We start from the raw sequence: 101,688 nt of genomic DNA on the forward strand, positions 1-101,688 counted from the left end.
GGCGGCGGCATCGGCGCAGCCGCACTCTGCGGCGGCGGCGGACAAGGCGACGCACTCATCATCCGCGTCCCCAAGGCATGAGTGTCTAAATACACCTGAACGAGCGCTCTCGCTCTCCGACGCCCCGTGGTTTTGCTCACACAACTACGGGGCGTCGTAGTTGTTCGGGCACAATGGCCTCATGGCGAACATCTTTGACGTATCCACTCCCGCGAAACGCTTCCGTCTGGTGGCGTGGTGGGAAGCTGTGACCTGGGCGGCCTTGCTGGTTGCCATGTTCTTCAAGTGGGTCCTCGGACACGAAGAAGCGATTCGCATCCCCGGAATGGTCCACGGTACCGCGGGCTTCCTGGTGTTCATCGTTGTTGCTCTGCTGACTGCGTGGTCGCTCAAGTGGGACATCAAGACCACGATCCTTGCGCTGATCTCGAGCGTTCCTCCGTTCGGCACCGTCATTTTCGAACGCTGGGCAGTGCGAAACGGCAAGCTCGGTGAGCTGTCCACGGAGTTCGAGGCGTCCAAGGGCAACGCGGCGCTCGTCTGAGTGCTGCATCCCTCTACGTAGCTTCGCGCAACTCGTGACAAACTGGGAGTCGTGACTCGACCAGGTTCCAGGCCCCCCGCGCGTTCGTCCGCAGTTGCTGCCGCCATGAGCGGCGCAGTCGACTTGTCCGCCTTCAAAGAGCGGGCCACGGCCCCACCACCGCCGCGTAACACCAGCGGCGACGGGGCCGTTTCTGCTGTCTCCGGGGCAGTGATCGAGGTGACCGAGGAGAACTTCGAAAGCGAAGTCCTGCTGAAGTCGAGCCAGGTGCCGGTCATCGTCAACATCGGTGGCCGCGCATACGAGCCCTCGGTCGTGTTCACCGAAGTTCTCGAATCATTGGCGGCCCGCGCCGGCGGCAAGTGGATTCTTGCCAACGTCGACGTCGACGTGAGTCCTCGCATCGCGCAGGCATTCGGTGTCCAGTCGGTGCCGACGGTTGTTGCCGTCGCGGCTGGTCAGCCGTTGGCCGATTTTCAGGGTGCTCAGCCAGAGGCGCAGCTCAGCCAGTGGTTCGACGCAGTGCTCCAAGCTGTCGAGGGCAAGTTGAGTGGGCCGGTGTCCGACGGGGACGAACCGGTGGAGGAGGTCGAGGATCCTCGCTTCGTGGCCGCTGAAACCGCGCTGGACGGGGGCGATCTCGACGCCGCCATCGCTGCGTACCAGATGATTCTCGACGCCGAACCCAACAACGCGGAGGCCAAGAGCGCTGTCCGCCAGGTGAAGTTCATGGCTCGGGTTCAGGGCGTCGATCCCGAGTCGATTGCGGCCGCGGATGCTGATCCGTCCAATCTCGAACTGCAGTTCGCTGCAGCCGACCTGGAAATGTTCGCCCAGCAACCCGAGGCTGCGTTCGCTCGCTTGATCTCGGTGGTATCTCGAACTGCCGGCGACGACAAGGCCGCAGCGCGGACGCGCCTGCTCGAGCTGTTCGAACTGTTCGACCCGGCAGAACCGATCGTCATCGCGGCCCGGCGTAAGTTGGCTTCCGCTCTCTACTGACGTGTGGACCGGCAGCCGCTACTCCGTGTAGCGGCTGTCGCACACTTCCCGGCCACCCAGTACACCGGTCCGGAACGCGTCTACGCGTGCAAACCCGCTCGGCACCGTCTCACCGTTGACGTCACTGGCGGCGAGGCCATCGGTCAGCAGCCCCGATACGGCTTCGTCGAGGTCGCCGGGGGAGAGTGTGACTTGAGCTCCGGACGCCGCAGCGTTGGTGGGACTGAGCGCTGCGGTGATGACGCCGGACAGGCAGGCGGCGCGCAAGGCAGTTTGCGGAGTGTCGAGCGATTGGCCGTTCTCCTTCTGCATCGCGAGGGTGTACCTCGACGCGAGCAGGACGTAGGCGTTGTAGTCACCGGTGATGTTGGTCTGGATCAACTCACGTCGACCGACGCGACCCGGCGTGCCGCGCTCGGCCAGGTCGTCGACGCTGATTCCGATGGTGTTCGTCGACGGGCAGTACGAGACGGGCTCGGTCGCAACGGCGTCGCTGCACCCGGTGTCTGCGCCGGTGAACACGACCTTCGGCGGCTCGGGTAGATCGAAGATCGCTTGGAATGTCTTCACGAACTCGTCGAGCGTTGCCTCGGTGACAGGCAGTTCTCCGGAGTCGTTGCCTTCGGCGAACTGCTGCGGGAGGTCTGCGCGTCGTGACTCGATTTCGTCGGCGTCCATCTTCGCGCAGGCGCCGGCGCCGTCGGTGAAGCCGATCTGAGTGGCGGTGACGCGCTCGAACGCCGAACCATGGTGGCTCTCAGGATCATTAGGGTCTTCGTCGCGGATGGCGACCGCCGAGGCCAACACCTTGTTGAGGCCATCGGAGGTGTTCATCGTGAAGTGTGCGGCCTTGTCCTCGGCGACGTGCCGCAAGAAGGCGCCACCGAAACAGTCGGCTTGCTGTTCTCGCACCAGGGCCGCATCTCGTTTGCCGCCGACGATCCCGGCTTTGCGTTGAACGGCGTGGCCGTACTCGTGCGCGAAAATGAAGGCGACGGCCACTTCGCCGAACTTCTCGCGTACCTCGGGCAGTAGCAGTTCGCGATCCCAACCGATGGTGTGATCGATGCTGCAGTACCCGGCGTTGATGAGTTCTTCGGTGGTCTCTTCGCAGAAGTCCGGTCCGTTCGATTCGGTGGGGTCCCACGAGATCAGCTCGTCAACCGGCTCGAAGGGCTTGTCGAACAGAGCCGGGTACTCGGCGGCCCAGTAAGTTTCGATGTCGGTGATGGCGTTGGCCGCCAGGGCGTCGATGTCCCCGCCGTCGGTACCGGTGATTGCTCGGTCCGCATTGGGGGCTCCCGGGCGCAATCCGCTGGGGCCTGCTGTTGCGTCGAGTCCGGCGACGCGGAACGGATCGTGATAGATCGAGACGGCGTGCCCGTTCGTTCCGCTGGCACAACCGGCGAGCAGTGCGGCCACTGCGAACAGTGACGACGTGACAATGACTACTCGCCGGCCGACCATCAACGCTCCAGACTTATCCAAATCGCTCCAGCAGCTGGCAGCGCCACCTGTGCGGAGGCTGGCCGACCGTGCCACGAACGCGACGTTGCCGTGACCGCTCCGAGGTTCCCGACTCCGGAGCCGCCATACACCTCGGCATCGGTGTTGAGAATTTCCACCCATCGGCCGGGCTCTGGTAGCCCGACGCGGTAGCTCGAGTGCTCACTGCCCGAAAAGTTGAACAGGCAGGCGACAATCGAACCGTCAGTACCGTAACGCAGAAAACTGAGGACGTTGTTCTCGGTGTCGTTGGCGTCGATCCAGGAGTATCCGCCGGGGGAGGTGTCGAGGGTCCACATCGCCGGATGGCGTCGGTACGCGGAGTTGAGATCTCCGACCAGTCGCTGGACGCCGCGGTGGAGAGTGCCGGTGTACTGATCGTCGAGTTGCCACCAGTCGAGGCCGCGTTCTTCGGACCATTCCGCGCTCTGACCGAACTCCTGTCCCATGAACAGCAGTTGCTTGCCCGGATGCGCCCACATGTACGCAAGCAGTGAGCGCAGGCCGGAAGCCTTGGCGAAGTCGTTGCCGGGCATCCGGGTCCACAGAGTTCCCTTGCCGTGCACCACTTCGTCATGGCTGATCGGTAGCAGGTAGTTCTCACTCCACGCGTACATCAGCGAGAAAGTGATCTCGTGATGGTGGTAAGTCCGGTGCACCGGGTCGTGACCGAGGAACCCGAGGGTGTCGTGCATCCACCCCATGTTCCACTTCATGTTGAACCCGAGGCCACCGACATTGGTCGCCCGAGTGACTCCGGGCCACGCCGTCGACTCCTCGGCGACGGTGACGACTCCTCGGTGGTTCTTGTGGACGGTGGCGTTCATCTCCTGCAGGAACGCAACAGCTTCGAGATTCTCGCGGCCACCGTGAATGTTGGGAGTCCATCCACCTTCCGGACGTGAGTAGTCCAGGTACAGCATCGATGCGACGGCGTCGACGCGCAGTCCGTCGATGTGGAACTCCTCGAGCCAGAAGAGCGCGTTGGCGACGAGGAAGTTCCGGACCTCGCGGCGACCGAAGTCGAATACGTATGTGCCCCAGTCCAACTGCTCGCCGCGACGCGGATCGGCGTGCTCGTACAACGGCGTTCCGTCGAAACGGGCAAGCGCCCATTCGTCTTTGGGGAAGTGTGCAGGCACCCAGTCGACGATGACGCCTATCCCTGCGGCATGCAGGTGGTCGACGAACCACCGGAAGTCATCCGGGGTGCCGAAGCGGGAGGTCGGTGCGTAGTACGAGGTGACCTGGTACCCCCACGATCCACCGAACGGATGCTCGGAGACGGGCAGCAGTTCGACGTGGGTGAATCCGGTTTCGGTGACGTATACGGCGAGTTGCTCGGCCATCTGCCGGTAGTCGAGTCCCGGACGCCACGATCCGAGGTGCACCTCGTACACGCTCATCGGGGACTGCGAAGGGTCGACACCAGCGCGGGTTTCCAGCCAGGCCGCGTCGTTCCATTCGTGCGAACTGGTGGTCACTCGCGACGCCGTCGCCGGCGGTACCTCGGTACCGAATGCCATGGGATCGGCCTTGTCGCGAACCGAGCCGTCGTGGCCGTGGACCCGGAACTTGTACAGCGAACCGACTGCGATGTCGGGCAGGAAGAGTTCCCAGACCCCGGTGGAGCCGAGGACTCGCATGGGGGCGAATTGCCCACTCCACCCGTCGAAGTCGCCGACGACGGTCACGCCGCGGGCGGCCGGAGCCCAGACGGCGAACGAGGTGCCGTCGACGGGTCCGTCCGGTGTCTCGTACGAACGCGGATGTGCGCCGAGGATGTCCCACAGTCGTTCGTGCCGACCTTCGCCGAACAGGTGAAGGTCGAGTTCACCGAGAGTCGGCAGGAATCGGTAAGGGTCGGCTGCGAGAACTGTGTGGCCACCCGGGTACGTCACGGAATAGCGATAGTCGATCAGGTCTGGGTAGGGGACCAGGGCCGCGAATATTCCGTTCGAAACATGTTCGAGAGGAAAGGTTTTGCCGCCGATGACGGCACTGACGGACTCGGCGTTGGGACGCAACGCTCGGAGAACGGTGCCGTCGGCGTGGGGATGGGCGCCGAGGACACTGTGCGGATCGTGATGTTCACCGCGCGCCAACAGTTCCAGATCGTGATTGTCCGGCGCGATTCCCGAAGGGGACTTTTCGGTTGGCATCACTTGCCTCCACCTGCGCGGTGCGCATTGCGAGCTTGGTAGGCCAGAGAGATCCGGGCCGGATACGGAACGGGTGGGAGCGCGAGGATGTGCGCCACCGAACGCCAGGGCTCGAGCCGGACGAAATTGGCCTGGCCCCAATTGAACTGCTCACCGGTAACCTCGTCGAGCACGGTCATGTGGTCGTGCCATTCGCGTCCGAGCGCCGGCATGTCCAACCAGACGGTGCCCTCTTCTGCCGCGAACGGGTTGAGGTTGATCACCGTCAGGACGGCGTCACCGGTCGAGGCGTCGAACTTCGAGTAGGCGATCAACGCGTCGTTGTCGATGTGGTGAAAGTGCAGGTTCCGCAACTGCTGCAGGGCCGGGTGTGCACGCCGGATGCGATTGAGTGCGGTGATCCACGGCTCGAGCGATTCGCCTCGCGCTGCTGCTTCGGCGAAACGGCGCGGACGAAGTTCGTACTTCTCGGAGTCGAGGTATTCCTCGCTGCCCGGGCGAACGGCTTGATGTTCGTAGAGTTCGTAACCGGAGTAGACGCCCCATGTCGGCGCCAGGGTGGCGGCGAGAGCTGCTCGCAGTGCAAACATTCCGGGCCCACCGTGCTGGAGGGACTCGTGCAGGATGTCCGGTGTGTTCACGAAAAGGTTCGGTCGGGCTTCGTCGGCCTTTGCCGCCAGCTCGTTACCGAATTCGGTGAGCTCCCACTTCGCAACTCGCCAGGTGAAGTACGTGTACGACTGCGTGAACCCGCGCCTGGCAAGGCCGTACATGCGCGCCGGACGAGTGAACGCCTCGGCGAGGAACAGGACGTCGGGGTCGGTTTTCTTGACCTCCGAGATGAGTGTCTCCCAGAAGTTGGGCGGCTTGGTGTGCGGGTTGTCGACACGAAAGATCTTGACTCCGGCGTTGATCCAGTGGCGGACCACGCGCAGGATTTCCTTGTCCAGACCGCGAGGATCGGTGTCGAAGTTGATCGGGTAGATGTCCTGATACTTCTTGGGCGGGTTCTCGGCGTAGGCGATGGTGCCGTCGGGAAGGACGTTGAACCACTCCGGATGCTTCTGGGCCCATGGATGATCCGGGGCGCACTGCAGCGCGAGATCCAGTGCCACTTCGAGATCCAGCTTGCGGGCCGCAGCGACGAAGGCCTTGAAGTCCTTGAGCGTGCCGAGTTGCGGGTGGACTGCGTCGTGCCCGCCGTCGGCAGAGCCGATCGCCCACGGCGAACCGACGTCGCCGGGTTCGGGGGTGAGGGTGTTGTTGCGTCCCTTGCGGTTGATCTCGCCGATGGGATGGATCGGCGGAAGGTAGACGACGTCGAAACCCATTGCGGCGATGCGGGGCAGATCTTCGGCCGAGGTACGGAACGTGCCGTGCTGCGGTACTCCGTTCTCGTCCCATCCACCGGTCGAACGGGGGAAGAACTCGTACCAGGAGCCGAACAGCGCACGGCTGCGATCGACGACGACAGGGTGGGACTGGCCCTTGGTGACCAGTTCGCGAAGTGGAGTAGCGCGGAGCAGTTCGGCGACGTCGGAGGCGAAGGCCGGAGCGACGCGAGCAGTCAGCGCCTGATCGCTGCGCAGCGACGCCGTGACGGCCTCGAGCCTGGACCTGTTGCCCCGCGGCACTTCGTGCGCGGCCTTTTCGAACAGGCGCGCACCGATTTCCAGGTCGTTGGCCAACTCGGCCGCCCCCTGCCCGACGGCGAGCTTTGCTTCCACGGCGTGCTTCCAGGTGGCGATGGGATCGCTCCACGCCTCGATCCGGAACGACCACATACCTTCGGCGGACGGCGTGAACACCGCGTCGACGGTGTCCGGTTCGGTCCCGGGATCCATCGGAATGCGCAGCGGCTTGGTACCGCGCGGACCACGCACGACAAGAGTGGCGGAAATGGCGTCGTGGCCTTCTCGCCACACGGTGGCGTGCACCGGGAAGACTTCACCGACCACGGCCTTTGCCGGATAGTTACCCGAGATCTCGGGTACCACGTCGTCGATACCGAGGCGTCCTGACACGGGAGGCTCCATTTCTGATGATGGATCGCGGTAAAACTTTCTTTCGCCGGGTTCAACCGTAGTGGGTGCGGCGCTGCGGTGCTGATAACGGCGAAGCCGCCAGGCTGATAACGGCGAAGCCGCCAGGCTGATAACGACGAATTCGGGTCTGTCGGTGGTCAGGTCGGCTCGGGCGTTCGGTTCCACCGGACAGAGTGCAAGGAACTCGACTAGGGTTCGCGGGGTGAAAGCCTTGCGTCGGTTCACTGTCCGAGCCCACATTCCGGAGCGCCTCGCCGCGCTCGGCCCCCTGTCCACCAACCTTCGGTGGTCGTGGCATCCCGAGACACAGGATCTGTTCTCGCGACTCGACCCCGAACTCTGGCAAGCAGTCCAGTTCGATCCGGTCCGCATGCTCGGGGAAGTCAACCCCACCCGTCTCGACGAACTCAGCAGTGACGAGGCATTTCTCGGTGACCTCGACACTGCAGCAGCCGATCTCGATGCCTATCTGAGCACGCCGCGCTGGTATCAGTCCCAGCAGGCCAAGGGCACATCGTTGGCCGGCGGAATTGCGTACTTCTCCATGGAGTTCGGAGTCAGCGAAGTTCTGCCCAACTACTCCGGCGGATTGGGCATCCTCGCGGGCGATCACCTCAAGGCCGCGTCCGACCTCGGCCTGCCGCTCATCGGCGTCGGACTGCTCTACCGATCCGGCTACTTCCGCCAGTCGCTGACCGCCGACGGTTGGCAGGCCGAGCACTACCCGCCGCACGACCCTCAAGGGTTGCCTCTTCGTTTGCTGACGGACGCAGGCCCGACTTCCGACGACGGATCACCGGTCGTCATTCACGTCGCGATGCCCGGTGGACGAGTGCTGCGTGCGCGAGTGTGGATCGCTCAGGTCGGACGAGTGCCGTTGCTGCTGCTCGATTCCGACATCTCCGAGAACGACGCGGATCTGCGCGGCGTCACTGACCGTCTTTACGGTGGGGACCAGGATCACCGCATCAAGCAGGAGATCCTCGCAGGTATCGGCGGCGTCCGCGCGGTGCGTGCCTACACCGCGGCGTACGGATTGCCCGATCCCGAGGTTTTCCACATGAACGAGGGGCATGCCGGATTCCTCGGCATCGAACGGATTCGGGAACTTGTGACCACCAGCGGTCTGGACTTCGATTCGGCTCTGGCCGCGGTCCGCGCCGGAACGGTCTTCACGACGCATACTCCGGTTCCCGCCGGAATCGACCGCTTCCCGGCGGATCTGGTCCGTCACTACTTCGGCGGAGCGAACGGCGAGAACGAATCGAGTTTGCTTCCCGGTCTGACCGTCGACCGCATAGTCGGGATGGGGCGCGAATCCGATCCGTCGATCTTCAACATGGCGCACATGGGTCTTCGCCTGGGCCAGCGAGCCAATGGCGTCTCGAAGTTGCACGGCATCGTCAGTCGCGACATGTTCAACGGTCTCTGGCCTGGATTCGACGCCGACGAGGTGCCGATCGGATCGGTCACCAACGGTGTCCACGCTCCGACGTGGGCGGCGCCGGAGTGGATGGACGTGGCCAGGCGGATCGTGGGGCAGGAGCAGCTCGAAGAAGCGCGCGGTTGGGAGCGCCTACACGAGTTGTCGGCCACCGAACTGTGGGAAACACGTAATGCGTTGCGCGGCAAGTTGGTCGACGAAGTCCGTCGTCGCGTCCGAGCGTCGTGGCTCGAACGCGGCGCGACCGAAGCTGAACTCGGCTGGACCACTGGAGTTTTCGATCCCAACGTCTTGACAGTCGGATTCGCCAGGCGCGTGCCTACGTACAAGCGGTTGACGCTGATGCTCCGTGATCCCGAGCGTCTGCGTGCGATGTTGCTCGACGAGAAGCGTCCGGTGCAGTTGGTGGTGGCCGGTAAGTCGCACCCCGCCGACGACGGCGGTAAGGCACTCATCCAGCAGGTCGTACGGTTCGCCGACGAAGCGGATGTGCGTCACCGCATCGTCTTCCTGCCCGACTACGACATGTCGATGGCCCGGTACCTCTACTGGGGCTGCGACGTGTGGCTCAACAACCCACTTCGCCCACTCGAGGCGTGCGGCACTTCCGGCATGAAGTCCGCGCTCAACGGTGGACTCAACCTCTCCATTCGCGACGGATGGTGGGACGAGATGTACGACGGCGAGAACGGGTGGGCCATTCCGACGGCCGACGGTGTTCTCGACGACGTGCGGCGTGACGATCTGGAAGCCGGCGCCCTCTACGAACTTCTCGAGCACGCGGTACTGCCGACGTTCTACGACCGTGATGCAGCCGATCTGCCGACACGCTGGGTCGAGAGGGTTCGCCACACCCTCGAGAATCTGGGCCCGAAGGTGTTGGCATCACGCATGGTTCGTGACTACGCCGTCGACTACTACGCCCCTTCGGCGGAATCAGCTCGAGCGGTAGTGGCGGACGATTTTGCCGGCGCGCGTGAGGTGGCCGAGTTCCGTCGTCGCATCGAATCGCAGTGGCCGTCCGTCGCCGTCGAGCAGGTTGACGGTTCCGGACTGCCGGACACTCCGGAGATCGGTGCGACCATCTCGTTGAAGGCCAAGGTCCGCCTCGGCGGCTTGTCGGTCTCGGATGTCCAGGTCCAGGCAGTCCTGGGACGCGTCAGCCCGGGCGAGGAACTCACCGACGTTGTGACGTTCCCGATGACACACTTCGGCGCCGAGGACGGAACCGAGATCTTCGAAGCCGAGGTTGCGCTTCCGGTCTCCGGTTCCGTGGGATACACCGTGCGGGTGCTGCCGCATCACCGGTTGTTGGTCGATGCGTCCGAACTCGGGTTGGTGACCACTCCGAGCGTCTGACGTATTGCATTCTGCCCCGGTCCGTTCGGTCGGTACCGGGGCAGAATTGTGTCCGCGTGAGAACTGGCTCAGGGACGTGAGTCGCGGATGCGGGTGAGCGCCTTGCGGACGACTTCGGGGTTGGTCGTCTCCCAGAAGGGCGGCAGCGATGCGCGAAGGTAACCCGCGTATCTCGCCGTGGCCAGACGCGGATCGAGCACGGCCACCACGCCCTTGTCGTCGGTGCTGCGAAGCAGGCGACCCACGCCCTGTGCCAGGAGCAGCGCCGCGTGATTGGCCGAGACGCTGAGAAAGCCGTTACCGCCATGGGATTCGATGGCTTGTTGGCGAGCCATCAACAGTGGATCGTCCGGGCGCGGGAACGGAATCCGGTCCAAGATGACGAGGCTCAGCGATGGGCCAGGGACATCGACGCCCTGCCACAGGGACAACGTGCCGAACAGTGACGTGGGTTCGTCCTTGGCGAAGGCCTTGACGAGGGTGCCGGTGGCGTCGTCGCCCTGGCACAGGATCGGGGTGTCGAGGCGTTCGCGCATCGCCTCCGACGCGGCTTTGGCGGCGCGCATCGAGGAGAACAAGCCGAGGGTGCGTCCGCCGGCAGCCTCGACAAGTTCGGCGATCTCGTCGAGATAGACCGGGGAGAGGCCGTCGCGGCCGGGCGTGGGCAGGTGGCGGGCAATGTAGATGATGCCGGCCTTGGCATGGTCGAAGGGCGACCCGACGTCGAGCGAGTTCCAGCGGAAAGCCGAAGCGTCAGAAGGTGCTTCGGTGCCGATGGCGGTACCCGAGTCGGGTCGCACCGACGATTCCGCGGGAAGGCCCCAGTTGACGGCGAGACCGTCGAACGATCCGCCGACGGTCAGCGTCGCGGAAGTGAGAACGACGGTGGATTCGGCGAACAGTCGCGAGCGCAGCAATCCGCCGACGGAAAGCGGAGCCATCCGGACGGAGCGCCGCACCGATCCGCGGAACTCGTCCGAGGACAGCCAGACGACGTCCTTGCGCTTGGCCGGGTCTGGTTCGTCGAAGGCGGTGAGAATACGCACGGCACTGTCGTGGACGTCGTCGACGGACGAGAGCGCAGCGTTGCGGGCTGCAGCGGCTTCGGGGTCTGCGGCTGCCATGCCCGGTTTGGCCGGACCGATTGCGGTGCGCAGCGACCAGGCCGCGTCGCGTATCGCGGCCAGTGCGGGCGCCGCACCGTCCGGGAGGCCTTCCCATCGACCTGGACGCAATTCCTCGAGGAGCCCCGCCCAACCCTCGCCGGCGGCTTCGAGTCGGTCGGCGTCCTGCTCTTCGGCGATCTTGCCGCAACGCCTGGCCGCGGCACTGATCGACGAAGCTGTGAGATCGGCCGTGGCAACACCGGTGACGCGGTCGACCAATTCGTGGGCTTCGTCGATCACCACGACGTCGTGGTCAGGGAGGATCTGGATGCCGGTGATGGCGTCGATAGCGAGCAGCGCGTGGTTGGTGACGACGACGTCGGCCTTCGACGCCTCGACGCGGGCGCGCTCGGCGAAGCAGTCCTCACCGACCGGGCACTGGTTCTTTCCGATGCACTCGCGGGAGGTGACGCTGACCTGCCGCCACGCCTGATCGGATACGCCCGGTACCAATTCGTCACGATCACCGGTTTCGGTGTCGGATGACCATTCGGTGAGGCGGACGACCTCCCGGCCGAGACGCGAGACCGTGAACGGATCGAACAACTCGTCCTCGGGTGGCTGCTCGGACGCGCCGGTGTGGATCTTGTTCATGCACAGGTAGTTGTTGCGGCCCTTGAGGATTGCGAACTCGGCGCGTCGGCCGAGTGGCTTCTTCAGTGCATCGGCGAGCCGTGGCAGATCTCGATCGACGAGCTGGCGCTGAAGCGCGATGGTGGCGGTGGACACGACCACAGTGCGCCCAGACTCGACCGCATGGCGCAGGCTCGGAACGAGGTAGGCGAGTGACTTACCGGTACCGGTGCCGGCCTGGACGGCCAGATGCTCGCCCGTGTCGATCGAGTGCGCCACGGCCGACGCCATCGTCAGCTGACTGGTTCGTTCGGCACCGCCGAGCGACCGCACCGCTGTCTGGAGCAGTTCGGGAACGTTCGGGAGTTGATCGGCCACCCACGAAGGTTAATGGATCCCTACGTCAGAAACGTCCACGGATGATTCCCGGGGTAGTTCCCCGGCATTCGAGTCTTCTTCCGACGACGCCTCGTCTCGCCCGATCAGCTGCACTCCCGCCTCCTGCATCTGTACCAATGCCGACTCGATCGTGGCAGTCGACACACCTGCGGTGAAGGGGAGAAGGACCGTCGTGGCGAATCCCGCGCGCGCCGCGTCGATGGCCGTGGCCTTGACACAGTGATCTGTGGCAATGCCGATCACGTCGACGTCGGTGATCTTGTGGGCGCGGAGCCAGTCCTCGAGCGTCGTGCCGTCCTCGGCTGCTCCTTCGAAACCGGAATAGGCCGCGCTGTATGCGCCCTTGGAGAAGATCGCCGAACCGGCGACGGAAGCGTCGAACGCCGGATGGAACTCGGCGCCGGCCGTCCCGACGACGCAGTGAATCGGCCAACTGTCGACGAAGTCTGGGGTCTCGGAGAAATGCGCCCCAGGATCGATGTGGAAATCGCGAGTCGCGACTACGGCGTCGTACTCGTGGGAGTTGACGAAATCGTTGACGGCCGCCGCAACCGCAGCGCCGCCGTCGACCGCGAGCGCGCCACCTTCACAGAAATCGTTCTGAACGTCGACGACGATCAGTGCTTTAGCACTCACTGGTGCTCACCTCCGGAGAATCGAACGGGCACAGCCGAGTCTCCGCGCGAGAGCTTGAGCCCTTCCCACGGCAGGCTCACGAGCCCGGCCTTCAGAACTGCGCGGCTCTCTTCGAGCGTCGGTGCGCTCTCGACGACCTTGCCTTCGCGAACCAACGGGATCAGCAGTTCGGTCGCGCCGTCCGCCTCGGAAACCGGAGCGGGCGAGCCGGCAGGGTAGATGACTTCTTCGACGATCGTTCCGGTCGGGCGAACCACGCGCAGTGCCTTCTTGGCGCCGCCGCGAGATGCCTTGTTGGTGCTTCTCTTCTCGACCGCGATTCCGTCGACCTCGACCAGCTTGTAAACCATGCCTGCGGTGGGCGCGCCCGATCCGGTGACCAGTGAAGTACCGACACCGTACGAGTCGACGGGTTCGGCGCGCAGAGCCGCGATCGCGTACTCGTCCAGGTCGCCTGAGACGACGATGCGTGTCTTGGTAGCACCGAGATCGTCGAGTTGTTGGCGTACCTGACGAGCAAGAACGCCGAGATCGCCGGAGTCGATGCGAACCCCACCCAGCTCGGGACCGGCAACGGCGACAGCCGTTTTCACACCCTCGGTGATGTCGTAGGTATCGACGAGCAACGTGGTGGATACGCCGAGTGCCGCGACCTGACCGCGGAATGCCGCTGCCTCGTCCGGACCGTCTTCGGTGGTGTGCAGGAGTGTGAAGGCGTGCGCACTGGTACCTGCGCTGGGTACGTCGTGACGCCGCGCGGCTTCGAGGTTGGAGGTGGCGTCGAAGCCGGCGAGATACGCGGCACGTGAAGCGGCGACGGCGGCCTGTTCGTGTGTACGACGCGAGCCCATCTCGATCATCCGTCGACCGCCCGCTGCGCTCACCATGCGGGCTGCGGCCGAAGCGATCGCGCTGTCGTGGTTGAGGATCGAGAGAATCAAGGTTTCGAGGATGACGCACTCGGCGAACGTTCCGCGGACCGAGAGGATCGGTGAGCCGGGGAAGTAGAAGTCGCCCTCGCGGTAGCCGTCGATGTCACCGGAGAATCGATAGTTGCGCAGCCACTCGACGGTCGTGTCGTCGAGGAATTTCGCAACGATCGCCAGTTCCGGTTCACCGAACCGGAACTGCTCGAGTGCGTCGAGAAGGCGTTCGGTACCGGCGACGACGCCGTAGCGACGACCGTCTGGCAGCCGCCGTGCGAATACCTCGAAACTGCAGTTGCGGAAGGCAGATCCGTCGGCGAGAGCCGCCGAGAGCATGGTCAGTTCGTACTGATCGGTGAGCAGTGCGGTGCTGGCACCGGCGTCGCGGATGTCGGAAATTTGCGTAGGCACGCACACAACTCTATGCGCGAGACGACGTGGGTGGGTGTTGTCGCCTCTCGTCGCGCCGTACCCTGGATACATGGTTTTCGGCGGCGCGACCGTGTCCGGCACTTACTCGGCGAACGTAACGATGAGAGGCGCTACGGCTTCCTCTCCTCAAGCCACGCCCGAGCAGTCGGAGGCTGTTGCGACCATCGAAGCCGCAGATCGGCCCTGGGTGACCATCGTCTGGGACGACCCGGTCAATCTCATGCATTACGTGACTTACGTGTTCCAGAAGTTGTTCGGTTACAGCAAAGCCAAGGCCACCGACCTGATGATGCAGGTCCATTCGGAGGGCAAGGCCGTGGTCTCGAGCGGTTCGCGCGACAAGATGGAGGCCGATGTTCGTCGCCTCCACGCTGCCGGTCTCTGGGCCACGATGCAACGCGACGACACCTGAGAAAAGCCCTGAGAAAAGCACTTTTTCGACCGATTTGTTCGCCTAACTCGTAGACGGGAGTCCGACGCGTGCGGACGTGGAGTAGGAAGAGTTCACTCGGCGGAGTGAAGTTCAAGTCCGAGATGGACGGCCACGAGGCGGCGGTTCTGCGCTCGCTCGTGGAGTCGGTATCCGGGCTTCTCGACGAGCGCGCGTCTTCGGCGCCGCAAGACGAGCTCGCCGCGCTGACGGGTCTTCGTACCGGAAATTCGGAGACGCCCGACAATCCGGTGTTGGCGCGTTTGCTTCCCGACTTCCAGCGCACCGATCCGGACAAGGTCGCTCCGGACAGTGACGATCTCGACGACGCCGGCGCCAATGTCAACGGCGCGCTGCGCAGTTTGCACGAACCCGAGATCATCGACGCCAAGCGCGAGTCCGCTCGCATGTTGTTGGCTTCGCTTCCGGAGGCCGGCGGCAAGGTCGTTCTCACGCAGGAACAGGCCGATGCGTGGCTGTCCTCGCTCAACGACGTCCGTCTCGCGCTCGGAACCAATCTCGGCATCGACGCCGACACCCCGGAGAGCCTCGAACCCGACGACCCGCGCGCCCCGCATCTCGACGTCTATCACTGGTTGACGTGGATGCAGGACTCCCTCGTCCAGGCGCTCATGCCATGACCACGACGCGGACCGGGCCCACTGATTCACTGACAGATGTCGCCGGCCTCGCTGTCGGTCATCACCACAAGCTCGACGAGGGAGCCACTCTCGGAAGCGGCGCAGCCACCGGGTGCACGGTCGTGCTCGCGTCGGCCGGTGTGGTTGCCGGAGTCGACGTCCGCGGCGGCGGTCCGGGTACCCGCGAGACCGACCTACTCGACCCGAGCCATTCGGTCCAGCAGGTCAATGCCGTGCTGTTGACCGGCGGGAGTGCCTACGGACTTGCCGCGGCCGATGGAGTGATGCGCTGGCTCGAGGAACACGATCGCGGGATCGCGATGGGTGCTCCTGGTCAGGTGGTACCGATCGTGCCCGGCGCCGTGATCTTCGATCTGCCGGTGGGGGACTGGACCGTTCGTCCGACCGGAGACTTCGGATTCCTCGCTGCCGACACCGCTTCGCGCGAATTCGCCACGGGCACGGTCGGCGCCGGGGTAGGTGCCAGAGCCGGAGCGCTCAAGGGTGGGGTGGGAACGGCCAGCGTCGTGATCGCCGACGGCCCGGCCGAGGGTACGACGGTCTCCGCGTTGATCGTGGCGAACCCGGTGGGTTCGGTCTTCGATCCCAGAACAGGCTTGCCGTGGGGCGTCGGCTCGGACGGGGCGGAGTCGTTCGGGCTCAGGCTTCCCGACGCGTCCGAACTCGCGGCGGCCAACGCCGTTGCAGCCAAGGGAACAGTCCTCAACACCACGATCGGTGTGGTCGCCACTGACGCCGCCTTGACAAAATCCGGGTGCCGACGCGTCGCCGTCGCAGGGCATGACGGTCTGGCTCGTGCGATTCGGCCCGCGCATTCGCCGCTCGACGGCGACACGATCTTTGCGCTCGCCACCGGCGATCACACTCCGAATTCGGAGATCGCGGTTCCGGCCGCTTTTCCGAACGATCTGCCGATACTCGATGCGGTGTGTGCCGCCTCGGCGCAGGTTGTCGAACGTGCGATCGTCACAGCGATTCTCGACGCCACGTCGGTAGCCGGAATCCCGAGCTACCGCGAACTCTTTCCGTCGGCATTTCTCTAGGCAGCACTCCGGGAATCGGCGGTAATCTCGAATTGAGCCTGGTCGCGAGTGACCGAATCAGAAAACCGGATCGACGGTGGAGGACGCACACGATGACGATGGATTTCAACAATCCGGACTTCGGCACCCGGACGCCGGCACCGAAATCCGGTCCGCCCTCGGTGTGGAAGCAGTCGGCCGTGTTGGTGGGCGGCTTCGCGATCCTGCTCTACGTGATCGAGATCGTGGATGTCATCTCCGGTCAGAACGTCCAGAACGCCGGCGTCACCCCGCGCACGCTCGACGGCCTGTGGGGAATCCTGTTCGCCCCGGTCCTGCACGACGACTGGGCTCACCTGATTGCCAACACCATTCCGGTCCTGATCCTCGGGTTCCTCGTGCTGGTGTCGGGAATTGCGCGCGGACTCGCGGCGACCGGCATCATCTGGGTGATCGGCGGTGTCGGGACCTGGTTGTTCGCCGGCTCGAACTCGAACCACGTCGGTGCGTCCGTGCTGATCTTCGGCTGGGTCACCTACTTGCTGGTGCGCGGGTTCTTCACGCGGAGCTTCACACAGATCCTGATCGGCGTTGCCGTCTTCGTCGTGTACGGCGGAGTGCTGTGGGGCGTTCTCCCGAGCGATCCACGGGTTTCCTGGCAAGGACATCTGTTCGGAGCGATCGGCGGCGGGGTGGCCGCCTGGGCGCTGACGTCGGGGGAGAGGGCCAAGCGCGCAGGGTCGGCGCCGGCCGTCCGACCACCGAGTTTCTGAACGGACGTGGGTCACACCCTCGCTGCGGTGTGACTTCGACGCGCCAAAACCACCAAGAGCTTTTTTCCAGACGGGTAGACGTGGCAGCATGACCGGTATGCGCATGACCGTCCTGGGGTGTTCCGGCAGCGTCACGGGTCCGGATTCACCGGCTTCGGGATACCTGCTCACGGCACCGGGAACTCCGCCGCTCGTGATCGACTTCGGCCCGGGAGTTCTTGGGGCGTTGCAGCGATACGCCGATCCGGGCGAGGTGACGATCCTGCTTTCGCACCTTCACGCGGACCACTGTCTCGACATGCCCGGCCTGCTCGTCTGGCGTCGCTATCACCCCAACCCACCGGTCGGGCGGGCTCTGGTTTACGGCCCCACCGACACGGCCTGCCGCATCGGAGTGTCCTCCGCCGAGTGCGCCGGCGAGATGGATGACATCTCCGACACCATCGACGTCCGGCTCTGGGCCGAGAACGAGCCGGTGACGTTCGGAGAACTGAGCGTCGTCGCCCGTCGGATGAATCATCCACCCGAGGCTTACGGTTTCCGGATCACCGGCGCCGACGGCCGCGTGCTCGTCTACACCGGTGACACGGGTATGTGTGACAACGTCGTCGAACTCGCCCGTGGAGCGGACGTGTTGCTCTCCGAAGCTTCGTGGACCGACAGTCCGGATCGCCCCGAGGGAGTTCACCTATCCGGTAAGGAAGCCGGCCGTGTGGCTGCCCTCGCCGGCGTCAAGGAACTTCTCCTCACGCACATCCCGCCGTGGACCTCCCGCGAAGACGTGATCGCCGAAGCGAAATCCGAATTCTCCGGACCGGTCCATGCCGTCTCCGCCGGAAGCGTCTACGACATCTGATTCCCCGCACATTCGATGCAGTGCCGACCGGGCGACCGCTAGGCTCACGAAGGTGACTACACGAGAAGACGGTAGGGCGGACGACGAGCTCCGCACGGTCAAGATCACCCGCGGGTTCACCAGTCATCCGGCCGGATCCGTTCTGGTCGAGTTCGGGAACACTCGCGTGATGTGCACGGCCAGCGTCGAAGAGGGTGTACCCCGCTGGCGCAAGGGCTCCGGCTTGGGTTGGCTGACAGCCGAATACGCGATGCTTCCCGCCGCCACGCACACGCGCAGTGGCCGCGAATCGGTCAAGGGCAAGGTCGGCGGCCGTACGCAGGAGATCAGTCGACTCATCGGCCGATCACTTCGGGCCTGCATCGATCTCGCTGCGATCGGCGAGAACACCATCGCCCTGGACTGTGATGTCCTCCAGGCCGACGGCGGTACCCGCACCGCGGCAGTGACGGGGGCGTACGTGGCCCTGGTCGACGCCGTGACGTACCTGCGCGCAGCCGACCTGCTCTCCGACCCTCAGCCCATCTCGTGTGGCATAGCGGCCGTCAGCGTCGGCGTCGTGGACGGACGAGTGCGCCTCGATCTTCCGTACGAAGAGGATTCGCGCGCCGAGGTCGACATGAATGTCGTGGCCACCGACACCGGCACGCTGGTGGAAATCCAGGGAACCGGTGAGGGCGCCACGTTCCCACGCTCGACGCTGGACAAGCTGCTCGACTCCGCTCTGGCTGGTTGTGAGCAACTTTTCGAGATCCAGCGTCAAGCGTTGGCCGAGCCGTATCCCGGGGTGCTACCCGAACCGAAGAATCCGGAACCCAAGAAGAAGTTCGGTGCCTGAGCTGTGAGCGTACGAGTATTGGTTGCCAGCCGAAATGCCAAGAAACTGAAGGAACTTCACCGGGTGCTCGACGCCGCTGGAGTGAACGGAATCGAACTGGTCGGGCTCGACGAGGTGCCGCCGTTCCCCGAAGCCCCCGAGACCGGGGCGACGTTCGAGGAGAATGCACTCGCCAAGGCACGTGACGGCGCGGCGGCAACCGGAATGCCTTGCATCGCAGATGATTCCGGTGTCGAGATCGATGCACTCAACGGTATGCCCGGCGTGCTGTCCGCGCGATGGTCGGGCACTCACGGAAACGACGGCGCCAACACTGCGCTTGTCCTGGCTCAGCTGGGAGACGTGCCAGACGAGCGGCGCGGCGCGGCATTCGTCTCCGCCTGTGCACTGGTGATCCCCGGCGGCGACGAGACTGTCGTGCGCGGCGAATGGCGCGGGGTGATCGGCCGAGAACCAGCCGGCGACGGGGGCTTCGGATACGACCCCATCTTCCGTCCGGACGGCGACACCCGCTCTGCCGCAGAACTCACCCCGGCCGAGAAGGATGCGGCGTCACATCGAGGGCGCGCGCTCGTGCAGCTCGTTCCGGCGCTGGCGGCACTGGCCGGCTGAACCGAATTTCGAAAAGTAGAGCCCTGAACGCGTCTGCGTTCAGGGCTCTACTTTTCGAAACTCTCAGAGCTGATAAGCCTGCTTCACCTGGGCAGTTCGCTTGTGCTCGAACACGAACGACAGGAACGGGATCGTGCCGGCGAGCGCGGTGGCAACCGTCGTACCGGGCTTCCACCGGGCCTTGATCGCCAAGTCGATCGTGAACACGAGATAGAGCATGTAGAACAGGCCGTGGATCTGGCCGATGTAGAACAACCACGACGGTGCGTCCGCCGAATTGTCGAGAATCAGGTACTTGTAGACCATCTCGCCGGTCAGGAACAGCAGCCAGAGGCCGGTGATCCAGGCGAGAACGCGGTATCGGACGAGCGCCGACGCAACCTTCTTCTGCTTTTCTGCGTTGACTGCGGGGGTAGCGATGCTCGCTTCCGAACCGGTACTCACGTCGTGCTCCTATCGGACTCGCGAGCGGCGAGCTGCGCAAGGTAGTCGTTGTATTCCAGCATTTGACGGGCTTCAGGGTCGTCGACGTCGAGGTTCACATCGTCGAACTCGGCCTGCGGGCGTTGCGGCAAGAGGTCGGCGGGAATCTCACGCGGCTCCGCGGCGGCTTCCTCGGCTTCGGCCTCTTCGGGGTCCACGTCTTCGAGCTGAACGAACTTGCGATACGCGTACACGACAAACGCCGCGAACAGCGGCCACTGGAACGCGTACCCGAGATTCTGTCCCGAGCCTCCGACGGCTTCGAAGCGCTCCCACTGCCACCAGCCGAGCGCGAGGCAGCCGGCAGCTGACACGATGACCAGCAGAATCAGCGCAGGTCGGCGTTTAGTAGCGTTCTTGGACACACTAAGACGGTACCTGAGAGCTATAGTGCCTCGCCCTGCGATCTCCGACACGGTGTCGTAGAAGCCGTTCCACAGCACCTGTGCGCTATGCCCATCCTCACCCGCAACGCCAGGCACTGAACACATTTTCCCAGCTGTGCTGCATCGATAACCTCGGGCGTATCCGAAAGCAGGGGAGTGTTTCATGCACATCAGAGTGATTCGCCCGGTCATCGACACCACACTGACTCCGGCGGTGACAGACGAGGTGGAGCACTGGGCGGCGCCCGGCACGACGGTCGATGTCGTGTCACTGCTCTCTGGCACGGCGAGCATCGAGTCCGAGTACGACGAGGCACTGGCCGGCCCCGGGATCGTGCAGCGGGTCGAAGAGGCGGCAGTCGAAGGCGTCGACGGTGTATTCATCACGTGTTTCGCCGATCCCGGAGTGCATGCCGCCCGAGAGATCATCGACGCACCGGTGGTCGGCGGCTTCGAGCCGTCATTTCTGACAGCGATGAGTCTGGGCGATCGCGTCGGTGTCGTGACCATCCTGCCGAACGTCGTGCCGATGCTCCGATCGCTCACTCGGCGGTATGGGCTCGATAGTCGGCTGGGCAGTATTCGAGTCGTGGACATGCCGGTGCTGGGCCTCACCGATCGGGAGGAACTGATTGATCGACTGGCCGCTCAGGCGTCTGCGGCAGTGCAGAACGGCGAGGCCGATTCCGTCGTTCTCGGTTGCACCGGGATGCTCGGTGTGACCAGTGCAGTCCGAGACAGGCTGCATGGCAAAGGGATTCACGTTCCGGTTGTGGATCCGACGGCGTCGGCGATCACGTGGTTGGAGAGCTCGGTCCGTCTGGGGCTGACGCCGAGCCGGACGACGTACATGACCCCGCCGGTCAAGGCTCGAAAGCGCTGAGCCTGATCTAGAACCGAAAAAGCCCCGCCGGATCTGATCCGGCGGGGCTTTTTCGTTGTGCGCGAGGGGGGACTTGAACCCCCACGTCCTGAGACACTGGAACCTAAATCCAGCGCGTCTGCCAATTCCGCCACTCGCGCGCGGAATTCAAAGGATACGCGAGTGGAATCGCTCGCGGGCACACCACCCTGGTCGGGATGCGCCCGCCCGCTCTCAGGCCGTTTCGGCGAGTGGATCCGCTGCGGGCGGCGTGGTGGATTTCTTCGACCGGCGCGGTTGCTCGGCCGTGCGTTGATACCGCCACGCAGCGTGGGTGAGTGTTGGAACATCGACATCGAGATGTTCGGCAACCGCAACTAGCAACTCGGCTGCGTCGGTGCTCGACAACAATTCCTCGCTACTGCTTGCTTCGGTGGCGAACCGTGCAAGTAGATCTATCGAAGTTGCCGTCAACTTCCCGGACAGGAACACCAGCGTCTCGAAGGTCCTGGGGCCCAGGCCTGGAACGGAGACGACTGCCGAACGGAGGCCTTCGGTGTCCTCGACGTCGGCACCGCACCGGCAACCGGCGTCGGCGAGCGCTTTGGCCGCACGAGCCGCACCCTCGGCTTTGGTGAAGTAGTTGCCCGGCACGCGCTGGCGATTGCCGAGAATCGTTGCGAGCTCGTCGCCACGGTCGGTGAAGGCGGCGAGAGCGGACAAGCTGTCGAGGTGTTCGCCTGCGGCTACCGAGCGGTGTGTGCGCCAACGGTCGAGGACGGCGCGGACTCCGGTCTTCGGTGTTCCGTAGGCGGCGCGCGACGAGAAGATCGCATCGAGAAGGGCGGCTTCGGACTCGCGCGGCCATCCCTGATTCCAATGCGGCCACGCCTCGCGCGGAAGCTCGGCGCCGATGAATTCGGCCGCTCTGACTACGTCTGTGTCTTTCATGATTTCTCCCCCCGAGAAGTCGTCCGGTGTGGACGCGCTGAACGTAGCGAGGGGGTCCGACAGATGGTGGCCCGGAACGCACGGGATCGACCGTCCGTCAAGGAGGTCACGAATTGGTAACAATAAATATGAGGGGTTCCTCAGGTTTCTGAAAATCCCGGTAACAGTCCCAGGCAGGGCGTTCGCGACCTACTCGCGAGTCACTTTCTCGAAGTCTCGTGAGGAAGATCACGGCCTCGAAAGTCCAGATTTCCAGGGTGCCGACAAACGTGAGGAAATCCTCATGATTCTGTGTAAACCTTGTCTTGCACGAACGCCCTGACTCCGTCGATTCTCTCGACGAATTCGCGAGCACTTCAGCCGGGCAGCACACCGCAAATCCCACCTCGCCGCAGAGGTGACCAGGAGAGGACGTACGCGTGACGATCGATGACACGACACCTACAGGAAACGGACGCGACTCGAAGGGTGGACGCCGTTTCGGCGTCGATGGGGGACAGTCCCGCACGACCAGCAAAGGTGCCCTCGTCGATTCGCTGAACAACGGCGTTTCCTACGCAATCGCTTTCGGTGGACAGGGCGCTCCCTGGCTCACCTCGCTCGAGGAGCTCAGCCGTGACAACGGCCTGGAGCCCGTTCTGACCGATCTGGTCAATGACGCAGCCGCACGCCTCGCGCCCGTCGCACAGGATCTCCTCGTGGTTCGCCCGGTCGGATTCGATCCGATCGCGTGGATGCTCGAAGCCGAGATCGTCGACGAAGAAGAAGGTGAGAAGTCGGCCGGGCCTTCCGCTGCCGCGCTCACCGCAGCTCCGGTGTCACTCCCCGGCGTCTTCCTCACGCAGCTTGCGGCGTTGCGTGCACTCTCCGCTCAGGGTCTGGATGTAGCCGGTAACCCGCCTGCTGCCGTCATCGGCCACTCGCAGGGCCTGCTGGCCACCGCTGCCGTAGCCGCGCAGGGCAACGACGACGGTGAACTCCTCGCCGTCGCACAGCTCGTCGGTGCTGCTGCCAGCCTGGTCGGCCGTCGCCGCGGCGTCATCGCCGGCGCCTCCGCGAAGCCGATGGTTGCGGTCTCGGGCGTCGATCCCGAGCGTCTCGCCGCCATCGTCGCCGAGCTTGCCGAGGGTGTTGCCCCCGAACGCGCGGCTGTCCTCGCCATTCGCAACGGCCGTCGCCGCGTCGTTCTCGCCGGACCGCCCGCTCAGCTGGCACGCGTGCAAGAGCGTTGCGAGCAGATCGAAGCCGAAGAAGCTCGCGAGCGAGAGGGCAAGAAGCGTGGCGGTTCCGTCTTCGCTCCGTCCTTCGATCCGCTCGACACCGAAATCGGCTTCCATCACCCAGCATTGGCCGAGGCCGTCGAACTTGTCGGCAGCTGGGCAACCCGTTGCGGTCTCGATGCCGACCGTGCGCGTGAACTTGCACAGGGTGTCCTCGTCGATCCGGTCGACTGGGTCGAGGCTGTCGACGGCGCAATCTCCGCCGGCGCCAAGTGGATTCTCGATCTCGGGCCCAGCGATCAGCTGACCCGTATGACGTCCTCTTCGCTGCGTGGGCAGGGCATCGGCATCATCGCCGCCGCCACCCGCGGCGGACACCGCAATCTGCTCACCCCCGGTGCTGCGCCTGAGGTCTCACGTTCGTGGAGCGAATTCGCGCCGAAGCCTGTTTCGCTTCCCGGTGGCCGCATCGGCGTCGAGACGGCGTTCACGAAGCTGACCGGTCGTTCACCCATCCTGCTCGCAGGCATGACGCCGACGACGGTCGACGCCAAGATCGTTGCCGCGGCAGCCAATGCCGGTCACTGGGCTGAGCTCGCCGGTGGCGGACAGGTCACCGAGGAAATCTTCGAAGACCGTGTCGCAGAGCTGAAGATGCTGCTCGAGCCGGGCCGCGCGGTCCAGTTCAACTCCCTGTTCCTCGACCCGTACCTGTGGAAGCTGCAGCTCGGTGGCAAGCGCCTGGTGCAGCGTGCCCGTACTGCCGGCGCTCCCATCGACGGCGTCATCGTCACCGCCGGTATCCCGGAACTCGAAGAGGCCGTTGCCCTCATCGACGAGCTGTCCGAGATCGGCATCACCAACATCGCGTTCAAGCCCGGCACCGTGGCGCAGATCCGCTCCGTGATCCGCATCGCCAACGAGGTTCCGAACTTCCCGGTCATCGTGCACATCGAAGGCGGCCGCGCCGGCGGACACCACTCGTGGGAAGACCTCGACGACCTGCTCCTCGACACGTACGCCGAGCTGCGTACACGTCCGAACCTGGTCATCTGCGTCGGCGGCGGCATCGGAACCCCCGAGCGAGCAGCCGATTACCTCACCGGTCGCTGGTCTGCCGCAGCCGGTTTCCCGGCCATGCCCGTCGACGGCATCCTCGTCGGCACTGCAGCCATGGCGACCCTCGAGGCCACCACCTCTCCTGAGGTCAAGCAGCTCCTCGTCGACACGCCCGGAACACCGGATTGGGTCGGTGCCGGTACCGCTGAAGGCGGAATGGCCTCTGGCCGTAGCCAGCTCGGTGCCGACATTCACGAGATCGACAACGCGGCTTCGCGCACCGGACGCCTCCTCGACGAGGTTGCCGGCGATTCCGAGGCAGTGGCCGAGCGCCGCGACGAGATCATCGCCGCCCTCGACGTCACCGCCAAGCCGTACTTCGGCGACGTCGAGACCATGACGTACGCACAGTGGCTGCGCCGCTACCTCGAGCTCACCGTCGGCATCGACGCGGCGAAGGAATTCGATTGCGGCGCAGATCTTCAGGACGCCATCGTCGAGGCGACCTCGAGCCCGTGGCTCGACATCACCTGGCGTGCTCGCTTCGGCGAGATGCTCCAGCGCACCGAGGCGCGTCTGCATCCGGTCGACCGTGGCCCGATCCCCACACTGTTCGGCGACGCCGAGACTCTCGAGCGCCCCGAGGCTGCGATCTGCGCACTGCAGGCGTCGTACCCGGACTACTCGACGACCGTTCTGCATCCCGCAGACGTCTCGTTCTTCACCTCGTTGTGCAAGACGCCGGGCAAGCCGGTCAACTTCGTTCCCGTCGTCGACGGTGACGTTCGCCGTTGGTGGCGCAGCGACTCCCTGTGGCAGGCACACGATCCCCGCTACACCGCCGATCAGGTTTGTGTCATCCCCGGCACCGTCGCCGTCGCGGGCATCACCCGTGTCGACGAGCCAGTCGGTGACCTGCTCGATCGCTTCGAGAAGGCGACCTACGACGAATTGGTTGCTGCCGGAGCCGCTCCGGTTGCACTCGCGAGCCGTCGCCACCAGGATTCCGCACCCGGACTTCTCGACGCCGTCCTCTCCGCTCCCGACCTCCAGTGGGCCGGCCGCCTGACCCAGAACCCTGTCCGTCGCCTCGGCGACCTCGACGAGTGGAACGCAGAGTCTGCCGACAAGGCAGTTCACGGCACCACGGGGTCCAGCTTGACCGTCGTCGATTCCTCGCACGTGCTGCTCTCGGTTCCGTTGGTGGCAGACAAGTCGGTCGACATCACGATCACCATCCCCGAGTCCGTCGTAGACGGCGGCGCTCCGGTTGTCACCGAGGCAGACGCCGAGGGTGCGATGTCCGCGCTGCTGGCAGTTGCTGCCGGACAGGAACTTCCGACAGTCAAGAACGGAAAGGCCCGCCTCAACGTCGCGTGGGTTCCCGATCGCATCGCCGATCACGCCGGTGTCACCGGTTCCGGCCTGCCCACCACGCTCAGTGTCAGCGGCAAGGCTGTTCCGGACGTCGTCGTCGGAGCATGCTGGCCTGCAGTGTTCGCAGTCCTCGGCGCAGCCAAGCTCGACAGTCTTTCCGTTATCGAAGGCATGCTCGACCTGGTCCACCTCGACCACACCGTCGACTTCGTCGGTGAACTTCCCTCCGAGACAAGCATTCTCGTGGTCAATGCCGAGGTCGCCTCGGTTCTCGACACCGACCTCGGTCGCGTCGTCGAGGTCAAGGTCGAGGTCGGTGCCATGCTCGGCGAGGGCCTCGACGCCCCCGCAGTCGTCACCATGACCGAGCGTTTCGCGATCCGCGGACGCACCGGCGCTGGCGAACTCGCCGACCCGGCTCGCGCCGGTGGATCGATCAGCGATGCGGCTGTCGACACCTCACGTCGTCGTCGCCGTGACGCGAAGATCCTCGCGCCGGTCAGCATGGGCGCGTTCGCTCAGGTTTCCGGTGACCACAACCCGATTCACACCTCCGACAACGCCGCTCTGCTGGCCGGCCTCGGAACCCCGATCGTGCACGGCATGTGGCTCTCCGCCGCAGCGCAGCAGGTAGTCACCGCAGTCGACCCGGCCGAGACCCGCGTCCCGCCGCGCCGCCTGACCGCCTGGACCGCCCGCTTCCTCGGGATGGTTCGCCCCGGCGCCGAGATCGACGTCCGCGTCGACCGTGTCGGCATCGACCAGGGCGCAGAAATCGTCGAGGTCGGCTGCCGCATCGACGGCGAACTGGTGATGGTCGCCACCGGCCGCACTGCCGCACCGAAGACCGTCTACGCCTTCCCCGGCCAGGGCATCCAGCGCCCGGGCATGGGCCTCGACGCTCGTGCACGCTCCAAGGCCGCCCGCGACGTCTGGGAGCGTGCGGACAAGCACACCCGCAAGGCGCTCGGATTCTCGATTCTCGCTGTCGTGCGCGACAACCCGGTGACCGTCAAGGCGCGCGGTGTCGAGCACAAGCATCCTGACGGTGTCCTGCACCTGACTCAGTTCACCCAGGTGGCCATGGCCGTTCTCGGTGTTGCCCAGGTTGCCGAGCTGCGCGAATCCGGAACCTTCATCGAGGATTCCCTTCTGGCCGGTCACTCGGTCGGTGAGTACAACGCACTCGCTGCTGTCGCCGAGGTTTTCCCGCTCGAAGCACTTCTCGAGGTCGTCTTCCAGCGTGGCTCCGCCATGCACCAGCTCGTTCCCCGTGACGAAGCCGGACGCTCCGACTACCGCATGGCTGCTATTCGCCCGTCGCAGATCGGTGTTTCCGACGACGACGTGCAGGGCTTCGTCGCCGGTGTCGCCGAGACCTCCGGTGAGTTCCTCGAAATCGTCAACCTGAACCTGCGCGGCAGCCAGTACGCCATCGCCGGTTCGGTAGCCGGTCTCGACGCACTCGAGGTCGAAATCGACCGTCGCCGAGCAGAATTCGGTGGCAAGCGGGCATACATCCAGGTTCCCGGCATCGACGTGCCGTTCCACTCCACCGTCCTTCGTGGCGGCGTGGCGGACTTCCGCGTGTGCCTGCAGGACTTGCTCCCGCACGACATCGATCCGGACATCCTGATCGGCCGCTACATCCCGAACCTGGTTCCGAAGCCGTTCTCGCTGCGTCGTGACTTCGTTCAGGAAATCGCGGACCTGGTGCCGTCCGAGCCGCTGCAGGAAGTCCTCGCAGACTTCGACAGCTACGCAACGCGCACTCACGAGTTGTCCCGCATCATCCTGATCGAGCTGCTGGCTTGGCAGTTCGCCAGCCCGGTCCGCTGGATCGAGACGCAGGACCTGCTCTTCGGCGACGAGTCCGAAGGTGGACTCGGGGTCGAACGCTTCGTCGAGATCGGTCTCGGCGCTGCCCCGACCGTTGCGAACCTCGCGTCGCAGACCCTCAAGCTGCCGGGCCGCTTCGGCTACCCGGTCGAGGTTCTCAACGTCGAGCGCGAAGCTGCGATCGTCTACGGCACCGACGTCGACCCCGCCGTCGATGACGACGACGAGATCGAAGCGCCTGCCGCGCAGGCTGCACCGGTTGCCGCGGCCGCTGCTCCGGTTGCAGCTGCTGCGCCGGCCGCACCTTCGGGTGGACCGCGTCCGGACGACCTCACCTTCAAGGCGCCCGACGCCACGAAGGTCCTGATCAGCCTGTGGACCAAGCTCCGTCCCGATCAGGTCGGCCCCGCCGACACGATCGAGGCACTGTGCGACGGCGTCTCCTCGCGTCGTAACCAGCTTCTGGTCGACCTCGGCTCCGAGCTGTCCCTCGGCGCCATCGACGGTGCCGCGGATGCCGACATGGGCTCCTTGGGAGCAACCGTCGACAAGCTCGCCCGTACGTACAAGCCGTTCGGACCGGTGCTCTCCGATTCGATCAACGATCACCTGCGCAAGGTCTTCGGCCCCTCGGGCAAGCGTCCCGGCTACATCGCCGACCGCGTCAAGAAGGTCTGGGAACTGGGCGACGGCTGGGCGCACCACGTCACCGCAGCAGTGGCTCTCGGCACCCGTGACGGCGCCAGCATCCGCGGCGGCGACCTCGGTGGCCTGAGCTCCGGCGCACTGGCCGACGCCGCAGCGGTCGACGCAGTCATCGACAGCGCAGTTGCCTCGGTCGGCTCTGCACGCGGAGTCAGCGTCTCGTTGCCGGCCACCGGCGGCGGAAGCGGCGGAACCGTCGACGCAGCCGCCCTGGGTGAGTTCACCGAGAACATCACCGGGCGCAACGGCGTTCTGGCCTCGGCTGCACGCCTGGTGCTCGAGCAGCTCGGACTGAACGAAGAAGCGGCAGTCGCGACGGTCGAGGACACCGAACTGGTCGACCTGGTCTCGGCTGAACTCGGCTCCGACTGGCCGCGTCTGGTTGCTCCGGCATTCGACGCACAGAAGGCCGTGCTGCTCGACGACCGTTGGGCAAGTGCGCGTGAGGATCTCGCTCGTATTTGGCTCGGTGACACCGCGTTGTCGGTCGAGAACTTCATCGGTGCCGGTTCCACCGTCGCCGCACAGGCCAAGTGGTGGGCCACCCGTGCAACCGACGAGGGCCGCACGGCGCTCGCCGAGGTCTACACCCGCATCGTTGATGCAGCCGTGACGACAGAATCCGACGCACCCGAGTGGGCAGGCGAGGTCGCAGTAGTGACCGGCGCCAGCAAGGGTTCCATCGCGGCAGCGGTCACGGGCAAGCTCCTTGCCGGTGGCGCAACGGTATTCGTGACCACCTCACGACTCGACGGTCAGCGTTTGGGCTTCTACCGCGACCTGTACCGCGAGAACGCTCGCGCCGGTGCCGCCCTCTGGGTGGTTCCCGCGAACATGGCGTCGTACACCGACGTCGACGCACTGATCGACTGGATCGGCAACGAGGCCACCGAGAACGCAGGCGGCGCAAAGAAGCTCATCAAGCCGGCCATGACGCCGACGATGCTCTTCCCGTTCGCAGCTCCGCGTGTCGGCGGCGAACTCTCCGACGCCGGCGCTCGCGCCGAAATGGAAATGCGCGTGCTGCTCTGGTCGGTGGAGCGCCTCATCGGCGGTCTGTCGAAGATCGGTTACGACAGCGATGTCGACACGCACCTGCACGTAGTGCTGCCCGGTTCGCCGAACCGCGGAACGTTCGGCGGCGACGGTGCTTACGGTGAGGCCAAGGCTTCGCTGATCGCCGTGGTCAACCGCTGGAAGGCCGAGCGGAACTGGGCCGAGCGGGTCACGTTGGCACACGCGGTCATCGGTTGGGTTCGCGGAACCGGACTCATGGGTCACAACGATCCGATCGTCGACGCGGTCGAAGCTGCGGGCGTCCGCACCTGGTCCACCCAGGAGATGGCGACCCAACTGCTGAAGACGGCAACCCGCGAGTCGCGGCGCGCTGCAGCAGAGGCTCCGCTCGAGGTCGACCTGACCGGCGGACTGTCCGAGGCCAACCTGGATCTGGGTGCTTTGGCCAAGGAAGCTGCCGAGGTTGCCGAGATCGCCGAGGCTGTCGACGAAGCAGTGGACGAGTCCAGCATCCTGGCGCTGCCCACGCCGGCTCGCATCGACGACTCGGTCAAGGCTCCGAGCTGGCCCGAACTGGACGTCACCCCCGCGGACCTCGTGGTCATCGTGGGTGCCGGAGAGCTCGGACCCTACGGTTCCTCGCGTACCCGCTTCGAGATGGAGGTCGACGAGCAGCTCTCTGCCGCAGGCGTTCTCGAATTGGCGTGGAACACCGGACTTATCGTCTGGGAGAACGACCCCAAGCCGGGCTGGTACGACGTCGAATCCGGTGACCTGGTACCCGAGGCGGAAATCGCCGACAAGTACCACGACGCAGTCGTCGAGCGTTGCGGCATCCGTCGCTACGTCGACGAGGGCGCGATGATCGACAACACCGCTCCGCTGCTCACCTCCGTGTTCCTGGACAAGGATCTGAGCTTCGTGGTCGGCAGTGAGGCAGAGGCTCAGGCCTTCGTCGAATCCGATCCGGAGAACACGACGGCGACGGTTTCCGCCGAGTCCGGAGACTGGACGGTCACCCGCCGGGCAGGCACCGAGATCCGCGTCCCGCGCAAGATGAAGCTGACTCGCAGTGTCGGCGGCCAGATCCCGACCAACTTCGACGTCACCAAGTGGGGCATCCCCGCCGACATGGCAGATTCGGTCGACCGCGTCGGACTCTGGAACATCGTCGCAACGGTGGACGCCTTCCTCACCGGCGGCTTCACTCCGAGCGAACTGCTCCGCTGGGTACACCCGAGCCTGGTCGCCAACACACAGGGCACCGGCATGGGCGGCATGACCTCCATGCGGAGCCTGTACATCGACACGCTGCTCGGCGAGAACCGTCCGAACGACATCCTGCAGGAAGCGCTGCCGAACGTCATTGCAGCGCACGTCGTTCAGTCGTACGTCGGCGGTTACGGCGCGATGGTTCACCCCGTCGCCGCCTGCGCCACGGCAGCGGTATCCGTCGAAGAAGGCGTCGACAAGATCCGACTCGGCAAGGCGCAGTTGGTTGTTGCCGGCGGGTTCGACGATCTGAGCACGGAAGGCATCATCGGCTTCGGTGACATGTCGGCAACTGCCAAGACCGAGGACATGCACGCCAAGGGCATCGAGGATCGCCGCTTCTCGCGGGCCAACGATCGTCGCCGCGGCGGATTCGTCGAGTCGGCCGGTGGCGGAACGATTCTCCTCGCTCGCGGAGACCTGGCACTCGAGATGGGCCTGCCCGTCCTCGGTGTGGTCGCCTGGGCCGGATCGTTCGCCGACGGTGTCCACACCTCGATCCCGGCACCGGGACTCGGAGCACTGGGCGCCGGACGTGGGGGAGCGGATTCGCAGCTCGCACTCTCGCTCAACGCTCTCGGCGTGAGCGCCGACGACATCGCCGTGATCTCCAAGCACGACACCTCCACTGCCGCCAACGATCCCAACGAGGCGGAGCTGCACGAGCGCCTCGCCGGGGCATTGGGACGCAGTGAAGGTGCGCCGATGTTCGTGGTCTCGCAGAAGAGCCTGACCGGTCACGCCAAGGGTGGTGCCGCAGCCTTCCAGCTGATCGGGCTCTGCCAGGTACTGAGCCAGGGCATCGTCCCGCCGAACCGCAGCCTCGACTGCGTCGACGACAAGATGGCCGAGTTCGAGCACCTCGTGTGGGCACGTCAGCCGCTCAAGTTCGGTGATCAGCTTCCGCTGCGTGCCGGCCTGCTGACCAGCCTCGGCTTCGGTCACGTCTCCGGCCTGATCGCAGTCGTGCACCCGCAGGCATTCGTCGAGTCGGTTCCGGCCGACAAGCGCGCCGACTATGTTGCTGCGGCGCAGCAGCGGGCGATCGACGGTCAGCGCCGCCTCGCCAAGGCGATGTGCGGTGGCGACAGCCTTTACGAGCGCCCGGCGGATCGTCGCCTCGGTGCCGACGGAACGCCGGCCAAGGCGTCGCGTCAGCTCGAAGCGGACATGCTGCTGAGCGAGGACGCACGACTCGGCGCAGATCTGGTGTACCGCTCGAATCTGCCCGGCTGCAAGTAATAATCACGGTATGGGAGTTCTGGGTATCGGCTTCGACCTCGTGACGGTGTCGGAGTTCGCCGAGCAATTGAACAGGCCGGGAACGGCAATGCTCGACAACTTCACACCGGGCGAGCGTCGAGACGCCGCTACCCGGAGCTCCGAACCGGCACGACATTTCGCCGCCCGGTGGGCAGCGAAGGAAGCAGTGATCAAGGCATGGTCAACTGCTCTCTTCGCCAGCCCACCGGTGCTGGGGGAGATGATCCACGATCAGATCGAAGTCGTCTCGGACGCCTGGGGTCGCCCGGGCATACGGCTTCGCGGTGACGTGGCCAAACACCTCACCGGAGTGAAGATTCATATCTCGCTCACCCACGACGGGGACATGGCGGGCGCTTTCGCGGTCATCGAATCCGACCCGGAGTAGCACTGCCGGACACGAAAGAGCCGGTCTCCCAAGGGGAGACCGGCTCTTTGTCGTTCGACTAGTCCTTCGTGCGGGATTCCTTCTCGGCGACGAGGAGATATGCGATCATCAATCTTTTCAGTTCGGCGACGGCGTCGGCATGCGACTGACCGTCCTGAACCGAGAAATTGAGCATCGAATACACCACGTGGACAAGAACTTCCGCCATCATCAGGCGACGATCTCGCCGCGTACGAGGCGTCAACGGACCGAGCATTTTCGCTACGGTCTCGGCGAATTGCTTTTCGTGAATGACTCCGGTGGCCCGCGTGGACGGCGTCGACTGCATCGCCAGCCAGACCTCGCGGCGCGACGGATCGGACGTCCACAGTCCGGCCATGTGATCGACGAAACTGTTCAGGAACCGCAACCAGTCGAGCGAGGGTACTTCGCCGCCGAACTGCGCAAGCTCGTGCTGGACCCCGACGAGGTCCTGGCGGTTCAATTCGCACACTATGACGTACTTGTTCGCGAAGAATTGGTAGAGCGTCCCGATCGGGACGTCGGCACGTGCCGCGACCTCTTCGCAGGTGAACGATTCGAAACCGACATCGGTGAGGAGTTCCCGTGACGCCGCCAGGAGTGCGTCGAATTTACGCTGGCTGCGCTCTTGCGTCGGACGCTTGCGCGGCAGCAGTTCCTGCGGTTCTTCGAGGCTCTGGGGATTCTCCAGTGCTGGGTCGACTCGTCGCCGCGCGCGGTTACGAGTCGTGGGCTGCACGTCTTCCAGGCTATCGGTGTTTTCTGTCGAATTTGGGACTTGTGCATTATCCGGTGTCATCGGCCACCTACTTCGGCGGTCGTGATCGGTCGAAACGCACCGCGCAGGTGCGCGCACACGAGTCCCGATGCTGTTGCCACACCTCGATACTAGGTGACCACCTGTCCAGTAGCTGAAGAGGTTGCTGCGCGGTGTGGCGCAACGGCGATCCTGCCGACTCCCTACGCCCGATTCGGGCACACTGAGATTCTTCGGGCACACCGAGGTTCGATGCCGAGGAGAGGGAGACGATGACGGAAGAACTGCGAACCGCGGTACGTGAACTCATGCCGCGTGCCCATGAGGATCTGAGTGCACTTGTGGCGATGAAGTCCGTCGCAGATGCACGGCAATACCCGCCGGAAGAATGCGCGGCCGCGGCACATTGGGTCCTGGAGGCATTCCGCGATCAGGGTTTCGCCGATATCGAGGCGATCGAGACCTCCGACGGCTCGGCCGCCGTCGTCGGTCGTCGACCAGGTCCAGACGGTGCTCCGACGGTTCTGCTGTACTGCCACTACGACGTTCAGCCGCCCGGAAACGAAGAGCTCTGGGGCTCGCCGCCTTTCACGCTCACCGAGCGGGGTGGACGGTGGTACGGACGCGGCGCTTCGGACTGCAAGGGCAACGTCGTCATGCATCTGACAGCTCTGCGAGCGCTCGCCGCAGCAGGTGTGGATCCGAGCGCACATCTGACGATCGTCGCCGAAGGATCAGAGGAGACGGGCACTGGCGGTCTCGAGGATCTGGTGCGAGAGCGGCCCGAACTTTTTGCGGCCGACATGATCCTGATCGCCGATACCGGCAACACCGAGGTCGGGGAGCCGACGATCACGACATCACTGCGCGGGATCGCCAACGTGGTGGTCCACGTGTCGACGCTCGAGGGTGAGATTCACTCCGGTGTCTTCGGTGGACCGGCACCCGATGCGATCACCGCGCTGGTGCACATTCTCTCGACGCTGCACGACGGCGCCGGAAACACCACTGTCGAAGGCTTGACCAACGACCAGGAGTGGGAGGGAGTCAGTTACGACGGCGATCAGTTCCGCTCCGACGCCGGGGTACTCGAAGGGGTACAGCTGACTGGTTCCGGTTCGGTCGCCGAGCAGGTGTGGGCTCGTCCGGCGCTGACCATCCTGGGTATCGACTGCCCGCCGGTCGTGGGTTCTGCGGCGGCAATCACGCCCCGTGCATCCGCACGCCTGAATCTTCGTGTCCCGCCTGGCACGGATCCGGCGCGGGCGCAGAAGTTGTTGACTGACCACCTCCGCGCAGCGGCGCCGTGGGGCGTCCACATCGAGGTCGTACCGGAATCGACGGGATCACCGTTCTCGTCCTCGACGGAAGGGACGGGGTTCGCGCAGCTGAAGTCTGCGCTGACCGATGCCTACGGCCGCGAAGTGGGGTTTGCCGGCCAAGGGGGATCGATTCCGCTGTGCAGTGCGTTGGCCGAGCAGTTCCCCGACGCGGAGATCGCGTTGATCGGAGTCGAGGAACCGCAGTGCCGCATTCATGCACCTGACGAAAGCGTCGACCCGTCGGAGATCGAGAATCTCGCTTTCGCGGAGGCGCTGTTCTTGAGCAGGTACGGGAGTTAGACGGATAGATCGCGTCGTAGCTTGGCGACGTGGCCGGTGGCCCGGACGTTGTACTGGGCCACCTCGATCTTGCCTTCCTCGTCAACGAGGAACGTCGAGCGGATGACGCCCTGGACCGTCTTGCCGTACATCTTCTTCTCTCCGAATGCGCCCCAGGCTTCGAGCGTCGCCTTCTCGGGGTCGGAGAGCAGCGGGAAGGTCAGCTCTTCGGTATCGCGGAACTTCGCGAGTTTTGCTGGCTTGTCCGGCGAGATTCCGACGACCTCGAGCCCGGCGCCGTTCAATTCGGCGAGGCTGTCGCGGAAGTCGCAGGCCTGCTTGGTGCACCCCGGGGTGCTGGCCGCGGGGTAGAAGTACACGATGACCTTGCGGCCGCGGTAATCGTGAAGCGAAACCTCGTTGCCGTCGGCGTCTGGGAGCGTGAAATCCGGCGCGACGTCGCCGGCGGACAATCTACTGTTCTCGGTCACGGGAATCGAGGTTAGTCGAGAAATTGCGCGGCAGGTGGGCGCGAGGGCATTCTGCTCCTCTACGGTAGAGCGAAGTGTCGGCGCGCTGCGTCCGCACAGCAGACCCGCACACAGAGCAGCAGAACACAGACAAGTTGGAGGACACGTGCCCAGGGACACCGAGAGCATCGAACGCGAGATCGAGAAGGCGCGTAACCAGCTCGCGAGCACACTCGACGAACTGACGGTCCGCACCAACCCGAAGCGGCTGGTCGAGAACACCAAGAAGACGGTGCTCGCCAAGCTCAACGAGCCGGCAGTGAAGTACGCGCTTATCGCAGTTGGTTCAGTGGTGGGACTACTCGTGGTCCGGAAGATCATTCGCTGACCCGAGTTTTCGAAGGCAGAACATGAAGAAGGCCCCCACCTGGTGAGGTGGGGGCCTTCTTGCAAGTGCGCCCACAGGGACTCGAACCCCGGACCCAGTGATTAAGAGTCACTTGCTCTACCAACTGAGCTATAGGCGCTCGCTCTTGCGAGACAGAACATTAGCCGACAGGCTCAGGAGTTTGCAAAACGCGTGTTCATCGTGGTGACGATGGTTACATCGCTTCCGGAATTCACGAGTGTGGCGGGCGTGAATCCGGCCAGCGGACGGTGCTTTCCAACTGCTGTGCGACGGCGAGAATCGCCGATTCGCCACCGCTGCGCGCAACCAGTTGGACGCTCAGGGGGAGTCCGTGTTCGGAGAAGCCGGCGGGTACCGCGGCCGCCGGGTTGCCGCAGACATTCCAGATAGAACAGTAGGCGGCGATCGGCAACGCCTTGCGGACTGCGGACAGAAGGCCGGTTCCTTCGAGTTGTCCGATCGGGCGTGGCAGCGCGGGCGTTGTCGGCATCAGGACCAGGTCGAAGGTGTCGAAGACCTGGTTGACCGTCGCTGCAATTCGCTCACCTTTGCGGTAGGCGAATTTACCGACGCGCGCGGGTGCAGCTATCCGGCCGATCGAGGCGAGCGCTCGCGTGCGCTTCTCGAGAAGCGCTGGATGATCGACACGAAGCGCTTCGTCGCGGACACCGCCGAGCACCTGCGGGAGAAAAGCGGCAGTGGCATCCGGGTACTCGGGATCGTGTTCTTCGACGTGATGTCCCAACGCGCTCAACATCTCTGCGATCGAGAGCACCGCGGCAACGATCTCCGCTGACGGACGGACGCCCCGGACCGGACTCCGGGTGGACACCGCGATGCGAAGCGGCCCGGGTGCCGACACGGCCGCGTCGGCAAAGCTGGTTCGGAGCGTTTCGGCTGTGTAGTCGTCGATCTCGGTGGTACCGGTGATTGCGTCGTATACGAGCGCGCTGTCCTCGACCGAACGAGTGAGAGGCCCGAGTGTGCCGAGTCCGCGCCAGAGGTTTCGGTTCGGCGCTGTGCTCACCCGACCGCGTTGCGGCTTGAGTCCGAACAACCCGCAGAACGCCGAAGGCAATCGTATGGAACCGCCGCCGTCGCCGCCTATTGCCGCCGCGACCATTCCCGACGCGACGGCCGACGCAGATCCTCCGCTCGATCCGCCGGTGGATATGCCGGTGTCCCAAGGGTTTCTCGTGTATCCGTTTGCGGCAGTCTCGGTGAAGGGCCAGATGCCGAACTCGGGCATCGTCGTCTTGCCGACGATCACCGCACCCGCTTCGCGCAACCGACGGACAACCTCTGAATCGGCCGATGCGATGCGCGTTGCTGCCGCACCGCCGTACGTCGTCGGCGTTCCGGCGACGTCGTTCTCGTCCTTGATTGCAATCGGGACTCCGTGCAGTGGGCCCAGGGTTTTGCCGTCGGCCTGACGTTGATCGAGCCGTGTCGCCTCGTCGAGTGCTTCGTCCGCGAGAACTCGTACAAATGCGTTGAGCGTCGAATCGAGGCGCTCGATACGGCGAAGTGTGGTCTCGGTGAGTTCGCGGGCGGACAAAGCTCCGGACCGGATCAGAGCTGCCTGACCTGCCACCCCGGCAAATGCCAGTTCGCCGCCGGGCGTGAATTCGCGCTCAGTCATCAGACCTCCAGGCCGTGGTTCCGGTAACTGTGAAGTCTATTCACCACGACCTGTCCACCAAGCCACAAAGAAAAATCCCCACCTTCCGAAGAAGGTGGGGACCTTGCAAGTGCGCCCACAGGGACTCGAACCCCGGACCCAGTGATTAAGAGTCACTTGCTCTACCAACTGAGCTATAGGCGCTCGCTCTTGCGAGACAGAACATTAGCCGAATCGCCGGTTCGGGAGCAAATCGCCAGGTGGCGGCCTCGCTGCCGTAGTCCAATCGGAGGAAATCCGCTGAAAGCGGTAACAAAACGGACGGTTCGGAGCGATTGATACTTGAACGTTACTGACGGCGTGGCCCTTCATGACCGTTGGTAACGAGCGCGCCTGGCATCATTGGTGCAGCGCAGTCATACCGCAAGTCCCACTTGCCTTCCGGTAAGTGGGATTCGCATGTGATGCGGAAGTTAGTCGGAGAAATTGTGAAGCGGAGTCGAACGATGAGTCGTCAAAGGTGGGGTCTGTCCGTGCGCGGGGGGAACGGTCGAGTGTCGAAGAGTGCGGCGATGATCGCGGTGTCTCTCGGTGCGCTCGTTCTGGTCACCGCGTGCACGTCGGGTGGCAAGGACGTCAGCACCGAGGGATCGGCGCCGATCGATTCCAATCCGCTCACCGAACTCATCAAGCCGAAGCTCACCTCGACCGCCGCCGACGGCGCTGTCGGCTTCTCGCCGGGCGACCCGGTCAAGATCAACGTCGCTGACGGCGCCCTGTCCGACGTGACGATGGTCAATCAGGACGGCAAGGCAGTTGCCGGCGCGATTGCTGCCGACGGTGCGTCGTGGACGACCACCGAACCGCTCGGCTACAACCGCAAGTACAAAATCGAGGCCCGCGCATTCGGATTGGGCGGCGCCAGTACGACGGTCACGTCCTTCACCACCAGCGCGCCCGGCAACGTCACCAAGCCGTATGTCTTGCCGAACGAGGGCGACGTGGTCGGCATCGGTCAGCCCATCGCGGTGCAGTTCGACGAGAACATCCCCGATCGCAAGGCTGCCGAAGCTGCGATCACCGTCACCACGACTCCGGCCGTCGAAGGTGCGTTCTACTGGGTCAACAATCGTGAGGTCCGTTGGCGTCCGGAGAACTACTGGGCACCGGGCACCAAGGTCGACGTGAGCGTCAACGTGTACGGGCGCAATCTCGGCAAGGGAGTCTTCGGGCAGGAAGACGCGAAGAGTTCCTTCACCATCGGTGATGCCGTCATCGCCACGGCGGACGACAACACCAAGCAGGTCACTTTCCAGGTCAACGGTGAGACCGTCATGACCATGCCCACCTCCATGGGCAAGGACAGTACTCCCACCGACAACGGGGTCTACATCATCGGTGACCGCTTCGCGAACATGATCATGGACTCGTCCACGTACGGCGTCCCGGTCACCTCGGCGCAGGGTTACAAGACCCCCGTCGACTGGGCGACCCGAATGTCCTACAGCGGTATCTTCTTCCACTCGGCGCCGTGGTCGGTCGGGCAGCAGGGGTACTCCAACACCAGTCACGGCTGCCTCAACCTGAGCCCGTCCAACGCCAAGTGGGTCTACGACAACACCAAGCGTGGGGACATCGTCGTCGTCAAGAACACCGTCGGCGGAACTCTCTCCGGCACCGACGGCCTCGGTGACTGGAACATCCCCTGGAGCGTCTGGAAGACCGGCAACGCGGACGTCTGAGTGCGTCCCTGAAGCACTGAACGTCAGAATGCCCCCGACCGTCCGGTTGGGGGCATTTCTGCATCTGTATTCCTTTTGTGAGCGAAAGTGCCTCTCGGTCTATCTGAGGCGACGGGAGGTACGTTCGCTCGGCGTCAGCGTCGACCGAAGGCGTCCACTCCGGTCATTTCAGCGGACAGTGCCCACAATCTGCGTGCGTCGTCGCGATCGGTAGCCCAAGGCTTCACGCCGCCGACGCTCATGTCATCAGTCTGCGCGACGTCCGCGATGTTGCAGTCCTGGAGGTACGCGCCGGAGTGATCGGCGAGTATCGGTGCCGTCGCTGCCCACACCGTTGTAGCGGCGCCCTGGGAGGGAGTCTTGAATCCCGGCACGGCGTCGCCATTCGACGTCGTCCATCCGAGATCGTGTTTCTCCGATGCAGAAAAGTGACGTTGAAGGGGAGTGAGGATGCTCCCGGGATGGACGGAGAACGCAGTGATGCCGCGTGAAGCACCGGAGCTCGCCAGCTGGACAGCGAATAGAGCAATTGCAGTCTTGGCTTGACCGTACGCAAGCCAGCGGTCGTAACCGTTGCGGAAATGTATGTCATCCCAACGCACTCCCGACAGAAAATGTCCCGCCGACGAGACAGCGACTACGCGAGAACCGTTTGCGGGCATTGCTGGCACCAGCAGGTTCACCAGTACAAAGTGCCCGAGGTGATTGATCGCGAATTGTGATTCCCAGCCGGAGCCGACACGGAGTTCCGGGCAGGCCATGACCCCCGCATTGCAGATGATGATGTCCGGAGTGATCCGGGATTCGAGAATTTCTCGCGCACACGATCTGACACTGCTCGGGTCCGACAGGTCGCACGCTCGCACTTCGATACCCGGAAGGTCGGCCACCTCGCTCCGTGCCTGTTCTGGTCGGCGGGCAAGAACTACAACTCGCGCGCCGACCGAAGAAAGTGACCGCGAAATTTCGTATCCGAGTCCGGAGTACCCACCAGTGACCAAAGCAGTTGTGTCGGTTAAATCTTGTCCGGCAAGTACGTCGTCGGCAGTGGAGATTCGGGAGAATTCGGTGTTGATTTTGCGCTGAATGGAATTCATGGCCGCGACCGTAAAATCTGGAGTGCACTCCAGGTCAAGGAAAGGTAGACGGGCAATGCGTGAACTATCAATCGGTGACGTAGCTGTCGAGACCGGAATCAGTATCGATTCCCTTCGATACTTCGAACGTGAGGAATTGCTCGTTCACGAGGTTGCGCGCTCGGCAGGTGGGCGTCGGGTCTACGCCGAAAACGATGTCGCTTGGTTGAAGCTGTGCAATCGATTCCGAGACTCGGGTATGCCGATCGCAACGATCCGCGAATTCGCCGCACTCGTCAGGTCAGGGCCGGGAAACGAGAAGGAACGGCTTTCACTTCTACAAAAGCATGAGGTGTTGATTCGATCCAGGATCTCTGCGCTGCAGGACAACCTGACCGTCATCCACGACAAGGTTTCGGCATACGAGCGACACGTTCGCGAGGGGACCGTCGCAGGTGTCTGGGAGCCGCAACCGTCGCCCGAGTGATCGACGGCTGGGCCATTTGCGGCGATTTTCAGCTACCCCGATGTGAGCGAAAGTGGCTTTCGGTCTATCTGAGGCGACGAGAGGTACGTTCGCTCGGCCCGGGCACGGGTTGCTCGGGAGCGGGCGATTTGTCGCGGTCGCCACCCCACCCGGCTGTGGAAGGAGAGATTGGGGCTGGCGCACAAACCAAAAGAACCCCCGAAAATGTCTTTCGACATCTTCGGGGGTTCCGCTTGGGTGAGCGACGGGACTCGAACCCGCGACAGCCAGGATCACAACCTGGTGCTCTACCAACTGAACTACGCCCACCATTGCCTCGGCCACCGGTTTGACCCGGCTGCTTTGACGAAAGAGATACTAGCGCGAAAGTCGGTCAGGAAGCCAATCGGCAGGTCAGGCGGGACCCAAGCCCTCTACGACGGCTGCGATCTCCGCGCTCGACGGTCCGGGCGCCGCGACGAATGCAGTGCCGCGGTAGTACTTGAGTTCGCGGATGGATTCCTTGATGTCGGCGAGTGCCCGGTGGGCGAGACCTTTTTCGGGCTGGCCGAAGTAGATTCGCGGGTACCAGCGGCGGGAGAGTTCCTTGATGGAGCTGACATCGATCATCCGGTAGTGCAGGTATGTGTCCAGCGCCGTCATGTCACGCGAGATGAATCCGCGGTCGGTGGCGATGGAATTACCTGCCAGGGGAGCCGTACCGGCGACGGGAACGTGCTTGCGGATGTACGCGAGCACCTCTTTCTCCGCCTCGGCGAGGGTGACCGTCGACTTACGAACCTCTTCGGTCAGTCCCGACTTCGCATGCATCTTCTTCACGACGTCGGGCATTGCAGCCAATGCGTCGTCGTCGGCGTGGATGACGATGTCCACACCTTCGCCCAAGATGTTCAAGTCGCTGTCGGTCACCAGAGCCGCAATCTCGATGAGTTTGTCCGACTCGAGTCGCAGCCCGGTCATTTCACAATCGATCCATACCAATTTGTCCTGCACCAGGAACACAGTAGTGCGCGCGGGCGCGGGATAAGGTCTGCGGTGGAAACTCGACGTGTGTAAGACGGCGTTCGGGTGATGACAAGAACTGCGCCGCATTGCAACGAGGAGGGCTTTTCGATGACCGTGGATCCGAAGGAAGGAGCCGCGCCGCTGACGCCGGCGGAGAAGGCGAAAGCTGCCAAGGCTGCCGCTGCCGAAGCCGCTCGGATTGCAGCTGAAGCCGCTGCGGCAGCTGAGGAAGCCGAGAAGGAAGCGGCTGCCGCTGAGGCCGAAGCATCGGCCGGAGCCACCCCCGCTGCTCAGGCGCCGTCGGGTGCTGCAGCTGAAATCGCGGCGGGCTATTCATCCGAGGGGCGGGCACTCGAGCTCGGCTCGGTGGTGATCGACGGAGTGGCAGATCCCACCGCGCGGGTGCGGATTCCGTTGGCGACGATCAACCGTCACGGTCTGATTGCCGGTGCGACGGGTACCGGCAAGACCAAGACGTTGCAGGGCATCGCCGAGCAGCTGTCCGCCGCGGGTGTGCCGGTAGTGATGGCCGACGTCAAGGGCGACCTCTCGGGTCTGTCGAAGGCGGGGGATCCGAGCGAGAAGATGAAGGCTCGCGCAGTCGAGACGGGCGACGATTCGTGGACTCCCGCTGGGATGCCAGTCGAGTTCTTGTCGTTGGGAACGGACGGAATCGGTATCCCGGTGCGCGCGACCATCACCAGTTTCGGGCCGATCCTGCTCAGCAAAGTGTTGGGCCTCAACGAGACCCAGGAATCGACTCTCGGACTGATCTTCCACTGGGCCGACACTCAGGGCCTGGCCCTGCTGGACCTCAAGGATCTGCGTTCGGTCATCGCCCACCTGACGAGCGCTGAGGGCAAGGCGGATCTGAAGGGTATCGGCGGAGTTTCCTCCGCGACGGCGGGAGTGATTCTGCGCGCGTTGGTCAACCTCGAAGCCGACGGCGGTGACACCTTCTTCGGCGAACCGGAACTCGAAACCGAGGACCTGCTGCGTGTCGTCGGCGGTGCCGGTGTGATCACGCTGTTCGAACTCGGTGCCCAGGCCGCGCGTCCGGCAATGTTCTCCACCTTCCTGATGTGGGTGCTCGCGGACCTGTTCCAGACGCTGCCCGAAGAGGGAGATCTGGACAAGCCGAAGCTGGTGTTCATCTTCGACGAGGCGCACCTTCTGTTCGCGGACGCGTCGAAGGCCTTCCTACAGCAGGTCGAACAGACGGTAAAGCTGATTCGCTCCAAGGGCGTCGGCGTGTTCTTCTGCACGCAACTTCCGACCGACATTCCCAATTCGGTGCTGTCACAGTTGGGCGCGCGCGTCCAGCACGCCCTACGCGCATTCACGCCCGACGATCAGAAGGCGCTCAACAAGACCGTTCGTACCTACCCGAAGACCGAGCACTACGACCTGGAAAAGGCACTGACTTCACTCGGCATCGGTGAAGCCATCGTGACCGTGCTCTCGGAAAAGGGTGCGCCGACGCCGGTGGCCTGGACCAAGATTCGTCCTCCGAGGTCGCTGATGGACACCATCGGCAACGACGCGATCAAGGCGGCCGCATCGTCGAGTCCGCTGAATCAGAAGTACGGCCAGACCATCGACCGCGAGTCGGCGTACGAGAAGCTGACGGCGAAGGTGGCCGGTGCTCCGACGGCGGATCAGTCCCTGGATCTTCCGTCGCTGCCCGATCTGCCGCCACCGCCGCCGGCCGAACCTGAGGGCCCCAACATCGCCGAGCAGATCTTGGGTAACTCGGCCGTGAAGAGCTTCCTGCGTTCGGCGGCTTCGGCTGCAGGGCGGGAGATTTCGCGAAACATCTTCGGTACCGGTAGCCGTCGCAAGCGCTGAGGCTTAGGCGCCCGCGAGGTCAGATGCCGACCTCGCGGGCTAATAGGTCGTTGATCGATTCACGCCTGATCAATGGCCGCGCAATCCCGCCCAGCACAGCGACGACCGGTGGCCGGCCGACGCTGTTGTAAGTGGAGGCCATGCTGTGGTGGTATGCGCCCGTACACGGCACTGCCAACAGGTCACCTTCATGTAGGTCGGCGGGAAGCCTTGCTCCGACGGCGATTTCGTCGCCCGATTCGCAGTGCCGCCCGGCGACGGTGACTTCCTGGAGCGGTGCGCTCGAATGCCGGTTCACCAGTTCGACGTCGTAGTGGCTGTCGTACAACGACACCCGAGGGTTGTCGCTCATCCCACCGTCGACGGAAACGAAGGTTCGACCGCCGCTGATCGACTTGATGTTCTGTACGCGATAGAGCGTGACTCCGGCGCGCGCGGCGATCGCTCGGCCAGGCTCGAGCACGATTTCGGGGCGAGGGAAGCGGTTTCGGGTGCACGCGTCGTCGAGAGTTTCGTCGATGACGTGAGCGAGGCGGGTCAGATCCAGTTGGGCGTCTCCCGGCATGTATGCGATCCCATGGCCACCGCCGAGATCGAGTTCGGTGAGGATGATTCGATGCGTGCGTCGTATGTCGTCCATCTGTGCGATCATCGTCTCGATCGCGGGGCGGAAGAGTTCGGGATCGGTGATCTGGGAGCCGAGATGGCAATGCAGGCCGATGAGTTGCAGGTGCGTCGCGTTGGCGACGACGGATACCGTACGTTCCAGTTCTTCGGAAAACGCTGGTAGGCCGAACTTTTGGTCCAAGATGCCTGTGGACACTGCCTTGTGTCCGTGTATGTCGATGCCGGGTGTGACTCTGATCAACACCTTCTGTCGGTGGGTACACACCGACGCGAGCCGTACCGCTTCGCTGGGGGAGTCGAGGACGATCCGGCCGACACCCGCGTTGACCGCCGCCCTCAGTTCGGAAACCGATTTGGCATTGCCGTGCAGGATGATTCGGTGGGGGTCCACGCCCGCGGCAAGCGCGACGGCGAGTTCACCGGCGGAACAGACATCCACCCCGAGTCCCTCGTCGGAGACCCAGGTAGCCATCGCTCGAATCATCAGTGCCTTGCCGGCGTACACGATCTCCGAGTCGGGGAAGATCTCTCGATACGTGCGGCAGCGGTGCCGCACGTCCGCCTCGTCGACGACGTACGTCGGTGTGCCGTACTGGTCCGCGATCTCTTCGAGGGAGACGTCGCCGATGCAGACACGCCCGCTGTGGTCGTGGCGAGTGCTGATGGGCCACAACGCAGGATCCATACGTGGTGTCATTGCGCCGCGTAGGGAGGGGAAGATTTCGAGTAGCGTCACGTCGATCTCCTGAAGGTGACCCGCCGTGTTGCGGGCTACCTTCAGATCTACTCCCGAAGATCACCGGTGGGGCGGTTCTTGACGCTTACTTGACGCGCCGCCGAACGAGGTTGACGCGGCCCTGACGGGGCTCGAATCACTGTGCCTGTCGAATCACTGTGCTCGCCGGCGCTTCCATCCGAACCAACCGAGCACCGCGAGCAATGCCACCGCGGCGCCTCCGCCGATGACCGTCGATCTGTCGGCGGACACACCAACGGACGGAGTTCCGCCGGCACTCGGGGCGTAACCGGCGCCGTACACGGACTCGACCGCCGCTTGGATGTCGAACCCGGTTTCGGTAGCCGGCCCGCAGCTGTGCCCCTCGTGCTCGGCGTCGACGTCGTACGGCGCAGAAACGAACATCAGCTGCTCGGTGCCGAGCACGTATCTTGTGCCACAACCGTTCCCGTTCGCGAGTGTCCCCACCGACGTCACCGATGCCAGATCGCCTTTGTAGACCCGGCTGACGTCGAACAGGTAGGTGTCCTCGAACCCGTCCGAAGTTTTCTCCGTCGGAGTCCCGAGGAAAACGGTGCTGGAGACGCTCACGGCTTCTTCCGGGGTAGCCGATGATGCGCACGAACATGCATTCGCTGCCGTGGGCAGCAGTAAGGGCAACCCTCCGGTCAAAAGAAGGATTGCCCCGACTGCCAGTGTTCTTCGCATCGCCATTAACCGACTATATGGTCTGCTATGGCCTGCTCTGAGAAGTTTGCGTGAATCAGCCGCCGAGCTTCTTGTAGAACGTGCCCACGATGGGCGCAACGACGGCACGCGGGCTGTAGCCGCCCGCGACGGACATCGCCTTGCTCAAGATGCCCGGTACGACGCGCATCTTGTTCTCGGCCAGGCCGTCGAGCGAGACCTTGGCGGTGTACTCGCTCGAGATCCAGAAGAAGTCCGGGACGAGCTTGTCGACGATCGACGCTTCGGCCGGGTCCGGGGTTTCGGTGCGTACTGGGCCTGGGGCGAGCAGGGTGACGTTCACTCCGGTGCCCTTGAGTTCACCTCGCAACGATTCCGCGAAGGTGTTCACGAACGCCTTCGTGGCGGCGTACGTCGCGTTGTTGGGGATCGGCATGTTTCCGGCCGCGGACCCGACCATCAGGATGGCTCCGGACTTGCGTGCGAGCATGCCGGGCAGCACGGCCAGCGTGAGATCGTGCACTGCAACGGCGTTGAGCTCGACCTGGTCGCGCTCGTATGCCGGGTCCAGCTCGGCGATCGGCCCGAAGGTGGCGATACCGGCGTTGTTGCACAGGATGCTGATGTCGCGGCCACCGAGTTCCTCGACCAGAACGGCACGCGCCGCGCTGTCGGAGAGGTCCGATGCACGGACCTCCACCTCGACGCCGTGCGCGGCGCGAAGCTTCTCGGCGAGGACCTCCATGACCTCGCCACGACGGGCAACGAGGATCAGGGAATGTCCGCGTGATGCCAGATCAGCGGCCAGTGCCTCTCCGATGCCGGAGGAGGCGCCGGTCACTACGGCGCGGGCTGTGGTTGTGGGTGTCGGCAGGCTCACGATCAGTCAGCGTAGCCGGTCAGATCTTCGCGGCCAGTCGTGTGCCCTGTTCGATGGCACGCTTGGCGTCGAGTTCTCCTGCCACGTCGGCGCCGCCGATGATGTGGGTCACCACGCCCGCGACGGTCAGTTCGTCCACGAGATCGCGAACCGACTCCTGCCCGGCGCAGATGACGATGGTGTCGACCTCGAGGAGTCGGGGCTTCTCGTGCTTCTCACCGAAGGTGATGTGCAGGCCGGCGTCGTCGATGCGCTCGTAGTTGACGCCCGAGAGCTCGTGGACGCCCTTGTTCTTGAGGGCCGCCCGATGGACCCAGCCGGTGGTCTTCGCGAGGCCGGCGCCGATGCGTCCTGGCTTGCGTTGGAGGAGGTAGACCTCCCGCTCGGAGAGCTCCGGTACCGGAGTGGTGAGAGCGCCCGGGGCCATTTCGGGTTCGGTGACGCCCCATTCCTGCTTCCACTCCTTGAGATGAAGAGTGGGGGAAGTGGGGTGCGTGAGGAATTCGCTCACGTCGACGCCGATGCCGCCGGCGCCGATGACGGCGACGGACTTGCCGACGGGCTTGCCCTCTCGGACGACCTCGGCGTAGGTCAGCACCTTCGAGTTCTCGATGCCGGGGATCTTGGGAACGCGCGGCGTCACGCCGGTGGCAACCACCACTTCGTCGAAGGATCCGATGAGATCTGCCGGTGTGACGCGGGTTTCGAGCTTGACCGTCACTCCGGCCACGTCCAGCATGCGGGTGTAGTAGCGAATGGTTTCGGCGAACTCTTCCTTACCCGGAATGAGCTGTGCGATCCCGAACTGTCCGCCGATCTTGTCCGAAGCCTCGAACAACGTGACCGAATGACCACGCTGAGCAAGATTGAGTGCTGCGGAAAGTCCGGCAGGACCGGCACCGACGACGGCGAGGTTCTTGGTCCGCCGAGTGGGGGAGAGGATCAGTGTGGTTTCGCGGCCCGCGCGCGGGTTGAGCAGGCAGGAGACCTGCTTGTGAACGAAGGCGTGGTCGAGGCAGGCCTGGTTGCAGGCAATGCACGTGTTGATCTCGTCGGACGCTCCTCTCTCGGCCTTGTTTACCCAGTCAGGATCGGCGAGCATCGGCCTGGCCATCGAAATCAATTGTGCGTCACCGCGGTTGAGGATCTCTTCGGCGGTCTCGGGCATGTTGATCCGATTCGAGGCGGCTACCGGAATGTCGACGTGCTTCTCGAGCTTGCCTGTTATGTCGACGAAGGCTGCTCGGGGAACCGAGGTGACGATGGTGGGCACCCGTGACTCGTGCCACCCGATGTCGGTGTTGATGATCGTGGCGCCGGCGGCTTCGACTTCCTTTGCCAGTGAGACGATTTCATCCCAGGTCTGACCGCCCTCGACCAGGTCTGCCATCGACAGCCGGAACACGATGATGAAGTTCGGGCCGACAGCCTTGCGTGTGCGTCGCACGATTTCGACTGCCATGCGTCGACGGTTCTCGGAACTGCCGCCCCACTGGTCGGTGCGCTTGTTCGTGCGCTCGCAGAGGAACTGGTTGATGAAGTAGCCCTCACCGCCCATGATTTCGACGCCGTCGTAACCCGCGGACTTGGCCAGGCGCGCGCAGCGAACGTAGTTGCGGATCTGCCAACGCACCCCACGGCCGGTCAGCTTGCGCGGACGGAACGGGTTGATGGGCGCCTTGATCGACGACGCGGAGACACTGAAAGGCTGGTAGCTGTAGCGGCCGGCGTGCAGGACCTGCATGGCGATCTTTCCGCCCGCGTCGTGAACCGCCTTGGTGATCCGGCGGTGACGGCGCGCTTCGATGCGGTTGGTCAGCTTGGCACCGAAGGGCAAGAGCCAACCGGTGCGGTTGGGCGCGTAGCCGCCGGTGATGATCAAGCCGACACCGCCACGAGCACGTTCGGCGAAGTACTCGGCCAAGCGGTCGGTGTCCTTCGCGCGATCTTCGAGGCCGGTGTGGATCGATCCCATGACGACGCGGTTCTTCAGCGTCGTGAATCCGAGGTCGAGCGGTTCGAGCAGGCGGGGGAACTGTGTATCCGTCATGACTGAAGATGTCCTTCCGTGGCGTACTCGCCGGTGTCTTCGATGGCGTACTCGCCAGTGTCTTCGATGGCGTACTCGCCAGTGGGCAATGCGTCCAGAACTTCCTGGCACCAGTCGGTGAATCCTTCTTCGACGCGGATACCGCCGCGAAGTACCAGGTACTGGTGCAGTGAAGAGCCGGAAAGTGCTGCTGGATTGGGGAAGTCACGCTTTTCGATGAGTCGGTAGACGTCGAGGCGGGCGGCGTGGCCGTCGCGGTGGCGAGCGACTTCGCGTCGTAGAGCGGGGAGATCGGCGTGCGCTGCGGCCCTGATCTTGATGGCCAACTCGTTGCGCAGGTGGTTCGGTTCGGACGGCTCGGCGATCCATCGGGTCAGTTCGGCGCGACCCGCGTCGCTGACGCGGTACATCTTCTTGTCCGGGCGGCCGTCCTGCGCGATGGCCTCCACCTCCACCCAGCCTGCCTCGTCCATTCGCTTGAGGACTCGGTAGATCTGCTGGTGCGTCGCGCTGTGGAAGAAGCCGATCGACTTGTCGAACCGGCGTGTGAGGTCGTATCCCGACGCATCCTGTTCGGACAGGGAGACGAGCAACGCATGTTCGAGTGCCATGGAAAAAGTATCTATGCACTCAGGTGCGTATGCAACTAAGTGCGTACTAACTTGGGTGCATAGAAGGTTTTGTATGTCGACTTCGGAGAGAGGCGCCGAGTCGCCCGCGCGCAGTTAGGCTTCGCCGTATGAGCGCCGAGTCCACGAGCATGCAGGCCGAGCCACCAGCAGGCATCGGTGGTGCGGCCACGAAGAGTCAAGTGTTCGCGTGGGGGCTGTGGGATTGGGGATCGGCAGCATTCAACGCCGTGATCCTCACGTTCGTCTTCTCGGTCTATCTCACCGACGCGGTCGGCGACGACCTGCCCGGCACGATTTCGGCAACTACGTGGCTCAGTTGGGCTCTCGGAATCGCCGGCTTCTTCATCGCGATACTCGCCCCGATCACCGGACAGCGTTTCGATGCGTCGGGTAAACGCAAACTCTCACTCGCGATACTCACCGGCATCACCGTGCTCTCGATGGCGGGTCTCTATTTCGTCGAGGACAACTACCGCTACCTGTGGCTCGGATTGGTTCTGCTCGCAATCGGTTCGGTGATTTTCGAACTGGCCGGCGTGCCGTACAACGCCATGATGCGGCAGGTGTCGACACCGGAGAATCTGGGACGAGTCTCCGGCTTCGGCTGGGCCATGGGATATTTCGGCGGAATCGTGCTGCTGTTGCTGTGTTACTTCGGGTTCATCGTCGGCGACGGCGACACTCGGGGATTCCTGGGATTGACCACCGACGGCGGCATGAACATCCGGATGGTGGCACTGCTGGCTGCAGTGTGGTTCGCGGTCTTCGCGATTCCGGTGTTCTTCAAGGTTCCCGAGTTGCCCAGCCCCGCGGTCGATCCGGGAGCGTCCAAGGCCGGGTTCCTCGACTCCTATCGGGTGTTGTGGCGCGATCTGCGCGAACTCTGGAACGTCGACAGGCGCACGATCTGGTACCTGATCGCGAGCGCACTCTTTCGTGACGGTCTGGCGGGTGTGTTCACCTTCGGAGCCGTGTTGGCTGTCAACGTCTACGGAATCAGTGCGGCCGACGTCCTGCTGTTCGGTGTTGCCGCCAACGTGATTTCCGCAATCGGTGCATTGGTGGCCGGACGCTTCGACGATCGGATCGGACCCAAACAGGTCATCACCGTCTCGCTGGCGTCGATGATCGTGGTCGGCGCGATATTGATCGCGGTGTCCGGGCCGGTGATGTTCTGGATCTTCGGTCTCGCGCTCTGCCTGTTCGTCGGGCCCGCTCAGTCTTCGGCACGAACCTTCTTGGCACGCATCACCCCGCCTGGGCGTGAAGGTCAGATGTTCGGCCTGTATGCGACCACAGGCCGAGCAGTGTCGTTCTTGGCGCCGACACTGTTCGGCCTGTTCGCTTGGCTCTTCGGTGCAGACCGTGCCGGCATCATCGGACTGCTGGTGGTTCTCGGCGTCGGCCTTGCCGCATTGTCGATGGTGAAGGCGCCGGAAGGGGACAGTGCGATCCCCGTCAATCCTTGAAGTAGACCAACTGGTGTGTCGTAGCGAGCAATGCGCCGTCACTGCCCCAAATTTCGGCCGACTGATCGAAGTATCCGTTTCCGAACCGTTGGGTCCGTGCGGTTCCCAGCACGGAATTGTCCGCCTGTTCGGTCAGCGTCTGAGCGTCGGCGTGGAAGTAGATGGTCATCGAGACCGTTCCGGCCGGAGCCATCTTGCCTCGGCGCAAGAAGACTCGTGGGAAGAAGACATCGCACAGTGCGGTCAGCGACGTGAAGTCGAGAGCGCGTGCCGGTTGATCGCGCACCCAGAGTGTCGTGGTCGAGTCGGGATGCTCGCCCGACTCCAGATCGGGGATCGCACCTTCGACAAAGCGCATCTCGTAGTTCTGTGCCCAGGCGATGAACTCGGGGAACGGCAGCAGCGCAACGTTTTCGGCCGACGGAACTTCCGGCATCGTGATCTCGGTAGACGACCAGGTTTCACGCCTGGTACCGAACACAGCCGTCGCGGTAGTGGCGACGGTTCCGTCCTGAGACAGTTCGATGGACCAGTGCTGCGTCGAGCGGTTGGTACGCACCGGCCGGGCGGAGATCTCGAAGGCGCCCTCGGTGATCGGACCGGCAAAGTTGACGGTCAACGACAGCGGATCGCCGAGGCGTTCGGGGTGCTTCAGTACAGATTCGAGCAACGTGGCAGCGGTGACGCCGCCGAACGGCCCGACCATGTTGTTGTATGCCGGATTGGTTTCGCCGGTCGACAAGCCGGCGGTGAGTGGCGTCAATCCGACAGCGGTGTCGAACGGATGGGGTGGTGCAACGGTCTCGGTCATCGCAGAACTCCTGGTGGTGGAATCAATTCGGCTCTATGTATGACAACATACATAGAGCCGAATTCGTCGCGACGATCAGGATCCTGCACGTGCGAGGATTGCCTCGGCCAACTCTTCGGCTCGCTCTTCCGGAATCCAGTGACTTCCGCCGTCGAGCACGACGAACTCGTAGGGAGCGTCCACGAATTCACCACAGCGTTCTGCGCCTGCGCGGCCGAGCGCTGTGTCGCCGGTGCTCCAGACATACGTGGTCGGCACGGTGGTGCGATCGATGTCGCCGAAGTCGCGAGTCATCGCGCGGTACCAGTTCAAGGCGCCGGTGAGCGCGCCCTCCCCGCTCAGGACACGAATGTGCTCGTCGGCGAATTCAGGATCGATCTGGCCGTCGAACATGGCGCGCAGCCGGCGGAAGTTGTCCTCCGACAACACCTCCTCGGCTTTGCCCTCCTGTCGGAGAAGTCCGATGTACGACGAGCGTTGCTTCTGGTCCTCGTCCTCGCGGAGTGCCCAACCGAAGGCGGTGGGGTGGGGGACCGAGATCGCCGTCAGGCTGCGGATCCGGTTCGGATGGCGACCGGCGACCTGCCAGGCGACCGCCGAACCCCAGTCGTGGCCGACCAGATGCGCGTCGGACAGGCCGAGTGCGTCGAGCAATCCGACGACGTCGGCTACCAGATGCTCGATCTTGTAGGCATCCACCCCTTCGGGGCGCGCGCCGGCGGAGTATCCGCGCTGATTCGGTGCGATCACACGGTATCCCGCCGCGGTGAGCAGTGGTGTGACCTTGCCCCAGGATGCGGCGCTCTCCGGGAAGCCGTGCAGCGCTACCAGCGGAATGCCGTCGTCCGGGCCCGAGATCAGTACGTCGAAGGTGAGGTCGCCAACGGGGATTTCGTATGTACTCGTGGAAGACATGACTCTCACCGTACGTCGAAAAGGTGAACCCGAGGTCAGTTTCGAGGTGGATTCCAGGTGGCCATTCCGAGCATGATGACTCGCAGTTGCTTCTCGGCTCGTGTGATGACGGCGGCTTCGTCGCGATACCCGGCCGTCCCGGCGTCCAGCAGTTCGACGACAGCGCTGAACATCGTCGAGACGATCAGGTCGGCAGCCATTTCCAGATCGTCCGACGACCAGCTTTCCAGTCCGGCAATTCTGGAGAGGTCGATGGTCAGTTCGCTGACGAACAACCGCATTTCAGTGGCTATCGCACGTCGTACCTCACTGACGCCGCTGTAGCGTTCGCGGCAGAGGAACCGAAACTGTCGCTCGTGTGTATGCACTTGTCGCACAAGGATGCCCAGTGACGTAGCGGCGTCCTTGGTGCTGGGATTACGCCTTGCGTCGCGCAGCATCTGGCGCAACATGCGCATGCTCTCTTCGACGAGGACGACACCGACGTCCTCCAGTGAAGCGAAGTGGCGGTAGAACGCCGTCGGAACGATCCCGGCTTCCCTGGCTACCTCTCGCAAGCTGATTCCGGCGAAGCCGCGATCGGCCGAGAGGTCCATGGCAGTGTCCAGGAGCGCTTGGCGTGTGCGTTCCTTCTTTGCGGCACGACTTTCCGGTTCCCTGTTGTCGGGTTCCCTGCGCTCTGGGTTCACCGGTCCGGCCTTCGTCACGACGTCGAGTGTAGGTACAGGCATTCCGGCTCCTTTCGGCAACTCGTGTAACTCGGATCACATTCTTGTTGACATGTACTTGTGTGCACCTGTCACACTATCTTCGGTGAACATTTGTACACTGAATTCACGCCGTCGGGGGAAGCTAGCCCAGCAATCGACACACCCGGCAACCGAAGTACGAGGAGGGTCATGACAATCGCATCTGCTCCTGAGAACACGACACCGAAGTCCACACCTCGGCGCGGACTGTCCTTGGTGGGACTGATCGAAGCCATGGCTGCTCCACATCAGATCGATCGGTACCTCGAGTTGGTCAACCCGATGGCGACCGTTCGTGACATCCGCGCGCAGGTTGTCGCCGTCGACCATCCGACCGCTGACTCCGTCACTCTGACGCTGCGCCCGACTCGCCAGTGGCGCGGTTTTCAGGCGGGCCAGTTCGTGCAGTTGGGCGTGGTGATCGACGGTGTTCGTCACACTCGCTGCTACTCGCCGGCCGGCGGCGCGTCTACGCGCAGCGGGCTGATCGAGCTCACCGTGAAAGCGCATCCCGGTGGCCTGGTGTCGCAGTATCTGTACGCCAACGCGGCGCCCGGACTCGTTGTCAGCCTCTCGCAGGCAGACGGTGTGTTCTCCCTTCCCGTCGACCGCCCGCGTCGGGTGTTGTTGATCAGTGGCGGCAGTGGAATCACCCCGGTCATGTCGATGCTTCGGACGCTGGTGGAGGAGGAGCACTCGGGCGAGATCGTGTTCGTGCACTACGCGAACACCGATGCCGACGTGGCATACACGCGCGCGCTGAAGACCATCGCCGAGCAGAACCCGAACGTGAAACTGGTACTCGTGTACACCGAAAGCGGTGGAGGTGACCTCGAAGGTTTCTTCGATCGCGGGCACCTCGACGCCGTGGCTCCGTGGATCGCCGATCCGGACACGATCGACGCCCAGGCTTATCTCTGCGGGCCTCCCGGTCTGATGCGGGGAGTGCGTGAGGTGTTCCGTGAGCTCGACGTCGAGCACTTGCTCAATACCGAGGAGTTCGCGCCGGCGGTGGCCGAGCCGGGTGAGGCCGGCGGCGAGGTGTCATTCACCAAAAGTGGGGTGGCGGCCGAGAACTCCGGCGAAACACTTCTCGAACAAGCAGAAGCTGCGGGCCTCAATCCCGAATACGGATGCCGGATGGGAATCTGCTTCTCCTGCACCTCCGTCAAGAAGGCGGGTCGTACCCGAAACGTGCGCACCGGTGAGACAGACGACGAGCCGGACAAGAAGATCCAGCTGTGCGTCAGCGCTCCCGTCGGCGACGTCACCGTCGACATCTGAAGTCCCATTTTCCACACGACTGTCTGGAGACCGACATGTTTGGACTTTCACTTCCCACCCTCCCGTTCCTCGGCAACGGTTCCGATGCGAAGGACGACGCTCCCGTCGTCCTGACGTACGAGCAGGTCGAGGAGATCGGCCGCGAGTTGGACGCATTGCGTGATCGCACCGTCGCTTCGCTTGGGGCCGAAGACCGGGAGTACATCTACAAGATCATCAAGGCTCAGCGCGGGTTCGAGGTCGCAGGTCGCGGCTTGATGTACCTCGGATTCCTACCGCCGGTGTGGCTCGCGGCAGTCGGTGCGCTGAGTGTGTCGAAGATTCTCGACAACATGGAGATCGGCCACAACGTCATGCACGGTCAATATGACTGGATGCGGGAACCCGGGCTCAATTCCGAAGTCTTCGAATGGGATACGGTGTGCCCGGCCGACCAGTGGCGACACTCGCACAACTACATGCATCACACGTACACCAATATTCTCGGCAAAGACCGTGACATCGGATACGGCATCCTGCGTATCGACGACGCGCAGAAGTGGAACCCCTATTACCTCGGTAATCCGGTCTGGGCCTTTGCCTTGATGATGCTCTTCGAGTGGGGTGTGATGATGCACGATCTCGAGATCGAGAACGTCATCCAGGGCAAACGCAAGTGGCACGACGTCAAGCCGCTTCTGAAGGGCTGGTGGAACAAGGCGGGCAAGCAGGTCCTCAAGGACTACGTCATCTTCCCGGTTCTGACGGGGCCGCTGTTCGTGACCACTCTCGCGGGGAACGTCACCGCCAACCTGGTCCGAAACGTGTGGACGTACTCGATCATCTTCTGTGGCCATTTCCCCACCGGCGTACAGAGCTTCACCGAGGACGAGACGGCCGACGAGACTCGTGGTCAGTGGTACGTGCGTCAGATGCTCGGCAGCGCCAACATCGAGGGAAGCCCGCTCTTCCACATCATGTCCGGCAACCTCTCGCACCAGATCGAGCACCACCTGTTCCCGGACCTGCCTGCGCATCGTTATCCGGAACTCGCTCCCCAGGTGAAAGAATTGTGTGGGAAGTACGGTTTGCCGTACAACACCGGTGGGTTCTTCAAGCAGATCGGTTCGGTATGGGGCAAGATCTTCAAGCTCGCTCTTCCGCCCGGTTTGGTCAAGTCGAAGACCCCTCCCGGTGTTATCGTCGAGCGCCAGCGAACTGCAGCCTGAGAGGCACACACTGATGGTCGGGAAATTCGAACGCCGCAAGGACACGGTCCAGGAACTGACCGAAAGTGCAGCCAACCACGTGGGCTCCATCGCGATGATCATCGCCGGGGCTGTTCGAGACGTGACGCGCGAGATCGGTGACTGGGTGTCCGACGGAATCGAGATGCGTGAAGCAGCGAAAAAGGCTGCGGCTGACGATCGTTCGGAGTCCGTGACCATCGAGCACGACGAGACCGATCCACCGGAAGATTGGCGTTGATTCCAACTCTTCGATCGCCGAGACAGTAAGGCCGACGGCCGGATCGCCCAACCGCGAGCCGTTTCGCCTGAACGACCACGTTGCCCTCCGTCACAGATGACGGAGGGCAACGTGGGTTTCGTGGACTGTTTCGGCGGCCGAAGACGCGGATCGAACACCGATCACAAGTGAGGTCCTAAGCAGCGCTTCCGAGGCTCGCCGAGTCGAAGCTGCCGAGCCCGGTGCTGCCGAGACCGCTGCTACCGACCCCGCCCAATGCGAGCGCATTGCTGCTACCCGCGCTCAGTAGCTGGACGATGATGTTGATGACGATGGGGTCGCCGGTGAGCGGAATTGTAGGCACAGGGGGACCTGCTTTCTGTTTCGAGATGTGGTGAGCAAGGTGAGCGGCGACGGGATCGTCGACGTGGTCAGGCGGGCTGTTTCAGCCACTTCCGGTGCTGCCGAGCGACACGATAGAGCCGTTGCCGAAGCCGAGTGCTCGGGAGAGTGAGCCGAAGTCGATGACCAGGCTGCCCAGGGTGTGCTGGTTTATCACAGTGGTTCCTGTCTGTGCCGCGACTTTGTGATGCGAGCGGGTAAGTCGATCAGGGAGCAGGCGTCGTGGGAGTTTCGCCGCCGCCGCCGCCAATCGGAGAGTTGTTGGTGTAGAGGAAACTGCTGCCGGCGTTGAACATCTGTAGGACGGTGTTCATGACGACGGCCAAAGCGCCTGTGGTTGGTGCGGCGATCATGTGCTTGCTCCTGGTTTCAGCGGTGGCGACGTGGTGGTCACCGTGGTCACCGCCATCACAGTGTCAGGCGGCTTGGAGCGGGCCCTGCGCGAGAGATTCTCTCGCACAGGGCCCGAGATTCGTCCTAGGAGACGCCGCCGCCATCCGTCGAGCCCGTGCCGGTGCTGCCCGCGTTGAAGAGCTGCAGGATGGTGTCGAAGAAGGCACCGAGGAGAGCGTTATCCTGGCCGTTGATCATGTGTTTCCCCTTAATTGTTACTGGTTTGCGCGGTGATTCGCACCACACTTTTATAGCCCGGTTCGGAACGGAAAAGTGGGGTCCAGGCGCCACACGTGGACAGCTAATAGCGAGGATGTGAGTGTTCACATTTTCGCTGGACGATTGTCCACATCAGTGCTTGCGAAAGTCAGAGAGATCATGGCAGCGCGCAGTTTGAGCAGTTCAGAGGGCAGGGCCGGATCCAATCCGGTCAGGGTTGCGATGCGCTTGATTCGATTGTCGACGGTGTTGGTGTGCAGGCCGAGCGCCGACGCGGTGCGCTGACGATGCTGGCCATTGGCGAGGTGTATGGACAATGTCTGCAGCAGTTCCGGATTGCCGTCGAGTGGCCTTAGAAGATTGATCAAGCTGTCGCGGCCTGCGCCACCCCGAGTGAGTTGATACTCGAGCGCGAGGTCTTCCATTCGGTACGACCGCGCCGGCAGTCTCAGGCGCCGCACGAGTTGCGCCAATTCGTGAGTGGTTGCTTGGGCGGCGGCGATATCTCGTACCGCGGCGTTCTCGGCGATTGCTGTGATCTCCACCCCGACCGTTGCGCGTGCACGTTGGATGACCTCGCACACTGTTCCCCAGTCGGGTGTGCCCTCGATCAGGACCAGACCACGTTGCGGTGCAGGAGCTTCGAGCAGCGCCGACCCGAAGTGGGCCGCGATTTTCGATTGAGCGACGGAGAGGTCACGGTAGGCCTGTATGCGCTGGTGGTTGCCGTTGCGTGCTCCCGGGCGGATGGGCGGCAGGTTCACCAGGAGCCGCAGGACGAGATAGCGGGGTGCGAGTTCAACGCCCATCTGCAACGCAAGCTGGGTGGGATCGTCGCCGTCCAGCATGGCTTTCACGAGAGCGCCGGCGGAGTATTCCCCGAGTTGGGAGCCAGCTGGGAGAGCCGAGAGATAGCTGATCGAGATGAACGAGTGAAGCCGCTGCGCGAGTGCGAACAAGAACTCGTTGAGATCCCCGAGATTGGCGGAGTCCTCGGCGTCGGCCCGGCTGAGGATGAGGGTGCGAAAAGTGCTGATGCCCTCGTTGGTCAAGTTGAGGATCGCGCTGAGTGGCACGCCTTTCAATGCTTGTTGGACGGTCATCGTGTGAATGCCGTCCAACTCTTGGTCGGTGGGAAGTTTGCGGTGATCCAGCAGCTGGATCCCCACTTGGAGCCCCTGCACGATCACCGCAATCAGTTCCCGACGAACTGCCTCCGTTTGGAGGGAAGTCAACGTCGGGTTGGCACGGGACAGGTGATCTACGAGATCGCTTGCCAGTGGGATGACGTCGTAGACCGCTGTGGAGGCGGGCTTGCCTCCCAACATGAGCGGTCCCGGGTTGTTCAGCAGCGCTGGGGACATGGGTGGCCTCCTCTAGACAGGTGCGTCGCCTGGCACAGGCACCCGGAGGCTCGGCGCGTTACGAAGCGGGGTACACGCTGAGGCCTTGTTCGGGGGCATACTCGCCGCTGAAATTTGCGGATCGAATTGCGCCAGGCGTTGTGATTTCTACCACATGAACGATCGTCCAACTGTGAAATGGACAAATGTGAAGATAAGTCCATATGCCCCACGCGCTGCGGACCTAAACAATCGTCCACTTACGGTGTTTTTCGACGTCAGAGCGGAAAACGGATTCGGAGGACACCACGAGTTCCGTCTGGGATCATTGCCGGCGCCGACGGTGCTCGTCGCGGGCGATTTGCTCAGATCAAGCTCGAGGGCCCTGGGTCCTCGAGGACCCAGGGCCCTCGAGGCCTAGGTATTGATTCGACCGGTCCGATGTACGGGAACCGGTTCAGGGTGAAATCACCCCTTTTTGTACTGCTGTCTGTATTGCGGAAATCTCTAGATGACGCCCAGCGAAATCATGGCGTCGGCCACCTTCACGAAGCCGGCAATGTTCGCGCCGTGCACGTAGTCGCCCGGCTTTCCGTACTCGGCAGCGGTGTTGATGGTGCGCTTGTGAATGCCGCGCATGATTCCGGCGAGACGCTCGTCGGTGTACTCGAAGCTCCAGGAATCACGCGAAGCATTCTGCTGCATTTCGAGGGCGGAGGTTGCGACGCCACCGGCGTTGGCCGCCTTGCCGGGCGCGAAGGCTACGTTCGCGTCACGGAAGAGCTGGATGCCGCCGGGGGTGGTGGGCATGTTCGCGCCTTCGGCAACGGCCTGAACGCCGTTGGCGATCAAGGTCTTTGCGGCATCTTCGTCGAGCTCGTTCTGAGTCGCGCAGGGGAGTGCGACGTCGCACGGCACGTCCCAGATGGAACCATCGGCGATGAACTCGGCATGCGGAACTGCGTCGGCGTACTCGCTGATGCGGCCGCGGCGAACTTCCTTGATCTCCTTGAGGAGGTCGAGATCGATGCCCTTCTTGTCCACGATGTATCCCGAGGAATCCGAGCAGGCGATCGCGACGCCGCCGAGCTGGTGGATCTTCTGGATTGCGTAGATGGCGACATTGCCGGATCCGGAGATCACGACGTTCTTGCCTTCGAGGCCTTCACCCTTTGCCTTGAGCATTTCGGCGACGAAGTACGCGACGCCGTAGCCGGTGGCCTCGGTGCGAACCTGCGATCCGCCCCAGGTGATGCCCTTGCCGGTGAGGACGCCCGACTCGTACGTGTTGGTCAGCCGCTTGTACTGACCGAACAGGTAGCCGATCTCGCGACCGCCGACGCCGATGTCGCCGGCCGGAACGTCGGTGTATTCACCGATGTGACGCTGCAGTTCGGTCATGAAGGACTGACAGAAGCGCATGACCTCTGCGTCGGAGCGGCCCTTGGGATCGAAGTCCGAGCCACCCTTGCCGCCGCCGATGGGCAGGCCGGTGAGTGAGTTCTTGAAGATCTGCTCGAAGCCGAGGAACTTCACGATGCCCAGGTTGACGCTGGGGTGGAAGCGCAGGCCGCCCTTGTAGGGGCCGAGTGCACTGTTGTACTGCACGCGGAAGCCACGGTTGACGTGAACGTTGCCCTGGTCGTCGGTCCACGGCACGCGGAAGATGATCTGGCGTTCCGGCTCGCAAAGCCGCTCGATGAGTCCGGCGTCGGCGTAGCGGGGGTGGCGTTCGAGCACTACGTGAAGAGACTCGAAGACCTCAGCGGCGGCCTGATGGAACTCGGGCTCTCCTGCATTGCGAACCAAAACCTGATCGTAAATCTGCGCTACGCGGTCACGTACGGACACCGCTCACCTACCTCGTTGTGAGAACTCTTTTACATTTCCGTTACATACTAGGCGCCCTTATTGCTGTATCGGACAACTGTCCCGTGAAGGTGAAATCGGACACAGCTGTCACTTGTGTCAGTTGAACGGGCGATTTATAACAATTTGCTCAGCTTTCACTCTCTTAACACAGTCCAAATGGTTTGCTTCTGCGGTCGGGGATCACTGTGCCTGTGGTCCGAACGGGAGTCGAAATGATCAGAGGGGCTGCACGTGCGTAAAAAACACTCCATGTCGGCGATGTTGTCGATAGGCGTCGTCACGATTGCCGCGACGATTGCCGCAGCACCGTCTGCGTCGGCGATCGGCGGACCGTGTGGGTCGGGAGGAAGTGGTTCCGCCGGATCGATGACGGGTTCGCTCGGTTCGCTGACCGGATCACTTGGCAGTGGTTCCGCCGGTACCGGCTCCCTCGCCAACGCGTTGCCGTGGATCACCGGCGCGCCCAACGGTGCTCTGCCGGTGCTGACCGGCCGCACCAAAGCGATCGAAATGGTCACTGGCCCAGGCAGTCCCAACAACACGATCGAGCGGTTCAACGTGTCGGGAACCGACCTCGGAATCATGTGGGACAACGGTCTTTCGGGGCCGGATCACGACGTTCTGATGGCATTCGGCGATACGGTTGGCGACTGCGACACCCCGGGTGACGACTGGCGTAGCAACGTGTTGTTTCGCAGCAACGACACCGCCATCGCCGACGGCATGAAGATCGACAGTTCTCCTTTGGACGGCCCCAATCATTCCAAGGAGATCATTCCGGGATTCGGCATTCCGGGCGAGTTCACCACCATCCCGACCGCTGGAATCTCTTACGGTGGCGTGCAGTACATCAGATTCATGTCCGTTCGGTCGTGGGACGAACCAGGGGCCTGGACCACCAACTATTCGGCTCTGGCTTTCTCCACGGACAACGGTGAGAACTGGGAGCTCGATCCGGCGACGGTTCGCGCGAACACAGAAGGACTCGGTATCCCGGGGATTCCGGCGGTATCACCGATCAATTCCAACTTCCAGCAGAGTGCCTTCGTCGACGGACGCGATGGTTACCTGTACGAATACGGAACTCCCTCAGGCCGTTTCGGTAAGGCGATCCTGGCGCGAGTTGCCGGCGCCGACATCAGAAACCTCGGCGCCTACGAATACTGGGACGGCTCCGGTTGGAGTCCGCGAGATACCGATGCCGTTCAGGTCATCAAGGCACCGGTCAGTGAACTCGCAGTGCAGTGGAACGACTACCTGAACAAGTACGTTGCCATGTACACCAGTGCCGAGGGCAACCTGGTGATCCGTCAGGCCGACCAACCGCAAGGCCCGTGGAGTGGTACGCAGACCCTGTTGAGTGGAATCACGTTGCCCGCGTTGTACGGCGGATTCATGCACCCGTGGGCGAGCGGACAGTTCCTCGAATTCGTCGCCACCACGTGGGACCGTTACAACGTCATCTACATGCGGACCGATTTGAACGGACTCCAGATGGCGTCATCGGATTCGCGCGATCGTCCTGACCCCGCGACCACCGGTGAGGCTCGCGTCCTCGAAGTCACGATGCCGGAAGACCGCTAGCCCGAGCAAGATTCGACAACTGTGGCCTGCAACTCGATCGAGTTGCAGGCCACAGTTTTGTGAGCGTTGATTTCGGTGATGCTCAGAGAATGAAGAGCATTTCCTGATACGTCGGGAGTGGCCAGTGATCGTCGGCGACGATGGTTTCGAGGAAGTCGGCCGCTGCACGTACCTCTGCCATGGCGGGCAGGAGTGCGTCCTGTGCGTGCTTGGCCTGATCGAATGGCGACTCGCCGGCGTCGGTGTCGATTGCTGCGCGCAGGGCCGCGAGCGCTGTGCGCAGAGCCGCAACGGGCGCCGACACTTCTTCGAGCGGAGCTGAATCCGGTTCGAGGCCGGCGGACTTCAGTGCGACGAAGTTCTGCGCAACTTCCGTCTGGTGGCGCACTGCAGCCGGAAGGATCAGCGTCGTACCGATTTCGGCGGCCAGGCGTGCCTCGACGCCGATGCTCAGTGCGTACTGTTCGAGTCCGACCTCGTAGCGACTGTGCATCTCTCGGTGGTTGAAGACCTTGTACTTCTCGAAGAGTTCCATCGAGGACTCGGTGATCAGTTCAGGAAGGGCGTCCAGCGTCGTGCGAAGGTTCGGCAGGCCGCGAGACTCGGCCTCGATCTGCCAGTTCTCCGAGTAACCGTCGCCGTTGAAGACAACCGCACCGTGGTTGGTGATGATCTCGGTGAGCAGATTCTGGACGGCGGTGTCGAAATCCGCGCCGTCGGCAACCGCGGCCTCCAGTTCGGTGGCCATGTAGTCCAAGGCCTCGGCCATGATCGTGTTGATGGTGACCATCGGGCCGTTGACTGTTTGCAGCGATCCTGGTGCGCGGAACTCGAAACGGTTGCCGGTGAAGGCAAATGGGCTCGTGCGGTTGCGGTCGCCCGGATCGGTCGGCAGGACGGGAAGGGTGTCGGCTCCGATCATCATGGTGCCCTTGTCCTTCGACGATGTTGCCGCGCCCTTGGCGATCTGCTCGAAGACGTCGGCCAGTTGATCGCCGAGGAAGATCGAGATGATTGCCGGGGGCGCCTCGTTGGCACCGAGACGGTGATCGTTGGTTGCCGATGCGACCGACGCGCGCAGGAGGCCGGCGTATTTGTGGACGGCCCGGATGACTGCGGCGCAGAATACGAGGAACTGGGCGTTGTCATGCGGATTGTCGCCGGGGACAAGCAAACTGCCGAGTTCGGAGTTGCCCAGCGAGAAGTTGACGTGCTTGCCGGAGCCGTTGACACCGTCGAACGGCTTCTCGTGGAACAGACATTCCATGCCGTGCTTCTTGGCGATGGTCTTGAAGGTGGTCATCAGCAACTGCTGGTGGTCGGCGGCGATGTTGCCTCGCTCGAACATCGGGGCGATTTCGAACTGGCCGGGGGCAACCTCGTTGTGCCGTGTCTTGGCGGGGATACCGAGTTTGAACAGTTCCCGCTCGGTGTCCATCATGAATCCGAGCACACGTTCCGGGATCGCCCCGAAGTAGTGGTCGTCGAACTCCTGGCCCTTGGGCGGCTTTGCGCCGAAGAGTGTTCGGCCGGCGTTGAGGAGGTCGGGGCGGGCGAGGAAGAAGTGTCGATCGATCAGGAAGTACTCCTGCTCGGGACCGCAGAACGACACGATGTGCTCGGGGTCGTCGTGGCCGAACAACTTCAGGATTCGTTCGGCGTGGAAACCCATTGCCTGTTGTGAACGCAGCAGGGGAGTCTTGTGGTCGAGCGCTTCGCCGGTCATCGAAACGAACACGGTCGGGATACACAGTGTGTTGCCGTTGGGGTTTTCGAGAACGTAGGCCGGGCTCGTGACATCCCAGCCGGTGTATCCGCGAGCCTCGAATGTGTTGCGCAGCCCGCCGTTCGGGAAACTCGAGGCGTCGGGTTCACCTTGGATCAAGGTCTTGCCGGCGAACTCCGCCAGTGCACTGCCGTCGCCGACCGGCTCGAGGAAGCTGTCGTGCTTCTCGGCCGTCAACCCGGTCAGTGGATAGAAGACGTGGGCGTAGTGGGTTGCGCCTTTCTCCAACGCCCAGTCCTTCATCGCCGACGCGACCGCATCGGCGACCATGGGATCAAGCGGTTTGCCTTGCTCGATCGTCGCCATCACCGACTTGTAGACGAGCTTGGGCAGTCGCTTCTGCATGACCACCTTGTTGAAGACGTTGGCACCGAACACCTCGCCGGGTGTCTCGTCGGTGGTGAAACTGACCACCGGAGGTGTGTAGGCCTCGACGTCCTTGATCGCTTGCAAGCGAACTGCATTTCCACTCATGTGCTTACCCCTCGCCCGGGCCCAGGGCTGCGCTGCTGATTGCGAGCCCGACTTCGGCAAACCCTACGAACCTCCGGTATCGGGGGTGTTTCGTAGATATTGCGCCTGTCCGCAAACTTCGAGTCACAACGGAAATGTCGATCTGTCGGAGGTCTACGGCAGACTTCGAGCCGACGGGCTATTGCAGGACAGTCGAATCGGAGAGTCTTTGTGATCAGGGTGTTGGTGCCAACAACGGTGGAGCAGGGCGATCTCGCGGAAGTGCTTCGGTTGTACGAAGAACTTGTCACCGAGACCCGAAAAGAGGTCGGCTGCATCAATTACGAGTTACTGCAGCGCACCGACAATCCCTGCGAGCTCGTGTTGGCGGAGGAATGGGAATCGCAGGAGCACCTCGACGCCCACACTCATACCGAGCACTTCGTCAGGTTGGTTGAGGCGCTGGACAAGCTCGAGACGGCAGCGCCGGCGCAGATCTTCACGAAGGTCCTGTAGCGGCGGAGTCCGGTCTCAGTGCTCGCTCAGGCGTCGAACGAACATTCCGGAGAGCCTCGAGCGTCAACTAGGCGAGCCGTTCCGACACACGCGGAAACTGGTTTGCATCGACACGCCAGAATCATCGTAGGTCCGTCGAGTCCGATGTAGGACAGCGCCTTCGGGCTCCAGCCGGGCCTTGTGCCGGTGTCGGCCGACCTGCACGGGCGCTCTATACGGTCACGTCGGAGTAGGGCATATGCTCTGACACCCAAGGAAATACGACTTCCATGAGTAGCAGCACCACCGCGACCAAGAGAACGATCGCCAGCAGGGCCTTCACTGGTCGGGGGCCGGGGAGCGCGCCCCAGAGGTAGCCGTACATTCATTGCTCCTGGAATGCCGCGGGAATGGTGCCCGAAGTCTTCGAGATTGTTTCGACGAGAACCGCGTGGACGATCAAGCGTTCGCTGTTCGAGTAGAGCGGATGGCACGTGGTCAGTGTCAACATACTTTCCAGCGTGGCGTCGGGCTCGGCCCAAGGGCTTCCGGGCAGCGGGTTGACGACCGCAACATCCCCGGGCACGGTGATGTGCCGCCCGAGGAGATGGGCGTAGTCGCCTTCGGAAACCCGATCGGCTTGCTCGGGATTCAAGCAGGCTTTCGCCGCAGCGCGACGTTCGGGCGAGGCCTGGTCGAGTGGGAGTAACCGGTACGTCATCCACTGGGACTCGGTCTCCACGACGACGGCATCGCATGCATCGAGTCGATCCAGGTGTTGGAAGACTGCGCCGGAACCATTGCGGTGCCCGGCGAGCGCGAAGTTTCCGGCTTCGCCGGGCATCTGCGAGTCCGGGTAGTGGCCGGGGCCGGCCCGCAGGTCCTCGTTGCGTGTGCCCTCGACGATTGCGTACGCGGCGCCGAGTGTGGGGAAATGCACGCGCGCGAATCCCTCGCCGAGCACAGGGATCAGCGGGGACACCGGCTGACCGTCGATCGCTCCTGGGGCTTCGGGGTCTTCGGCCCAGGATTCCTCCAGACTGTTGTTGAGTTCGTCCTGGAGCCGCCCTGAGACGATATTGGTCCAGAACGCCTCATAGATGACGAACAGCAGGACGACGACCCCGGCCGTGAGGAGCAGTTCGCCGATTACCTGGCCTGTGCCCGGCCGCCGATGCCCTCGAACTTTGGTATCGCTCACGGACCGGGGTCTCCTCTTCACAGATCTACCGAGCTAGCTGATGTGTCGAATTGGTGCCGTATCGAACTAGCTGCCCGCGTTGATCGTGGCGCTTCCGGTACCGCCGAGGAGATCGTAAAGGAGTACGGACAGGCGACCGAGGCCGTCGATCGCGGCAGAACCAGTGGTCTCGATGCCTTCGATGACGATCGGGAACGGGAGGAATGACATGGTGTTTCTCCTTCGAGGGGTGGGCCACGGGGGCGGCCGCGAGATAGATACGTCGTGACGGTGAAACAGGGCGGGGGCGACCAGGCGTAGGTCGCCACCCGCCCTGTTTCGGTATTCCTGGTTGGGAGTTACTCCCGGCCGGGTGCACGCTTGCGGTTACGCAGGGTGAGCCATGCGCCACCGCCGATCAGCGCCAGCGCCAGACCGGCGAGCCAGATGACGTTCGCGCCGGTTACCGGCAGGGACGATGACTGGTCCGGTTTGGCCTGAGCAGGATTTCCCGGAGCAGGCGTGCCCGGAGCACCGTTGTGTCCACCACCGTTATTGCCGGGAGTGTTGTTGCCGGGAGTCGACACGTCGGTGCCTGGTCCTCCGGGTACCTCAGAGCCCGGCCACGTCGGGATTTCCCCCGGCGGCAGCGGGATCGGGATCGGGATGATGATCAGCCCATTGCTGCTGGTTTTGTTCTCGAGTCCCAGGACCACCGACTTGTTTGCTTCGCCGGTGAGCTTGACGGAAGTTGCGGTCGGGTCGCCGTCGATATTCGAGACGTCCGCCTTGCCTTCCTTGACGCCCCAGATCACTTCACCCCACTTGACGTTGGTGACGTCAGTGTGAGCACCGGTTTCTGTGAAAGTGATGTCGGTGTTCAGCGGGAACTGGACCCGGCCGTCGATGACGGCTGCGTCGCACTGGGCGGTCGGAGTGACCGAAGCGCCCGGTCTGACATCGAGAACACAAGACCGCGCCTCATTGTCGATGTCCGTCCACGTAGCCGTGACCTGGAAGATCGTGGATCCGTCCTTTGCCACCTGGCCGCCCTTGGGGCCGGTCACGATCTTGTCGATATCCACCTCGGTGGTCGGGATCGGGCGGTTGTGGATCTCCACCACAGCCTTCTCACCGGCTACCGCCTTCACGGTGTCGCGGTATTCGGCGTCACCGGCATCCGCGGACACGTAGTAATACGGCCGCGCCCAGTCGATACCGGCCAGGGGCTTGGGGTCGACCTCGGAGAAGGTGATCACGGTGTTCCGCGGCACAACCTCGTCGGACGTCCAGCTCCAGTCGTTTCCGGCATCGAGGGTGATGGTCTGGCCCACTGCCGGGAAATCGGTTCCGGCGGGGAGCGCCGGATCGATTCCGTCGATACGGACTTCGAACTTCGTGCTGTCAGGCAGGTCGGCCTCGGGGGCGCGGACGGGGTTGCCGTCAGCGTCGAGGATGAACTTCGTGAATTCGACCGATCCGAATTTCCACAGCGCCTCGTTCGACAGCGTGATCAGTCGACCGTCGGTCGGGTCGTCGGAGACTATGCCCGTCGCGGTGCCGTCGAGGTTCGAATGCAGCCACGATTCGCCTTCCGGGCTGGTTCCCCAGGAGATGGTGCCCCACTCGACTCCGTCGACATCGGGACGGCCGGTCTCGGTGAAGGTCACCTCGGTGCCGACGGGGAGGTCGACGCCGAGCGGTGTGGTCTGTCCCTGCTTGACGCTCAGCACCTGGGTGCGGTACTCCACACCGTCGCGCCAACGCGCCTCGACCGTGAACTCCACGTCGTCGCCGACGGCCTCGGCGGCCTCACCGCCGACCTGCTTTGCGATGCGCAGAGTGCCGTCGTTGACGTCGACGAAGTTCGACACCTCGATCTTGCGCAGATCCTTGCCGATGGTCACCACGGCTGCGTTGTCCGGATTGATCCTGACATTCCCGGAGTATGCGGGCACGCCATAGGCGAGACCGTCACCGTTTGCCGGAACCAGCTCTGTAAGTGTGACTTCGGTGCCACCGGGCAGGTTCTCGCCGAACGGAACCGCGGTGCCGTCGGACGGAAGAGAGAGTGTCTTGCTCTGCGGTTTGTCGTCCGTATCGAGCCAGGTGGCAATCACGTCGAAGCTCGCCGGTACGGCCTTGTCGAACGCCTTCGGGCCCGTGAGTTTCTTGCTCACTTCGAAGGTGCCTTGCGTGATCTTGGCCTCGTTGGTGATGGAGACCGTGTTCGCCGACGCATCGGTGCCGATGGTGAGCATTTTCGGGTTGATCACCGGCTCCGACCAGGTCACGAGGTCGGTGTTCATCGGTTGGACCTCGGTGAAGGTGACTTTCGCTCCGATGGGCAACTTGCCCAGGTCGTAGTGCTGACCGTCCTTCAGAGTGAATTGACGCAACTCGTTGCCGGCGGCGTCGTCACCAAAGGCGATCTCTGCGTTGACGACGAAAGCCTCGAGTCCCGTGCGCGCTCCGTCACCGATGACGGACTTGGTGATCCTCGCCGATCCCAGACTCGCTTTGTTGAGCAGTGTGACACCGACATTGCTCTTCGGCGTGATGGTCACCAGCGCCTCGGTGCGGTCCCCGTTGAGCGTCACACCCTCTGACGGGCGGAACGTCCCTCTCTCGAAATACACACCGTCAACGGTGGGGAGGTTGATCTCGGACAGTCGGATCTGCCAGCCGGTTCCGCGGGGGTTGATCCCACTGACCGAGATCCCGTCAGCCTTCACCTTGATCTCGTAGGAGCTCACCGGGGCGTCGGTCGCTGGGTTTTGCCCGGGGGCGAACTCCTCGACTTTCACGGTGAACTCGGTGTCTTGCGGGAATTTCTCGGAGAAGGGAGCGATCTCCTTCAGAAGCGAGAACGAGCCCCGTGACACACCTTGGCCGGTGCCGCCGCCGCCCCATTCCTGCTTGACACTCTGCGTCGACTGAGTCTTGCCGTTGTAGAAGACCGAGTTCCCGTAAACCGTGCCGCGCTGATCCAGCCCACCGCTGCTGGTGCAGAGGGTGTATTCGACGTAATAGCGTGTCTCACGGTTGTAGTCGCCCGCGTCCTTCGGGAGGGTGATGGCAATCCCGTTGTCGCCGCTGCGTGTGACCGTGGTGCCCGCGGTGATGTCCGTCCCGCCCTCTTTTGCAAGGAAGTCGCGCGCGGTGACCTTGAAATTGAGGTCCTTCTTCAGATCGCCGCTGACATCACACACCGCCAAGCTGTCGGAGAACGTGTCGGTGATGACCGCCGGTGCGTCGAGGCCCTCGAGGGTGTGCCCGGAGACCTGCACCTTCCAGTCGATGGTCGTGCCGGCAGGCTGCTTCTCGCCCGCGACGTCCTTCGGTTCGGAGTTGAGCGTGCCGGTCTTGCCGCCCTCGAACTTGGGCCCCGTCACCGAAGCGTCTTTGGAGATGCCGTTGACGACCGCCGTATTGGTGAACACATCAGAGGAGTCCGGCACCTCCTTCTCGATCACACAGGACCGGAACTTCACGTAGTAGTACTGCGTCGAGTCTTGCTTGATCTTTTCCTTCGGCGTGATGGTCATGCTGAAGGATTGGGCACTCGCCGTGGCACCGGAAGCGTCGATGTCGAACTCGGAGGTGACGTTGACGTGGTTGGTTGTTTCACCGTTCAGCCCGGGTAGACGGTTCGCGCGCCAGACCGTCGGGACGAGGCCGCCCTCGCAGACCTCGTGATTGGCGCCGAGAGTCTCCTTGATGATGACTTTCTGGTCGGGGAGGCTCGCGATGAAAGTGCCCGGAAGCGTTATGCTCCAGTCGATCTCGCTGTACCGGGTACCCCCGGCCCAACCGCCGGACTTCGACGGCCCGGTCTGTGGCGACCAATCCTGGCCGACGCCTGCCGCGCCTACGGTGTTCCCGCCGATGGTCACGGAGTTGTCGTAGACGGTGCCCGTGTTGTCCACTTCGCCGCTGGTTGTGCACGAGGTGTACTCGATGCGGTAGAGCTTGTTTCTTTCGAAGGGGCCGCCGTTGTCGAGCGCGATGCTGACTGGATCTCCAGCGGCACTCTGGGTGACGGTGACGCCGCCTGCGACCGGCTTGAGATCGTTCGGGCGACCGGACAACAGCTTCGCGTTGAGCAGGTTGCCCGTACACAGCTTCATGTTCTCTGAGAGCGCGTCGCTCAGGGTCACCGAACCGGTGCCGCCCGCGTCCAGTGCGGCCAGATCGGCACCGGGAATGTCGATGGTCCAGCGCACAGACTGCTTGTTGCCCTGGAGTTGGCCGGACTTCTTGGCAGCGCTGATCACGCTGCCGTCGCTGATGCCGCCACCGCCGGGTAGCTCGTGCGTCACGTCGAAACTGCCGTTGATCGTGAAATCAACTTTCTCTTCGGTGGTGTACTCGACTGCCTTCGTGTAGACGAAGAAATCGCCTTTCACCTCGTCCGGCCGATCCGCCACAGCGTCGGAGAGCACGCAGGTCATGAGATTGGTGGAAGCAGCCAGATCGCATGTGCCCCAAACCGTCCCATCGTCGCCCTCCAGCGCGATCGTCGGGTTGGACTGAAGCTTCAGCTCGCCAGGGAATTCAATGGTGAACTGGTCGCCCGGCTGCGGACTCGCGCTTGACGCGTCCCAAGTGCCCTTCACCGTGACGGAGTCCCCGACCGTGATCTGCTGGTCGTTCTTTCCCTCGACCTGGACGTCGGTGATATTCACATCGATGCCGGGATTGACTCCGCGTGCGGCCAGTCGCTGCGCCGCCACAGAAGTCGTAGACGGGGGCGCCGTGGATGTGATCGGCGGTTTCGCAGAAGTGGGTGACTCCGACGTGGAAGTAGGCGGCGCCGTCGTTTTCAGTGGCGCCTCCGTCGTAGTCGCGGGCGGCTTCGTTGTGGTCGGAACTGTGGTGGTCGGAACTGTGGTGGTCGGAACTGTGGTGGTCGGAACTGTGGTGGTCGAGGTCCCGATGTCATCTGCCGAGGCAACTTGGACGAATGAGAACGACGATATGACCAGCGCCAGGACCGCAACAATCATCCCCAACGCCGCCCACCGAGACACCACCCCCTCCCCGGCACGACGCGGGAAGACACGGTTACGCATGACGAACACCTTTCGTTCAGAACACATGATTTAGGCCCCGTTTCCGGGGCCGGCGAATAGCGAAACGGGACCTTGGAGCAGCTCTGGAGCCTGAATGCGAGCGTTGGTGATTCTCAGGCGACCTACTGCGGAGCCGAACAGTTGGTAATCGGGCCTCGGCTGGCGCAAAGGCAGACTGACGACCCACTGCGGGTGGGGCCGGGAAATTCCAACTGAATTCGGCCGCCGGCATTCCCTAACGCGACGACTTACGGGGCTCTAAAGGCCGCGGCTGAGGTTTTTTCCTGCGCAATTCATCGCAGTCCGGGTATGAGCGCCATCCCGGATAGCAATAGCACCAGCGCGATGGCTCCGAAGGGGAGTCTTCGTACTGCGTACAACGCGGCCGTGACGGTTTTCATGAAATTCCTTTCTCTGACAAAATTTGAAGAAACTTGCCCGGGGCGGTTCGCGAGAATGTGCAAAAGACGAGCAAACTACGCAGAAGGCGCAAACCGGACGATGCGCAATCAGGAACCTAACATGATCAAATCGCGTAGCTGGACATGCCCTGGACGTCCGTCCATGCACGAAAAACTCCATGTACCTGGCTATATATGGTTAATTCGAAATCTTCCCAAGTTAACTGGCTGGTTCGTCACAATTCGATATCAACCATCAGTTGCATGCCCGTCCTGGCCCTCGTCGACGACCGATGAGCGACCGAGTCGGTTCGGCGCTGCCGTACCGATTGAGCCTTTATGTAGTTCACTGGCCTTTATCTGCTGTCGCAACGACGGGTTGTTCAGCGAATTATCTGTGCGCACACAGTCGGCATAAATGCAAATCTTTTTTCTTCTGGTAGTGCGAGGGTGAATTAGGGGGTGAATTCAGTCGCGCGTCATCGAAACCTGGAATCCCTGAAAGGATCCAGAGATGGGGGTCACATTAGATTCGTTTTTCTTAGCAGATTGGATTCCGGCCTGAGTTAACCGTCGATAATGCTTCGGGGGCCGACATGGCATTTCGAGACAAAGAATCGCCCAGCTTTTCGTAGAAAGCCTTCGGTACGGTTACCTCAGTCCAGCTGATCACGCGCCGCAGCGACTTTTGGCGACGCTCTTGTGCGCACGGATGAGGCACTGCCTGGGATGTGTGCGGATCTCGGAAAATGCCACGTCGGAGGCTTCTTCGAAGATCTGGAGACCTCGCAAGTTCAGGTCGTTCTCGCGCATTTCGGCACGATGAAATGGCTTACTTTTCAAGCGCTTTCGATGCCCGGAGTCAAATGGTGACGGTCGTTGCGTAGTCGCTGACGGCGGATGCGGCCGGTTCGGTCGGTGCGCAGTCGCCACATCCGAGCAACCGCACCGAGTAGCCGCGAGGTCCCAGAGCCGGCGCCTCTCGCGGCTCCCTGGAAACTTCGCGAAATTAGAACTTCGAATCGAGTTCTCGCTCAACCATTCTGACGCAGCTTGTGTCATTGGTGCTACGCCCACGGCCGCCAGCAAGGTCCGACTACTCCGGCTGCTGTTACGCCCTGGGATCCGGAGCCCAGAGATTCTGTGACACTGTGCGGCGGCTCTGCTTAGCGTGTTGCATGCGACTCAGCCGGCAGTGGTGGATTCTTGGCTACCGGCTCGTTGTCGTAGAACTTCGTGAGACGACCTTGTCGCAGGGGAAGGGCTACAACGATTGGTCGGGTCCGGTCAACGAGGCGGGACCGGTAGTCGGTTGGTGCGCGCCGGTGAACCGCTCGACGACGGATACAACGACGATCGCGAGTGCCAGGATTCCAACCGTCCGGGCGAGTGACTTCAGGGTCTTCGGAAGTGCCTTCTTCATGCGAGGCAGATTACTGCGGACGGCACGTAATTTGTGGGCTAGGTTTCGGTCCGTATCGGACTGCTCTGCCCAGTGGCCGCTCGTCCACGCAGTGTGACTATCCGTGAATCAAATCTTGTGGTGCCCCCGGCAGGATTCGAACCTGCGACCAAGAGATTAGAAGGCTCTTGCTCTATCCCCTGAGCTACGGAGGCGCGTGGAACATCATACTCGAGGGTTCGGGATGTGACGCGCGCCGCCCAACTCCGACGCGTTGTCGTAGTCGGTTCGCGAAGGTCCTACCCTTGAGGTATGGCTACACCCGACCTCGCGCCGACAGATTCCCCACCGGAGTCCACACAGCACAGCGGTGCACCCGCTTCTTCGACCGCGATATTCGTGGTCAGTGGACTCATCGCAGGGCTCACCGCAGCCATCGTGGTGGGATTCTCCGCGTCGCAGGCACTGACTCTTCTGGGTATCCCGGATCCAGGTCCGATCACCACATACGGCCTCCCCGCGATGCGCGCACTGGGGGAGATCGCCGCGGTCATCGCGATCGGGTCACTGCTGCTGGCCGCGTTCTTCGTGCCGCCGCAGAAGTCGGGCGTCCTCGACGTCGACGGCTATCGAGCAGTCCGAACCGCATCGCACGCCGCGATCGTGTGGGCAATCTGTTCGTTCATGATGGTGCCCCTGACGCTCTCCGACACGTCGGGTCAGCCGTTCGCCGAAGCGATCAAACCGGCAAACCTCTGGTCGGGACTCGATCAGGTCGAGATCGCCGGCGCCTGGCGCTGGACGGCGATCATCGCGGTTGTTCTGGCGATCCTGGCCCGACTGACACTGCGCTGGTGGTGGACACCGCTCCTGCTGCTGGTCGGTCTTCTCGGACTGATGCCGCTCGCTCTCACCGGTCACTCGTCTTCGGGCGGCTCGCATGACATCGCTACCAACAGCCTGATCCTGCACCTTGTGGCGGCTTCGCTCTGGGCCGGCGGCTTGTTCGCGCTACTGGCCCACGCGCGGCGCGGCGGCGATTACACCGACGTAGCGGCTCGACGCTTTTCGACGGTCGCATCCATCTGCTTCGTCGTCATGGGATTCAGCGGCGTCATCAATGCGATTGTCCGTCTGCCTCTCGACGACGTGTTCACCACGACCTACGGACGATTGATCGTCGCCAAAACAGTTGCACTGATCATCCTCGGGTTCTTCGGTTGGGCTCAGCGGAGTCGGGCGCTACCGGCGCTGGCGGAGAACCCGAAGAGTCGCTCTGCCCTGATTCGATTTGCCGGCGCCGAAACGATCGTGATGGCGGCGACCATCGGTCTCGCGATCGGCCTCGGTCGTACCCCGCCGCCTCCGCCGCTGTCGATTCCCTCGATTCCCGAGGTCGAACTCGGTTACAACCTTCCGGACCCGCCGTCGTTCATGGCGTTCGTGACGGACTGGCGATTCGACCTCATGTTCGGCACCGCCGCAATTGCTGCGGCGATTCTGTACGGCATCGGCCTGCGCAAGCTGGCCAAGCGTGGAGACTCCTGGCCCGTCGGCCGAACCATCGCCTGGATGAGCGGTTGCGCGGTGCTCCTGATCGCCACGTCGTCCGGTGTCGGCAAGTACGCGCCGGCAGTCTTCAGCGTTCACATGGGCGCACATATGGCGCTGTCGATGTTGGGCCCAGTCCTGCTGGTTCTGGGTGCGCCGATCACTTTGGCTCTGCGGGCGCTCGATCCGGCGGGCAAGGACGGCGTGCCAGGCATTCGCGAGTGGATTCTGACCGCGCTGCACAGCCCGTTCTCACGATTCATCACCCACCCGATCGTGGCGGCAGTTCTCTTCGTCGGCGGTTTCTACGCGCTGTATCTCGGCGGAATCTACGGCGCGACCGTCGACTCGCACAGCGCTCACCTGCTGATGAACCTGCACTTCATCCTCAGCGGCTATCTCTTCTACTGGGTGGCGATCGGAATAGACCCGTCACCACGCCAATTGCAGCCGGTGACCAAGCTGGCGATGGTCTTCGGCTCACTTCCGTTCCACGCGTTTTTCGGCGTGGCATTGATGAGCACCACCGCCGTCATGGGCGGCGCGTACTTCCGCTCGCTCGGACTCGGTTGGAACAACGACCTGATCGGCGATCAGCAGCTGGGCGGCAGCATCGCGTGGGCGACCGGCGAGATCCCACTCATGGTGGTCATGCTCGCGCTGCTGGTTCAGTGGTCGCGCAGTGACGGAAGGACCGCGCGCCGAACGGACCGTGCGGCCGAGCGTGACCACGACGCCGACCTCGCTGCTCACAACGCTATGTTCGCAGAATTGGCCAGGCGGGACCGCGAGGGGTGGAAACCGCGTGAGGCTGCTGACGCGGAGACTGCAAGCGAGGACTCTGCGGGCGAGACACCCAGCGAGAAGAAATCCGACGAATCCTCCACTAGCACTTAGTTCCGACACTGCCCGGGCCGTTTGGCTCGGGCAGTGCTGTTTCTCCACAGCTGTCCCGCCGATGCACAGGTGGAAATCGAAATCCCGAGCCAGGCGTTTGCCGTTCCACAATCGAAACTGCCGACGCAATGATCGGCCCCGCGGCAGTTGGCGGGTTCTGGAGTTCGAAGGGGGATCGGACATGTACGAAACGCATGCAACGGTTGTCGGAACCGTCATCACCAATCCGGTGAAGCGGCAGACAACCAATGGCGAAGAGGTGCTGAGCTTTCGGATGGCGAGCAACACGCGACGCAAAGACGCGGTGACCGGAGAGTGGACGGACGGAGCGACCCTCTATCTCACGGTCAGCTGCTGGCGGCGGTTGGTCACCGGCGTCGGCGCATCCATCATGAAGGGTGATCCGGTCATGGTGGCGGGGGAGTTGCGCACCAACGAGTACACGACCAAAGAGGGTGTGCCTCGTTCCGATCTCGAGCTACGGGCGACTGCGGTAGGCGCGGACCTTGCTCGTTGCATCTCGAAGATCGAGCGTCAGAGCAAGCCGACGTCGGCGGAGAATGCCGAGGACGCAGTCGACACCGTCGCTGCGTGAGGACTCACACCGAGGGTTTCGGGCAGTCGCGGGGCCGAGAGTCGTGCCCCGCGTCCACTCGCTCGAGAAGTTCGGTGAGAGTTGCTCGCTCCGATTCGTCGAGGTCGTCGAACACATCCGAGGATTCGCGGCGTTGAGCTTTCGCGACGTCGGCAGCGAGGGTAGCGCCGGCGTCGGTGAGCTCGAGTAACACGGCTCGCCGATCGTTCGGATCGGGAGTGCGGCGCACCCATCCGGCCTCTTCGAGGGAATCCACGACGTCGGTCGCCGACCGCGGAACGATGCGCAATCGCTCGGCAAGAAACCCGAGTCGAACCGGCTCGCCCACTCGGGTCAGTACTCGCAGCGCTCGGCTTTGCGACGGCGAGAGACCGAATGGTTCCAGCGCTGCCACTTGGCGTCGGCGGATGAGCCGTGCCACGGACATCACTACGTCGGTGAGTTCGCGCTCTCGGGAATGCATGGCGTCAGTCTAGCGTTGTTGGTGTCAGCCTCATAGTGAGGTAACCTCATCAATATGAAACTAGGGTGAGAAAGCCTCCAGGAGGTAGAACGTGAAACCAGATCACATGCGAAACATCGAACGATCCGCTGTCGAGATCACTCCGGCGGACTCCGTACCGGCAAAGCGCGTACTCGGACTGTTCGCGCCGTATCGAACTCAGATCGCCATCGTCACCGCGGTCATCACACTCAGCGCGATCGTGGCGTTGGGCAGTCCGCTGCTCCTACGCGAAATGCTCGACAAGGCGATCCCGGACCAGAACCTCGGACTCGTCAGCGTTCTGGCCATCGGCATGATCGCCATTGCCGTGATCACGAGCTGTCTCGGCGTGGCGCAGACTTGGATGTCCAACAGCATCGGCCAGAAACTGATGCACCAACTGCGCGTGCGGGTCTACTCGCATCTGCAGAGTCAGTCGCTCGGATTCTTCGCTCGAACCCGAACCGGAGAAGTTCAGTCGCGCATTGCCAACGATATCGGCGGTATGCAGTCGGTGGTCACCAACACGGCAACGTCCATCGCGCAGAATGCAACGACCGTGGCAGCCACCATTGTTGCTCTGTTCCTTCTGGATTGGCGGCTTGCCATCTTCTCGCTGGCGATCTTGCCGGTGTTCATCCGTATCGCACGCAAGATCGGTGACGAGCGCCGCAAGATCTCGGGTAAGCGGCAGAAGCTACTCAGTGATCTGTCGGTGCAGGTGGAGGAATCTCTCTCCGTCAGTGGCATTCTCCTCGGCAAGACGACCGGCGCGAAGTCGGCTCTGACGGATCGATTCACCGAGCGTTCAGCGGAAGTCGCGGACGTGGAACTCCGGGCCATGATGGCCGGCAAGTGGCGCATGGCGACCATGTCGATCACCTTCGCAGCCATGCCCGCACTGGTCTACTGGTTCGCCGGTTTCACTCTCGATCACGGCAACACCATCACCGTCGGCACCCTCGTCGCATTCACCACACTGCAGACCCAATTGTTCCGCCCCACCATGATGCTGCTCAACACGGGCGTCGAGGTGCAGAGTTCGATGGCACTGTTCAGTCGCGTGTTCGAGTACCTGGATCTGCCGATCGACATCGCGGATCCGGAAGAGTCGAAGAGCTTCGACCGCACCAAGATGTCCGGCGAACTTCGGTTCGACCACGTCGACTTCTCGTATCCAGGAACCGACAGCAAGACTCTCGACAACATCGACCTCACGGTCCCGGCCGGCGGAACCTTGGCGCTGGTCGGCTCCACAGGTTCGGGCAAGACCACCCTCGGATACTTGGCCGCACGTCTGTACGACCCGACTGCGGGATCGGTGAGAATCGACGACATCGATCTGCGGGACCTCGATCTCGCGACGGTCTCCGATCTGGTGGGCGTGGTGTCGCAGGAGACGTACCTCTTCCATACGACGATTCGTGAGAACCTTCGGTTCGCGAAACCCGATGCCACCGACGCCGAGATCGAGCAAGCAGCGCGCATCGCGCAAATCCACGAGTTCATCTCCGGTCTCGACGACGGGTACGACACCATGGTCGGCGAGCGTGGCTACCGATTCTCCGGTGGTGAGAAACAGCGCATCGCGATCGCGCGCACAGTTCTGCGGAATCCGCCGATCCTGGTCCTCGACGAGGCGACGAGCGCCTTGGACAATCGCACTGAACGTGCGCTGCAGGACGCGCTCGACGAGCTGATGGTCGGACGCACCACTCTTGTTGTAGCGCACCGACTCTCCACGGTTCGAGATGCGGATCTCATCGCGGTCCTCGACCAGGGCGTGGTTGTGGAAAAGGGCACCCACGACGAACTTGTGCAACAAGGTGGGCGATACGCGCAGTTGCTTGCGGCCTCGGGTAGCGACGCCGTCGAACTCCCGTCGGAACTGCAGACCGTGTGAGTGTAAGAAATGTCGGCCATTTCACTTCCGCAAGTTTCTAGAACGTGTTCTACTTTAATGGTCGTTGATCGACTATCAGTGGAGGCGGAAAGATCATGGGTCAGGTTCTGGACAACATCTCACAGTTCGCCGACGAGATCCGCGCCGACGGAGTCGAGGGCGACAAGCTGATGCGCTTGACGGACGGCAGCGCGAAGCGTTTGCGCGACGCCGGCGTGATCCGGATGTTGCAGCCGAAGGAGTTCGGAGGGTTCGAGGCGCATCCGCGTGAATTCGCCGAGACGGCAATGGCTATCGGTGCGATGGATGGTGCCACGGGCTGGGTCAGCGGCATCGTCGGTGTTCATCCGTGGGAGCTTGCGTTCTTCGACCGCAAGGCTCAGGAAGAGGTGTGGGGGACCGATCCTGATACGTGGATGGCGTCGCCGTATGCGCCGATGGGCGTGGCGAGGCCGGTCGAGGGTGGGTACATCCTCAACGGTCGTTGGTCGTTCTCGTCCGGTACCGATCATTGTGACTGGATCATGATCGGTGCGATGGTCGGTGACGAGTCCGGTAAGCCGTTGATGCCGCCGAAGATTCTGCACGTGTTGTTGCCGCGCTCCGATTACGACATCGACCAGGACAGCTGGAATGTCGTGGGCCTGCGCGGTACGGGGTCGAAGGATCTGATCGTCAAGGATGCGTTCCTGCCGACGTATCGGACTCTTGATGCGGGAAAGGTTTTCGACGGGACGGCGTGGAAGGAAGCGGGCCGTACGGAGACGTTGTACAAGTTCCCGTTCTCCTGCATTTTCCCGTTGGGGATCACTTCGTCGTTGATCGGTATCGCGGAGGGTGCGTTGGCGTGCAACATGGCGGCGCAGCGTGAGCGTGTGACGGTCAGTGGTGTTCCGATCAAGGAAGATCCGTACGTGCTGTTCGCGATCGGTGAGGCTGCGGCCGAGATCGCTGCTTCTCGGGCTGCGATCTTGGAGACGGTGGATCGATTCTGGGACATGACCGAGAAGGGGCAGGAAGTTTCGTTCGAGCTTCGTGCGATCGGTCGGCGCACGCAGACTGCTGCGGCGTGGCGTGCGGTGCGGGCGGTGGACGAGATCTTTGCTCGTTCCGGTGGTGGCGCGTTGCAGTTGAACACGCCGATGCAGCGGTTCTGGCGTGACGCGCATGCCGGTCTCGCGCACGCGATCCATGTGCCTGGTTCCATTTTCCATTCGTCGACGCTCTCGCAGCTCGGTGGCGAGCCGAAGGGCATCCACCGGGCAATGATCTGAGCCGTCCTGGGGACACCCGGAGGTGTCCCCATCGCGGTTTTCGTGGGGGTCGATGAGCATGTCGGTGAATCTGGTCGATGACCTCGGACTGTCCGCAGAACCCGGATCGGAGTGAGTGCCAACGCGCAATGTGGGTTATAGGACAAACACCGATAGGCTGGCGGTCATGGCTGAGTTCATTTACACGATGAAGAAGGTGCGCAAGGCGCACGGTGACAAGGTCATCCTCGATGACGTCACGATGAGCTTTTACCCCGGCGCGAAGATCGGTGTCGTCGGACCGAACGGCGCTGGTAAATCCAGCATCCTCAAGATCATGGCCGGACTGGACCAGCCGGGCAACGGCGAGGCATTCCTGGCTCCGGGCGCGACCGTCGGCATCCTCATGCAGGAGCCGGAGCTCGACGAGACCAAGACGGTTCGCGAGAACGTCGAGGACGGTCTCGGAGAGACGATGGTCCAGCTCAAGCGGTACAACGAGATCGCCGAGCTGATGGCCACGGATTACTCCGACGAGCTCATGGAAGAGATGGGCGAACTGCAGGAGAAGCTCGATCACGCAGACGCGTGGGAGATCGACTCGCAGCTCGAGCAGGCTATGGACGCCCTGCGCTGCCCCCCGCCGGAAGAGATGGTCACCCACCTCTCCGGTGGTGAGAAGCGACGCGTTGCGCTCTGCAAGCTGCTGCTGAGCAAGCCCGACCTCCTGCTCCTCGATGAGCCCACCAACCACCTCGACGCCGAATCTGTTCTGTGGCTTGAGCAGCACCTCGCTGCTTACCCCGGCGCAATCCTCGCCGTGACCCACGATCGTTATTTCCTCGATCACGTCGCGCAGTGGATCTGTGAAGTCGACCGCGGACGCCTGTACCCGTACGAGGGCAACTACTCCACCTACCTGGAGCAGAAGGCTGCACGCCTCGAAGTTGCCGGCAAGAAGGATCAGAAGCTGCAGAAGCGCCTCAAGGACGAACTCGCCTGGGTTCGTTCCGGCGCCAAGGCCCGTCAGGCCAAGAACAAGGCTCGTCTCGATCGCTACGAGGAAATGGCGAACGAAGCCGAGAAGACCCGCAAACTCGACTTCGACGAGATCCAGATCCCGGCACCGCCGCGCCTGGGTGACGTGGTCGTGGAGGTCTCGAACCTCGACAAGGGGTTCGACGGCCGCGTGCTGATCAAGGATCTTTCGTTCACGTTGCCGCGCAACGGAATTGTCGGCGTCATCGGCCCCAACGGCGTCGGTAAGACGACGCTGTTCAAGACCATCGTCGGTCTCGAGGAGCCTGACGCCGGTGAGGTCAAGATCGGTCAGACGGTCAAGCTGAGCTACGTCGACCAGAACCGTTCCGGAATCGACCCCAAGAAGACGGTCTGGGAGACCGTGTCCGACGGGCTCGATTTCATCGTCGTCGGCCAGACCGAGTTCCCCTCGCGCGCGTACATCAGCTCGTTCGGTTTCAAGGGCCACGATCAGCAGAAGCCGGCCGGCGTCCTCTCCGGTGGTGAGCGCAACCGCCTGAACCTGGCGATGACGCTCAAGCAGGGCGGCAACCTGATCCTGCTCGATGAGCCCACCAACGACCTCGACGTCGAAACCCTCGGCTCGCTGGAGAACGCTCTCGAAGAGTTCCCCGGCTGCGCCGTCGTGATCTCGCACGATCGCTGGTTCCTGGACCGCACCTGTACCCACATCCTCGCGTGGGAAGGTGGCTTCGGCGACAACGAGGCAGCTTGGTACTGGTACGAGGGCAACTTCGAGGGCTACGAGGCGAACAAGGTCGAGCGACTCGGCCCCGACGCCGCACGCCCGCACCGCGTGACTCACCGCAAGCTCACCAGGGACTGATCCGGTGTCCGACGTATACACAGCGCAGATCCAGGTCCGGTGGGGCGATTCCGACCGGTTGGGTCACGTCAACAACACGCGTTACGTCGAGTACATGCAGGAAGCTCGCATCCAGTTCCTGGAAGCGAAACTGGCGCCGCTCGGCGGCCGGCCGGGATACCTCGTGGTTCGAAAGATGACCATCGAGTTCCTCAAGCCGGTCACCGATCGGTCCGGTCCGTTGAACGTGGAGATCTTCACGACTCACGTCGGGACTTCCTCGTTCACGGTTCGGCACGTCATCCGTGACAACGCGGGTGTCGAATGCGCCTTCGGCGACGCGTTGATGGTCGGATTCGACACCGTGTCCGAAAAGTCCAGACCGCTGGCGGACAGCGAACGTGCGGTGCTCGAAGCATCGCTTGTTCAGATGACGACATCGTAGATTTCGTTTCTCAGTTCACCCTAGGTACTGGTTGCCGCGGCTAGTCTCGAGTCAGAGATTGGTCGCGGCGATCAGAACCCACAAGGATGTGAGCCAGGAATGACAGACCGTGTACGGCAGCAGGGCACAGGCCTCGACGAAGCGACGTTGTTGACGCGTCTTCGCGAGGCCTTTTTCACGCACATCGACGAGGGTGACAGCGACGACGTCATCAACGGTCGATCGGATCGAGTCCTGCTCGCGCATCTCGCGCTCGGGAGGCAGCGGACGCCAGGCACGGCCGTATGGCGTGTGTACCGCCCGTCAGGATCCGAGGGTCTCGGCGCTGCCGTCCAGATCGTCACCGACGACATGTCGTTGCTCGTCGAGTCCGTTACCGCGATGCTCAACCGACAAGGCGTGGGAATCAGTCAATTCGCCCATCCGATCCTGACGGTTGAACGCGACAACGCGGGCAATCTGATTTCCTTGGGCGACAGCGGTATCCAAGAATCCTGGATGCACGTCCAGTTGGACTCCGAAGTCGAGGATTCCGATCTCGACGCGATCGAAGCCCACCTCGGCAAAGTGCTCGCGGACGTCCGCCAGGTGGTTGGTGACACCCCGGACATGAAGGCACTGCAACTGCGCGTTGCCGACGAGTTGGAGAGTGCTGCAGAAACTGCCTCCGGGAGGATCACCCCCGAAGAATTCTCCGATACCGCTCGGCTGCTCCGGTGGATGGCGGACGGAAACTACGCCGTACTCGGATACCGGCGATTCGAGGGCACGAAGGACGGCTCACGCACGGTCGCCGGCAGCGGGCTCGGCGTGCTGCGCTCCGACGCGGTCACCGAAGGCCCGATGAGTTTGCCTCCAGTTGCAGATCTCCCGGATCGACCGCTTCTGGTCCTGACGCAGGGATCGTTCCCCGCCACGGTGCACCGCGCTGTCTACCCGTACTTCGTGGGTGTCTCGATCCTCGACGACGAGGGAAACATCGTGGGGGAGCACAGATTCCTGGGTGTGTTCACCGTGGTCGCACTCCACGAGAACGTCCTCGCGATTCCTCTGATCGAGCGACGCGTCCGCGAAGTCATCGCGCGTGCCGGTGTCGACCTGCATTCGTACTCCGGGCAGGCGATGCTCGAGGTCATCCAGTCTTTCCCGCGCACCGAGTTGTTCTCGAGCGATGCCGAGACCTTGTTCGAGACCGTCCACGCCGTGCACAGCATCGGGCTGCGTCGACAGGTGCGACTCTTCGTCCGCGAGGACACGTTCGGACGGTTCGTATCCTGCTTGGTGTATCTGCCTCGCGACCGGTATACGACGCGGGTGCGACTGGCGATGCAAAACCTGTTGTGGCGCGAATTCGGCCCAGGCACAGTTGATTACACCGCCCGGGTTACCGAGAACGATCTTGCGCTGTTGCACGTGACGATCCGGCGCGATCCGGACAGTGAGCCGGTTCATCTGGATGTCTCCGAGGCCAACCGCGAGCGAGTTCAGGCCCTGCTGACCGAAGTCAGTCGTAGCTGGGACGACCGCATCAACGACCTTGTTCGCGACATTCCGGGTGTGGATCCGGAACTGGTGCAACGGTATTCGCGGGTGCTTCCCGATGGATACAAGGAGGACTTCGAACCGTCACGCGCGCTGGCCGACATCGCCAGGCTCGAGGCGTTGGCGCCAGGCGCGATCGACGTACTGCTCTATCGCGCTGTGGACTCCGCGCCCGGTGCCTGGCGCTTCACGCTCTTCGTCGGCGGCGACGGTATCTCGTTGAGTCAGGTGCTCCCCGTGCTGCAGTCACTCGGCGTCGAAGTTCTCGACGAGCGACCGCACGTCGTGCAGCGACTCGACGGCGTTCAGTGCTGGATCTACGATTTCGGATTGTCGGTACCGGCGGATCTTCGGGCGTCGGTCGAGACCGACCTCGATGCGCAGGTGCCACTCGAGACCAGTACCGCCCCGCTGACCGAGGTCCAGAAGCGATTCACGGCTGCATTCGGTGCAGTCTGGTTCGGCCGGGCAGAAGCTGACCGATTCAACGAGTTGGTGCTGCGGGCCGGAATGTCCTGGCGGCAAGCCGTGGTGTTGCGTGCTTACGCAAAGTATTTGCGCCAGGCCACATTTCCGTACAGTCAGTTCCACATCGAAGGAATCGCGCTAACGCACCCGCAGACCGCGTTTGCATTGGTGCAGTTGTTCGAGGCGATGTTCGACCCCGAGAAACAGGACGACATTCGCGTCGCCGAATTGGACGAGCAGTTGCGTGCGTCCATCGACGAGGTACTCAGCTTGGATGCCGATCGCATTCTGCGTGGAATGTTCTCCTTGGTGAAGGCGACCTTGCGTACCAATTTCTACGTCGTCGACGCCGATGGCCGCTCTCGCGACTACCTGTCGGTCAAGCTCGATCCCTCACGGATCAGCGAGTTGCCCAAGCCGCGGCCGGCTTTCGAGATCTACGTGTACTCACCCGAGGTCGAAGGCGTCCACCTGCGATTCGGCGCAGTCGCGCGCGGCGGACTCCGCTGGTCCGACCGGCGCGAGGATTTCCGCACCGAGGTGCTCGGCTTGGTGAAGGCTCAGGCCGTCAAGAACGCGGTGATCGTGCCGGTCGGCGCCAAGGGCGGCTTCGTCGTGAAGAATCCGCCTCTGCCGACGGGTGATCCGGCCGCTGATCGAACGGCGACGCTGGAAACCGGCAAAGCCTGCTACACCACGTTCATCTCCGGATTGCTCGACATCACCGACAACGTGCACGCGGCCACCGGCGAAGTTGTGACGCCGGATCGAGTGGTGCGCAAGGACGATCAGGATCGCTACCTGGTGGTCGCCGCGGACAAGGGCACGGCGACGTTCTCGGATCTCGCGAATTCGGTTGCCGCCAAGTACGACTTCTGGCTCGGCGACGCGTTTGCCTCCGGTGGCTCCGTGGGATACGACCACAAGGGCATGGGAATCACCGCTCGCGGCGCCTGGGAAAGCGTCAAGCGGCACTTCCGCGAACTCGGGGTCGACACGCAGACGCAGGATTTCACGACGGTAGGCGTCGGCGACATGAGCGGAGACGTGTTCGGCAACGGAATGCTCCTCAGTCGGCACATTCGTCTGGTGGGCGCTTTCGACCATCGACACATCTTCCTCGATCCGAACCCGGATGCAGCGAGCTCGTTCGTCGAACGTCAACGACTTTTCGAGTTGCCACGGTCGTCATGGGCCGACTACGACAAGAGCCTGATCAGTGAAGGTGGCGGCGTCTGGGACCGCACGGTCAAGTCGGTTCCGATCGCCGAAAGCGTCAGGATCGCACTGGGTCTGGCCGAGGGGGTCACGAAGCTCTCGCCGCCGGAATTGATGCAGGCGATTCTGTCGGCACCGGTGGATCTGCTGTGGAACGGCGGAATCGGTACATACGTCAAGGCTTCGACCGAGACGAACGCGCAGGTCGGAGACAAGAGCAACGACGCGGTGCGAGTCGACGGTCAAGACCTGCGGGTCAAGGTGATCGGTGAGGGCGGCAACCTCGGCGTGACTGCTCTGGGACGAATCGAGTTCAGCGCCAACGGCGGTCACATCAACACCGACGCCATCGACAACTCGGCCGGGGTCGACTGCTCCGATCACGAAGTGAACATCAAGATCCTTCTCGATTCGCTCGTGCGTTCGCAGTTACTGCCGACGCAAGAACGGAATCCGTTGCTGGCGTCGATGACCGACGACGTGGCGGCGCTGGTGTTGGCGGACAACATCGCCCAGAATGCGCTGCTCGGAATCTCCCGCGTGACGGCGCCGCAGATGCTCGGTGTTCACCGCCGTCAGTTGACGGATCTGACCAAGGCACGTGGCCTTGACCGCAAGCTCGAGGCGTTGCCGACCGACAAGGAGATCGAGCGTCGACTCGAGGCCGGTGTGGGTCTGACGTCGCCGGAATTGGCGACGCTGACGGCGCACGTGAAGCTTTCACTCAAGGACGATCTGCTCGCAACCGAGTTGCCGGACAACGATTTCTTCGCCCAGCAGATCCCGCAGTACTTCCCGACCGCTGTTCGCGATCGGTTCGAAACAGAGATCAAGGCACACCCGTTGCGGCGGCAGATCGTCGCGACGATGCTCGTGAACGAAGTGATCGACAACGGCGGAATCACGTACGCCTACCGCTTGGCCGAGGAGACCGGAGCGAGCAGTACCGACTCGATCCGTGCCTACGCCGCTGTGCGAGAGGTCTTTGCGCTCGACGAGGTGTGGTCGCGAATCCGCTCGGCCGGCGTCAGTGCAGAGATCGAAAACGAGCTGATCGTGGAGTCATGCCGCTTGCTCGACCGCGCGTCGCGGTGGTTCCTGGCCAATCGGCCCCAGCCGATCGCGGTCGGCGCCGAAGTTGCGCGCTACTCGGCAGCGTATCGGGCGACGGCGCCGCTGGTTCCGGGGCTGCTCGCCGGCCACCAGCTCGACGATCTGCTCGTGCGCGCTCAATCCGTGATCGATCGCGGGGCTCCGGAAGCGTTGGCGCTGGACGTGTTCCGACTGCTCGACGTCTACTGCCTGCTCGACATCGCGGATATCGCCGACATCGCAGATCACGACATCACCGAAGTCGCGGAGCTGTACTACGCCTTGGACGCGCATCTGGGAATCGACTGGCTGCTGAGCGCGGTCTCGGGACTCGAGCGCGGCGATCGCTGGCACTCGCTTGCTCGGCTCGCGTTGCGAGACGACCTCTACAGTTCGCTGCGGCAGCTGACGATGGAGGTTCTGGCCGGCGGCGAGCCGGGGGAGTCGCCGCAGGAGAAGATCGACGAATGGGAATCGACCAACGCCTCGCGGCTGAGCCGAGCGAGGGCAGCTCTCGTCGAGATCTTCGAGTCTGGGACGCTTGACCTCGCGACGCTCTCGGTGGCGGCGCGTCAGGTTCGTAGCATGGTGCGCAGCATGGGCACCCGATCGGAGGTAGGACGTTGAGCGAAGGATTCCACGCCGAAGTTGTGGTTCGGTGGTCCGACATGGATGCCTTCCAGCACATCAACCACGCACGGATGGTGACGTTGCTCGAAGAGGCGAGGATTCCTTGGTTGTTCGAAGACTCGCGCCCGACGGTCACCCTGCGTGACGGGGCTGTGATTGCCGATCTCCATGTGCGGTACCGCGGGCAACTGCGGCACGACGATTCACCGCTCGATGTCTTCATGTGGGTGGAAAAGGTTCGCGCGGTGGACTTCACCATCGCGTACGAGGTTCGCCCCCGCGGCGCCGATCTCAGCGTCCCGCCGTCCATCGTGGCATCGACTCAGATCGCGGCCTTCGATATCGACACTCAACGTCTGCGCCGCCTCAGCGGGCCCGAGCGGGAGTACTTGGAGAGCTGGCAACGTGCATGAACGTGTCCTGACCGTGCCCGAGGAGGCCGAGCGAAAGAACTTGGCCGGCTTCATCGGTCACGCCTTGCGTTTGGACGAGTCCGCGGTCATCCGAATGCGTCGACGCGGCGATGCGCACCTGAGCGTTTGGGCGTCAACGGGTTTCGACGCTCTGGCGACGCGAACCGTGGCGGGCACCGTCAACCCTGACGACACGTCGGCTGCCGGCGATCAGTTGCTCTCGGCGGTGGAGCAGGCAACAGGTGAGCTGATCGATCCGGGGTTCGCCATGGATTCGGCGTGGCGTGGGGCGTTGCCGCCGATGGACGGCTTCGAGCACCTGGACGACGTACCCGCCCGGGTGTTGATCGAACTGGCGCAGCGGGGCAACGCCTTGGCGCTCGAGCATGGAAGTAGTCACGGGCCGCCGGCGTCGTTGCTCGATCAGGACGTGCTCGAGGTCAGTGGTCCGTCAGGCACGGTCGGGATCTCGATGCGAGTTATTTTTGCCTTGACCGCAATGGGATTCGTTCCGCACGCCGGATCCGAAGCGATGACTGCGGACATCGATCTCGAACAGATCGACGCGTCGGAACTGGTTCGGGTGCGGGCGAGTAGATCGTGGGTGCGCCTCGATGCACGGTTTGGTTCGATCTACCGTCACCGCGGTGGTTCGATACCGCTGATGGTTGCGCGGTAGGAGTTCAGGCGACGGCCACCACCAGCGCGATGGGGCCGCCGCCTGACGACGTGCGAGAGTGTTCGGTCAGATCAGCCACGCCGCAGCGTTGACGGGCAACTGACCGTCGACGAGTGGTGCGCTGCTCAACAGCAGCTGCCCGCTCGGCAGTGCGATCGGCACCTCCGTGGTGTTGAGAGCACAGATCAGACCGCCGCGTCGACGGAAAGCGAGGCAGCCGGGGGGACTGCCGTACCAATCGATGTCGGTGCCGGAAAACTCCGGCCTGGCGCTACGAAGTTCGAGGGCGGCGCGATACAGCGAGAGCATCGAGTCGACGTCCTCGATCTGAGCCTCCACGGTGAGCGTCGACCACTCGGCCGGCATCGGCAGCCAGGTACTCGCACCGGTGGTGAATCCGAAAGGCGGCTCGGTTCCTTCCCAGGGAAGGGGCACTCGACAGCCGTCGCGTCCTCGCTCGGCATGTCCGGATCGTTCCCAGACCGGGTCCTGTAGTGCATCGTCGGGCAGGTCGACGTTCGGCAGGCCGAGTTCGGCTCCGTTGTAGATGAAGCTCGCGCCCGGAAGCGCCAACTCGACGAGGATCATCGCCCGTGCGCGTTGCGTTCCGATCTCGCCCCCGCCGTAGCGCGTGACTTCACGTTCGACGTCGTGATTCGACAGTGTCCACGTGGGCACACCCCCGACCTCGGCGACGGCCGCGAGGGAGTTCTCCACGGCCTCTCGGACGGACTCGGCGGAGAATTCGGTTTCTGCAAGCCGGAAGTTGAATCCGAGATGCAGTTCGTCTGGCCGGATGTATTCGCCGAACTTCTGGTTGTCCTTCACCCAGATCTCGCCGACGGTCATCGCCTCCGGGAACTCGTCCATGACCTTGCGGATGCCGCGGTGGATTTCGTGAACTGCCGGATTGTTGAACCGCGGGTCGTCGTCGGAATTGCGCATGAGCTCGTTGAGCTCCCAGTCGTGGTCCGGCAAACCGTCGGGCTTGGCCATTCCGTGGGCTACGTCGATGCGGAATCCGTCGATTCCGCGCTCGAGCCAGAAGCGCAGAGTCTTGGCGAGGTCGTCGAAGACCTCGGGGTTGTTCCAGTTCAGGTCCGGCTGTTCCTTGGCGAAGATGTGCAGGTACCACTGGCCGGGTGTTCCGTCGGCTTCGGTGACGCGGGTCCATGCCGGGCCGCCGAAGATGCTCGGCCAGTTGTTCGGCGGTTCGTTGCCTTTTTCACCTTTGCCGTCTCGGAAGATGTAGCGGGATCGCTCCGCAGAACCGGGCGCCGACGCCAGGGCTGCCTTGAACCACTCGTGCTGATCACTCGTGTGGTTCGGGACCAGGTCCATGGTGACCTTGATTCCGCGCTCGTGGGCTGACGTGATCAGCGAATCCATCGTCGCCAGATCACCGAACAGGGGATCGATGTCGCGAGGATCCGAGACGTCGTAGCCGTGGTCTGCCATCGGTGACTTCATCACCGGGCTCAACCAGATCGCGTCGATGCCGAGCAGTTCGAGGTAGCCGAGTTTCTCCTCGACTCCGCCGAGGTCGCCGATACCGTCACTGCCCGAATCGGCAAAGGAACGCGGATAGATCTGATAGAAGACCGCCTCGTTCCACCACGGGGCTTCGGGCCGGCTTACAGAGGACGAATCCGCGGGGGTGCTCACAGCAGTTCATAGTGCCAAACGTCTGGCACTCTCACGACTTGGACACGGCAAAAGCGTGACTCTTTACCTAGCCTTGGTGTACTTTGCATTCACGCGGTGACTCCATGTGGCAACTTTGGTGTTACTGCCGGGGGAGAAGTATCGAGAATTCAACCAAGGGGGCTTGGCCTTGACTTTGTCGGCAATCGAAGCGGTCAGTTTGGATCACGTACTGCTCGACGATGATCCGATCAACCGTGACTGGATAATCTTCGGCACACCGGTTGCACGGTCGGCGCAATGGTCGGCGAGTAAAGACGGGACCACGACTACGCACGTCTGGGATTGCACGAAGGGGCGCTTCCGCTGGTACTTCCATGCGGACGAAATCGTGCACATCATCGAAGGGTCGGTCACCGTTCAGGGCGACGGAATCGCGAAACGAACCCTGGGCGTCGGCGATGCCGCACTGTTCCGTGCGGGCAGCTGGTCGGAGTGGGAGGTCGAAGAGTACGTGCGCAAGCACGCAATCTTGAGTTCTCCCCTGCATCCCACGGTGTCGTTCGGGGTACGGGCAGCCCGCCGGATCGCGCGTGTGTTCAGGCCGAAGGCGAAGTAAACGGTCAGATGGCGGAGTTCACCATGGACGCAGCAGCCATCTCCATGTAGTCGATCAACTGCTTGCGGTGCACCGGGCTCAGGGTCTTCTCGTCGATGGACGCGATTGCGACGTGCATGCACCGAAGCCACGCATCACGCTCGATCGGGCCGATCACGAAAGGATTGTGGCGCATCCGCAGACGCGGGTGCCCACGCTCCTCCGAGTACGTGTGCGGCCCGCCCCAGTACTGCTCGAGGAACATCCGCATCCGCCGCTCGGCCGGGCCGAGATCGGCCTCGGGGTAGAGCGGGCGCACAACCTCGTCCTTCGCGACTTCTTCGTAGAATCGCGCGGTGAGCTTGTGAAACGTCTCGGCTCCGCCGACGGCGTCGTAGAAGGTCTGCTGCACGTCGTGCTGTACGTCATTCATGGCAAGTTCCATTGTGCCTGACGGCGGTAGTGGTCGGTTTCCGGGTCGACGACGGTTGCATCGGGTCGGAATGCGTACCCATTCACCGGAAATTCACCGGCCGTCCTGGCAATTTTGTTCGAAATGGGAGTGCGTAACGCGATCATCCGTGGTCAACTTGGGGGCAGTCTCCCGGAGGTCGTATGAAGAACCGACATGCTGCACGCAATCACCGACAACTCCAGCCCACTAGCGCGCGGAACGACCACGCGTTAGGGGCTGTTCTGGAAGTTGTTCCTGACGGGTTCGCGCACACTGCTGACCCACTCTTTTCCGAAGAGCATTCTCATCTCGAGATGTTCCCCCCCGATCGCGTTGTGCCCGAGTGGGTAAAACGTCGGGTGCTACTGCTCAACGTCACGTACGAACCGCTGACCGCCCTTCCTGCCAGGCGCGCGGTCGTACTGATGGCCTGCGGCAAGGCCGATACCGTCCACGAGGACGAACAGGGCCCGGTAGTCCATTCTGCGGACTGGTCGGTGCAGGTTCCCTCGGTCATTCGATTGCGCACCTACGTGCGCGTTCCGTATCGCGCCCGCATCCCCATGACTCGTGCCGCACTGATGCATCGTGACCACTTCCGATGTGCGTACTGCGGAGCCAAAGCCGAAACCATCGACCACGTCGTTCCTCGCAGCAGAGGTGGCGGGCATTCGTGGGAGAACTGCGTCGCGTGCTGTGCCCCCTGCAATCACCGCAAGGCCGACAAGATGCTCAGCGAACTCGGATGGACTCTCCGTGCGGAATTGGTTCCCCCGTCCGGTCCGCATTGGCGTCTGCTCGCGGCGACCAAGGAATTGCATCCGGCGTGGATGCCGTATCTCGGCGTGGGCGCAGCCTGAGCTATGTGTCGGCGTGGGCGCAGCCTGAGCTATGTGTCGGCGTGGGCGCAGCCTGAGCGGCGTTCTGTCGTCACCGAAACGAAATTGCCCGAGAATTTGTGGCCCTGACGCTTTCCTTCCTGGCGTTCTGGGCTACGTTATCTGGTGTGAGCATTCTCGAGGTAGTACTGATATACGTTGGGATTCCGGCCTTGATCACCGCGTTCTTCGCGGCTGCGTCCTTCCTCGGGAAGAAGACGCCGGGACCGGTTCCGCCGGCGTTCCATCTCGGTGAGTCGTGGGATCACGCTCCCGTGCTGTGGAGTGCTGTCGACGAAGTCACCGTCCGCGGTGGCCATCACGGCAGTGCACACGCAATCGAAGCCGGTTCGGCTGATCTGATCGGAGGGTCCGCAAGTGGCAAGTGGTGATCATTCGACCGCGCTCGCAGTAGCGCCCGAGGACCTGCCCGTCGGCAGCGTCGTCACGTCCAGCGGACGCGTTTCCGGTGTGCACCGCATCGGCGAGCCGTTCACCGACGATCTTCCGTTCGAGACCATGGATCTGGTCGCGCTCGACGTCGCGATGACCGAAGCGACGCGGGCCACCAAGGTGCGATTCAACGCCTACATCGGTGATCTCGGTTCTGATCCGGCAGCGGGTGCAGACGCACTGTTCCCGACCACGCCCGAAGCCGAGCGTTCCGTGCTGATCGCCGTCTCGCCCAACCAGCGCACCGTCGAGGTACGCAGCGGGCGGGCAATCGCCGATCGGGTCACTGATCGCGTTACCCAGCTCGGAGCAACGGCAGCTGTTGCATCCTTCAGTGAAGGCAACCTGATCGACGGACTGATCAGTGCCATCCGCGTTATGGCAGCCGCAATTTCAGCGCCGTAACTGTTTGTCAGACACCGGCCTTTCGCATGTCAGCTCGCGTCGAACTTTCGTGCTGCGAGTGAACGAACCACACCAGCCTGGCCTTCGACGACCAGACGACGTAACGCGGGAGGGATGTCGCCTTCGAGGAATCGGTCTGCCGCCGCGACGGATTCTGCGGAGATCGACCACGCCGGGTAGAGCCCGATGACGACGGTCTGTGCCACTTCGCTCGAGCGTCGTTCCCACACCGCCGCGATGTCGGCGAAGTAGCGGGAGACGAAGGGTTCGAGCAATTCGTCCTGGCCTTCGCGAGCGAACCCGCCGATGATCGATCGTGCGGTGATGTTGGGCACCGAGTCGTCGCCGACGACCTTCCCCCAGACCTCTTCCTTGACAGCGGCCTGCGGACGTCCGGCCCCGGCCGCCGCGGCTTGACGAGCGCCCGCAGCGGTCGGGTCACGCTGGGCTTCGGCGTCGATGAACGGAGTCGCGGTTCCTTCAGCGTCGATCTCACCGGCAGCTGCCAGTGCCCCGACGATGCGCCAGCGCAGGTCCGTGTCGACGATCAGGCCGTCGAGCCCAACGGTGGAGGGATCGGCGTCGAGCAATTCGCGCAGTACCTCGGTGTGCCACGGGGAGAGTGCTGCACCGGTGAGTGCGTTGACGAATGCCAGCTGGTGGTCGGACCCGGCCTCTGCCTCACGTGCGAGTTCGAGCAACCGATTGGCGAAGCTCGCCGCGCCTTCGGCCTCGGCCCAGGCCGGATCTGCGTAGGAGCCGATGGCGGTTTGGGCTTGGAGCAAGAGACGTTGCACCACACCGACTTCGGTCTCTGAACTGATGCCGCGCTCGACCAGTGCGACGAAGTCGCGTGCCTTCAGTTCGGCCTGACGGGTCATTTCCCACGCCGCCGACCAGACTAGAGTGCGGGGGAGTGAGTCGGTGATGTCGCCGACCCGCTCGATCGCCGTCGCCAAGGATTCGGGATCGAGTCGCACGGAGCCGTAGGTGAGATCGTCGTCGTTGACCAACACGAGTGCACCGCGGGCGACGCCGACAAGTTCGGGGACATCCGTGCTTTCCACAGCATCGAGGTCGAGTTCGACGCGATGGCTTCGTACCAACTTGCCGTCGACGTCGTCGTAGATGCCGATGGCGATCCGGTGGATTCGCCGCTCGCCGGCGCCTGGTGCCGCACCGTCCTGCAGGACGGCGAAGCGGGTGAACTTTCCGTCTGCGTCGACATCGAAGTCGGGGCGCAGGATGTTCAAACCGGTGGTCTTGAGCCACTGTCGACCCCAGTCGGAAAGGTCACGGCCCGAGGACTTTTCGAGTGAGCCCAGCAGATCGTCGAATGTTGCGTTTCCGAATGCATGCTCACGGAAGTACTCACGCAGTCCGGCGAGGAACGGCTCGAGTCCGACGTATGCGACCAACTGCTTGAGGACGCTGGCGCCCTTCGCGTAGGTGATGCCGTCGAAGTTGACCTCGACGGCAGCCAGGTCCGGAATGTCCGCGGCAATCGGGTGCGTCGACGGCAACTGATCCTGGCGGTATGCCCACGACTTCTCGACGTTGGCGAACGTCGTCCAGGCGTTCGTGTACTCCGTGGCCTCGGTCTGGCACAGGACCGAAGCGAAGGTCGCGAACGACTCGTTGAGCCACAGGTCGTCCCACCACGCCATCGTGACGAGGTCGCCGAACCACATGTGCGCCATTTCGTGCAGCACCGTTTCGGCACGACGCTCGTAGGAGTAGCGGGTCACCTTGGACCGGAAGACGTAGTCCTCGAGGAAGGTCACGGCGCCGGCATTCTCCATCGCGCCCGCATTGAATTCGGGGACGAAGAGCTGGTCGTACTTGCCGAAGGCATAGGGAACACCGAAGTTGCGGTGGTAGAAGTCGAATCCCTGCTTGGTCTCGGTGAAGAGCCGCTCCTCGTCCATGAACTCGGCCAGCGAAGCGCGGCAGAAGATTCCGAGCGGGATGTCGCCGTGCTCGTCGGAGTAGTTGTCGGTCCACTGCGCGTAGGGACCGGCGATGAGCGCCACCAGGTACGTGCTCATCTTCGGGGTGGTCCGGAAAACGTGCTTGCCGGGATCGGCGGCAAGGGTCTCGACGACCGCGGAGTTGGAGATGACCTTCCACGACGTGGGAGCGGTGACGTGGATGTCGAACGTGGCCTTCAGATCGGGCTGATCGAAGCACGCGAACATGCGCTTGGCGTCAGCCGTCTCGAACTGTGAGTAGAGGTAGACGGCGTCATCGGTCGGGTCGACGAATCGGTGCAGTCCCTCGCCGGTGTGGGAGTAGATGCAATCGGCCTCGATGACCAACTCGTTGTCGGCAGCGAGGTCGGGAAGGCTGATGCCCGTCGACTCGTCGTAGTCGGAGACGTCGAGTGCGGTGCCGTTGAGGACCGCGGAATGGACTCGGGCCGCGACGATGTCGATGAAGCTGCTTGCTCCGGCCGTAGCCGTGAACGTGACGGTGGTCTTCGAAGAGAACGTCTCCTCGCCGGGTGCGTCGTTGCCGTCGGTGAGATCGAGTTCGATCAGATAGTTCTCGACGGTCAGGATTGCTGACCGTTGCGCTGCGGTTTCGCGTGTCAGGTTCGGTGCGACCACAAAGATCTCCTCGTAGATGGTGCGGATCTATTACGTCCATCCCATCACGAAGAGAACGGCTTTACTCAAGCGGACACTTCTGCCAGCGGAATCTCCGGATCGGCCAGCCGCTCCGGATCGACAGGACGCGAAGAGGCGACCAATTCCTTGATGGCGTCACCGGCATCCCAGATGTTCACGTTCATGCCGGCGAGCACCTTGTTCGCGGAATCGAGCCAGAAGGCCAGGAACTCGCGCTTGTCGACGTCGCCGCGAGTGACGACACGGGAGTAGCCGCCGTGCGGTGCGTGACCCACGTATTCCATCCCGAGGTCGTACTGATCGGTGAAGAAATACGGCATGCGCACGTACTCGGCGGGCCGACCCAACATGGTGTCTGCGGCCGTCTCGGGTTGGTTGAGTGCGTTTGCCCAGTGCTCCACCCGAATTCGTGCATTCAGAATCGGATGCTGTGCGGCCGCGATGTCGCCTACTGCAACGATGTCGGGGTCGCTGCTCTGCAGACCGGCGTCGACGAGAACTCCGTTGTCGACGTCGATACCCGCCTCCGACGCCAACTCGGTGTTCGGCAACGCGCCGACAGCAATCAACACGGCGTCGGCCGGAATCACGGTGCCGTCGCTCAAAGTGACGCCGGCGGCGTGATCGCCGTCGACAGAGATTGCGCTGACGTCCGTGCCAGTGCGCAAGTCGACGCCGTTCTGGCGGTGCAGAGCGGCGAAGACCTCACCCATTTCCGGGCCCAGGGTCGATTCGAGCGGAAGGCCGGCATGTTCGAGCACGGTGACGTCGACGTCGAAACCGCGAGCCGACGCGGCAATTTCGAGACCGATCCAGCCGGCACCGATCACGACGAGTTTCTTGTCGGCGGCCAGGGTGCGCAGTAGCGCAGCGGCTTGATCGACTGTTCGCACGTAGTGAACGCCCTCGGCGTCGGACCCCGGGATGTCGAGGCGCCGCGAACGTGAGCCGGTGGCCAAGGCGAGCTTGTCGTAGCTGATCGTGGAACCGTCCGGAAGTGACACGGTGTGCGCAGCGGGGTCGATGGCCGTTGCCGTCGTTCCCGGACGAAGATCGATGTGATGGTCGCGGAACCACTCGCCGTCGTGGACGGTGAATTCGGGGAGTGTCTTCTTGCCTGCGAAGAACTCTTTCGACAGCGGCGGCCGCTCGTACGGAAGGTGGTCTTCTTCGCTCAATACGGTGATCTCACCGTCGAAATCTCTGTCACGCAGGGCTTCTGCGATCTTTGCGCCCGCGAGCCCGCCGCCGACGATCACGAATCTCCGGTTGGTGCTCATTACTGAACCACTCCTTCGTACTCGTTTCTTTTCGACACTACTGCGATCGGAAGGTGGTTCGGGGGAAAGCGCGGGAAGGATTGCGGGTTCATGATTGTTGGCAGAACGGGAGTATGTCCCCGAACTGACAGAACCTGACCGACATGAACTGATAGGGAGTTTCTTCGTGAGCGCAACCTCGAGTAAGACCACGGACACTGCTGACTTCTGGTTCGACCCGCTCTGCCCGTGGTGCTGGATCACCTCGCGCTGGATTCTCGAGGCCCAGCAGGTACGCGACATCGAGGCCAAGTTCCACGTGATGAGCCTTGCGGTTCTCAACGAGGGCCGCGACCTCCCCGACGAGTATCGCGAGATGATGACCAAGGCCTGGGGCCCGGTCCGCGTCGCTATCGCTGCAGCGCAGCTGAAGGGTGACGAGATCCTGCTGCCGCTGTACACGGCCATGGGTACGAAGATTCACAACGAGGGCAACAAGGACTTCGCCGACGTCATCAAGTCGTCGCTCGCCGAGGTCGGACTGCCGCCCGAACTGGCCGAGGCTGCCGACACCGACAAGTACGACGAGGCACTGCGTGAGAGCCACCACAAGGGCATGGACGCCGTCGGACCCGACGTCGGAACCCCGACGATCCATGTCAACGGCGTGGCGTTCTTCGGTCCCGTGCTGTCACGTATCCCGCGCGGCGAGGATGCAGGCAAGGTGTGGGACGGCGCCGTCGCGCTGGCCGGCTACCCGCACTTCTTCGAGCTCAAGCGGACCCGCAACGAGGATCCTCAGTTCGACTGAGCGGTAGTGAGCGCCGGATTTCGGTAGAGCTGACCGGGCCGGAAGAACAGATGTCCTGAGTGCGTGCGGTTGCGAAGCGCGGCCGCACGCCAGGTCAGCACCGGATGCGACGACAAGATGTTGACGAACCACGGGAAGAAACCGGATTCGAGTGTCGCGCGATCGGCGAGTTCGTCGAACCCGACCAGACCCACGAGATACTTTCCGGCGCCGAGGACACCCATTGCGCCCGGTGCGCCCTGTGGGCGCATGTGAAAACCGAAGTTGTCTGCCGTGTACTCCATGGAACGCGACAGCGAAGACCCGATCACCGGAATGTAGTTCGACGCGAACTGTCCCCACTGGCGCCAGTACGACGCATGCCCAGCAGCGATGTGGCCGACCTCGTGACCGATGATGAATGCGAGCGCATCGGGCTCGCGGGCCTGCCCACCGACCTCGAACAGGTCGCTGTAGACGACGACGAAACGCCGAAATCCGTGCCCTGACGCAAATGCATTGATCCGTCCGTTCCCCAGCACGACGTAGGCATCCGGCGGAGTTTTCATGCCGAATCGTGCCGCAGCCTCGGCGACCAGCCGATACCCCTCGGGAAATTGCGAAGGCGTCATCTTGATTCCGTTGACCTGCTGCGATCCGTACAGCTGACCTCGCGCGAGGAACAGCAGGATCGGAGCCGCGAGCACCACGAGGATCCACGTCGACAGATCACCCGCAGCGATCAGAACGATCGCCACCACATAGGTGACGACTGTCGTCAGAACGGCGAGCACGAGTAGCGGGATTTCCCACGGGTGGCGAACCGCGTCACTGCCTGGTGACACACGAACGGCGGGTGCAGCGGCCTGGCCGTTGACGGGGTACATGGGCACCACGATAGGTGCGCTCGCGCGGCGATGCGTGTTCCTGAAAGTGTGACGTCGACCCGGGTGCGCCCGGCTGGTCGGGCCTGAGAGAATTGTCGCCATGCGCGTATACCTGGGTGCCGACCATGCCGGATTCGAACGTAAGAACGAGATCATCGAACACCTGAAAGCGAACGGCCACGAGGCTATCGACTGTGGTGCTCACGAGTACGACGCCGTGGACGACTACCCGGCATTCTGCATCGAAGCCGCAAAGCGCGTCGTTGCCGACGAGGGCAGCCTGGGAATCGTCCTGGGTGGCAGTGGCAACGGTGAGCAGATCGCCGCGAACAAGGTTCCCGGCGCACGGTGCGCTCTCGCTTGGAGCGTCGAAACGGCGAAGCTGGCCCGCGAGCACAACAACGCTCAGCTGATCGGCATCGGTGGACGTATGCATTCCCTCGAGGAATCACTCGCCATCGTCGACGCTTTCCTCGCCACCGCATGGTCGGGTGAAGAGCGTCATCAGCGTCGTATCGACATCTTGTCCGAGTACGAGAAGACCGGCGTCGCACCGGCTCTGCCGCAAGCCTGATCCGAAAGTTGTTCCGTGCCTGAAGGTCATACCCTGCATCGACTGGCACGGTTGCATGCCCGCAAGTTCGTCGGTTCACCGGTCCGCGTCCTCAGCCCGCAAGGCAGATTCGCCGAGGACGCGCGTCTGGTGGACGGACACGTACTCACGTCCTCGGATGCCTGGGGGAAGCACCTCTGGCACACCTATGACAACGGATTGACAGTTCACGTACACCTCGGGCTGTACGGAAAGTTCACCGACTCCGCCCTGCCGATGGAAGAACCGGTAGGCCAGGTCCGGATGCGAATGGTCGGTGCCGATTTCGGCACCGACCTTCGTGGTCCCACCGCCTGCGAAGTCCTACTGCCGCCTCAGGTCGCCGCGATCGCGGCCAGACTCGGGCCGGACCCACTGCGCCGCGGCGCGGATCCACACCAGGCATGGGTGCGAATCTCCAAGTCCAAGAAGGCGATCGGCGCGCTGCTCATGGATCAAGCGGTCCTGGCGGGTGTCGGCAACGTCTATCGCGCCGAACTTCTCTTTCGTCACGGAATCAGCCCTGAACGACCGGGGAATCTCATCTCTCACGACGAATGGACTGCCATGTGGGCAGATCTTGTCGAATTGATGAAGGTTGGTGTCAGGCGCGGGAAGATGCACGTCGTTCGCGCCGAGCACGACAACGGTGATCCGGCGTACGCGAAGGATCGTCCGCGGACTTACGTTTACCGAAGAGCAGGATCGCCGTGCCGCGTGTGCGGCACACCGATCCTGCATTCCGTCATGGAGGCGCGAAACCTGTTCTGGTGCCCGGTGTGCCAGTCGGTTTAGAAGTCGAAGCCGCCGAAGTCTCCGCCGCCGAAATCGCCGCCTCCGAAGTCCCCGTAGTCGCTGCCTCCACCGTCTGCGGTGAAATCGGTGTTGTCGACACTTCCTTGATCCGCGCCGGAGTCACCGGCGTCCATACCCTGATCTCCCGAGTCGCCCTGATCTCCCGAGTCACCCTGGTCTCCCGAGTCGCCGGCTCCCGTATCGCCACCCTGCGCGAAAGCTTCTGCGCCGTAAGGAACCCCGGCCATGCCGGAGAACATGGTCGAGAACAGCATCATCGAACCCAGACCCCAGGCGCCGGCGACGAGGGCAGGCTTCCACCAGGGTTCGGAGTACCAGCCGGCCGGGACCGGGCGTCCGGCGACTCGGCCACCGGGGTAGTAGTTGGGTGTGTGCGACGACGGATTGGGTGATGCCGCGACCTTGCGGCCCTCGAATTCGACCTCACGGTCTTCGGTGACCGAACCCGCAGCCTTCTGTCCGTCGATGGAAGGAACTTCCGGTCCCGGATCCATGCCCATTGCCACCCGCGCCGCGCGGATGTAGTAAAGCCCTTCCAGCGCAGTCTGTTTCGCGAGACGTGCCTGCACCGGCGTTGCGGCCTGATCGATCTGCGAGCCTGCGGCGTTGTACCGTTCGGCCGCGTCGGCGAGGGCTTGGCGCGACGCGTCGTCACTGCCGGTCAGGTTGTAGACCTGACCGCCGAGGCGTTCGATCGCCTGCCTGGCATCGGCTTTCGCGTCGTCGAGTTGTGTTGCGCTGTGGCCGGAACCGCGTTGCTGGCTTTTCATGACCAGAAATACGACTACGGCCAGAACGACGAGTATGAGAAGAATCGTGGTCACGAGTGGCCTCCCGAGCAGAATCGATCCGGACAACTCCAGGATACGGACCACAGGGGAGTGGCCTGAGTGCACAAAGTCTGAACACAAAAAATCCGCACCGGCCAGGCCGATGCGGATTTTTGTGGAGTTTCCCTCCTCATGGAGGGGATGACGGGAATCGAACCCGCGTGATCAGTTTGGAAGACTGAGGCTCTACCATTGAGCTACATCCCCGTGCATACGACAACTCGGGATCGCCGTGTTCGTCGTCTGCGATACGAAACTGTACCCAATGCCCCACCGGATTTCATAATCGGGGGGTTGGAGAAGTTCGATACCGTCGTTCACCTGGGGAATTGCCGAAATGCCCGGCGAGTCGGGGTGTCTTGCCTTGCGGCCCGGCTTCTAATTCCGGCTGTCATCACGTTTCGTTCAGCCAAGGCTGTATGTGGCGGCGGTCGGATGACATACTGACGGGGTCGGACAGGCGGGCCGTGTACAAACGACGGTCGGGTTCGTGAGAGAGTAGTGAGCGCGATAGGGTTGTGCGCGGTCACCGATGGTGGCTGCCTTTGTGGCCCGTTGTCTTTGTGGCCTCGGATGGCCGTATCGTGTGTTTCATGTGATCGGAAACGGGATGTAGCGCAGCTTGGTAGCGCATCCGCTTTGGGAGCGGAGGGTCGCAGGTTCAAATCCTGTCATCCCGACAAGTACGTACATGGCACTTCACCTCCAGTAAGTCCGGGAGTGAAGTGCCGCGCCAGACAGCAGTACCGAACACCCGCAGTACCGAACACACAGCAGTACCGATTCAACACAAGTTGTGAGCAAGACCAGACGAAGGAGCGAAGTTTCGTGAAGAGCACCGTCGAGCAGCTCAGCCCGACGCGAGTCCGTATCAACGTTGAGGTGCCCTTCGCGGAACTCAAGTCTGATTTCGACAAGGCCTACAAGGCCCTCGCGCAGCAGATTCGTCTCCCCGGCTTCCGTCCCGGCAAGGCTCCGGCTCGCCTCCTCGAAGCACGTGTCGGTCGCGGCGCTGTGCTTGAGCAGGTCGTCAACGACGCTCTGCCGTCGCGTTACTCCGAGGCTGTCACCAGCGCCGGCGTGAAGGCCATCGGCCAGCCCGAGATCGAGGTCACCAAGATCGAGGACGGCGAGCTCCTCGAGTTCACCGCCGAGGTCGACGTGCGCCCCGAGATCGAGCTCCCTGACTTCAGCTCCATCAACGTCGAGGTCGATCCGATCGAGATCACCGACGAAGCCATCGAAGAGCAGTTGCTTTCGCTGCGTCAGCGTTTCGGCACCCTCACCGGCGTCGACCGCCCAGTCGAGGACGGCGACTTCGTCTCCATCGACCTGTCGGCCACCGTCGACGGCGAGAACGTTGCCGAGGCAACCGCTAGCGGACTGTCGCACGAGGTCGGATCGGGCCAGCTCATCGAGGGCCTCGACGAAGCCATCATCGGCCTCAAAGCGGGGGAGTCCAAGGACTTCACGTCGACGCTGGTCGCCGGCGAGTACGCGGGCAAGGAAGCTGTTGTCACCGTGACCGTGCAGACGGTCAAGGAGCGCGAGCTTCCGGCTGAGGACGACGAGTTCGCTCAGCTCGCCAGCGAGTTCGACACCCTGGAAGAACTGAAGGCTGACCTCCGCGAGCGCGTCGCACGCGTCCGCAAGGTCGAGCAGGCCGGTCAGATCCGCGACAAGGTTCTCGAGCAGCTGCTCGAGACGGTCGAGGTTCCGTTGCCGGAAGCCGTCGTCAAGGCTGAGGTCGATGCTGCACTGCATGACGCCGTTCACGGTCTCGATCACGACGAAGAGGCACTGAACAAGCTCCTCGAAGAGCAGGGCAGCAGCCGCGAAGAATTCGACAAGGATGCCCAGGAAGCCGCTGAGCGCTCCGTCAAGACGCAGCTCTTGCTCGACTCGATCGCCGATGCGGGCAACGTCACCGTCGGTCAGGACGAGCTCACCGAGCGCATCCTGTTCCAGGCGCAGCGTTACGGCATGGCTCCTGAGCAGTTCATCCAGCAGATCCAGCAGGCCAACCAGCTCGGCGCCGTCTTCGCAGACGTCCGTCGTGGCAAGGCTCTCGCGTCCGTCGTCGAGTCGGCCGGTGTCAAGGACACCTCCGGCGCCGTTGTCGACACCGCTGAACTGTTCGGCAGCAGCGAGGACGAAACCGAAGCGGATGCGTCTGATTCCGCCGAGAGCGAAGACAAGTAAAAACGCAGGCGGACGGGTGTTTTCACCACGATCGACTGCACTGAGTTTTCCGCTTTGAGCGAAGTAGGGGGGGAACAGGGACCCGGTGCCGCCCCCC

At 63.1% G+C, this 101,688-nt stretch carries 80 protein-coding genes and 7 tRNA genes; 42 read left to right on the plus strand and 45 right to left on the minus strand.

Annotated elements, in window-relative coordinates:
* Positions 1–181: 181 nt before the first annotated feature.
* Both AC3WQS_RS16225 and AC3WQS_RS16230 read left to right on the plus strand, forming a co-directional pair.
* A complete protein-coding gene (locus AC3WQS_RS16225; protein ID WP_020908283.1) occupies positions 182–544 on the plus strand; it encodes a DUF3817 domain-containing protein in 363 nt (120 codons plus the stop codon).
* A 105-nt stretch (positions 545–649) separates the two neighbouring features.
* A complete protein-coding gene (locus AC3WQS_RS16230) occupies positions 650–1,546 on the plus strand; it encodes a co-chaperone YbbN (protein ID WP_060939690.1) in 897 nt (298 codons plus the stop codon).
* An 18-nt stretch (positions 1,547–1,564) separates the two neighbouring features.
* On the opposite strand, the gene AC3WQS_RS16235 is transcribed toward AC3WQS_RS16230, so the two are convergent.
* From AC3WQS_RS16235 to AC3WQS_RS16245, 3 genes are read right to left on the minus strand one after another with little or no spacing between them, the layout of a single operon-like run.
* Entirely contained in the window at positions 1,565–3,013 is a 1,449-nt protein-coding gene (locus tag AC3WQS_RS16235) for a neutral zinc metallopeptidase (RefSeq protein WP_020970042.1), read from the minus strand.
* On the minus strand, positions 3,013–5,214 hold the full coding sequence (gene glgB / locus AC3WQS_RS16240; RefSeq protein ID WP_031331511.1) for a 1,4-alpha-glucan branching protein GlgB: 2,202 nt from the start codon (positions 5,212–5,214) through the stop codon (positions 3,013–3,015). Before glgB ends, AC3WQS_RS16235 begins: the two co-directional genes overlap by 1 nt.
* A complete protein-coding gene (locus AC3WQS_RS16245; protein ID WP_445388219.1) occupies positions 5,214–7,238 on the minus strand; it encodes an alpha-1,4-glucan--maltose-1-phosphate maltosyltransferase in 2,025 nt (674 codons plus the stop codon). The genes glgB and AC3WQS_RS16245 overlap by 1 nt, the downstream gene beginning before the upstream one ends.
* Positions 7,239–7,461: 223 nt before the next feature.
* On the opposite strand from AC3WQS_RS16245, the gene glgP reads away from it, so the two are divergent.
* Entirely contained in the window at positions 7,462–10,062 is a 2,601-nt protein-coding gene (glgP, locus tag AC3WQS_RS16250; RefSeq protein WP_492713455.1) for an alpha-glucan family phosphorylase, read from the plus strand.
* A 68-nt stretch (positions 10,063–10,130) separates the two neighbouring features.
* Here glgP and AC3WQS_RS16255 read toward each other — a convergent pair whose 3' ends face one another.
* From AC3WQS_RS16255 to AC3WQS_RS16265, 3 genes are read right to left on the minus strand one after another with little or no spacing between them, the layout of a single operon-like run.
* Positions 10,131–12,179, minus strand: coding sequence for an ATP-dependent DNA helicase (locus tag AC3WQS_RS16255; protein WP_019749155.1), 2,049 nt, complete (start codon positions 12,177–12,179; stop codon positions 10,131–10,133).
* 9 nt (positions 12,180–12,188) lie between these two features.
* Complete coding sequence (locus tag AC3WQS_RS16260) at positions 12,189–12,836, minus strand: isochorismatase family protein (protein WP_021333460.1); 648 nt, start codon at positions 12,834–12,836, stop codon at positions 12,189–12,191.
* Positions 12,833–14,173, minus strand: a complete 1,341-nt coding sequence (locus AC3WQS_RS16265) for a nicotinate phosphoribosyltransferase (protein WP_020970036.1) — start codon at positions 14,171–14,173, stop codon at positions 12,833–12,835. The genes AC3WQS_RS16260 and AC3WQS_RS16265 overlap by 4 nt, the downstream gene beginning before the upstream one ends.
* A 121-nt stretch (positions 14,174–14,294) precedes the next feature.
* Between AC3WQS_RS16265 and clpS the strand changes: the two genes are divergently transcribed.
* The 7 genes from clpS (at position 14,295) to rdgB (ending at position 19,387) form a co-directional block, all read left to right on the plus strand.
* Positions 14,295–14,606, plus strand: a complete 312-nt coding sequence (gene clpS / locus AC3WQS_RS16270; RefSeq protein ID WP_029255695.1) for an ATP-dependent Clp protease adapter ClpS — start codon at positions 14,295–14,297, stop codon at positions 14,604–14,606.
* 68 nt (positions 14,607–14,674) lie between these two features.
* Positions 14,675–15,265 carry an oxidative stress transcriptional regulator AosR gene (aosR, locus tag AC3WQS_RS16275; protein ID WP_069147356.1) on the plus strand — a complete coding sequence of 197 codons (591 nt, stop codon included), beginning with the start codon at positions 14,675–14,677 and terminating at the stop codon, positions 15,263–15,265.
* Complete coding sequence (locus AC3WQS_RS16280) at positions 15,262–16,329, plus strand: P1 family peptidase (RefSeq protein ID WP_070386567.1); 1,068 nt, start codon at positions 15,262–15,264, stop codon at positions 16,327–16,329. Before aosR ends, AC3WQS_RS16280 begins: the two co-directional genes overlap by 4 nt.
* Positions 16,330–16,421: 92 nt before the next feature.
* On the plus strand, positions 16,422–17,081 hold the full coding sequence (locus AC3WQS_RS16285; protein WP_492713456.1) for a rhomboid family intramembrane serine protease: 660 nt from the start codon (positions 16,422–16,424) through the stop codon (positions 17,079–17,081).
* Positions 17,082–17,178: 97 nt separating this feature from the next.
* Positions 17,179–17,937 carry a cyclic nucleotide-degrading phosphodiesterase gene (locus tag AC3WQS_RS16290; RefSeq protein WP_007733274.1) on the plus strand — a complete coding sequence of 253 codons (759 nt, stop codon included), beginning with the start codon at positions 17,179–17,181 and terminating at the stop codon, positions 17,935–17,937.
* A gap of 52 nt (positions 17,938–17,989) precedes the next feature.
* The gene (gene rph / locus AC3WQS_RS16295) at positions 17,990–18,775 is read left to right on the plus strand and encodes a ribonuclease PH (RefSeq protein WP_003945332.1); all 786 of its coding nucleotides are present in this window, start codon (positions 17,990–17,992) and stop codon (positions 18,773–18,775) included.
* Between the two features lie 3 nt (positions 18,776–18,778).
* Positions 18,779–19,387 (plus strand): RdgB/HAM1 family non-canonical purine NTP pyrophosphatase, encoded by a 609-nt coding sequence (gene rdgB / locus AC3WQS_RS16300; protein WP_019749148.1) that lies wholly within the window; start codon positions 18,779–18,781, stop codon positions 19,385–19,387.
* 63 nt (positions 19,388–19,450) lie between these two features.
* Here rdgB and AC3WQS_RS16305 read toward each other — a convergent pair whose 3' ends face one another.
* Positions 19,451–19,831 (minus strand): DUF3817 domain-containing protein, encoded by a 381-nt coding sequence (locus AC3WQS_RS16305; RefSeq protein ID WP_003945334.1) that lies wholly within the window; start codon positions 19,829–19,831, stop codon positions 19,451–19,453.
* A complete protein-coding gene (locus AC3WQS_RS16310) occupies positions 19,828–20,235 on the minus strand; it encodes a hypothetical protein (RefSeq protein WP_021333455.1) in 408 nt (135 codons plus the stop codon). Before AC3WQS_RS16310 ends, AC3WQS_RS16305 begins: the two co-directional genes overlap by 4 nt.
* 184 nt (positions 20,236–20,419) lie before the next feature.
* Here AC3WQS_RS16310 and AC3WQS_RS16315 point away from each other — a divergent pair, with 184 nt between their 5' ends.
* Positions 20,420–21,139, plus strand: a complete 720-nt coding sequence (locus AC3WQS_RS16315; RefSeq protein ID WP_492713457.1) for an aspartate/glutamate racemase family protein — start codon at positions 20,420–20,422, stop codon at positions 21,137–21,139.
* 58 nt (positions 21,140–21,197) lie between these two features.
* On the opposite strand, the gene AC3WQS_RS16320 is transcribed toward AC3WQS_RS16315, so the two are convergent.
* Together AC3WQS_RS16320 and AC3WQS_RS16325 are read right to left on the minus strand one after the other, a co-directional pair.
* Positions 21,198–21,279: transfer RNA gene (locus tag AC3WQS_RS16320), tRNA-Leu, on the minus strand.
* A gap of 73 nt (positions 21,280–21,352) precedes the next feature.
* Positions 21,353–22,069, minus strand: coding sequence for a DUF8548 family protein (locus tag AC3WQS_RS16325; RefSeq protein WP_020970029.1), 717 nt, complete (start codon positions 22,067–22,069; stop codon positions 21,353–21,355).
* Between the two features lie 419 nt (positions 22,070–22,488).
* On the opposite strand from AC3WQS_RS16325, the gene AC3WQS_RS16330 reads away from it, so the two are divergent.
* Together AC3WQS_RS16330 and acpS are read left to right on the plus strand one after the other, a co-directional pair.
* Positions 22,489–31,800, plus strand: a complete 9,312-nt coding sequence (locus AC3WQS_RS16330) for a fatty acid synthase subunit beta domain-containing protein (protein WP_477993361.1) — start codon at positions 22,489–22,491, stop codon at positions 31,798–31,800.
* A gap of 10 nt (positions 31,801–31,810) precedes the next feature.
* A complete protein-coding gene (gene acpS / locus AC3WQS_RS16335) occupies positions 31,811–32,209 on the plus strand; it encodes a holo-ACP synthase AcpS (protein ID WP_492713458.1) in 399 nt (132 codons plus the stop codon).
* A 58-nt stretch (positions 32,210–32,267) separates the two neighbouring features.
* Here the strand turns inward: acpS and AC3WQS_RS16340 are convergent, their stop codons facing one another.
* The gene (locus AC3WQS_RS16340; protein ID WP_019749142.1) at positions 32,268–32,969 is read right to left on the minus strand and encodes a TetR family transcriptional regulator; all 702 of its coding nucleotides are present in this window, start codon (positions 32,967–32,969) and stop codon (positions 32,268–32,270) included.
* 290 nt (positions 32,970–33,259) lie between these two features.
* Between AC3WQS_RS16340 and AC3WQS_RS16345 the strand changes: the two genes are divergently transcribed.
* Positions 33,260–34,609, plus strand: a complete 1,350-nt coding sequence (locus AC3WQS_RS16345; protein WP_492713459.1) for a dipeptidase — start codon at positions 33,260–33,262, stop codon at positions 34,607–34,609.
* Here the strand turns inward: AC3WQS_RS16345 and bcp are convergent.
* Complete coding sequence (gene bcp, locus AC3WQS_RS16350; protein ID WP_019749140.1) at positions 34,606–35,079, minus strand: thioredoxin-dependent thiol peroxidase; 474 nt, start codon at positions 35,077–35,079, stop codon at positions 34,606–34,608. The genes AC3WQS_RS16345 and bcp overlap by 4 nt on opposite strands.
* 145 nt (positions 35,080–35,224) lie before the next feature.
* Between bcp and AC3WQS_RS16355 the strand changes: the two genes are divergently transcribed.
* Positions 35,225–35,446: a DUF3618 domain-containing protein gene (locus AC3WQS_RS16355; protein ID WP_003945299.1), complete on the plus strand. Its 222-nt coding sequence runs from the start codon at positions 35,225–35,227 to the stop codon at positions 35,444–35,446.
* Positions 35,447–35,512: 66 nt separating this feature from the next.
* Here the strand turns inward: AC3WQS_RS16355 and AC3WQS_RS16360 are convergent.
* The 3 genes from AC3WQS_RS16360 to AC3WQS_RS16370 form a co-directional block, all read right to left on the minus strand.
* A tRNA-Lys gene (locus tag AC3WQS_RS16360) sits at positions 35,513–35,585 on the minus strand.
* A gap of 93 nt (positions 35,586–35,678) precedes the next feature.
* Complete coding sequence (locus AC3WQS_RS16365) at positions 35,679–37,109, minus strand: amidase (RefSeq protein WP_290287618.1); 1,431 nt, start codon at positions 37,107–37,109, stop codon at positions 35,679–35,681.
* 110 nt (positions 37,110–37,219) lie between these two features.
* Positions 37,220–37,292: transfer RNA gene (locus AC3WQS_RS16370), tRNA-Lys, on the minus strand.
* Positions 37,293–37,621: 329 nt separating this feature from the next.
* Here AC3WQS_RS16370 and AC3WQS_RS16375 point away from each other — a divergent pair.
* Complete coding sequence (locus AC3WQS_RS16375; protein ID WP_080945687.1) at positions 37,622–38,830, plus strand: L,D-transpeptidase; 1,209 nt, start codon at positions 37,622–37,624, stop codon at positions 38,828–38,830.
* A 134-nt stretch (positions 38,831–38,964) separates the two neighbouring features.
* On the opposite strand, the gene AC3WQS_RS16380 is transcribed toward AC3WQS_RS16375, so the two are convergent.
* The gene (locus AC3WQS_RS16380) at positions 38,965–39,927 is read right to left on the minus strand and encodes an oxidoreductase (RefSeq protein WP_477993355.1); all 963 of its coding nucleotides are present in this window, start codon (positions 39,925–39,927) and stop codon (positions 38,965–38,967) included.
* Positions 39,928–39,982: 55 nt separating this feature from the next.
* Between AC3WQS_RS16380 and AC3WQS_RS16385 the strand changes: the two genes are divergently transcribed.
* The gene (locus AC3WQS_RS16385; protein WP_019749137.1) at positions 39,983–40,393 is read left to right on the plus strand and encodes a MerR family transcriptional regulator; all 411 of its coding nucleotides are present in this window, start codon (positions 39,983–39,985) and stop codon (positions 40,391–40,393) included.
* Positions 40,394–40,629: 236 nt separating this feature from the next.
* Here the strand turns inward: AC3WQS_RS16385 and AC3WQS_RS16390 are convergent.
* Positions 40,630–40,702, minus strand: a tRNA-His gene (locus AC3WQS_RS16390).
* An 84-nt stretch (positions 40,703–40,786) separates the two neighbouring features.
* Positions 40,787–41,386 (minus strand): oligoribonuclease, encoded by a 600-nt coding sequence (orn, locus tag AC3WQS_RS16395; protein ID WP_024487359.1) that lies wholly within the window; start codon positions 41,384–41,386, stop codon positions 40,787–40,789.
* A 120-nt stretch (positions 41,387–41,506) separates the two neighbouring features.
* Between orn and AC3WQS_RS16400 the strand changes: the two genes are divergently transcribed.
* Positions 41,507–43,246, plus strand: a complete 1,740-nt coding sequence (locus tag AC3WQS_RS16400; protein WP_133727578.1) for a helicase HerA-like domain-containing protein — start codon at positions 41,507–41,509, stop codon at positions 43,244–43,246.
* Between the two features lie 19 nt (positions 43,247–43,265).
* Here the strand turns inward: AC3WQS_RS16400 and lysA are convergent, their stop codons facing one another.
* From lysA to AC3WQS_RS16425, 5 genes are all read right to left on the minus strand, one after another.
* Positions 43,266–44,609 (minus strand): diaminopimelate decarboxylase, encoded by a 1,344-nt coding sequence (lysA, locus tag AC3WQS_RS16405; RefSeq protein WP_046378789.1) that lies wholly within the window; start codon positions 44,607–44,609, stop codon positions 43,266–43,268.
* Positions 44,610–44,762: 153 nt separating this feature from the next.
* Positions 44,763–45,200 carry a hypothetical protein gene (locus tag AC3WQS_RS16410; RefSeq protein ID WP_492711534.1) on the minus strand — a complete coding sequence of 146 codons (438 nt, stop codon included), beginning with the start codon at positions 45,198–45,200 and terminating at the stop codon, positions 44,763–44,765.
* A 172-nt stretch (positions 45,201–45,372) separates the two neighbouring features.
* The gene (gene cmrA / locus AC3WQS_RS16415) at positions 45,373–46,176 is read right to left on the minus strand and encodes a mycolate reductase (RefSeq protein WP_019749133.1); all 804 of its coding nucleotides are present in this window, start codon (positions 46,174–46,176) and stop codon (positions 45,373–45,375) included.
* A 19-nt stretch (positions 46,177–46,195) separates the two neighbouring features.
* Complete coding sequence (locus AC3WQS_RS16420) at positions 46,196–48,226, minus strand: FAD-dependent oxidoreductase (RefSeq protein ID WP_492711533.1); 2,031 nt, start codon at positions 48,224–48,226, stop codon at positions 46,196–46,198.
* Positions 48,223–48,837 (minus strand): PadR family transcriptional regulator, encoded by a 615-nt coding sequence (locus AC3WQS_RS16425; RefSeq protein ID WP_019749131.1) that lies wholly within the window; start codon positions 48,835–48,837, stop codon positions 48,223–48,225. Before AC3WQS_RS16425 ends, AC3WQS_RS16420 begins: the two co-directional genes overlap by 4 nt.
* Positions 48,838–48,965: 128 nt before the next feature.
* On the opposite strand from AC3WQS_RS16425, the gene AC3WQS_RS16430 reads away from it, so the two are divergent.
* Positions 48,966–50,327, plus strand: coding sequence for an MFS transporter (locus AC3WQS_RS16430; RefSeq protein WP_046378786.1), 1,362 nt, complete (start codon positions 48,966–48,968; stop codon positions 50,325–50,327).
* On the opposite strand, the gene AC3WQS_RS16435 is transcribed toward AC3WQS_RS16430, so the two are convergent.
* The 3 genes from AC3WQS_RS16435 to AC3WQS_RS16445 all read right to left on the minus strand — a co-directional run bounded on the left by AC3WQS_RS16435 (position 50,317) and on the right by AC3WQS_RS16445 (position 52,784).
* Positions 50,317–51,138: an acyl-CoA thioesterase gene (locus AC3WQS_RS16435; protein ID WP_021333443.1), complete on the minus strand. Its 822-nt coding sequence runs from the start codon at positions 51,136–51,138 to the stop codon at positions 50,317–50,319. The genes AC3WQS_RS16430 and AC3WQS_RS16435 overlap by 11 nt on opposite strands.
* Positions 51,139–51,213: 75 nt before the next feature.
* Positions 51,214–52,053, minus strand: coding sequence for an alpha/beta fold hydrolase (locus AC3WQS_RS16440; protein ID WP_003945355.1), 840 nt, complete (start codon positions 52,051–52,053; stop codon positions 51,214–51,216).
* Positions 52,054–52,088: 35 nt separating this feature from the next.
* A complete protein-coding gene (locus tag AC3WQS_RS16445) occupies positions 52,089–52,784 on the minus strand; it encodes a TetR family transcriptional regulator (protein ID WP_003945327.1) in 696 nt (231 codons plus the stop codon).
* 168 nt (positions 52,785–52,952) lie between these two features.
* On the opposite strand from AC3WQS_RS16445, the gene AC3WQS_RS16450 reads away from it, so the two are divergent.
* The 3 genes from AC3WQS_RS16450 to AC3WQS_RS16460 are packed head-to-tail and all read left to right on the plus strand — an operon-like array spanning position 52,953 to position 55,553.
* Complete coding sequence (locus tag AC3WQS_RS16450) at positions 52,953–54,086, plus strand: ferredoxin reductase (RefSeq protein ID WP_020970014.1); 1,134 nt, start codon at positions 52,953–52,955, stop codon at positions 54,084–54,086.
* Between the two features lie 35 nt (positions 54,087–54,121).
* Positions 54,122–55,294: a fatty acid desaturase family protein gene (locus tag AC3WQS_RS16455; RefSeq protein ID WP_020908255.1), complete on the plus strand. Its 1,173-nt coding sequence runs from the start codon at positions 54,122–54,124 to the stop codon at positions 55,292–55,294.
* Positions 55,295–55,307: 13 nt separating this feature from the next.
* Positions 55,308–55,553, plus strand: a complete 246-nt coding sequence (locus AC3WQS_RS16460) for a hypothetical protein (RefSeq protein WP_019749125.1) — start codon at positions 55,308–55,310, stop codon at positions 55,551–55,553.
* Positions 55,554–55,728: 175 nt separating this feature from the next.
* Here the strand turns inward: AC3WQS_RS16460 and AC3WQS_RS16465 are convergent, their stop codons facing one another.
* The 4 genes from AC3WQS_RS16465 to gdhA all read right to left on the minus strand — a co-directional run bounded on the left by AC3WQS_RS16465 (position 55,729) and on the right by gdhA (position 59,740).
* Positions 55,729–55,896 carry a hypothetical protein gene (locus AC3WQS_RS16465; protein ID WP_003945367.1) on the minus strand — a complete coding sequence of 56 codons (168 nt, stop codon included), beginning with the start codon at positions 55,894–55,896 and terminating at the stop codon, positions 55,729–55,731.
* A 244-nt stretch (positions 55,897–56,140) separates the two neighbouring features.
* Positions 56,141–56,287, minus strand: coding sequence for a hypothetical protein (locus AC3WQS_RS16470; RefSeq protein WP_167333749.1), 147 nt, complete (start codon positions 56,285–56,287; stop codon positions 56,141–56,143).
* Between the two features lie 363 nt (positions 56,288–56,650).
* On the minus strand, positions 56,651–57,910 hold the full coding sequence (locus AC3WQS_RS16475) for a PucR family transcriptional regulator (protein WP_046378785.1): 1,260 nt from the start codon (positions 57,908–57,910) through the stop codon (positions 56,651–56,653).
* Positions 57,911–58,396: 486 nt separating this feature from the next.
* The gene (gene gdhA, locus AC3WQS_RS16480; protein ID WP_003945368.1) at positions 58,397–59,740 is read right to left on the minus strand and encodes an NADP-specific glutamate dehydrogenase; all 1,344 of its coding nucleotides are present in this window, start codon (positions 59,738–59,740) and stop codon (positions 58,397–58,399) included.
* 270 nt (positions 59,741–60,010) lie between these two features.
* Between gdhA and AC3WQS_RS16485 the strand changes: the two genes are divergently transcribed.
* Positions 60,011–61,345, plus strand: coding sequence for a glycoside hydrolase family 183 protein (locus AC3WQS_RS16485; RefSeq protein WP_092763311.1), 1,335 nt, complete (start codon positions 60,011–60,013; stop codon positions 61,343–61,345).
* Positions 61,346–61,427: 82 nt separating this feature from the next.
* Here the strand turns inward: AC3WQS_RS16485 and AC3WQS_RS16490 are convergent, their stop codons facing one another.
* Positions 61,428–63,605: a glutamine synthetase III family protein gene (locus AC3WQS_RS16490; protein WP_019749120.1), complete on the minus strand. Its 2,178-nt coding sequence runs from the start codon at positions 63,603–63,605 to the stop codon at positions 61,428–61,430.
* Positions 63,606–63,830: 225 nt separating this feature from the next.
* Here AC3WQS_RS16490 and AC3WQS_RS16495 point away from each other — a divergent pair, with 225 nt between their 5' ends.
* Positions 63,831–64,100, plus strand: coding sequence for a putative quinol monooxygenase (locus tag AC3WQS_RS16495; RefSeq protein WP_232329879.1), 270 nt, complete (start codon positions 63,831–63,833; stop codon positions 64,098–64,100).
* 364 nt (positions 64,101–64,464) lie between these two features.
* Here the strand turns inward: AC3WQS_RS16495 and AC3WQS_RS16500 are convergent, their stop codons facing one another.
* The 6 genes from AC3WQS_RS16500 to AC3WQS_RS16525 all read right to left on the minus strand — a co-directional run bounded on the left by AC3WQS_RS16500 (position 64,465) and on the right by AC3WQS_RS16525 (position 72,352).
* On the minus strand, positions 64,465–65,280 hold the full coding sequence (locus AC3WQS_RS16500) for a class E sortase (RefSeq protein WP_019749117.1): 816 nt from the start codon (positions 65,278–65,280) through the stop codon (positions 64,465–64,467).
* 66 nt (positions 65,281–65,346) lie between these two features.
* Positions 65,347–65,490 (minus strand): hypothetical protein, encoded by a 144-nt coding sequence (locus AC3WQS_RS16505; protein ID WP_003945342.1) that lies wholly within the window; start codon positions 65,488–65,490, stop codon positions 65,347–65,349.
* Between the two features lie 128 nt (positions 65,491–65,618).
* Positions 65,619–70,268, minus strand: coding sequence for a DUF5979 domain-containing protein (locus AC3WQS_RS16510; protein ID WP_492711545.1), 4,650 nt, complete (start codon positions 70,266–70,268; stop codon positions 65,619–65,621).
* A 1,136-nt stretch (positions 70,269–71,404) separates the two neighbouring features.
* Positions 71,405–71,548 carry a hypothetical protein gene (locus tag AC3WQS_RS16515; RefSeq protein WP_198931685.1) on the minus strand — a complete coding sequence of 48 codons (144 nt, stop codon included), beginning with the start codon at positions 71,546–71,548 and terminating at the stop codon, positions 71,405–71,407.
* Positions 71,549–71,999: 451 nt separating this feature from the next.
* Entirely contained in the window at positions 72,000–72,158 is a 159-nt protein-coding gene (locus AC3WQS_RS16520) for a hypothetical protein (protein ID WP_003945304.1), read from the minus strand.
* Between the two features lie 118 nt (positions 72,159–72,276).
* A tRNA-Arg gene (locus tag AC3WQS_RS16525) sits at positions 72,277–72,352 on the minus strand.
* A gap of 97 nt (positions 72,353–72,449) precedes the next feature.
* Here AC3WQS_RS16525 and AC3WQS_RS16530 point away from each other — a divergent pair.
* Positions 72,450–74,585, plus strand: coding sequence for a bifunctional copper resistance protein CopD/cytochrome c oxidase assembly protein (locus tag AC3WQS_RS16530; protein WP_020970010.1), 2,136 nt, complete (start codon positions 72,450–72,452; stop codon positions 74,583–74,585).
* A 181-nt stretch (positions 74,586–74,766) separates the two neighbouring features.
* Positions 74,767–75,180, plus strand: a complete 414-nt coding sequence (gene ssb / locus AC3WQS_RS16535) for a single-stranded DNA-binding protein (protein ID WP_060939151.1) — start codon at positions 74,767–74,769, stop codon at positions 75,178–75,180.
* 4 nt (positions 75,181–75,184) lie between these two features.
* Here the strand turns inward: ssb and AC3WQS_RS16540 are convergent, their stop codons facing one another.
* Positions 75,185–75,643, minus strand: a complete 459-nt coding sequence (locus AC3WQS_RS16540) for a MarR family winged helix-turn-helix transcriptional regulator (RefSeq protein WP_003945320.1) — start codon at positions 75,641–75,643, stop codon at positions 75,185–75,187.
* A 106-nt stretch (positions 75,644–75,749) separates the two neighbouring features.
* Between AC3WQS_RS16540 and AC3WQS_RS16545 the strand changes: the two genes are divergently transcribed.
* The 7 genes from AC3WQS_RS16545 to AC3WQS_RS16575 all read left to right on the plus strand — a co-directional run bounded on the left by AC3WQS_RS16545 (position 75,750) and on the right by AC3WQS_RS16575 (position 87,153).
* On the plus strand, positions 75,750–77,567 hold the full coding sequence (locus AC3WQS_RS16545; protein ID WP_492711543.1) for an ABC transporter ATP-binding protein: 1,818 nt from the start codon (positions 75,750–75,752) through the stop codon (positions 77,565–77,567).
* Positions 77,568–77,662: 95 nt separating this feature from the next.
* Entirely contained in the window at positions 77,663–78,841 is a 1,179-nt protein-coding gene (locus AC3WQS_RS16550) for an acyl-CoA dehydrogenase family protein (protein ID WP_019749100.1), read from the plus strand.
* A gap of 166 nt (positions 78,842–79,007) precedes the next feature.
* Positions 79,008–80,687: an energy-dependent translational throttle protein EttA gene (ettA, locus tag AC3WQS_RS16555; RefSeq protein ID WP_007730925.1), complete on the plus strand. Its 1,680-nt coding sequence runs from the start codon at positions 79,008–79,010 to the stop codon at positions 80,685–80,687.
* A 4-nt stretch (positions 80,688–80,691) separates the two neighbouring features.
* The gene (locus AC3WQS_RS16560; protein WP_019749099.1) at positions 80,692–81,111 is read left to right on the plus strand and encodes an acyl-CoA thioesterase; all 420 of its coding nucleotides are present in this window, start codon (positions 80,692–80,694) and stop codon (positions 81,109–81,111) included.
* Between the two features lie 99 nt (positions 81,112–81,210).
* Positions 81,211–86,058, plus strand: a complete 4,848-nt coding sequence (locus tag AC3WQS_RS16565) for an NAD-glutamate dehydrogenase (RefSeq protein ID WP_492711529.1) — start codon at positions 81,211–81,213, stop codon at positions 86,056–86,058.
* Entirely contained in the window at positions 86,055–86,474 is a 420-nt protein-coding gene (locus AC3WQS_RS16570) for an acyl-CoA thioesterase (RefSeq protein ID WP_003944573.1), read from the plus strand. Before AC3WQS_RS16565 ends, AC3WQS_RS16570 begins: the two co-directional genes overlap by 4 nt.
* Entirely contained in the window at positions 86,467–87,153 is a 687-nt protein-coding gene (locus tag AC3WQS_RS16575; protein WP_428690578.1) for a DUF8010 domain-containing protein, read from the plus strand. The genes AC3WQS_RS16570 and AC3WQS_RS16575 overlap by 8 nt, the downstream gene beginning before the upstream one ends.
* Positions 87,154–87,219: 66 nt before the next feature.
* Here the strand turns inward: AC3WQS_RS16575 and AC3WQS_RS16580 are convergent, their stop codons facing one another.
* Positions 87,220–88,818, minus strand: coding sequence for a glycoside hydrolase family 13 protein (locus tag AC3WQS_RS16580; RefSeq protein WP_492711528.1), 1,599 nt, complete (start codon positions 88,816–88,818; stop codon positions 87,220–87,222).
* Positions 88,819–88,981: 163 nt separating this feature from the next.
* Between AC3WQS_RS16580 and AC3WQS_RS16585 the strand changes: the two genes are divergently transcribed.
* Positions 88,982–89,416 carry a cupin domain-containing protein gene (locus tag AC3WQS_RS16585; RefSeq protein WP_021344735.1) on the plus strand — a complete coding sequence of 145 codons (435 nt, stop codon included), beginning with the start codon at positions 88,982–88,984 and terminating at the stop codon, positions 89,414–89,416.
* A 4-nt stretch (positions 89,417–89,420) separates the two neighbouring features.
* Here AC3WQS_RS16585 and AC3WQS_RS16590 read toward each other — a convergent pair whose 3' ends face one another.
* Positions 89,421–89,828, minus strand: a complete 408-nt coding sequence (locus AC3WQS_RS16590; protein ID WP_003944464.1) for a globin — start codon at positions 89,826–89,828, stop codon at positions 89,421–89,423.
* Between the two features lie 182 nt (positions 89,829–90,010).
* Here AC3WQS_RS16590 and AC3WQS_RS16595 point away from each other — a divergent pair, with 182 nt between their 5' ends.
* The 3 genes from AC3WQS_RS16595 to AC3WQS_RS16605 all read left to right on the plus strand — a co-directional run bounded on the left by AC3WQS_RS16595 (position 90,011) and on the right by AC3WQS_RS16605 (position 91,585).
* Positions 90,011–90,709, plus strand: a complete 699-nt coding sequence (locus AC3WQS_RS16595; RefSeq protein WP_020908239.1) for an HNH endonuclease — start codon at positions 90,011–90,013, stop codon at positions 90,707–90,709.
* 146 nt (positions 90,710–90,855) lie between these two features.
* Complete coding sequence (gene ctaJ, locus AC3WQS_RS16600) at positions 90,856–91,119, plus strand: aa3-type cytochrome oxidase subunit CtaJ (protein ID WP_007730943.1); 264 nt, start codon at positions 90,856–90,858, stop codon at positions 91,117–91,119.
* Positions 91,106–91,585 carry a DUF5130 domain-containing protein gene (locus tag AC3WQS_RS16605; RefSeq protein ID WP_019749092.1) on the plus strand — a complete coding sequence of 160 codons (480 nt, stop codon included), beginning with the start codon at positions 91,106–91,108 and terminating at the stop codon, positions 91,583–91,585. The genes ctaJ and AC3WQS_RS16605 overlap by 14 nt, the downstream gene beginning before the upstream one ends.
* A 29-nt stretch (positions 91,586–91,614) precedes the next feature.
* Here AC3WQS_RS16605 and pepN read toward each other — a convergent pair whose 3' ends face one another.
* Complete coding sequence (pepN, locus tag AC3WQS_RS16610; protein WP_492711526.1) at positions 91,615–94,194, minus strand: aminopeptidase N; 2,580 nt, start codon at positions 94,192–94,194, stop codon at positions 91,615–91,617.
* A 65-nt stretch (positions 94,195–94,259) separates the two neighbouring features.
* Positions 94,260–95,495: an NAD(P)/FAD-dependent oxidoreductase gene (locus AC3WQS_RS16615; RefSeq protein ID WP_019749090.1), complete on the minus strand. Its 1,236-nt coding sequence runs from the start codon at positions 95,493–95,495 to the stop codon at positions 94,260–94,262.
* Positions 95,496–95,661: 166 nt separating this feature from the next.
* On the opposite strand from AC3WQS_RS16615, the gene AC3WQS_RS16620 reads away from it, so the two are divergent.
* Entirely contained in the window at positions 95,662–96,285 is a 624-nt protein-coding gene (locus tag AC3WQS_RS16620) for a DsbA family oxidoreductase (protein ID WP_003944541.1), read from the plus strand.
* On the opposite strand, the gene AC3WQS_RS16625 is transcribed toward AC3WQS_RS16620, so the two are convergent.
* Positions 96,273–97,151, minus strand: a complete 879-nt coding sequence (locus AC3WQS_RS16625) for a M48 family metallopeptidase (RefSeq protein ID WP_041815041.1) — start codon at positions 97,149–97,151, stop codon at positions 96,273–96,275. The two genes, AC3WQS_RS16620 and AC3WQS_RS16625, sit on opposite strands and share 13 nt — an antisense overlap.
* Before the next feature lie 100 nt (positions 97,152–97,251).
* Here AC3WQS_RS16625 and AC3WQS_RS16630 point away from each other — a divergent pair, with 100 nt between their 5' ends.
* Both AC3WQS_RS16630 and AC3WQS_RS16635 read left to right on the plus strand, forming a co-directional pair.
* On the plus strand, positions 97,252–97,725 hold the full coding sequence (locus AC3WQS_RS16630) for a ribose-5-phosphate isomerase (RefSeq protein WP_003944571.1): 474 nt from the start codon (positions 97,252–97,254) through the stop codon (positions 97,723–97,725).
* A 15-nt stretch (positions 97,726–97,740) separates the two neighbouring features.
* Positions 97,741–98,538 (plus strand): DNA-formamidopyrimidine glycosylase family protein, encoded by a 798-nt coding sequence (locus AC3WQS_RS16635; RefSeq protein WP_133727569.1) that lies wholly within the window; start codon positions 97,741–97,743, stop codon positions 98,536–98,538.
* On the opposite strand, the gene AC3WQS_RS16640 is transcribed toward AC3WQS_RS16635, so the two are convergent.
* Entirely contained in the window at positions 98,535–99,329 is a 795-nt protein-coding gene (locus tag AC3WQS_RS16640; RefSeq protein WP_050768698.1) for a hypothetical protein, read from the minus strand. The genes AC3WQS_RS16635 and AC3WQS_RS16640 overlap by 4 nt on opposite strands.
* A 193-nt stretch (positions 99,330–99,522) precedes the next feature.
* A tRNA-Gly gene (locus AC3WQS_RS16645) sits at positions 99,523–99,596 on the minus strand.
* A 399-nt stretch (positions 99,597–99,995) separates the two neighbouring features.
* Here AC3WQS_RS16645 and AC3WQS_RS16650 point away from each other — a divergent pair.
* Both AC3WQS_RS16650 and tig read left to right on the plus strand, forming a co-directional pair.
* Positions 99,996–100,069: transfer RNA gene (locus tag AC3WQS_RS16650), tRNA-Pro, on the plus strand.
* Positions 100,070–100,217: 148 nt separating this feature from the next.
* Entirely contained in the window at positions 100,218–101,591 is a 1,374-nt protein-coding gene (gene tig / locus AC3WQS_RS16655) for a trigger factor (RefSeq protein WP_492711525.1), read from the plus strand.
* Positions 101,592–101,688: the final 97 nt, after the last annotated feature.

It is taken from the genome of Rhodococcus sp. FW305-130, assembly GCF_058788335.1.

Bases quoted from the DNA above. Each gene is read 5' to 3' on its own strand.
- AC3WQS_RS16225 (WP_020908283.1), top strand. From the start codon at position 182: ATGGCGAACATCTTTGACGTATCCACTCCCGCGAAACGCTTCCGTCTG.
- AC3WQS_RS16230 (WP_060939690.1), top strand. From the start codon at position 650: ATGAGCGGCGCAGTCGACTTGTCCGCCTTCAAAGAGCGGGCCACGGCC.
- AC3WQS_RS16235 (WP_020970042.1), bottom strand. From the start codon at position 3,013: ATGGTCGGCCGGCGAGTAGTCATTGTCACGTCGTCACTGTTCGCAGTG.
- glgB (WP_031331511.1), bottom strand. From the start codon at position 5,214: ATGCCAACCGAAAAGTCCCCTTCGGGAATCGCGCCGGACAATCACGAT.
- clpS (WP_029255695.1), top strand. From the start codon at position 14,295: ATGAGAGGCGCTACGGCTTCCTCTCCTCAAGCCACGCCCGAGCAGTCG.
- AC3WQS_RS16280 (WP_070386567.1), top strand. From the start codon at position 15,262: ATGACCACGACGCGGACCGGGCCCACTGATTCACTGACAGATGTCGCC.
- AC3WQS_RS16285 (WP_492713456.1), top strand. From the start codon at position 16,422: ATGACGATGGATTTCAACAATCCGGACTTCGGCACCCGGACGCCGGCA.
- AC3WQS_RS16290 (WP_007733274.1), top strand. From the start codon at position 17,179: ATGCGCATGACCGTCCTGGGGTGTTCCGGCAGCGTCACGGGTCCGGAT.
- AC3WQS_RS16315 (WP_492713457.1), top strand. From the start codon at position 20,420: ATGCACATCAGAGTGATTCGCCCGGTCATCGACACCACACTGACTCCG.
- AC3WQS_RS16325 (WP_020970029.1), bottom strand. From the start codon at position 22,069: ATGAAAGACACAGACGTAGTCAGAGCGGCCGAATTCATCGGCGCCGAG.
- acpS (WP_492713458.1), top strand. From the start codon at position 31,811: ATGGGAGTTCTGGGTATCGGCTTCGACCTCGTGACGGTGTCGGAGTTC.
- AC3WQS_RS16345 (WP_492713459.1), top strand. From the start codon at position 33,260: ATGACGGAAGAACTGCGAACCGCGGTACGTGAACTCATGCCGCGTGCC.
- AC3WQS_RS16365 (WP_290287618.1), bottom strand. From the start codon at position 37,109: ATGACTGAGCGCGAATTCACGCCCGGCGGCGAACTGGCATTTGCCGGG.
- AC3WQS_RS16380 (WP_477993355.1), bottom strand. From the start codon at position 39,927: ATGAATTCCATTCAGCGCAAAATCAACACCGAATTCTCCCGAATCTCC.
- AC3WQS_RS16385 (WP_019749137.1), top strand. From the start codon at position 39,983: ATGCGTGAACTATCAATCGGTGACGTAGCTGTCGAGACCGGAATCAGT.
- AC3WQS_RS16400 (WP_133727578.1), top strand. From the start codon at position 41,507: ATGACCGTGGATCCGAAGGAAGGAGCCGCGCCGCTGACGCCGGCGGAG.
- AC3WQS_RS16420 (WP_492711533.1), bottom strand. From the start codon at position 48,226: ATGACGGATACACAGTTCCCCCGCCTGCTCGAACCGCTCGACCTCGGA.
- AC3WQS_RS16425 (WP_019749131.1), bottom strand. From the start codon at position 48,837: ATGGCACTCGAACATGCGTTGCTCGTCTCCCTGTCCGAACAGGATGCG.
- AC3WQS_RS16430 (WP_046378786.1), top strand. From the start codon at position 48,966: ATGAGCGCCGAGTCCACGAGCATGCAGGCCGAGCCACCAGCAGGCATC.
- AC3WQS_RS16435 (WP_021333443.1), bottom strand. From the start codon at position 51,138: ATGACCGAGACCGTTGCACCACCCCATCCGTTCGACACCGCTGTCGGA.
- AC3WQS_RS16440 (WP_003945355.1), bottom strand. From the start codon at position 52,053: ATGTCTTCCACGAGTACATACGAAATCCCCGTTGGCGACCTCACCTTC.
- AC3WQS_RS16445 (WP_003945327.1), bottom strand. From the start codon at position 52,784: ATGCCTGTACCTACACTCGACGTCGTGACGAAGGCCGGACCGGTGAAC.
- AC3WQS_RS16450 (WP_020970014.1), top strand. From the start codon at position 52,953: ATGACAATCGCATCTGCTCCTGAGAACACGACACCGAAGTCCACACCT.
- AC3WQS_RS16455 (WP_020908255.1), top strand. From the start codon at position 54,122: ATGTTTGGACTTTCACTTCCCACCCTCCCGTTCCTCGGCAACGGTTCC.
- AC3WQS_RS16460 (WP_019749125.1), top strand. From the start codon at position 55,308: ATGGTCGGGAAATTCGAACGCCGCAAGGACACGGTCCAGGAACTGACC.
- AC3WQS_RS16470 (WP_167333749.1), bottom strand. From the start codon at position 56,287: ATGATCGCCGCACCAACCACAGGCGCTTTGGCCGTCGTCATGAACACC.
- AC3WQS_RS16475 (WP_046378785.1), bottom strand. From the start codon at position 57,910: ATGTCCCCAGCGCTGCTGAACAACCCGGGACCGCTCATGTTGGGAGGC.
- AC3WQS_RS16485 (WP_092763311.1), top strand. From the start codon at position 60,011: ATGTCGGCGATGTTGTCGATAGGCGTCGTCACGATTGCCGCGACGATT.
- AC3WQS_RS16490 (WP_019749120.1), bottom strand. From the start codon at position 63,605: ATGAGTGGAAATGCAGTTCGCTTGCAAGCGATCAAGGACGTCGAGGCC.
- AC3WQS_RS16505 (WP_003945342.1), bottom strand. From the start codon at position 65,490: ATGTCATTCCTCCCGTTCCCGATCGTCATCGAAGGCATCGAGACCACT.
- AC3WQS_RS16510 (WP_492711545.1), bottom strand. From the start codon at position 70,268: ATGATTGTTGCGGTCCTGGCGCTGGTCATATCGTCGTTCTCATTCGTC.
- AC3WQS_RS16515 (WP_198931685.1), bottom strand. From the start codon at position 71,548: ATGCGCGAGAACGACCTGAACTTGCGAGGTCTCCAGATCTTCGAAGAA.
- AC3WQS_RS16520 (WP_003945304.1), bottom strand. From the start codon at position 72,158: ATGAAGAAGGCACTTCCGAAGACCCTGAAGTCACTCGCCCGGACGGTT.
- AC3WQS_RS16530 (WP_020970010.1), top strand. From the start codon at position 72,450: ATGGCTACACCCGACCTCGCGCCGACAGATTCCCCACCGGAGTCCACA.
- ssb (WP_060939151.1), top strand. From the start codon at position 74,767: ATGTACGAAACGCATGCAACGGTTGTCGGAACCGTCATCACCAATCCG.
- AC3WQS_RS16540 (WP_003945320.1), bottom strand. From the start codon at position 75,643: ATGCATTCCCGAGAGCGCGAACTCACCGACGTAGTGATGTCCGTGGCA.
- AC3WQS_RS16545 (WP_492711543.1), top strand. From the start codon at position 75,750: ATGCGAAACATCGAACGATCCGCTGTCGAGATCACTCCGGCGGACTCC.
- AC3WQS_RS16550 (WP_019749100.1), top strand. From the start codon at position 77,663: ATGGGTCAGGTTCTGGACAACATCTCACAGTTCGCCGACGAGATCCGC.
- ettA (WP_007730925.1), top strand. From the start codon at position 79,008: ATGGCTGAGTTCATTTACACGATGAAGAAGGTGCGCAAGGCGCACGGT.
- AC3WQS_RS16565 (WP_492711529.1), top strand. From the start codon at position 81,211: ATGACAGACCGTGTACGGCAGCAGGGCACAGGCCTCGACGAAGCGACG.
- AC3WQS_RS16590 (WP_003944464.1), bottom strand. From the start codon at position 89,828: ATGAATGACGTACAGCACGACGTGCAGCAGACCTTCTACGACGCCGTC.
- AC3WQS_RS16595 (WP_020908239.1), top strand. From the start codon at position 90,011: ATGAAGAACCGACATGCTGCACGCAATCACCGACAACTCCAGCCCACT.
- AC3WQS_RS16615 (WP_019749090.1), bottom strand. From the start codon at position 95,495: ATGAGCACCAACCGGAGATTCGTGATCGTCGGCGGCGGGCTCGCGGGC.
- AC3WQS_RS16625 (WP_041815041.1), bottom strand. From the start codon at position 97,151: ATGTACCCCGTCAACGGCCAGGCCGCTGCACCCGCCGTTCGTGTGTCA.
- AC3WQS_RS16630 (WP_003944571.1), top strand. From the start codon at position 97,252: ATGCGCGTATACCTGGGTGCCGACCATGCCGGATTCGAACGTAAGAAC.
- AC3WQS_RS16640 (WP_050768698.1), bottom strand. From the start codon at position 99,329: ATGAAAAGCCAGCAACGCGGTTCCGGCCACAGCGCAACACAACTCGAC.